The sequence below is a fragment of the Sphingomonas sp. M1A8_2b genome (genome assembly GCF_053345535.1).
The window spans coordinates 615,787-731,129 of sequence record NZ_JBKFAH010000001.1; the positions used below are offsets into that span (position 1 = coordinate 615,787).

The 115,343-nt window shown below is 65.6% G+C and carries 94 protein-coding genes, 3 tRNA genes and 1 pseudogene (1 of these 98 running past the window's edge); 57 read left to right on the forward strand and 41 right to left on the reverse strand.

Features of this window, described 5'->3' with window-relative positions:
• Positions 1 to 79 precede the first annotated feature (79 nt).
• Entirely contained in the window at positions 80 to 1,015 is a 936-nt protein-coding gene (locus tag ACLBWL_RS03035) for a DUF808 domain-containing protein (protein WP_447790113.1), read from the reverse strand.
• Positions 1,016 to 1,148: 133 nt separating this feature from the next.
• Here ACLBWL_RS03035 and ACLBWL_RS03040 point away from each other — a divergent pair, with 133 nt between their 5' ends.
• The 4 genes from ACLBWL_RS03040 to ACLBWL_RS03055 all read left to right on the forward strand — a co-directional run bounded on the left by ACLBWL_RS03040 (position 1,149) and on the right by ACLBWL_RS03055 (position 6,719).
• Positions 1,149 to 2,159, forward strand: coding sequence for an adenosine deaminase (locus ACLBWL_RS03040; RefSeq protein WP_447790114.1), 1,011 nt, complete (start codon positions 1,149 to 1,151; stop codon positions 2,157 to 2,159).
• Positions 2,156 to 3,124: a bile acid:sodium symporter family protein gene (locus tag ACLBWL_RS03045; protein WP_447790116.1), complete on the forward strand. Its 969-nt coding sequence runs from the start codon at positions 2,156 to 2,158 to the stop codon at positions 3,122 to 3,124. Before ACLBWL_RS03040 ends, ACLBWL_RS03045 begins: the two co-directional genes overlap by 4 nt.
• A gap of 81 nt (positions 3,125 to 3,205) precedes the next feature.
• Complete coding sequence (locus ACLBWL_RS03050) at positions 3,206 to 5,365, forward strand: histidine kinase dimerization/phosphoacceptor domain -containing protein (RefSeq protein ID WP_447790118.1); 2,160 nt, start codon at positions 3,206 to 3,208, stop codon at positions 5,363 to 5,365.
• A gap of 115 nt (positions 5,366 to 5,480) precedes the next feature.
• The gene (locus ACLBWL_RS03055; protein ID WP_447790119.1) at positions 5,481 to 6,719 is read left to right on the forward strand and encodes an MFS transporter; all 1,239 of its coding nucleotides are present in this window, start codon (positions 5,481 to 5,483) and stop codon (positions 6,717 to 6,719) included.
• 244 nt (positions 6,720 to 6,963) lie between these two features.
• On the opposite strand, the gene ACLBWL_RS03060 is transcribed toward ACLBWL_RS03055, so the two are convergent.
• Positions 6,964 to 8,295, reverse strand: coding sequence for an MFS transporter (locus ACLBWL_RS03060; RefSeq protein ID WP_447790121.1), 1,332 nt, complete (start codon positions 8,293 to 8,295; stop codon positions 6,964 to 6,966).
• A 200-nt stretch (positions 8,296 to 8,495) separates the two neighbouring features.
• Here ACLBWL_RS03060 and ACLBWL_RS03065 point away from each other — a divergent pair, with 200 nt between their 5' ends.
• From ACLBWL_RS03065 to ACLBWL_RS03115, 11 genes and pseudogenes are all read left to right on the forward strand, one after another.
• Positions 8,496 to 9,725 (forward strand): COX aromatic rich motif-containing protein, encoded by a 1,230-nt coding sequence (locus ACLBWL_RS03065; protein ID WP_447790123.1) that lies wholly within the window; start codon positions 8,496 to 8,498, stop codon positions 9,723 to 9,725.
• 9 nt (positions 9,726 to 9,734) lie between these two features.
• Positions 9,735 to 11,735: a cytochrome o ubiquinol oxidase subunit I gene (gene cyoB, locus ACLBWL_RS03070; RefSeq protein WP_447790125.1), complete on the forward strand. Its 2,001-nt coding sequence runs from the start codon at positions 9,735 to 9,737 to the stop codon at positions 11,733 to 11,735.
• Between the two features lie 4 nt (positions 11,736 to 11,739).
• A complete protein-coding gene (gene cyoC / locus ACLBWL_RS03075) occupies positions 11,740 to 12,378 on the forward strand; it encodes a cytochrome o ubiquinol oxidase subunit III (RefSeq protein WP_447790127.1) in 639 nt (212 codons plus the stop codon).
• Positions 12,375 to 12,761: a cytochrome o ubiquinol oxidase subunit IV gene (gene cyoD, locus ACLBWL_RS03080; RefSeq protein ID WP_447790129.1), complete on the forward strand. Its 387-nt coding sequence runs from the start codon at positions 12,375 to 12,377 to the stop codon at positions 12,759 to 12,761. Before cyoC ends, cyoD begins: the two co-directional genes overlap by 4 nt.
• Positions 12,761 to 13,483, forward strand: a complete 723-nt coding sequence (locus tag ACLBWL_RS03085; protein WP_447790131.1) for an SURF1 family protein — start codon at positions 12,761 to 12,763, stop codon at positions 13,481 to 13,483. Before cyoD ends, ACLBWL_RS03085 begins: the two co-directional genes overlap by 1 nt.
• Complete coding sequence (locus tag ACLBWL_RS03090; RefSeq protein ID WP_447790133.1) at positions 13,480 to 14,808, forward strand: ATP-binding protein; 1,329 nt, start codon at positions 13,480 to 13,482, stop codon at positions 14,806 to 14,808. Before ACLBWL_RS03085 ends, ACLBWL_RS03090 begins: the two co-directional genes overlap by 4 nt.
• A 244-nt stretch (positions 14,809 to 15,052) precedes the next feature.
• Complete coding sequence (locus tag ACLBWL_RS03095) at positions 15,053 to 15,586, forward strand: response regulator transcription factor (RefSeq protein WP_056490014.1); 534 nt, start codon at positions 15,053 to 15,055, stop codon at positions 15,584 to 15,586.
• A gap of 36 nt (positions 15,587 to 15,622) precedes the next feature.
• On the forward strand, positions 15,623 to 16,690 hold the full coding sequence (locus ACLBWL_RS03100; protein ID WP_447790135.1) for a spore photoproduct lyase family protein: 1,068 nt from the start codon (positions 15,623 to 15,625) through the stop codon (positions 16,688 to 16,690).
• Positions 16,691 to 16,986: 296 nt separating this feature from the next.
• Positions 16,987 to 17,781: a DODA-type extradiol aromatic ring-opening family dioxygenase gene (locus ACLBWL_RS03105; protein ID WP_447790137.1), complete on the forward strand. Its 795-nt coding sequence runs from the start codon at positions 16,987 to 16,989 to the stop codon at positions 17,779 to 17,781.
• Positions 17,782 to 17,966: 185 nt separating this feature from the next.
• A pseudogene (locus ACLBWL_RS03110) lies at positions 17,967 to 18,538 on the forward strand (NADPH-dependent FMN reductase).
• A 1-nt stretch (position 18,539) separates the two neighbouring features.
• The gene (locus ACLBWL_RS03115; RefSeq protein ID WP_447790139.1) at positions 18,540 to 19,394 is read left to right on the forward strand and encodes a pirin family protein; all 855 of its coding nucleotides are present in this window, start codon (positions 18,540 to 18,542) and stop codon (positions 19,392 to 19,394) included.
• Here the strand turns inward: ACLBWL_RS03115 and ACLBWL_RS03120 are convergent.
• Complete coding sequence (locus ACLBWL_RS03120) at positions 19,391 to 20,254, reverse strand: peptidylprolyl isomerase (protein ID WP_447790141.1); 864 nt, start codon at positions 20,252 to 20,254, stop codon at positions 19,391 to 19,393. The genes ACLBWL_RS03115 and ACLBWL_RS03120 overlap by 4 nt on opposite strands.
• Before the next feature lie 82 nt (positions 20,255 to 20,336).
• Here ACLBWL_RS03120 and ACLBWL_RS03125 point away from each other — a divergent pair.
• Positions 20,337 to 20,427: transfer RNA gene (locus ACLBWL_RS03125), tRNA-Ser, on the forward strand.
• Positions 20,428 to 21,125: 698 nt separating this feature from the next.
• Here the strand turns inward: ACLBWL_RS03125 and ACLBWL_RS03130 are convergent.
• The 5 genes from ACLBWL_RS03130 to ACLBWL_RS03150 all read right to left on the reverse strand — a co-directional run bounded on the left by ACLBWL_RS03130 (position 21,126) and on the right by ACLBWL_RS03150 (position 28,804).
• The gene (locus ACLBWL_RS03130; protein WP_447790143.1) at positions 21,126 to 21,977 is read right to left on the reverse strand and encodes a MipA/OmpV family protein; all 852 of its coding nucleotides are present in this window, start codon (positions 21,975 to 21,977) and stop codon (positions 21,126 to 21,128) included.
• 40 nt (positions 21,978 to 22,017) lie between these two features.
• Positions 22,018 to 23,457: an efflux transporter outer membrane subunit gene (locus ACLBWL_RS03135; protein WP_447790145.1), complete on the reverse strand. Its 1,440-nt coding sequence runs from the start codon at positions 23,455 to 23,457 to the stop codon at positions 22,018 to 22,020.
• Positions 23,450 to 26,500, reverse strand: coding sequence for an efflux RND transporter permease subunit (locus ACLBWL_RS03140; protein WP_447790147.1), 3,051 nt, complete (start codon positions 26,498 to 26,500; stop codon positions 23,450 to 23,452). The genes ACLBWL_RS03135 and ACLBWL_RS03140 overlap by 8 nt, the downstream gene beginning before the upstream one ends.
• Before the next feature lie 3 nt (positions 26,501 to 26,503).
• Entirely contained in the window at positions 26,504 to 27,631 is a 1,128-nt protein-coding gene (locus ACLBWL_RS03145) for an efflux RND transporter periplasmic adaptor subunit (protein WP_447790149.1), read from the reverse strand.
• A 123-nt stretch (positions 27,632 to 27,754) separates the two neighbouring features.
• A complete protein-coding gene (locus ACLBWL_RS03150; protein ID WP_447790151.1) occupies positions 27,755 to 28,804 on the reverse strand; it encodes a helix-turn-helix domain-containing protein in 1,050 nt (349 codons plus the stop codon).
• 293 nt (positions 28,805 to 29,097) lie between these two features.
• On the opposite strand from ACLBWL_RS03150, the gene ACLBWL_RS03155 reads away from it, so the two are divergent.
• From ACLBWL_RS03155 to ACLBWL_RS03175, 5 genes are all read left to right on the forward strand, one after another.
• A complete protein-coding gene (locus ACLBWL_RS03155) occupies positions 29,098 to 30,498 on the forward strand; it encodes an MFS transporter (protein WP_447790153.1) in 1,401 nt (466 codons plus the stop codon).
• Positions 30,499 to 30,576: 78 nt separating this feature from the next.
• Entirely contained in the window at positions 30,577 to 31,287 is a 711-nt protein-coding gene (locus tag ACLBWL_RS03160; RefSeq protein ID WP_447790155.1) for a hypothetical protein, read from the forward strand.
• A gap of 562 nt (positions 31,288 to 31,849) precedes the next feature.
• Entirely contained in the window at positions 31,850 to 33,532 is a 1,683-nt protein-coding gene (locus tag ACLBWL_RS03165; RefSeq protein ID WP_447790157.1) for a ShlB/FhaC/HecB family hemolysin secretion/activation protein, read from the forward strand.
• 64 nt (positions 33,533 to 33,596) lie between these two features.
• The gene (locus tag ACLBWL_RS03170) at positions 33,597 to 36,236 is read left to right on the forward strand and encodes a two-partner secretion domain-containing protein (RefSeq protein ID WP_447790159.1); all 2,640 of its coding nucleotides are present in this window, start codon (positions 33,597 to 33,599) and stop codon (positions 36,234 to 36,236) included.
• A 76-nt stretch (positions 36,237 to 36,312) separates the two neighbouring features.
• On the forward strand, positions 36,313 to 36,978 hold the full coding sequence (locus ACLBWL_RS03175) for a L,D-transpeptidase (RefSeq protein WP_447790161.1): 666 nt from the start codon (positions 36,313 to 36,315) through the stop codon (positions 36,976 to 36,978).
• A 16-nt stretch (positions 36,979 to 36,994) separates the two neighbouring features.
• On the opposite strand, the gene ACLBWL_RS03180 is transcribed toward ACLBWL_RS03175, so the two are convergent.
• On the reverse strand, positions 36,995 to 37,690 hold the full coding sequence (locus tag ACLBWL_RS03180) for a prolyl hydroxylase family protein (protein ID WP_447790163.1): 696 nt from the start codon (positions 37,688 to 37,690) through the stop codon (positions 36,995 to 36,997).
• A gap of 688 nt (positions 37,691 to 38,378) precedes the next feature.
• On the opposite strand from ACLBWL_RS03180, the gene ACLBWL_RS03185 reads away from it, so the two are divergent.
• Both ACLBWL_RS03185 and ACLBWL_RS03190 read left to right on the forward strand, forming a co-directional pair.
• Positions 38,379 to 38,822: a hypothetical protein gene (locus ACLBWL_RS03185; protein WP_447790165.1), complete on the forward strand. Its 444-nt coding sequence runs from the start codon at positions 38,379 to 38,381 to the stop codon at positions 38,820 to 38,822.
• A gap of 110 nt (positions 38,823 to 38,932) precedes the next feature.
• Positions 38,933 to 39,172, forward strand: coding sequence for a hypothetical protein (locus ACLBWL_RS03190; RefSeq protein ID WP_447790166.1), 240 nt, complete (start codon positions 38,933 to 38,935; stop codon positions 39,170 to 39,172).
• 62 nt (positions 39,173 to 39,234) lie between these two features.
• Here ACLBWL_RS03190 and ACLBWL_RS03195 read toward each other — a convergent pair whose 3' ends face one another.
• Positions 39,235 to 42,438 (reverse strand): efflux RND transporter permease subunit, encoded by a 3,204-nt coding sequence (locus ACLBWL_RS03195; protein ID WP_447790168.1) that lies wholly within the window; start codon positions 42,436 to 42,438, stop codon positions 39,235 to 39,237.
• Positions 42,439 to 42,449: 11 nt separating this feature from the next.
• Complete coding sequence (locus tag ACLBWL_RS03200) at positions 42,450 to 43,691, reverse strand: TolC family protein (RefSeq protein ID WP_447790170.1); 1,242 nt, start codon at positions 43,689 to 43,691, stop codon at positions 42,450 to 42,452.
• A gap of 157 nt (positions 43,692 to 43,848) precedes the next feature.
• Between ACLBWL_RS03200 and ACLBWL_RS03205 the strand changes: the two genes are divergently transcribed.
• Together ACLBWL_RS03205 and ACLBWL_RS03210 are read left to right on the forward strand one after the other, a co-directional pair.
• On the forward strand, positions 43,849 to 44,526 hold the full coding sequence (locus ACLBWL_RS03205; protein ID WP_447790172.1) for a response regulator transcription factor: 678 nt from the start codon (positions 43,849 to 43,851) through the stop codon (positions 44,524 to 44,526).
• Entirely contained in the window at positions 44,513 to 45,865 is a 1,353-nt protein-coding gene (locus ACLBWL_RS03210) for a sensor histidine kinase (RefSeq protein ID WP_447790174.1), read from the forward strand. The genes ACLBWL_RS03205 and ACLBWL_RS03210 overlap by 14 nt, the downstream gene beginning before the upstream one ends.
• A 2-nt stretch (positions 45,866 to 45,867) precedes the next feature.
• Here ACLBWL_RS03210 and ACLBWL_RS03215 read toward each other — a convergent pair whose 3' ends face one another.
• On the reverse strand, positions 45,868 to 46,509 hold the full coding sequence (locus ACLBWL_RS03215) for a phosphatase PAP2 family protein (RefSeq protein WP_447790176.1): 642 nt from the start codon (positions 46,507 to 46,509) through the stop codon (positions 45,868 to 45,870).
• Between the two features lie 413 nt (positions 46,510 to 46,922).
• Between ACLBWL_RS03215 and ACLBWL_RS03220 the strand changes: the two genes are divergently transcribed.
• The 4 genes from ACLBWL_RS03220 (at position 46,923) to ACLBWL_RS03235 (ending at position 51,839) form a co-directional block, all read left to right on the forward strand.
• Positions 46,923 to 47,444 carry a DUF3833 family protein gene (locus tag ACLBWL_RS03220; protein ID WP_447790178.1) on the forward strand — a complete coding sequence of 174 codons (522 nt, stop codon included), beginning with the start codon at positions 46,923 to 46,925 and terminating at the stop codon, positions 47,442 to 47,444.
• The gene (locus ACLBWL_RS03225) at positions 47,441 to 48,133 is read left to right on the forward strand and encodes a VIT1/CCC1 transporter family protein (protein ID WP_447790180.1); all 693 of its coding nucleotides are present in this window, start codon (positions 47,441 to 47,443) and stop codon (positions 48,131 to 48,133) included. The genes ACLBWL_RS03220 and ACLBWL_RS03225 overlap by 4 nt, the downstream gene beginning before the upstream one ends.
• A gap of 40 nt (positions 48,134 to 48,173) precedes the next feature.
• Positions 48,174 to 48,626 carry a hypothetical protein gene (locus ACLBWL_RS03230; protein ID WP_447790181.1) on the forward strand — a complete coding sequence of 151 codons (453 nt, stop codon included), beginning with the start codon at positions 48,174 to 48,176 and terminating at the stop codon, positions 48,624 to 48,626.
• A gap of 150 nt (positions 48,627 to 48,776) precedes the next feature.
• Positions 48,777 to 51,839, forward strand: a complete 3,063-nt coding sequence (locus tag ACLBWL_RS03235) for a diguanylate cyclase domain-containing protein (protein WP_447790183.1) — start codon at positions 48,777 to 48,779, stop codon at positions 51,837 to 51,839.
• 79 nt (positions 51,840 to 51,918) lie between these two features.
• Here ACLBWL_RS03235 and ACLBWL_RS03240 read toward each other — a convergent pair whose 3' ends face one another.
• Entirely contained in the window at positions 51,919 to 52,434 is a 516-nt protein-coding gene (locus ACLBWL_RS03240; RefSeq protein ID WP_447790185.1) for a MucR family transcriptional regulator, read from the reverse strand.
• Positions 52,435 to 52,635: 201 nt separating this feature from the next.
• Positions 52,636 to 52,770 (reverse strand): hypothetical protein, encoded by a 135-nt coding sequence (locus tag ACLBWL_RS03245; protein WP_447790187.1) that lies wholly within the window; start codon positions 52,768 to 52,770, stop codon positions 52,636 to 52,638.
• Between the two features lie 41 nt (positions 52,771 to 52,811).
• Here ACLBWL_RS03245 and ACLBWL_RS03250 point away from each other — a divergent pair, with 41 nt between their 5' ends.
• From ACLBWL_RS03250 to ACLBWL_RS03270, 5 genes are all read left to right on the forward strand, one after another.
• The gene (locus ACLBWL_RS03250; protein WP_447790188.1) at positions 52,812 to 55,652 is read left to right on the forward strand and encodes a M16 family metallopeptidase; all 2,841 of its coding nucleotides are present in this window, start codon (positions 52,812 to 52,814) and stop codon (positions 55,650 to 55,652) included.
• A 44-nt stretch (positions 55,653 to 55,696) separates the two neighbouring features.
• Positions 55,697 to 55,996, forward strand: a complete 300-nt coding sequence (locus tag ACLBWL_RS03255; RefSeq protein ID WP_447790190.1) for a hypothetical protein — start codon at positions 55,697 to 55,699, stop codon at positions 55,994 to 55,996.
• Positions 55,997 to 56,095: 99 nt separating this feature from the next.
• Positions 56,096 to 58,000 (forward strand): CocE/NonD family hydrolase, encoded by a 1,905-nt coding sequence (locus tag ACLBWL_RS03260; RefSeq protein ID WP_447790192.1) that lies wholly within the window; start codon positions 56,096 to 56,098, stop codon positions 57,998 to 58,000.
• Between the two features lie 150 nt (positions 58,001 to 58,150).
• A complete protein-coding gene (locus ACLBWL_RS03265) occupies positions 58,151 to 60,661 on the forward strand; it encodes a DegT/DnrJ/EryC1/StrS family aminotransferase (RefSeq protein WP_447790194.1) in 2,511 nt (836 codons plus the stop codon).
• Entirely contained in the window at positions 60,658 to 61,755 is a 1,098-nt protein-coding gene (locus ACLBWL_RS03270; protein ID WP_447790196.1) for a glycosyltransferase family 2 protein, read from the forward strand. The genes ACLBWL_RS03265 and ACLBWL_RS03270 overlap by 4 nt, the downstream gene beginning before the upstream one ends.
• Before the next feature lie 16 nt (positions 61,756 to 61,771).
• On the opposite strand, the gene ACLBWL_RS03275 is transcribed toward ACLBWL_RS03270, so the two are convergent.
• Positions 61,772 to 62,476 (reverse strand): murein L,D-transpeptidase catalytic domain family protein, encoded by a 705-nt coding sequence (locus ACLBWL_RS03275; RefSeq protein WP_447790198.1) that lies wholly within the window; start codon positions 62,474 to 62,476, stop codon positions 61,772 to 61,774.
• Positions 62,477 to 62,676: 200 nt separating this feature from the next.
• Here ACLBWL_RS03275 and ACLBWL_RS03280 point away from each other — a divergent pair, with 200 nt between their 5' ends.
• The gene (locus tag ACLBWL_RS03280; protein WP_447790199.1) at positions 62,677 to 63,282 is read left to right on the forward strand and encodes a L,D-transpeptidase family protein; all 606 of its coding nucleotides are present in this window, start codon (positions 62,677 to 62,679) and stop codon (positions 63,280 to 63,282) included.
• A 90-nt stretch (positions 63,283 to 63,372) separates the two neighbouring features.
• On the opposite strand, the gene ACLBWL_RS03285 is transcribed toward ACLBWL_RS03280, so the two are convergent.
• Positions 63,373 to 63,987 carry an HAD family hydrolase gene (locus tag ACLBWL_RS03285; protein ID WP_447791971.1) on the reverse strand — a complete coding sequence of 205 codons (615 nt, stop codon included), beginning with the start codon at positions 63,985 to 63,987 and terminating at the stop codon, positions 63,373 to 63,375.
• Positions 63,988 to 63,991: 4 nt separating this feature from the next.
• The gene (gene ykgO, locus ACLBWL_RS03290) at positions 63,992 to 64,117 is read right to left on the reverse strand and encodes a type B 50S ribosomal protein L36 (protein WP_003046794.1); all 126 of its coding nucleotides are present in this window, start codon (positions 64,115 to 64,117) and stop codon (positions 63,992 to 63,994) included.
• Positions 64,118 to 64,274: 157 nt separating this feature from the next.
• Here ykgO and ACLBWL_RS03295 point away from each other — a divergent pair, with 157 nt between their 5' ends.
• From ACLBWL_RS03295 to ACLBWL_RS03315, 5 genes are all read left to right on the forward strand, one after another.
• The gene (locus ACLBWL_RS03295; protein ID WP_132897404.1) at positions 64,275 to 64,889 is read left to right on the forward strand and encodes a DUF4136 domain-containing protein; all 615 of its coding nucleotides are present in this window, start codon (positions 64,275 to 64,277) and stop codon (positions 64,887 to 64,889) included.
• Positions 64,886 to 66,022 (forward strand): M14 family metallopeptidase, encoded by a 1,137-nt coding sequence (locus ACLBWL_RS03300; RefSeq protein ID WP_447790202.1) that lies wholly within the window; start codon positions 64,886 to 64,888, stop codon positions 66,020 to 66,022. The genes ACLBWL_RS03295 and ACLBWL_RS03300 overlap by 4 nt, the downstream gene beginning before the upstream one ends.
• Positions 66,023 to 66,202: 180 nt before the next feature.
• Positions 66,203 to 66,889 (forward strand): 2,3-diphosphoglycerate-dependent phosphoglycerate mutase, encoded by a 687-nt coding sequence (gpmA, locus tag ACLBWL_RS03305; protein ID WP_447790204.1) that lies wholly within the window; start codon positions 66,203 to 66,205, stop codon positions 66,887 to 66,889.
• Positions 66,890 to 67,109: 220 nt separating this feature from the next.
• Complete coding sequence (purE, locus tag ACLBWL_RS03310) at positions 67,110 to 67,586, forward strand: 5-(carboxyamino)imidazole ribonucleotide mutase (RefSeq protein WP_447790206.1); 477 nt, start codon at positions 67,110 to 67,112, stop codon at positions 67,584 to 67,586.
• Positions 67,587 to 67,597: 11 nt separating this feature from the next.
• Complete coding sequence (locus tag ACLBWL_RS03315) at positions 67,598 to 68,665, forward strand: 5-(carboxyamino)imidazole ribonucleotide synthase (RefSeq protein ID WP_447790208.1); 1,068 nt, start codon at positions 67,598 to 67,600, stop codon at positions 68,663 to 68,665.
• A 159-nt stretch (positions 68,666 to 68,824) separates the two neighbouring features.
• On the opposite strand, the gene ACLBWL_RS03320 is transcribed toward ACLBWL_RS03315, so the two are convergent.
• The 11 genes from ACLBWL_RS03320 to hisG form a co-directional block, all read right to left on the reverse strand.
• A tRNA-Phe gene (locus ACLBWL_RS03320) sits at positions 68,825 to 68,900 on the reverse strand.
• A gap of 53 nt (positions 68,901 to 68,953) precedes the next feature.
• Positions 68,954 to 69,127: a DNA gyrase inhibitor YacG gene (locus tag ACLBWL_RS03325; protein WP_447790210.1), complete on the reverse strand. Its 174-nt coding sequence runs from the start codon at positions 69,125 to 69,127 to the stop codon at positions 68,954 to 68,956.
• Positions 69,127 to 70,083, reverse strand: a complete 957-nt coding sequence (locus ACLBWL_RS03330) for a ribonuclease (protein ID WP_447790212.1) — start codon at positions 70,081 to 70,083, stop codon at positions 69,127 to 69,129. Before ACLBWL_RS03330 ends, ACLBWL_RS03325 begins: the two co-directional genes overlap by 1 nt.
• Entirely contained in the window at positions 70,076 to 70,642 is a 567-nt protein-coding gene (locus ACLBWL_RS03335) for a Maf family protein (protein WP_447790214.1), read from the reverse strand. The genes ACLBWL_RS03330 and ACLBWL_RS03335 overlap by 8 nt, the downstream gene beginning before the upstream one ends.
• Positions 70,643 to 70,723: 81 nt before the next feature.
• Positions 70,724 to 70,942: a translation initiation factor IF-1 gene (infA, locus tag ACLBWL_RS03340; RefSeq protein WP_031441079.1), complete on the reverse strand. Its 219-nt coding sequence runs from the start codon at positions 70,940 to 70,942 to the stop codon at positions 70,724 to 70,726.
• A 303-nt stretch (positions 70,943 to 71,245) separates the two neighbouring features.
• Positions 71,246 to 72,703 carry a DNA-methyltransferase gene (locus tag ACLBWL_RS03345; protein ID WP_447790216.1) on the reverse strand — a complete coding sequence of 486 codons (1,458 nt, stop codon included), beginning with the start codon at positions 72,701 to 72,703 and terminating at the stop codon, positions 71,246 to 71,248.
• A 138-nt stretch (positions 72,704 to 72,841) separates the two neighbouring features.
• Positions 72,842 to 74,998, reverse strand: coding sequence for a sodium-translocating pyrophosphatase (locus ACLBWL_RS03350; RefSeq protein ID WP_447790218.1), 2,157 nt, complete (start codon positions 74,996 to 74,998; stop codon positions 72,842 to 72,844).
• A gap of 91 nt (positions 74,999 to 75,089) precedes the next feature.
• On the reverse strand, positions 75,090 to 75,983 hold the full coding sequence (gene thiL, locus ACLBWL_RS03355) for a thiamine-phosphate kinase (protein ID WP_447790220.1): 894 nt from the start codon (positions 75,981 to 75,983) through the stop codon (positions 75,090 to 75,092).
• A 113-nt stretch (positions 75,984 to 76,096) separates the two neighbouring features.
• Positions 76,097 to 76,552: a transcription antitermination factor NusB gene (nusB, locus tag ACLBWL_RS03360; RefSeq protein ID WP_056488135.1), complete on the reverse strand. Its 456-nt coding sequence runs from the start codon at positions 76,550 to 76,552 to the stop codon at positions 76,097 to 76,099.
• A 212-nt stretch (positions 76,553 to 76,764) separates the two neighbouring features.
• Entirely contained in the window at positions 76,765 to 78,060 is a 1,296-nt protein-coding gene (hisD, locus tag ACLBWL_RS03365; protein WP_447790222.1) for a histidinol dehydrogenase, read from the reverse strand.
• Between the two features lie 124 nt (positions 78,061 to 78,184).
• Positions 78,185 to 78,865: an ATP phosphoribosyltransferase gene (gene hisG, locus ACLBWL_RS03370; protein WP_447790224.1), complete on the reverse strand. Its 681-nt coding sequence runs from the start codon at positions 78,863 to 78,865 to the stop codon at positions 78,185 to 78,187.
• Positions 78,866 to 78,911: 46 nt separating this feature from the next.
• On the opposite strand from hisG, the gene ACLBWL_RS03375 reads away from it, so the two are divergent.
• Complete coding sequence (locus ACLBWL_RS03375) at positions 78,912 to 80,012, forward strand: DUF2332 domain-containing protein (RefSeq protein ID WP_447790226.1); 1,101 nt, start codon at positions 78,912 to 78,914, stop codon at positions 80,010 to 80,012.
• Between the two features lie 61 nt (positions 80,013 to 80,073).
• On the opposite strand, the gene ACLBWL_RS03380 is transcribed toward ACLBWL_RS03375, so the two are convergent.
• From ACLBWL_RS03380 to ACLBWL_RS03405, 6 genes are all read right to left on the reverse strand, one after another.
• Complete coding sequence (locus ACLBWL_RS03380; protein WP_447790228.1) at positions 80,074 to 80,553, reverse strand: RcnB family protein; 480 nt, start codon at positions 80,551 to 80,553, stop codon at positions 80,074 to 80,076.
• 280 nt (positions 80,554 to 80,833) lie between these two features.
• Entirely contained in the window at positions 80,834 to 81,709 is an 876-nt protein-coding gene (locus ACLBWL_RS03385; protein WP_447790229.1) for an alpha/beta fold hydrolase, read from the reverse strand.
• Between the two features lie 226 nt (positions 81,710 to 81,935).
• Positions 81,936 to 82,835, reverse strand: coding sequence for a pirin family protein (locus tag ACLBWL_RS03390; RefSeq protein ID WP_332756016.1), 900 nt, complete (start codon positions 82,833 to 82,835; stop codon positions 81,936 to 81,938).
• Positions 82,836 to 82,840: 5 nt separating this feature from the next.
• The gene (locus ACLBWL_RS03395; protein WP_447790232.1) at positions 82,841 to 83,290 is read right to left on the reverse strand and encodes an NUDIX hydrolase; all 450 of its coding nucleotides are present in this window, start codon (positions 83,288 to 83,290) and stop codon (positions 82,841 to 82,843) included.
• 139 nt (positions 83,291 to 83,429) lie between these two features.
• Entirely contained in the window at positions 83,430 to 84,137 is a 708-nt protein-coding gene (locus tag ACLBWL_RS03400; protein ID WP_447790234.1) for a glutathione S-transferase, read from the reverse strand.
• Positions 84,137 to 84,424 carry a BolA family protein gene (locus tag ACLBWL_RS03405; RefSeq protein ID WP_447790236.1) on the reverse strand — a complete coding sequence of 96 codons (288 nt, stop codon included), beginning with the start codon at positions 84,422 to 84,424 and terminating at the stop codon, positions 84,137 to 84,139. Before ACLBWL_RS03405 ends, ACLBWL_RS03400 begins: the two co-directional genes overlap by 1 nt.
• A 123-nt stretch (positions 84,425 to 84,547) precedes the next feature.
• Between ACLBWL_RS03405 and ACLBWL_RS03410 the strand changes: the two genes are divergently transcribed.
• Complete coding sequence (locus ACLBWL_RS03410; RefSeq protein ID WP_447790238.1) at positions 84,548 to 85,072, forward strand: DnaJ domain-containing protein; 525 nt, start codon at positions 84,548 to 84,550, stop codon at positions 85,070 to 85,072.
• 37 nt (positions 85,073 to 85,109) lie between these two features.
• Here the strand turns inward: ACLBWL_RS03410 and ACLBWL_RS03415 are convergent, their stop codons facing one another.
• Entirely contained in the window at positions 85,110 to 85,538 is a 429-nt protein-coding gene (locus ACLBWL_RS03415) for a VOC family protein (RefSeq protein ID WP_447790240.1), read from the reverse strand.
• Positions 85,539 to 85,613: 75 nt separating this feature from the next.
• On the opposite strand from ACLBWL_RS03415, the gene ACLBWL_RS03420 reads away from it, so the two are divergent.
• The 8 genes from ACLBWL_RS03420 to ACLBWL_RS03455 all read left to right on the forward strand — a co-directional run bounded on the left by ACLBWL_RS03420 (position 85,614) and on the right by ACLBWL_RS03455 (position 94,640).
• On the forward strand, positions 85,614 to 86,303 hold the full coding sequence (locus ACLBWL_RS03420; protein WP_447790241.1) for a winged helix-turn-helix transcriptional regulator: 690 nt from the start codon (positions 85,614 to 85,616) through the stop codon (positions 86,301 to 86,303).
• A gap of 43 nt (positions 86,304 to 86,346) precedes the next feature.
• Positions 86,347 to 87,351, forward strand: a complete 1,005-nt coding sequence (gene cobS / locus ACLBWL_RS03425; RefSeq protein WP_055874633.1) for a cobaltochelatase subunit CobS — start codon at positions 86,347 to 86,349, stop codon at positions 87,349 to 87,351.
• A gap of 4 nt (positions 87,352 to 87,355) precedes the next feature.
• The gene (gene cobT, locus ACLBWL_RS03430; protein ID WP_447790244.1) at positions 87,356 to 89,179 is read left to right on the forward strand and encodes a cobaltochelatase subunit CobT; all 1,824 of its coding nucleotides are present in this window, start codon (positions 87,356 to 87,358) and stop codon (positions 89,177 to 89,179) included.
• A gap of 7 nt (positions 89,180 to 89,186) precedes the next feature.
• On the forward strand, positions 89,187 to 89,444 hold the full coding sequence (locus ACLBWL_RS03435) for a ribbon-helix-helix domain-containing protein (protein WP_447790246.1): 258 nt from the start codon (positions 89,187 to 89,189) through the stop codon (positions 89,442 to 89,444).
• A gap of 75 nt (positions 89,445 to 89,519) precedes the next feature.
• Complete coding sequence (locus ACLBWL_RS03440) at positions 89,520 to 91,982, forward strand: TonB-dependent receptor (RefSeq protein WP_447790248.1); 2,463 nt, start codon at positions 89,520 to 89,522, stop codon at positions 91,980 to 91,982.
• Between the two features lie 7 nt (positions 91,983 to 91,989).
• Positions 91,990 to 92,736 carry a tetratricopeptide repeat protein gene (locus ACLBWL_RS03445; protein WP_447790250.1) on the forward strand — a complete coding sequence of 249 codons (747 nt, stop codon included), beginning with the start codon at positions 91,990 to 91,992 and terminating at the stop codon, positions 92,734 to 92,736.
• Positions 92,730 to 93,413, forward strand: a complete 684-nt coding sequence (locus ACLBWL_RS03450) for a Fe2+-dependent dioxygenase (protein WP_447790252.1) — start codon at positions 92,730 to 92,732, stop codon at positions 93,411 to 93,413. Before ACLBWL_RS03445 ends, ACLBWL_RS03450 begins: the two co-directional genes overlap by 7 nt.
• 99 nt (positions 93,414 to 93,512) lie before the next feature.
• Positions 93,513 to 94,640, forward strand: coding sequence for a PepSY-associated TM helix domain-containing protein (locus ACLBWL_RS03455; protein WP_447790254.1), 1,128 nt, complete (start codon positions 93,513 to 93,515; stop codon positions 94,638 to 94,640).
• 158 nt (positions 94,641 to 94,798) lie between these two features.
• Here ACLBWL_RS03455 and ACLBWL_RS03460 read toward each other — a convergent pair whose 3' ends face one another.
• Both ACLBWL_RS03460 and ACLBWL_RS03465 read right to left on the reverse strand, forming a co-directional pair.
• On the reverse strand, positions 94,799 to 99,415 hold the full coding sequence (locus ACLBWL_RS03460) for an NAD-glutamate dehydrogenase (protein ID WP_447790255.1): 4,617 nt from the start codon (positions 99,413 to 99,415) through the stop codon (positions 94,799 to 94,801).
• Positions 99,416 to 99,505: 90 nt separating this feature from the next.
• The gene (locus ACLBWL_RS03465) at positions 99,506 to 100,693 is read right to left on the reverse strand and encodes a PAS domain-containing protein (RefSeq protein ID WP_447790257.1); all 1,188 of its coding nucleotides are present in this window, start codon (positions 100,691 to 100,693) and stop codon (positions 99,506 to 99,508) included.
• 212 nt (positions 100,694 to 100,905) lie between these two features.
• Between ACLBWL_RS03465 and ACLBWL_RS03470 the strand changes: the two genes are divergently transcribed.
• Positions 100,906 to 100,981: transfer RNA gene (locus tag ACLBWL_RS03470), tRNA-Thr, on the forward strand.
• A 171-nt stretch (positions 100,982 to 101,152) separates the two neighbouring features.
• On the opposite strand, the gene ACLBWL_RS03475 is transcribed toward ACLBWL_RS03470, so the two are convergent.
• Complete coding sequence (locus tag ACLBWL_RS03475) at positions 101,153 to 101,314, reverse strand: hypothetical protein (protein WP_447790259.1); 162 nt, start codon at positions 101,312 to 101,314, stop codon at positions 101,153 to 101,155.
• A 157-nt stretch (positions 101,315 to 101,471) separates the two neighbouring features.
• Here ACLBWL_RS03475 and ACLBWL_RS03480 point away from each other — a divergent pair, with 157 nt between their 5' ends.
• The 3 genes from ACLBWL_RS03480 to ACLBWL_RS03490 all read left to right on the forward strand — a co-directional run bounded on the left by ACLBWL_RS03480 (position 101,472) and on the right by ACLBWL_RS03490 (position 104,443).
• Entirely contained in the window at positions 101,472 to 101,897 is a 426-nt protein-coding gene (locus ACLBWL_RS03480) for a LexA family protein (protein ID WP_447790261.1), read from the forward strand.
• A complete protein-coding gene (locus tag ACLBWL_RS03485; RefSeq protein ID WP_447790263.1) occupies positions 101,894 to 103,162 on the forward strand; it encodes a Y-family DNA polymerase in 1,269 nt (422 codons plus the stop codon). The genes ACLBWL_RS03480 and ACLBWL_RS03485 overlap by 4 nt, the downstream gene beginning before the upstream one ends.
• 354 nt (positions 103,163 to 103,516) lie before the next feature.
• A complete protein-coding gene (locus tag ACLBWL_RS03490; RefSeq protein WP_447790265.1) occupies positions 103,517 to 104,443 on the forward strand; it encodes a hypothetical protein in 927 nt (308 codons plus the stop codon).
• Positions 104,444 to 104,581: 138 nt separating this feature from the next.
• On the opposite strand, the gene ACLBWL_RS03495 is transcribed toward ACLBWL_RS03490, so the two are convergent.
• Positions 104,582 to 105,712 carry a hypothetical protein gene (locus tag ACLBWL_RS03495; protein WP_447790267.1) on the reverse strand — a complete coding sequence of 377 codons (1,131 nt, stop codon included), beginning with the start codon at positions 105,710 to 105,712 and terminating at the stop codon, positions 104,582 to 104,584.
• Positions 105,713 to 106,173: 461 nt separating this feature from the next.
• Between ACLBWL_RS03495 and ACLBWL_RS03500 the strand changes: the two genes are divergently transcribed.
• Positions 106,174 to 109,101: a hypothetical protein gene (locus ACLBWL_RS03500; protein WP_447790268.1), complete on the forward strand. Its 2,928-nt coding sequence runs from the start codon at positions 106,174 to 106,176 to the stop codon at positions 109,099 to 109,101.
• A 475-nt stretch (positions 109,102 to 109,576) separates the two neighbouring features.
• Positions 109,577 to 110,473: a DMT family transporter gene (locus tag ACLBWL_RS03505; protein ID WP_447790269.1), complete on the forward strand. Its 897-nt coding sequence runs from the start codon at positions 109,577 to 109,579 to the stop codon at positions 110,471 to 110,473.
• Between the two features lie 62 nt (positions 110,474 to 110,535).
• Here ACLBWL_RS03505 and ACLBWL_RS03510 read toward each other — a convergent pair whose 3' ends face one another.
• Positions 110,536 to 111,198: an SOS response-associated peptidase family protein gene (locus ACLBWL_RS03510; RefSeq protein ID WP_447791973.1), complete on the reverse strand. Its 663-nt coding sequence runs from the start codon at positions 111,196 to 111,198 to the stop codon at positions 110,536 to 110,538.
• A gap of 43 nt (positions 111,199 to 111,241) precedes the next feature.
• Entirely contained in the window at positions 111,242 to 112,582 is a 1,341-nt protein-coding gene (locus tag ACLBWL_RS03515) for a tyrosine-type recombinase/integrase (RefSeq protein WP_447790271.1), read from the reverse strand.
• A gap of 2,648 nt (positions 112,583 to 115,230) precedes the next feature.
• Between ACLBWL_RS03515 and ACLBWL_RS03520 the strand changes: the two genes are divergently transcribed.
• A protein-coding gene (locus ACLBWL_RS03520) for a glutaminase (RefSeq protein WP_447791975.1) crosses the window boundary here: on the forward strand, positions 115,231 to 115,343 show its 5' portion. It continues 4 nt past the right edge of the window; only the first 113 of its 117 coding nucleotides appear in the window; its start codon is at positions 115,231 to 115,233; its stop codon lies off the right edge, out of view.

Sequence of the window (115,343 nt, forward strand, 5' to 3'; positions counted from 1 at the left end):
TGTTTCCCCGCGAAGGCGGGGACCCAGACTGGGCTCCCGCCTTCGCGGGAGAACAAGGAAGGGCGGACAACGCTCCCGGTCAGTGCGCCTTCGGCTTCTTCACCGCATGCAAGCCCAGCGCGATCGCACCACCCAGGATCAACCCGACGATCCCCGAGAAGAACGCGTTCATCGCCCAGTTCACCGCGCCCTTGGCGAACGGCACCGCATGCGAAGCCGCCTCCGCCGTATCGTGGATCCAGTGCGGCAGCGTCGTGAACCCGAACTCCTCGATCCCGTGAACGATGATCTGCCCCCCGACCCAGACCATCGCCGCCGTCCCGATCACCGACAGCGCCGACATCACGATCGGCATGCCCTTCACCAGGCCACGACCGATCGCCTGCACGACCGCGCTGCTGCGCTGCGCCAGATGCAGCCCGATATCGTCCATCTTCACGATCAGCGCGACCACGCCGTAGACGCCGATGGTGATGACGATCCCGACCAGCGCCAGCACGATCGCCTGCTCCCAGATCGGCTTGGTCGCCACGTCCGACAGCGCGATCACCATGATCTCGGCGGACAGGATGAAGTCGGTGCGGATCGCCCCCGATACCTTCTGCGCCTCCAGCGCCTTCGGGTCGGTCGGCGCGTCGACCTCTTTCTCGGCATGGCCGCCGCCGAACGCCTCGAGGATCTTCTCCGCGCCCTCGAAGCACAGATACGTCCCGCCGATCATCAGCAACGGCGTCAGCAACCACGGTGCGAACGCGCTCAACGCCAGCGCGGCGGGCAGGATGAAGACCAGCTTGTTGCGGAACGATCCCAGCGCGATCTTGCCGATCATGGGCAGTTCGCGCTTGGGCTCGAACCCGACCATGTAGCGCGGCGTCACGGCGGCATCGTCGACCACCACGCCGATCGCCTTGCTGCCCGCCTTGCTCGTCGCCGCCCCGATATCGTCGAGGCTGGCGGCGGCGAGCTTGGTGATTCCGGCAATGTCGTCGAGCAGTGCGACCAATCCTGTCGGCATCGATGGTGTCCTTCGCGTAAGTATCGCCGCTCGGTAACGTGACAGGGTTGTCATGCAACGGCTTTCGCACTTGCGGTAGTGCGCGGCGGGCGGAATGGTTGCAGCCGTAGCGACCCAAGCGACAGGACGAGCCATGAACGATGACTTCATCACGAACCTGCCCAAGGCGGAACTGCACCTTCACATCGAGGGCAGCCTGGAGCCGGAGCTCATGTTCGCGCTGGCCGAACGCAACAAGGTCGCGATCCCGTTCAAGAGCGTCGAGGACGTCCGTGCGGCCTACAGCTTCACCAATCTCCAGACCTTCCTCGATATCTATTATGCGGGTGCTGCGGTGCTCCAGACCGAGGAGGATTTCCGCGATCTGGCGGTCGCCTATTTCGACCGGGTTGCGGCCGACGGCGTCGTGCATGCCGAGATCTTCTTCGATCCGCAGACGCATACGCATCGCGGCATACCCTTCGATGTCGTCGCGCGCGGACTGTTCGCGGGGATCGACGAGGCGCAGGCCAAGCACGGCATGTCGGTCGGCCTCATCATGAGTTTCCTCCGCCATCTCGACGAGGAGGACGCGTTCAAGACGTTCGCGCAGGCGGAGCCGTGGCTCGACCAGTTCATCGGCGTCGGACTCGATTCGTCCGAGGTCGGCCATCCGCCGTCGAAGTTCGCGCGCGTGTTCGCGGCGTCGGCGGATGCCGGGCTGATGCTGTGCGCGCATGCCGGCGAAGAGGGCCCGCCCGCGTACATCCACGAGGCGCTCGATATTCTCCAGGTGGACCGCATCGACCACGGCAATCGCGCGCTGGAGGATCCGGCCTTGGTCGCTCGCCTCGCACGCGATGCCATGACACTGACCGTGTGCCCGTTGTCCAACGTCGCGTTGCGCAACGTCGACAAGCTCGAGAACCATCCGATCGACCGGATGCTCGATCTCGGCCTGCGCGCGACGATCCATTCGGACGATCCGGCCTATTTCGGCGGCTATATCGGCGAGAATTTCCGCCAGACGGCGCGCGCGAAGAACTTGTCGCGCGAGCAGGTCGTGACGCTCGCGCGCAACAGCTTCCTCGGCAGTTTCCTCGATGACGAGGCGCTCAGCGGCCACCTCGCGACCTTGGATGCGTACGTCAAAGCGCATCCATGATCGGACGTTTCCTGGCGGTCTTCGAGCCGTTCATCCTGATGCTGCTCGGCACTGTCGTGCTGGCGAGCCTGTTGCCGGCGCGCGGCGAGATGGCGCCGATCGTCGGCTATGCGGCGGATATCGGTATCGTCCTGCTGTTCTTCCTGCACGGCGCCAAGCTGTCGCGCGATGCGATCTGGGCGGGCCTGCGCAACTGGAAGCTGCATCTCGCGGTGCTGACGGTGACGTTCGTCGCGTTCCCGCTGTTCGGCCTCGGGCTCGGCGCGCTGCCGTTCGTCGACAGGCCGCTCGCGGCCGGGTTGCTGTTCCTGACCTTGCTTCCCTCGACCGTGCAGTCGTCGATCGCCTTCACCGCGATCGCTCGCGGCAATGTCGCGGCGGCGGTGTGCAGCGCCTCGTTCTCGAACCTGCTCGGTATCCTCGTCACGCCCGCGTTGGTCGCGCTGCTGATGAAGACGTCGGGCAGCGGCGGGATTTCGATCGACAGCGTCGAGTCGATCGTGCTGCAATTGCTCGTCCCGTTCGTCACCGGGCATCTGCTCCGGCCCTGGATAGGCGCATGGGTGACGCGGCGGAAAGCGATGCTGACGGTGGTCGATCGCGGCTCGATCCTGCTGGTCGTCTACAGCGCGTTCGGCGCGGCGGTGGTCGAAGGGCTGTGGACCAGATTGTCGATCGGCGACCTGATCCTGATCGGGCTACTCTGCGCCGCGCTGCTCGCGTTCGTGCTGGCGCTCACCTTCGCGGTCGCGCGCGTCATGAAGCTCCCGCGCGAGGATGCGATCGTGCTGCAATTCTGCGGCTCGAAGAAGAGCCTCGCGTCGGGCGTGCCGATGGCCGGCGTGCTGTTCCCGCCCGCGCAGGTCGGCGTCATCCTGCTCCCGGTCATGCTGTTCCATCAATTGCAGCTGATCGCCTGCGCCGTGATCGCGCGGCGCTATGCCGAGTCCGCACCGCCGTCTTGATCCGCCGCCTGGACGCCACGGTATTTGCTTTGTTCCGCAGAGCACGGCAAGGCGGGGTTTCTGCTGTGGAGGGCTCTGCCCATGACTGTGCCGACCGACACCGACACGGCTGCGCTGGATCAGGCGCAAACCCAGGATAGCGGGTTGAACCTGACCGCGTGCGACCGCGAGGCGATCCACATCCCCGGCGCGATCCAGCCGCATGGGCTGTTGCTGGTCGCCGACGCGAAGTCGCTGAAGGTCGTCGCCGGCGCTGGTGATCTCGAAGGCCGGCTCGCGACCGAGTGGCTCGGCGCGGATCTGTCGACGGTGATCGCGCAGTCCGTACAGGCCGACGACGTGCCATCCGGGGGACTGGTCGGCGAGTCGGTGATGGGCGCCGGCGAACGCTTCGAGGTGATGATCCACCGCAGTGGCGACTATGTGCTTGCCGAACTCGAACCGGTCGAGGCCGCGCCGATGACCGCCGCGCAGATGCTCGGCCGGCTCAACCCGATGGTCACGATGTTCGAGCGCGCGACCGACCTGAACGCGCTGTGTGCCCGCGCCGCGATCGCGTTCCGCCAGCTCACCGGATTCGACCGGGTGATGGTCTATCGCTTCCTCGACGACGACGCCGGTCGCGTGATGGCGGAGGACAAGGCGGCGGACCTCGGCACCTTCCTCAACCATCATTTCCCCGCATCGGACATCCCGAAACAGGCGCGCGCGCTGTACGTGCGCAACCGGACGCGGACGATTCCGACGATCGACTATGCACCCGCGGTGCTGCGCCCGGCCGGGTTCGAGGCGCTCGATCTCAGTGACGTCACAGTGCGCAGCGTCTCGCCCATCCACCTACGCTATCTCGCCAACATGGGCGTGGCGGCGTCGGCGTCGATCTCGATCGTCAAGGACGGGCTGCTGTGGGGCCTGATCGCCTGTCATCACCGCACGCCGCGCGGCCTGAGCCCCGACATCCGCGCCGCCTCGGCGACGTTGGCAAGCGGTCTCGCGCGTCAGATCCGTGCGAAGGAGGAGGCCGAGGTCTACCGCGAACGTCTGCGCCTGCGTGGCGCCGAGGATGCGGTGATCCCCAAGCTCGCCGCCGAACCCGCCCCGCGCAGCATCGTCGTGACGCTGCGCGACGACCTGCGGCGGATGCTCGACGGCGACGGGTTCGCATTCGTGCAGGGGACGATCGTCGATACCGACGGAGTGTGCCCCGCCAATGACGAAATCCGCGATCTCGCCGCCTGGGTTTGCGCGCGCAGCGGAATCGAGCCGCTCGCGACCCACGAACTGCCGGCGCTGCTGCCGCGGGCCGACGCGTATCGTGCGTATGCCAGCGGCGTGCTGGCGATGCCGTTGATCGACGATGGCGCGATGCTGTTCTGGTTCCGTGCCGAACAGGCCGAAGAGGTCGAATGGGCGGGCAATCCGCACAAGGCGATCTCGCTCGATCCGACTGCGGTACTGACCCCGCGCACCTCGTTCGATTCGTGGACGCAGGCGGTGTCGGGCCGCTCGCGACGCTGGACGCTGGAGGAGATCGAGGCCGCGCACCGCCTGCGCCGGGCGTTTCACGACGCACACATCAACCAGCGGCTGCGGTTGCTCAATGCCGACCTGCTGCGGACGCTGGCCGACAAGGAAGCGTTGATCGCGCAGAAGGACGTCCTGATGAAGGAGGTCAATCACCGCGTTCAGAACAGCCTCCAGCTGGTCGCCGCGTTCCTGGCGCTCCAGGCGCGGGCGTCGGACGATGCCAAGGTGAAGGAGCATCTTGCCGAGGCGCAGGCGCGGCTGTCAGCGGTCGCGCTGGTGCATCGCCGGCTCTACCGCGACGATCAGGTCGAGTCGGTCGACCTGTCGCGCTATCTCGGGGAACTGGCGGGCGACATGAAGACGTCGCTCGGCGCGGAATGGGCGGCGCAGATGCGGCTCGATCTCGCGCCGATCCTGGTGCCGACCGATCGCGCGGTGAACATCGGGCTGGTGCTCACCGAACTCGTCATCAACGCGAGCAAATATGCCTATGGCGGGCAGCCCGGGCCGATCCTGATCGCGCTTGAACAGCATCGCAACCGCCTCCGCCTGATCGTCGCGGACGAGGGGTCGGGCAAGGTCGGCACGCGCGAGGGCTTTGGCAGCCGGATGATGAACGCGATCGTCGCCGGACTGTCGGGCACGATCGAGCATGACGACAACATGCCGGGGCTGCGCGCGATCATGACCGTGCCGATCGAGGGCGACCTCTAACCGGCGCTGGCGGGTCAACCCAGCGATGGCCGGCGAACAAAGCCTTGGGCGCGGCTGAGATTTGATCGGGCACCCGCGGGTTGAAGCTTTATGCTGCACCTGCGAAGTAAACCGGATGATCGATCCCGCGCACTCCGTTTCCGCCCCTCCCGTAGCCGCCGCCCCTCCCGTAACCGCCGCGGGGCCCGTCAACGCGCGACTTGCCCTGCTCGCGCTCGCGGTAGGCGGGTTTGCGATCGGCACCACCGAGTTCGCCGCGATGAGTCTGTTGCCGCAGTTCACACGCGGGCTCGGGATCGATGAGCCGACGGCAGGGCACGTCATCAGCGCCTATGCGCTCGGGGTGGTCGTGGGTGCGCCGACGATCGCGGTGCTGGCCGCCAAGATCGAGCGGCGGACCTTGCTGATCACGCTGATGACGTTTCTCGGACTCGCCAACGGCCTGTCCGCGATGGCGCCGACCTATCATCTGATGCTGTTCGCCAGATTCCTGAGCGGCCTGCCGCACGGCGCGTATTTTGGCGTCGGCTCGCTGGTCGCGGCATCGATGGTGCCGCGCGAGAAGCGGTCGCGCGCGGTATCGCGGATGATGCTCGGGCTGACGATCGCGACGATCGCGGGCGTGCCGCTCGCCAACGGGATCGGCCAGTGGTTCGGCTGGCGCTGGGGCTTCGGGATCGTCGCGATCATCGCCGCGGCCACGGTCGCGATGCTGGTCAAGTTCGCGCCGGTCCTGAGACCTGCCAAGGACGCGAGCCCGCTCGGCGAACTGGCGGCGCTGCGCAACGGACAGGTGTGGCTGACGCTGGCGATCGGCGCGGTCGGCTTCGGCGGGATCTTCTGCGTCTACACCTACCTCGCCTCGACGCTGACCGAGGTGACGGGCGTCTCGTCCGCGTTCACGCCGGTCGCGTTCGCGTTGTTCGGCGTCGGCATGACGATCGGGACTTTGGTCTGTGCGAAGGCGGCGGACGTGGCGCTGATGCCCGCTGCGGGGATCACGCTGTTGTTCGGGGCAGGGGCGCTGGCGCTCTACGCTCCGGCGACGCCGCATGTCTGGGCGATGCTGCCGGTGGTCGTGCTGATCGGGTGCGGCGGCGGGCTGTCGACGATCCTCCAGACCCGGCTGATGGATGTCGCGGAAGAAGCGCAGACGCTGGCAGCGGCGCTCAACCATTCCGCGTTCAATACGGCCAATGCGCTTGGGCCTTGGCTTGGCGGGCTGGCGATCGCGGGTGGGTATGGGATGCCGTCGACCGGCTGGGTCGGGACCGCACTGGCGCTTGGCGGGTTTGCGATCTGGGCGGTGTCCTGGGGACTGGATCGCCGGCGGGTTTCAGTGATGACCCGCTAACTCCTGTTTTCCCGCGAAGGCGGGAACCCAGGGTTGCAGGCGGTGGCGCTGGTGACTCCTGGACCCCCGCTTTCGCCGGGGAACGGTTCATGTGGAGCGCCCGGGTTATCCTGACCACTACCACCCCGGCGGAGGCCGGGGCCCAATTGGGCGACGGTGCCAACTAGAGGCCGCGTCCGTTGCTGCAGCCTTGCCAATTGGACCCCGGCCTTCGCCGGGGTGGTGCTTTCGGGGCGTTCTGGCCTCAACGCTGGATGTTGCGCTTGGCCAGTTCCTTGTTGAGCCCCAGTGCGATCAGCGTGAAGGCCGCGCCCGAGAACAGGTATGCGCCGCTCGCGGCCAGCCCCAGCTTGCTCGTCAGCAGCAATGCCGCGAACGGCGCGAAGCCGGCACCGAACAGCCAGGCGAGGTCGGTCGTCAGCGCCGACCCGGTGTAGCGATGCTGCGGCGACAGGCTCGACGCGATCGCACCCGACGACTGGCCGAACGAAAGCCCGAACAGCAGGAAGCCGATCCCCATGAACAGCCGCTCGCCGGTCTCGCCGCCGCCCAGCAGCATCGGCGCGGCCAGTGCGAACACCGCGATCAGTACCGCGATCGTGCCCAGCATCGTCCGCCGACCGAACCGGTCCGCGAGCAACCCCGACACCAGCATCGCGCCGAGCCCGATCACCGCGCCGATCACCTCGATCATCAGGAACCGCGCAGGCGCCTCACGCGTGAACAACACAACCCACGACAGCGGAAACACCGTGACCATGTGGAACAGCGCAAAGCTGGCGAGCGGCACGAACGAACCGAGCCAGATCGCCTTCCACTGCGACTGTACCGTCTCGATCACCGGTGCCGGCTCGAGCTCGCGCTTGGCGTACATGTCCTCGAACTCGGGTGTCACGACCAGGCGAAGGCGGGCGAACAGCGCGACGACGTTGATCGCGAACGCCACGAAGAACGGATAGCGCCAGCCCCAGGCGAAGAAATCCTCGGTCGGCAGCGCGGCCACGAAGAACGCGAACAGGCCGCTCGCGACCAGCAAGCCGATCGGCGCGCCAAGCTGCGGCAGCATCGCGTACCAGCCGCGATGCTTCTCGGGCGAATTGAGCGACAGCAGCGAGGCAAGGCCGTCCCAGGCGCCGCCGAGCGCGACGCCCTGGCCGATACGCAGCAGTGCGAGTATGGCGACCGACCAGTTGCCGACCGATGCGTAGCTTGGGATGAACCCCATCGCGACGGTCGAGGTGCCGAGCAGGAACAGCGAGATCGTCAGCTTCACGCTGCGACCGTATGCGCGATCGACCGCGATGAAGATGACCGAGCCGATCGGGCGGGCGATGAACGCCAGCGCGAACACCGCGAACGAATACAGCGTGCCCTGCAACCGGTCGACATACGGAAACACCAGCGTCGGGAACACCAGCACGGAGGCGATCGCGTAGACGAAAAAGTCGAAGAATTCCGAGGTGCGGCCGATCACCACGCCGATCGCGATCACGCCGGGCGTGACGTGCTCGCCGTCGCTATGGATACTGCGAGCATCGGCTTCGAAGCTCGTCTCGGGGATCGTGTTTGCACTCATTCTTCAACTCGCTCTTCAGGGCGCGACCCCGATGATACGCTGTTCCGGCGGATTCGGGCAGATTTATTCCGCCCCAGATGCGGGCAAGGGTAATCTATGCTACCCCCAGCAGCGAAAAAGCCATGCCGATGTTGCAGTGCAGCGCCCATTGGACAAATTGTCCACTGTAGTGCGGCAAGCGCTAGGCGTAGGGGACCAGCATGATCGTTGAGAAAACCGTTTCCCTTGCGAAAAAATGGCTTGCGGTTCTGCCGCTTGCGCTGCTGGCCAGTGGCTGCAACATGGTCGTGATGTCGCCGTCTGGCGATATCGCAGTGCAGCAGCGCGACCTGATCCTGATCGCGACCGGGCTGATGCTGCTGATCATCGTCCCGGTGATCGTACTGACGCTGATGTTCGCGTTCCGCTATCGCCAGGCGAACACCGCCGCCAAGTACGAGCCCAACTGGGATCACTCGGTCGGCCTCGAGTTGTTGATCTGGGGGGTGCCCCTCCTGATCATCATCGCGCTCGGCGCGTTGACCTGGACCAGCACGCATCTGCTCGATCCGTACCGTCCGCTCGGCCGGATCAAGCCCGACTCGCCGACGCTGGCCAACAACGTGCCGGTCGGCAATCTGGTCGACAAGCAGCAGGTGGGCAACGGTGCCAACGGCGCCGGCAAGCCGCTCGAGGTGCAGGTCGTCGCGCTCGATTGGAAGTGGCTGTTCATCTATCCCGAATACGGCATCGCCACGGTCAACGAACTGGCCGCACCGGTCGATCGCCCGATCCGGTTCCAGATGACCTCGTCGTCGGTGATGAATGCGTTCTACATCCCTGCGCTCGCCGGCATGATCTACACGATGCCCGGCATGCAGACGACGCTGAACGCGGTGATCAACAAGCCCGGCAATTACGAGGGTTTTTCGTCGCACTATAGCGGCGCAGGCTTCTCGGGGATGCGCTTCCGCTTCCACGGCGTGAGCGACGCGGGCTTCGACGCCTGGGTCAACCAGGTCAAGCAACGCGGGGGCGGTCTGACCCGCGCGAGCTACCTCCAGCTGGAGAAGCCGAGCGAGAAGGTCCCGGTCCGCTACTTCAATACCGTTGAGCCCAAGCTCTTCACCGCAGTCGTCGAACAGTGCGTCCAGCCCGGCAAGGTCTGCATGTCGCAGATGATGCATGACGGCAAAAACGGCGGCGACTCGCACGCCGGGATGGTGATGCCCGGCGTCAACGGCGGCAAGGGGCCGCAAGAGGCATCCGAACGCGTCAAGGGCGCGTTACTGAAGGATGCCGACGAAAAGGGAAGCGGCGAACACTGGACCGCGCCCGCCGACATAAAACGGGACGGCGCCAACAGCGCGCCCGGCTCCGAAGCGAACCGCAACCACACGATGCTGACCCCCTCAATCATGCCGGGCACGCGCCCCGTCGCCAACGGCTAGAGACACATCATGAACGACACTCTGTTGAAGACAATCTTCGGCCGCCTGACCCTGGAGTCGCTGCCGCTGCACGAACCGATCGTCGTCGCGACCTTCTGCATGGTGGCGATCGGCGGGCTCGGGCTCGTCGCCGCGCTGACCTATTTCAAGGTCTGGGGCTATCTGTGGAACCAGTGGTTCACCAGCGTCGATCACAAGAAGATCGGCATCATGTACATCATCCTGGCGATCGTCATGCTGCTGCGCGGGTTCTCCGACGCGATCATGATGCGCGCGCAGCAGGCGATGGCGTTCAACGGGTCCGAAGGGTACCTGACCGCGCATCACTACGATCAGGTCTTCACCGCGCACGGCGTGATCATGATCTTCTTCGTGGCGATGCCGCTGGTCACGGGCCTGATGAACTATGTCGTCCCGCTCCAGATCGGTGCGCGCGACGTGTCGTTCCCGTTCCTCAACAATTTCAGCTTCTGGATGACCGCGGCGGGTGCCGTGATCGTCATGATGTCGCTGTTCATCGGTGAGTTCGCGCGGACCGGCTGGCTCGCGATGCCGCCCCTCTCAGGGTTGGCGTACTCGCCGGATGTCGGTGTCGATTACTATATCTGGGCGTTGCAGATCGCGGGCATCGGAACCTTGCTGTCCGGCGTCAATCTGATCGCGACCATCGTCAAGATGCGCGCGCCCGGCATGACCATGATGAAGATGCCGATCTTCACCTGGACGGCATTGTGCACCAACGTCCTCGTTGTTGCCGCCTTCCCGGTCCTGACCGCGGTGCTCGCGATGCTGTCGCTCGACCGCTATATCGGTACCGCGTTCTTTACGAACGACTCGGGCGGCAACCCGATGATGTACGTCAACCTGATCTGGATCTGGGGTCACCCCGAGGTTTACATCCTGATCCTGCCGGCGTTCGGCGTGTTTTCGGAAGTCACCTCGACCTTCTCGGGCAAGCGCCTCTTCGGCTACAGCTCGATGGTCTATGCGACGCTCGTCATCACGATCCTCGCCTATCTCGTCTGGCTGCATCACTTCTTCACGATGGGGTCGGGCGCGAGCGTGAACTCGTTCTTCGGCATCACCACGATGATCATCTCGATCCCGACCGGGGCCAAGATCTTCAACTGGCTGTTCACGATGTACAAGGGCCGGATCCGGTTCGAACTGCCGATGATGTGGACGATCGCCTTCATGGTGACCTTCACGATCGGCGGCATGACCGGCGTGCTTCTTGCCGTGCCGCCAGCCGACTTCGTGCTGCACAACTCGCTGTTCCTGGTCGCGCATTTCCATAACGTGATCATCGGCGGCACGCTGTTCGGCATGTTCGCAGGGATCAACTATTGGTTCCCGAAGGCGTTCGGCTTCAAGCTGGACGAGACCTGGGGCAAGATCTCGTTCTGGTGCTGGGTCCCCGGCTTCTACTTCGCCTTCATGCCGCTCTACGTGCTCGGCCTGATGGGTGTGACTCGCCGGATGCGCTATTTCGACGATCCGAACCTGCAGATCTGGTTCATCATCGCCGCCTTTGGTGCAGCCATGATCGCCGCCGGCATCGGTGCCTTCCTGATGCAGATCTTCGTCAGCATCCGGAACCGCGAGAAGCTCGCCGACCTGACCGGCGATCCGTGGAATGGTCGTACGCTCGAATGGTCGACCTCGTCGCCGCCGCCGGAGTACAACTTCGCGTTCACGCCGATCGTCCACGACCTGGACGCCTGGTACGACATGAAGGAGCGCAAGGCGGTCCGTCCGGTCAGTGGCTTCAAGTCGATCCACATGCCGAGCGGCACCGGCACGGGCGTCGTGCTCGCCGGCCTCAGCGTGGCGTTCGGGTTCGCGATGATCTGGTACATCTGGTGGCTCGCAGGGCTGGCGCTCGCCGGCATCTTCGGCACCACGATTTTCCACACCTTCAACTACAAGCGCGACTTCCACATCCCGGTCGAGGACGTGATCGCCAGCGAGGACGCGCGCACCCGCCAGCTCGCGACCCAGGGAGCCTGACGCGATGTCCGCAATACCCATGAAGGACGGCCTGAACGAGACGAAACCAGTCTCGTTCTACGACCTGGACGAGCACGAGCATCCCGATGGCGGCAGCACGATGCTGGGCTTCTGGATGTACCTGATGAGCGATTGCCTCATCTTCGCGGTGCTGTTCGCGGCCTATGCCGTGCTCGGCAACAGCTATGCCGGCGGCCCCAGCCCGAAGGAGATCTTCGAGCTGCCGCTGGTGGCGGTGAACACCGCGATGCTGCTGTTCTCGTCGATCACCTACGGCTTCGCGATGCTGTCGATGGAGGAAGGTCGCCAGCGCGTCATGCAGATGTGGCTGGTCTTCACCGGCCTGTTCGGCCTCGCGTTCCTGTCGATCGAAATGTACGAGTTCGCGCACCTCATCCATGAGGGGGCTGGCCCGACCCGCAGTGCGTTCCTGTCGTCGTTCTTCACGCTCGTCGGCACGCACGGTCTTCACGTCACGATGGGCCTGATCTGGCTCGTCACGCTGATGGTCCAGGTCCAGAAGCACGGGCTGATCGCCGCCAACAAGCGTCGCCTGATGTGCCTCAGCATGTTCTGGCATTTCCTCGACGTCATCTGGATCGGCGTCTTCACCTTCGTCTATCTGATGGGCACCCTACGATGAGCGACCCCCACGCGCACGACGCACACGCGGACCATGGCGATCACGGCCATGGCGATCACGCCTCGCACGGCACCCGCGGCAGCTATATCAAGGGGTTCTTCCTCTCGGTCATCCTGACTGCGATCCCGTTCTGGATCGTCATGACCGACGCATTCAAAGATCCGTCGACCGCAGCTCTCGTCGTAATGGTCTTCGCGGTCGCGCAGATCGTCGTCCACATGATCTACTTCCTGCACATGAGCGGCAAGTCGGAGGGCGGCTGGACGATGATGGCGTTGATCTTCACGATCATTCTCGTCGTCATCACGCTCAGCGGATCGATCTGGGTGATGTACCACATGAACACGAACATGATGCCGATGCAGGCCGCGGCGGACATGTGATGAGAACGCGACCGGGCCCTGCCGTCTATGTCGCAGGCCTGGTCGCGCTGCTGCTGTTCGCCGGGTTCATGGCGCTCGGCATCTGGCAGGTCGAGCGCCGCGCCTGGAAGCTCAACCTGATCGAACAGGTCGCGGCCCGTGCACATGCCGTGCCGGTCGCGCCACCGGGCCCCGCGTCCTGGGGCGCGATCACCGCCACCACCGACGCCTATCGCCGCATCCGCCTCGACGGCACCCTCGATAATTCCCGCGAAACGCTGGTCCGCGCCGCCACCTCGCTCGGCAGCGGGTATTGGGTCGTCACGCCGCTCCGGACCGCGCAAGGCTTCACCGTCCTGGTCAATCGCGGTTACGTCTCGCCCGAGCAACGCACGGCGCATACCAAGCCGACCGGCCCGGTCACGATCACCGGCTATCTCCGCATCACGGAGCCCAAGGGCGGCTTCCTTCGCAGCAACGACCCGGCGACCGACAAATGGTATTCTCGCGATGTCGCCGCGATCGCTTCGGCACGTGGCCTGACCAACGTCGCCTCCTATTTCGTCGACGCCGACAAGTCCGGCACTGCCGCGCCGGTCGGCGGGCTGACGATCATCGCCTTCCCGAACAACCACCTCGTCTACATGCTGACCTGGTTCGCACTCGCCGCGATGACGATCGGTGCGTTCGTCGTGTTCGTGCGGCAGGATGCCCGCAAGCGGCGGGGGGCGATAGACACATGACGTCGTCAATGGCGGGGCAGGGGGTTGCACGACAGAGCTGGCAGCGCTGGCTCGCGCTCGCCACAGCCCGCACCGATGCGACCGGCAACGCCAACATGCGCCAGCTCGTCACGCTGCGCTGGATCGCCGTCGCCGGCCAGTTCGTCACGATATTGTTCGCCCGGTTCGCGCTCGGCTTTGACCTGCCGATGGTGCCGATGCTCGCGGCGCTGGCGGCGGGTGTCGGCCTCAACCTCGTCAGCATGCCGCTTTACGGCTGGCGCAAGGGGGCCAATATCCAGCTCCTGCTCGCGCTGCTGTTCGACGTCGGCCTGCTCACCACGCAGCTGTATCTCGCGGGCGGCGCGACCAACCCGTTCATCTCGCTCTATCTGCTCCACGTCGTGCTCGGCGCGGTGCTGCTCGATCGCTGGTCGAGCTGGGCGATCGTCGTCGTCACCGCCGCCTGTTTCGGCGTGCTCACGCTCTATTACCGCCCGCTGATCCTGCCCCCCGATTACAGCGGCGAATATTTCCTGCTCTACACGATCGGTTCGCTGCTCTGCTTCATGCTGATCGCGACGCTGTTGATGCTGTTCATGACCCGCATCACCGGCAACCTGCGCGCCCGCGACACGCGCCTCGCCGACCTCCGCCAGCAGGCCGCGGAGGAGGATCACATCGTCCGCATGGGACTCCTGGCATCGGGCGCCGCGCACGAACTCGGCACGCCGCTCGCATCGATCGCCGTCATCCTCGCCGACTGGCGCCGCATGCCGACGCTCGCGCAGGACGCCGACCTCCAGGCCGAGATCGTCGAGATGCAGTCCGAGGTGCAGCGCTGCAAGGCGATCGTCACCGGCATCCTCCTGTCCGCCGGCGAAGCGCGCGGCGAGGCCCCCGAGATCATGCCGCTCCACCAGCTCCTCGACGGGATCGTCGACGAGTGGCGCGCGGTGCACCCGTCGGTCGATTTCGACTATACCACGCGAGTCGGCGACGATCCGCAGGTCGTGTCCGACCCCGCATTGAAACAGGTGATCGCCAACGTGCTCGACAACGCCGCCGAAGCCTCGCCGCACTGGGTCGCCTTCCGCGGCGAACGCACCGACGGCGACCTAGCGCTGATCGTCCGCGACCGCGGCCCCGGCTTCAGCAAGGAACGCCTCGCCAGTTTCGGCAAACCCTACCAGTCGAGCAAGCGCGAACCCGGCCACGGCCTAGGGCTGTTCCTCGCGGTCAACGTCATGCGCAAACTCGGTGGCGGCGTGTCGGTCGTGAACTGCGAAGGCGGCGGCGCCGAAGTCACGATCCGCATGCCTCTCTCAGCAATCGCCCTGTCGTGACGCACGTCCCGGCACTAGTCGGCGGGTATCCCTGTCTAACATCCAACTGTCATCCCCGCGGAGGCGGGGACCCAGATGCTCAAGCGGTCGCGATCATGTCGCGAGGTTTGCCAATATGGGTTCCCGCCTGCGCGGGAATGACGGTTGCAGGCTTGGCGGGAATAAGCGCTCAGCCAGTCCGGGGTGGCGGAGTGGTTTGGGACAATCCTCCTCCAAACACGGGCCTCCGATTGGTGTTAGCGGCATGACAGAACCGAAACTCCTGGCGATCGTCGAGGACGACGAAACGTTCGCTCGCACACTCCGCCGCTCGTTCGAACGCCGCGGCTACGAAGTGATGCAGGCCGCGAGCCATGAGGAACTGGTCGAGCAACTCGCCGAGCGCACGCCGCGCTATGCCGTGGTCGACCTGAAGCTGGGCGGTGCCTCCGGCCTTGTCTGCGTCCAGACGCTCCACGCACACGACCCCGAAATCCTGGTCGTCGTCCTCACCGGTTTCGCCAGCATCGCCACCGCGGTCGAGGCGATCAAGCTCGGCGCATCGCACTATCTCGTCAAACCCTCGAACACCGACGATATCGAGGCCGCGTTCGACCGCACCGAGGGCAGCGTCGACACCGAACTGTCCGAACGCCCGACCTCGATCAAGACGCTCGAATGGGAGCGCATCCACACGACGTTGGCCGAAACCGACTTCAACATTTCGGAGACCGCGCGCCGCCTCGGCATGCACCGCCGCACGCTCGCGCGAAAGCTCGAGAAACGCCCGGTAAAATAGCCGCAACGCTTCGCCGAAGGCGCGCGTTGTCGTTCGATGCCAGCGCCAAAACCCTCACGACTCTGGCAGCCGAAGCGACTGCTCGCGACCCCGTCCGCGCTGACCTGGGAGCACGGTGCCGAGATTGCCGCGCGTGCAACTGTGCTGGGCGTCCCGGTCACGACGCTACCGAGCGACCGCCTCAAGCTCGACTTCCCCGACGACTCCCGCCGCGCCTATGCGGAAGCCAAGGCGACGCTCGCACTGGTTGTCGCGCCACCCTCGAAGCGCAAGCTCCAGCCGATCGCCCCCAGCGCCGACTGGCGAATCGACCTCGCCGAAGGATGCCCCGCGCATTGCGGCTATTGCTACCTCGCCGGCTCGCTCAAGGGGCCGCCCATCACGCGCGTCTACGCCAACCTCCCCGAGATTCTCGCCGAACTCCCCGCACACCTCGGCCAGGGCACCGTCACGTCGCGCTCGACCGCCCGCGCGCATGAGGGCACGACGTTCGAGGCGTCCTGCTACACCGACCCGCTCGGCATCGAGCACGTCACCGGATCGCTGTCCGCACTGATCGCGCATTTCGGCGCGTGGGAGGCAGACGTGCAGCTACGCTTCACCACCAAGTTCGACGCGGTCGAGCCATTGTTGACGCTAGACCACCGTGGCCGCACCCGCATGCGCGCCTCGATCAACCCCGCCGCCTATGCGCGCTTCGAAGGCGGCACGAGCCCCGTCGCCGCGCGGCTGGTGGCGCTCCGGAAAATGGCGGACGCCGGCTACAAGATCGGCCTCACGGTCGCCCCGATCATCGCCGCCGAAGGCTGGCGCGAGGCGTATGGCGAACTGTTAGCGGAGGCGGCCAGGGTGCTCGCCGACATCCCCGACGTGACTATCGAATTGATCACCCACCGCTACACCCCCGGATCGAAAGCGGTGCTCGAAACCTGGTACCCCGGCTCGTCGCTCGACCTCAGCATGGCCAACCGCACCGAGAAACGCACCAAGTTCGGCTCGGTCAAATACGTCTACGACGCCGACACAATGCGCGACCTCCGCGGTTTCTTCCAAACCGCAATCGCCGCTCACCTCCCCCAATCCCGCATCCTCTACTGGACATGAAACCGGAACCAACACGCACACGCTCCCGCGGCCGACCTTGTTCTCCCGCGAAGGCGGGAACCCAGTCCGGGCTCGCGCCTTCGCGGGAGAACAAGGCAGTATGAGAAACGCCACCACTCCGGCGAAGGCCGGGGCCTGATCGGAGAGCGATGCTCATCAGCCTGCACCCCAATTGCAAGGCTTTCCCGAACGGCCCCAAACCTCCGCTGCAGCACCAACGCACACTCCGCGCCCGGCAACGCAGCGTTGCCATTCGCGGCCTTCCGATCGTCCGCGCCGCCGCCTACCTCCAGACCATGACAAACATCCGCCAGCCAACCCTCTTCATCCCGCACGGTGGCGGACCCTGTTTCTTCATGGACGACCCGGCGGGCACCTGGACCGGTATGGCCGCATACCTGCGGTCGATCGCCGCCTCGCTCCCTGAAAAGCCCAAGGCGATCCTCGTCGCATCCGGCCACTGGGAAACGCGCGGCTTCGCCTTCACCGGCGCCGCCAAGCCGCCGCTGATCTACGATTACGGCGGCTTCCCCGCGCATACCTACGAGTTGCGCTACGACGCGCCCGGCGCGCCTTCCCTTGCCGCCCGCGCCACTGATCTACTTCGCGAAGCGGGCCTGACCGCCATCGTCGACCCAAAGCGGGGCCTCGATCACGGCGTGTTCATCCCGATGAAGATCGCCTTCCCCGACGCCGATATCCCGGTCGTCGAAATGTCGGTCGACCGCGATCTCGACCCCGAGCTCCACGCCGCCGCCGGCCGCGCGCTCGCCCCGTTGCGCGACGAAGGTGTCCTGATCGTCGGCTCGGGCATGAGCTTCCACAACATGCGCGGCTACGGCGACCCTCGCTTCACCGCGCCGTCGGAAGCGTTCGACCAATGGCTGACTGCGGTCGTCGAGGCCCAACCGACCGCCCGCACCGCAGCGCTGGCCGATTGGGCCGAAGCCCCCGCCGGCCGCCTCTCGCACCCCCGCGAGGAACACCTCCTACCGCTGATGGTCGTCGCCGGCGCCTCCGACCAACCCGGCACGCAGGTCTACAACGAACGCGTCCTGCAAACCGCAATCTCCGGCTACCGCTTCAACTGATGAGGGCAGGCGGCCACCGGCGCGCGCGAATCCTCCCCCGCGAGGGGGAGGTGTCGCCGAAGGTGGCGAAGGGGGAGGACACGGAACAGCAGTTCTCCCTTTCCTCCCCCTCCGTCTGGCATGCGCCAGCCACCTCCCCTTGGCGGGGGAGGATCGATTCATCGTTCAACGCTAAAGGAATTCCCATGGCTCTTCCCGTCCTGCTGGCCATCTCAGGCAGTCTGCGCCGCGGCTCGTACAACAGCGCAATCCTTGCCACGCTTGGCGAGGCAGTCGCCGACCAGGCAACGCTGAACATCTTTCCGCTGAACGACGTGCCCCTCTACGATCAGGACGCCGACACCGACACGCCCCCCGCCGCCGTCGCCGCCCTGCGCGCTGCGATCGGCGCGGCCGACGGGATCGTCATCGCCTCCCCCGAATACAATCACGGCATGTCCGCGTCTTGAAGAACGCGCTCGACTGGGCCTCGCGCCCGCATGGCAAGGCGACGCTCACGGGCAAGCCGGTCTTCACGCTAACCTCGTCGCCCGGCGCAGTCGGCGGCGCGCGCGCGCACGCCCAACTCAACGAGACGCTAGCCTCGATCGGCGCGCGGACCGTCCTGCGTCCGCAAGCCGTCGTCGGCGCCGTGCACGAGAAGATCGCCGATGGTCGCCTCACCGATCAGCGCACGCTCGACTTCCTGAAAGGCGGCGTAGACGACCTGCTCGCAGACATCGCCCGCCCGACCGCTGCCGACCGCGAGGCGTCCTGACATGCGGCAGGTCCTCCACCAATACCCCGCCCAGCGCGACGACATCGCCGATCTGGTCACCCGCCGCCCGCTACCGGGGCCGGGCCTGCCCCAGGTCGATCCGTTCCTGTTCCTCAACCATCACGGCCCGCAGACCTATCGCCCCGGCAACACCGGCCTCCCGTTCGGCCCGCACCCACATCGCGGCTTCGAGACGGTCAGCTTCATCCTGAAGGGCGAGATGGCGCATCTCGACAGCGGCGGCCACGAAAGCATCATCCGAGCCGGCGGCATCCAGTGGATGACCGCCGGCTCGGGCCTGATCCACGCGGAAATCTCGCCCGCCTCTTTCAAGCGCGACGGCGGTCCGTTGGAGATTCTGCAACTCTGGGTCAACCTCCCCGGCCGCCTGAAGATGGCCAAGCCCGCCTATACCGGCCTCCAGCGCGAGGACATTCCCGCGATCCCGGTCGACGGCGGTACAGTGAACCTGATCTCGGGCAGCTTCGGCGATGATCGCGGCCCGATCGAATCGCTGACCGGTGTTGCGATGATGACCGTCGAACTCGAAGCCGGCGCCAAGCTCGACCTGCCAGCGCCAAGCGGCCGCGCGATCTTCTTCTACGTCGTCGCCGGCTCGCCCTCGGCCAACGGCACACCGATCAAGCCGCATCACCTCGCCACGTTCGGCAGCGATGGCGACACGATCACCGTCGAAACCGAAACTCCCGCGACGATTCTCTACGGCCACGCCGACCCGATCGGCGAGCCCGTCGTCTCGCACGGCCCGTTCGTCATGAACACGCGTGAAGAGATCGTACAGGCGATCGAAGACTATAACGCAGGCCTGTTCGGCAAGCCGCCCATCATGCGTTAGGGCGCTTTACGCACCGGCGGCAGCGCGGCACAGATGTCCGCGCCGCCTGCCGGCACCGTGAAGAAAGGCCCCGCCCGGTTCTCGCGCGATGCGATCCAGGCGACGAACCGCGGATTGTCCGCCGCACGATACTGGAAATGCGGTCGCTCGGCCGGCGGCAGGTCGCTCGCCAGCCGTGCCGACACGATCGGGCTGCGTTCGCCCTCGGTTTGATAGAATCCTAGATCACCGGTCCCGCGCGGCAGCGACGACAGCCACTCGATCCCGTCGATCACCCGCCCGACCACCGCGATGTTGCGGTCGAGCGCACGCGGCGAATGGCCGATCACGGTATAGAGTTCGGCCCCGCTACCGGTACTCGGGGCCAGATCGCGGGCAACGCCGACCATGCCGTAGCAATGCGGCAGCCACTCGGTTGCGCCATTGCCGGCGAGCGGCCATCCGTCGCGGCTGTATCCCGCCCATTCGGCATAGGGATCGCGCTGCGACAGGCGGACGACGGTGGTCGGCCCGGCATGCGAATACTCCGCCGGCGGGTTGGCGACGACGCCCGCAGCGAGCGGCTTCTTCTCGGTCGCATCACCCCATTGCGCGACGTAATTGTCCTGCACCCGGTAGACGCTGGTCCCCTTATCCCACCACTGTGCCACCGCCAGCTTCCGGATATTGGCGACATGCACCGGCGCATAGCGTGGCGCGAGCCGGACCGTGACCCGGTGGCCATTGGCGAGCGTGAACACGAGCATCTCGTCGTCCGGCACCGCCACCCAGTCGGCGGTAGCCGGATCGGAAGGTAGCGCCGCGGCGACGGGAACGGCTTGCGCCAACGTGGCGGCGATCAGGAGATTTATCATCGCCATAGACTGCCCGACCCGTTCATCGCACGCAATCGCTTGCGCCCCAACGAAACCCACACTAGCAGGCCCCTTTCCAGAGCAATGCGGAGCGGTGGCCGAGTGGTCGAAGGCGCTCGCCTGGAAAGTGAGTATACGTCAAAAGCGTATCGTGGGTTCGAATCCCACCCGCTCCGCCACCTTCCCGTGTCGACCCGTCTCATACAGGCCTGCAGGGAGCGAGTTGCCGTGGCTTTGCCTCGTGCGGCAGCCGCGCTCCATCCCATGCTGTCCCAGCCAAGCTCACGCTCGATTGGGGCATTCGGGGGGAGGGGGCGAACGAAGTCTTGAGGAGAGGGATGAAAGAAACGCCAGCCAGCGTTGGCGCCGCGGTAGGAGGCGCGTGTGCTACTCCGGACCACCAGCTGGGTCACGCTGGAAGCCTTTAGCGAGATTGCGCCTGTCTGGCGCGCCCGGCGGACCACATGCAGTTGAAGGTCACGTTCAAGCGGGGCAAGCGGTTCGACTTTCTGGTACCACTTTCTCGGCAGGCGATCGATGTGCTTGGGGCGGCTCGTACCCTTGCACCGTGCGGCCGCTCTTGTCCCGAACCAGCATGCCGACGAGTCGATCAGCGATAATGCGACCGCGTGTTTCTACAATTGCCTGGCGGTCTGAGTGAGGCAATCGTCGTAACGGATCGGCCCTGATGGTCGATCATCTCTCGCAATCTTTCTGCGATCGGCAAAAGGTCATTTTTTCCAGAAACCCAATTGGAGCGCGTAAATCAGACGAGTTGGTACGCCGATTGCTGTATGACGAACGGCTGAAGTTAAGCGAAGAAAAGACAGCCGGAAATGACCGCAGGCGGGTCAGCTGGCTCAATTGGGGCGACGGGCTAGAATGTATAGGCCAGCCCGATCGTCCCGAGCCATTGGTCGCGCGACCCGGCGATTGCGACGAGCGGACTGCGCGCGATTTTGCTTTCCATGCGGCCATAGGTACCGCCACCGACGATCTTGATGCCGCGAAGGAGGTCGCCAGTGAGCGAATAGCTGCCGAGCGCGCCAAGCGTCCAGCTCTTGAGGCCAGCGCCGGCCGTGTAGACGGGCAGGCCGCTCGCCGTGCTCTGTGTTGCGGAGACGCTGTAATAGGTCTGGGCATAGCCGCGTTCGACGATGTCCGCGGAGGCGAACAGGCCGATCGCGGCTTTGCGGGACAGCGGCGTGAAATAGGTGATGCTGGGGTTCCAGATGGCACTGTCGTGGACGTTGCTGGTGTCGTGGCGATAGCCGAGCGTGACCGACAGCTTGTCGTACGGGCTGGTCAGCACGCCGGTCTTGCCAATGCCAACATAGCCGCCGAGTTCGACCGCGATGGCTCGCTTGCCGAGCGCGCGGACGCGGAGGTCGTAGATGTTGCTCGATGCACTGCGGTTGAAGTTGAGCTGGACGACAGGGCCGGCTTGAAAATCCCAAATCGGGCCGGGCCTGTCCTTTATCAGGTCGATGCTCAGCTGGTTGCCGGCAAGGACGAACCCATAGCCGTGGATCGCGCCAATCGCGGCCGGGGCGGGGGTGATCCGGTAGTCGTTGGAGCCTTCGTAATCGGGCAGCGCCGCGATGCCGAGACCGACCGATACGGTATCACGGTACGGGTCGGCTGGTTGGTCCTGCGCGTTGGCTGGTCGTGTGACGACGATGGCCAGAATGCTGGCGAGCGTGAACGCTACGGCGCGAGTACAGAGCATGGAAAGATCCTTGGTCTAACGATGAGGGAGAAGTGACCGGCTATCCACCGAGCGCGCGGTGGAGTTGGATGTGGGCGAGCGAGACCGCGACGCGCCTGCGAACGTCCGCCAGTTCCGCCGAAAGTGCCGCTTGACGGGCGTCGAGCAGTTGCGGCGCGCCAACTTCGCCGCGGGCGTAGCGCGCCTCGATCATCACGACCGTTTGGCGCCGGGAGGCAAGATCGCGGTCTGACAGGCCGGCTAGCTCGGCGGCGGCGCGGATTGCGGACAGCGCGTCGTCGACTTCGCGCCAAGCGTTGATGACGGTATCGCGATAGGCAATCGCCGCGGTTCGGTCCTCCGACCGGCGCAGATCGAGCTGCCGCTGCAACCGGCCGCCTGAGAAGATCGGCAGCGACAGGCTCGGCCCGATGCTCGTACTGCGCGCGTTCCAGCCGAAGTCGGAAAGACTCAGGACGTCGATGTCGAACAGGCCGGTCAGGCTGATCTTCGGATAGAAATCCGCTTCGGCGACGCCGATCTGCGCGGTTGCCGCATGAAGCCGGGCTTCGGCCTCGACGATATCGGGGCGGGTCCGGGCAACGTCCGAGGGATTGCGCACCGCCGTCGCCGGGAGGGGGCTGAGCGGTGGTAGCGTCGTACGATCGAACGGGGCAGTATCGGGCGTGCCATCGACGAGGACCGAGAGCGCGCGTTGTGTTGTCGCTGCCCGATGGTCGAGGTCGACGATATCGCCGCGCAGCGTTCGCAGCTTCTCCTCGGCCGCAGCGAGATCGATTGGCGTGCTTAGGCCACGCGCCAGCATCGCGTGCGCGATCGCCACATTACGTTCGGCGAGTTCCACGCCGTCCCGAGTGATGCGGCTCTCGTCCCACAGGCCGCGTAGCTGAAAATAGGTGCGCGCCACCTCGGCCTGGACGGACAGCCGGATGCCGTTTGCAGAGGCTTCGGTCGCTTCGATCGAGGCTTCGGCTGCTTCGGCCTGACGTCGATGACCGCCCCACAGATCGAGTTCCCAGCTCGCGCCGACGCCCGCGCTGTAGAGATCGAAATCGACACCCTTGGGCGGGGTCGTCGTCGGGGTGACGCCGAGCAACGTCTGCGTGACCGAAGCGATCCCCGCCGTGCCAAGCCGCTCGTGACTATAGCCGGCTTGGCCGTCGACCTGCGGTGACCCGGCGGCGCGCGCCTGGCCGCGCTCGATCCGCGCCGCGGTGATGCGCTCGATCGCCGCGGCGATATCGAGGTTCGCTGACCCTGCGCGGGTTTCCAGCGCATCGAGCACCGGATCGTCGAAGCTGCGCCACCAGCGTCCGTCCGTGCTGGCGGGTAAGGCTGCCGATGCCGACGTCGATGCCAATCCCTGCCAGACCGGCGGCAGGATCGCCGCGGGGGGCGTGAAGTTCGGACCCACCGTGCAACCCGCCAGCGTGGCGGCGAGCAGCAGCGAAACCGCGCGCGATACGGTCGGATCATGCATGGTGGTGGTCCTGCAGCGGAAGGCTGGATGGGCGATCGAAGACGAGCGCGTAGAGCGCGGGCAGGGCGACCAGCGTTAGGATCGTCGCGCCGATCAGGCCGCCGATCATGACGATCGCCATCGGCCCCCAGAAGATATTGAAGCAGAGCGGAATGAAGGCGAGGACCGCCGCCAACGCAGTCAGTACAACCGGGCGCGATCGGCCAATCGTCGCGGCGACGATCGCCGGATGCAGGTCCATGCCCTCGGCCTGGTTATGTTGCACCTGATCGACCAGAATGATCGAGGTGCGCATGATCATTCCAGCGAGCGCGATCAGCCCAAGCAGAGCGACGAAGCCGAATGGCGCACCAGTCAGCACCAGCGCCACCACCGCGCCGATCACGCCCAGGGGGGCGGTTGCAAGCACTAACAGCGTCCGGCCGATGCTCTGCAGCTGGATCATCAGCAGCAGAAGCATCAGTCCGAAGGTGATTGGCAGCAGCGCATAGATCGCGTCGTTCGCCTTGGCGGACAGTTCGCCGTCGCCGCCACCCTCGATCCGGTATCCGGCGGGCAGCGATTTCGTGATCGCGGCAACCCGCGCGGCGGCGGCATCGACGATTTCGGAGGCCTGCACGTCGCCGGTCATGTCCGCCTGCACGGTCATGCACAGCGCACCGTCGCGCGTCCACACGATCGGCTGCTCGGTGGTCGCGCCGATCTGCGCGACCTGACCGAGCGGCACCGGACCGCCGGGCGTGCTGACCGCCATATCGCCGAGCCGCCCCGGATCGCCGCGATCCGCCGCCGTGCCGCGCACGACGATGCCGATCCGCTTGGTCCCTTGCAACACATCGCCCGCCGGCTGACCCGACAACATCGTCGCGACCTCGCCCGCCAGCTGCGCACGATCGAGCCCGAGCCGCGCGACCCGATCGCTATCGAGATCGAGCCGCACCGCGACCGACGGCATCCCCCAATCGGCCTGCACCCCGGTCGTCCCCGGCGTCGCGCGGAGCACCGCCTCGATCCGCGCGGCAATCGTACGAAGTACCTCCGGATCGGGGCCGATCACGCGATATTGCACGGGGAAGCCTGCGCTCGGCCCGAGCGACAGGCGGCGGACGTGGAGCTTGGCCTCGGGCGAGGCATGGTTCGCCAGCAACCGCGCGATCACGCGTTCGCGCGCATGCAGATCGGTCGCGACCAGCACCATCGTCGCGGTCGCGGGATCGGGCAAAGACGGGCCGTAGGGCAGATAGAAGCGCGGCGAGCCCTGCCCAATATAGCTGTCGACCTGCGCGACATCGCGGTCGTGCACGATCCCCGTCTCGATCCGTTTCACCGCCACCGATGTGGCGGACAGCGAGGTGCCGGGGCGCAGGCTTACGTCGACGATGATCTCGGGACGGTCGGAGATCGGGAAGAATTGCTGGCGGACCAGCATCGCCCCTGCGAGGCTCGCCACCAGCAGCGCCGTCGTCACCGCGACCACCGTCTTGCGCCGCGCCATGCACGCATCGACCAGCTTGCGCAGCCGCCGATACACCGGCGTGTCGTACATCGCGTCCGCAACGTGGTGCCCCCCCGCCTCGGGCAGCAGCCGCACGCCGAGATACGGCGTGAACACCACCGCGACGACCCAGCTGACCAGCAATGCCGACCCCGTCACCCAGAAGATCCCACCGGCATATTCGCTGGTGGTCGATTGCGCGAACCCGACCGGCAGGAAGCCGACGATCGTCAGCAGCGTCCCCGTCAGCATCGGGAAGGCGGTGTGCGTCCACGCATAAGCGGCGGCATCGGCCCGGCTCGCGCCTTTTTCGAGCTGAACGACCATAGCCTCGACGCTGATGATCGCATCGTCCACGAGCAGCCCGAGCGACAGGATCAGCGCACCGAGCGAGATCCGTTCCAGCCCGATCCCGCTCGCCCCCATGAACAAGGCGACGATCGCGAGCGTCAGCGGTACCGACAGCGCGACCACCACGCCGGTCCGCCACCCCAGCGTCACGAACGCGACGAGCAGCACCACCGTCAGCGCACAGAAGAACTTGATCAGGAACGCATCCACCGCTTCGCGGATGTTCTGGCTCTGGTCCTCGACCTGAGTCATCTTGACCCCGGCGGGCAGCGTGCGGCCGAACGCGGCGGCGACTTGCGACAGTTGCTTGCCGAAGCCGAGACCGTCGGCACCCGGTGCCATCGCGATCGCCAGCACCACCGCGGGCTTGGCCGCATGGCGAACCAAGCCATCGGGCGGATCGGCATAGCCGTTGCTGACCGTGCCGATATCGCCGATCCTGATCGTTCCGTCCGTGCTGGCCACGGCGGTGTTCTCGACCGCATCGATGCCGTCGGCCGCACCGCCGATGCGGACCGGGACGCGCATCGGCCGATCGACGACGCCCGCCGGCGCCACGCTGCTGCGTTTCGCCAAAGCCTGCACCACAGCGTTCGGCGACAGTCCCATCCCGGCGAGCCGGCGGGAGTCGACATCGACGAACAGCCTACGCGGAATCTCGCCGGTGATCTGTACCTTGCCCGCGCCAGGTACGCGGAGCATCGCGTCGCGCGCCTGCTCGGCGAGCGTCACCAGCCGCGCATTGTCCGCGCCGGTCAGCGTGAAGACATAGCCATAGACGTCGGCATAATCGTCATCGGCGGCGACCGAAGCCCCCGCCGGCAAACCTGGCTCGAGATCCTTCAGCTGTTTGCGCACCTGTTGCCAGATCGCCGGCACGCGGTCCTTCGGCGCGCCATCCTTGAGCGACACGCGGATCGCGCAGCGACTGTCGACGCAGTAGGTCTGGAGAAAATCGAGATCTTCGGTCGCGCGCAGGCGACGTTCGATCGGGTCGGCGATTTGCGCGCGCATCTGCGTCGGCGTCGCCCCGGGCCAGGACGCGGCGACGATCACCTCCTTCAGCGTAAAGGTCGGATCCTCGTCGCGGCCGAGTGCGAAGAACTGTGCGGTGCCGGCGGCGAACAGCAGCGCGATCAGGAAGCCGACGAGGGCGGGGTGCCGGATCGCCCAGCGCGACAGATTGAAGCGGTCCATCGCTCAATTGCCGCCGGCGACGAGGCCGGCCATGACGACGTGCTGCCCTTCGGACAGCGTGTCGCCCCCGCTTGCGACGATCCGCTGGCCGTCTGCCAGGCCGGAGACGATCGCATCGTCGCCGCGCAATTCGACCAGATGCACGGGCTGGCGGTGGACGCGGTTGGCGCCCTTGCCGCTGGCGCTCGACAGTGACCAGACATGCGGTTGGCTCCCCTGCGCGCCGAGCGCGGTGAGCGGCACGCGGATCGTCGCCTTGGGGTCGGGCAGTCGCAACGTGAGCGTCGCGGAACTGTTGAATGGGATACTCGAAACATCGCCGAGCACGCTGAACCGCGCGGTCCGCAACCGCAGTGCACCGTCCGCCGCCGGCCCGATCAGCCGCAGGCGGGCTTCGGCGATCGTGTCGGGGGTCGACCAGAAGGTGGCATCGGCCATCGTGCCGCTGCTCAACCGTGTGCGTTCGGGCACGCGAACTTCGATTTCGGGACCGCCCGCGGCCAGCCGGATGACGGTGCTGCCGGCATCGACGATCGTGCCGGACTCGACCGCGCGTTCGGTTACCACCCCGTCTTCGGGCGCGAGCAGTTCCGCGTCGGCAAGAGCGACACGGCGGTGTTCGAATGCCGCACGCGCCGCGTCGCGCTTGGCTGCCGCCGCCTTCGCGGTCAGCGCGCGGTCCTGGACCTCGGCGGTCGACAGCGCGCCGATCCCGTCAAGTCCGGACGCGCGCCGAGCGGCATCGTCTGCCCGGATCGCTTCGGCAGTCGCGGCCGCGAGTTCGGCGCGGGCCTGGCGGGTATCGGCGATCGCTTCGGCGCGCGACAGGCGGGCAAGAAGCTGCCCGGCGCGGACGTGATCGCCGACCTGTACGGTCAATGCGAGCACGCGGCCGCCGGTCTTGAACCCAAGCGCGATATCGCGGCGCGGGCGCAGGACGCCCTCGAACTCGGAGGTCTGACCGCCGGCGCGATGGATCGTGACGACATCGACGAGCGTAGCGTCGGATCTCGGCAACGCGACCGGATCGGAGGAACAGCCGGCGCAGGCGAGGAGGGTCAGACCGATGGCGACCAGCCTTGTCGGGAGCCTACTCGGAAGCTTGGTCGGGGCAGTGGAAATCTTCGGCATCGTCGCGTCCCGTTGGTTGACGCGGTCGCCCTGCCGATCCGGGATGATCCCGGCTTGCTGGTCCTCGAAATCGACCAGTCAGTTTCGAAAACGACTGGTGTTTACGCGTAGGAGCCGACGTCCCTAGCTGCTGAGATTACGCCGTCGAAATGCGCTCGGGGTTTCGCCGAGGCGTTCCTTGAACACGCGGTTGAACATCACGAGGCTGCCGAACCCGGCATCCATCGCGATCGTCAGGATCGGCACGTCTGCCTGCGCGGGGTCGGCCAGCGCGCTGCGGACTTCGGCGATCCGGTGTTCGTTGAGGTAGTCGCTGATGTTGCGATAGCCGAGCCCGCCGTTGATGTGCCGCCGTACGCGGTATTCGGGGGTTTCTACGCGTGCGGCGATCATGCCGATCGTGAGGTCCGGATCGCGGTAGGCGCGGTCTTCGGTCATCATCCTGGACAGGCTCCGGACGAGGGCGGCATCAAGCTGTCCGGGCGCCACGGCCGTCGCGGGGGCCTCACCGACCACGGAGCCGGCATCCGCGCTCAGGAAAACCTCGGGGTGCCGCAATCCGAACAGCAGCGCGGTGATCACGAACGCGCCCATGAACAACCCGGCGGCGGATGCCATCCCGGACTCGGCGAGTTCTCCCGTCGCGCGGCCGACGATCTCGCTGCCCAGCAGCCACAGGATGATGAGCCCGACCGACACCACGAATATCGTCCGCGCCTGCCGCCGCGCTTCGACCAGATCGCCTTGCCGATTGCACCACGCCAGCCACTGCGCATGAATCGCGAACGCAACGCCTGCGAGGTAGACCACGATATCCAGACCCTCGATCGGGGCCGCCAGTCCGCGTCCCTGCAGGCTACCGTAAAAGGTGCAGCACAAATACGCCGCCGTCAGGGCCGTATCGACCGACCTGGGCCTGAACCCATCGTCGAACCACGCGCGCGCGAAGAGCCAGAACAAGGGGATGGCGGCGTTGGCGCACAGGTCCAGCACTGGATCGAACACGGTCGGCGCATGCGGCAGTCCGGCCAGCGTGCCGACTACCGTGCAGAGCGTCAGCGCCAAACCGAATCGGCTCGGTAAGGATGCTGGCGACCGCGCGAACACGACCGCAGCCAGCATCAGCAACCCGATAGCACCGCCGCGAAACAAGAGGTCGAACGCCAGGATCACTGGCTACGATATCGGGTCGTGCTTGGCATGAACGACGAACACCACGGTACTGCTAGTATGTCTAGGACTACCGTTTCCGATTATCGGACGCGGACGGACAACCCATATTCGTGCTAGGTGTTCGCTGCACCTGTCGAGCGCACCGCCCAGGACGAGGACGTTCGGTCGCTCCCGTCGGCGCGCAATGTCTCGGCAAAATACCGGAAAGCAATGCGGGTCGTCATCATACCGACATAACTTGATACCATCGGGAGCCGGAAGAGCGTTTCGCCCTTGAGCAAGCGGAGAGCGATGTGCTGAGACCTTCACAAAAGCCGACGATGACGACCAGCGGCAGCCTGTCTGCGCGGCTCGACCGGCTGCCCGCGACGAGGACGGTATGGATGATCGTCGCGCTGCTCAGCTTGGCGTTCTTCTTCGAACTCTACGACATGCTGCTGTCGGGCTATATCGCGCCCGGTCTTGTCCGCACCGGCATTTTCGGCACGACCACCGCCGGGTTGTTCGGCACGCAAGGGGTCGCCTCGTTCATCGCGGCGTTGTTCGCCGGTCTGACGGTCGGCACGATGGTCGCGGGCGCTTGCAACGATCGGTTCGGGCGACGGGCGGTCTTCACCTGGGCCTTGCTGGGCTACACCGCCGCATCGGTGGCGATGGCGTTCCAGTCGGACGCGATGGCGATCAACGCGTTGCGCTTCTGCGCCGGGATCGGGCTCGGCGTCGAGATGATCACGATCGACACCTATATCTGCGAACTCGTCCCCAGGCATGTCCGCGGTCGGGCGATCGCGCTCAGCCAGACGGTCGGCTTCGTCGCGGTGCCGATCGTCGCGCTGCTGTCGTGGATCCTGGTCCCGCTTGCGCCGCTCGGCCTCGACGGCTGGCGCTGGGTGGTGCTGATCGGCGCGACCAGTGCGATCGCGGTCTGGTATATCCGCCGGGGCCTGCCCGAGAGCCCGCGCTGGCTGGTGCAGAAAGGGCGCTTCGCCGAAGCCGAGGCGATCATTATCGATCTCGAACGACGGATCGCGCAGGAAAGCGGCGCCCCCCTCCCTTCGCCGGCTGCCGACGCCCCGACGGTTCAGGCCGGCCAGTTCGGCGAGATGTTTCGCGCGCCCTATCGCCGCCGCACGATCATGATGATCGTCTTCAACGTCTTCCAGACGATCGGCTATTTCGGGTTCACCAACTGGGTTCCGACATTGCTGATCGAGCATGGCATCCCGGTCACCAAGAGCATGGCCTATACTGCGATCATCGCGCTCGCCGCGCCGGTCGGGCCGATGCTGGGTCTTGCGATCGGCGATCGTTTCGAACGCAAATGGATCATCGTCGCCGGCGCCGCGACGGTCGTGCTCGCCGGCGGACTTTTCGCGGTCGCTACCAATGCGGCGGTGCTGATCCTGCTCGGAATCGTGCTGACCGTCGCGGGCAACACCATCTCGTTTGCGTATCACGCCTATCAGGCCGAAATCTTCCCGACCCGGATCCGCGCCAAGGCGATCGGCTTCGTCTATGCGTTCAGCCGGATCTCGGCGATGCTCAACGCCTTTCTGATCGCGTTCGTGTTGCGCCAGGGCGGAGTCCCGGGCGTGTTCGCGTTCATCGGCGCCGCGTATCTGATCGTGATCGTCGCGATCGGCATGTTCGGCCCTCGTACGGCCAACCGCGCCTTGGAAGACATTGCGGCCTGAAGATTTCCCAACTCGCTTTTTCGTCGACTCGAGCCAGGCGCTCGACCGGCGTGCCGTGATCGTTTCTGGAGGATTTGAATGATCTATCCTGCCTTGGCCCTGCTGGCTGGTCTGTCTGGCGGGAGCCCGCCGGCCGGTGCCGCAACGCTGTCCTCGCATACTTGGCCGGGCGACACGCTTGGCAGGGCGGAGAGCCTCGCCGCCCTCCAGTCGCTCGAACTCATGCTGCTCACGCGGGACAGCGCGACGCTGGCACTCGACGACTGGTGTGCCGCGCATCACATCGCCGCACCGGGCAGCAAGATCGTCGCCGATCGCGACCGGACGATCACGAAGACGCCGAACGCCGATCAACGCCGCCGTCTCGGCGTCACCGACGACGAGCCGATCCGCTACAGGCGGGTCCGGCTGCGCTGCGGTGCGCGCGTCCTGTCGGAGGCCGATAACTGGTACGTTCCGTCGCGACTGACGCCGCAGATGAATGCCGCACTCGACGCCAGCGACATCCCCTTCGGCCGCGTGGTGCAGCCCCTCCACTTCCGCCGCCAGACGCTGTCAGCAAGGCTGCTATGGTCGCCGTTGCCGCCCGGCTGGGACACCGGCGCGCCACTTCCACCCGAAACTGCGACGTTGGATATTCCGCCGTACGTCATCGAGAATCGCGCGCTGCTCGTTACTGCGGCGGGAACGCCGTTCAGCGAAGTGGTCGAGACCTATACGCGCGCCGTGCTCGATTTCGCGCCGCATATACCGGCCAAGGGGGAAGCAGGGCGCGGAGTTACCCATTAGTGTTCCACACCGGACGGATTTTTCCGACGCCCAGGATTCACAAACGTAGCTTTGCCGGCCGGGGTAGCCTCACGATCATTGACCTGGGGGGGGGACGGCCAGACTCTTCACCAGTCTTCGCTGCACTGTCTTGGTCGATCAAATAAAGGACCAACCTTTGCCTTGTGGATGAGCCCGGGATCATCGTGGGCGAAGAGCGATATCGTGATTTTTTTCATCCCGTTACACCGCGTTACGGCGACACAATTCGGCAGGCCGAACCAGGGCTGATTTTTAAATAAATGTTAATTGATCCAGATATATAACTTGCAAACACTTAAAGTGACTTACATAAGTTAAGAACCTGTCGGCTCGATTGGAATGGTCGCCCGGAAGCGTTGAAGGACGCTGCGTACAATTCGTCGTAATTCGATCGTGTTACGTGTCCGCCAAAAATTGTGGACCGAGTTTGACTAAGGCTTCGTCCTCGCTTCGGACGCTTCAGACCTGAACGCCAAAACGACTCCCGCTGCTGCGGATGGGAGACCCGTATTTGCCATCCGCGGTGATTTTCGAGGTGCTTATGTTCAAGTCGACCCTCCGCGTGGCCGCGTTCGCTGCGGCGAATACCGCTGCGCTCATGATATCCGGTCAGGCGGCGCAGGCGCAGGTTCCGGTTGGCGCGGGCGGGCTGCTTCAACAGATTCCGCCGGTGCCCCTGAATGAAAAGTCACCCGCGGACCTCCAGCTGGACCGCAAGTCACCGACTGAGATACCCGCGGCAGGCGGCCCCAAGGCGCTGGTGCGATCGCTCCGCGTGACCGGCGCGACGCTGTTCTCCGAACGCGATCTGGTTGCGGCGTCGACGTTCAGGCCCAACACCGAACTGGATCTGGCGGGACTGAAGACGCTCGCCGCGAACATCACCGGCTATTACAATAGTCGCGGGTATTTTCTCGCGCAGGCCTATCTCCCCGAACAGGATCTGCAGAGCGGCACCGTCACGATCACGGTTCTCGAGGGTCGCTTCGGCGCGGTCGGCGTGAAGAACGAATCGCGGTTGTCGGATCGGGTCGCGAACGGCATCCTCAGCGGTCTCGATGTCGGCGATCCGGTGGCGGTGGCGCCGCTCGAACGCCGTCTGCTGATCCTGTCGGATGTTCCCGGCGTGCGCGTCAGGTCGACGCTCAGCCCCGGCACCGCGGTCGGCACATCGGACCTGTTGGTCGACATCACCCCCGGCGAGAGCATCACCGGCAGCGTCGAGGCCGACAATGCCGGTAGCCGCTATACCGGTGCGTATCGCGTCGGCGGAACGGTCAACTGGAACAACCCGACCGGTTCGGGCGACGTGCTCAGCCTGCGCGCGCTCACGTCGTTCTCGGGCCTCGCATACGGCCGGGCGTCGTATCAGGCGCCGATCGGCAAGGTGACGCTGGGGGTGGCGTATGCGCATCTCGACTATTCGCTCGGCAAGGAATTCGACAGCCTCGACGCGAGCGGCAACGCCGACGTCGCCAGCGTCTATGCCAGCTACCCGTTGATCCGGTCGCGCGCGAACAACCTGTATTTCACCGTCGGCGGCGACATGAAGTGGTTCGAGGACAAGATTGGCGTCGTCGATACCGTCAGCTATCGCCGCGCGCAGGTCCTCAACATCGGTCTGAGCGGCGACGAGCACGACACAGTGCTCGGTGGTGGCTGGAGCGCGTATTCGCTCAGCTATTCGGTCGGCAATCTGGATATCCGCGGCGCGTTCGAGCGTTCGGTCGATGCGCAGACCGCGCGCACCGACGGCCGTTACGGCAAAGTCCAGTTCAGCATTGCGCGGTTGCAGACGATCGCCGGGCCGCTGTCGCTGTTCGCCTCGGCACGCGGCCAGATCGCGTTCGACAATCTCGACATCTCCGAGAAGATGGAGCTGGGCGGCGCCTATGCGGTGCGCGCCTATCCCGAAGGCGAGGCGTATGGTGATCAGGGCTATGTCGCAACCGCCGAAGCGAGAGTTGCGTTGCCGCAGATCCTGCCGGGTTCGCTGCAATTGTTCGGGTTCGTCGACGTCGGCGAGGTCGATTACGTCAAGCATCCATATTTCGACGGGTCCAACCACGCGACCCGCAGCGCGTACGGCGGCGGATTGAGCTGGGCCGGGCCATACGGGATCGCCGCCAAGGCGACCTATGCGCGGAAACTCGGTAGCGCCGATGCGACGTCTGCGCCCGACAAGTCGGGGCGCGCCTGGTTCCAGCTCTCGAAGACGTTCTGATCGCGCAGCCAAACGCTGGCCCCCCGAATTTTGCGGCCAGCCGCCGCTACCAAGGATACCGCTCATGACCCCCATCCCCTCGACGATCAGGAACATCAGCCCTCCCGCACCGGCGGCGATCTCGCGCACGCGGCGGGGCGGGCTGTTCGGGACGACCGGCCTGGCGCGGTTCGCGTGGCTGATCGGCTTCAGCCTCGCGGGCACGATCGCCGCGCGGCCGGTCGAGGCGCAGACGCTGCCGACCGGCGGCGAAGTGGTGGGGGGCCAGGCAAGCATCGCGACCGGCAACAAGTCGCTGACCGTGACGCAGACCAGCGACCGCGCGGCGATCAACTGGCAGTCCTTCTCGATCGGCAAGGGCAAGAGCGTCGTCTTCGACCAGCCCAACAGCAGCTCGGTCGCGCTCAACCGCGTGCTTGGTGCGGACCCGTCGGTGATCCTCGGCAACCTGTCGGCGAACGGCAAGGTGTTCCTGGTCAACGCCAATGGCATCCTGTTCGGCAAGTCGGCGAACGTGAACGTCGGTGGGCTGGTCGCATCGACGCTCAACATTTCCGATGCCGATTTTCTCGCGGGCAAGACCAGTTTCTCCGGCACGAGCAGCGCGAGCGTCCAGAACGACGGCACGATCACCGCCAAGAACGGCTATGTCGCGCTGCTCGGCGCGAACGTCGGCAACACCGGCACGATCAAGGCCAATTTCGGCACCGTCGTGCTGGCGGGCGGGGAGGCGATCACGCTCGACGTCGCCGGTGACGGGTTGCTCAACGTCGTGGTCGACAAGGGGGCGGTGGGCGCTCTGGTCCGCAACGGCGGCTTGGTTCGCGCCGACGGCGGCAAGGTCGTGATGACCGCGCAAGGCGCGGGCGACCTGCTCCACACCGCGGTCAACAACAGCGGAATCGTCGAGGCGCGCACGCTGCAGAACCGCGAGGGCACGATTCTGCTGCTCGGCGACATGAAGACGGGCACCGTCACGGTCAGCGGCGGCCTCGACGCGAGCGCACCGGTCGGTGGCAATGGCGGTTTCATCGAGACCTCCGCCGCCACCGTCAACGTCGCGGACAGCGCCAAGGTCTCGACCGTCGCGCCCGCCGGCACCATCGGCACATGGCTGATCGATCCGCAGGATTACGTCATCGGCGCGGGCGGCAATATTTCCGGCGCGACCCTGTCGGCGCAGCTGGTGACCACCGACATCACGATCAGCACGATCCCGGCGGCGGGCGATACGACGGTCGGCAACGGCGACATCATCGTCAACGACGCGGTCGCCTGGAGCGCATCGGGCACGCCGACGACGCTGCGGCTGAATGCGTTTCGCGATGTGCTGTTCGCTGCGCCGGTCACCGCAACCAACGGCAATATCGTCGCGTGCTGCGGACGCGATGTGAACGTCAACGCGGCGCTGACGACGACCAACGGCAGCATCCTGCTCAACGCGGGTCGCAACGTGAACGTCAATGCGGCGATCAGCACGACCGACGGTAATATCGCATTGTGCGCCGGGCTGGACGTGATGATCGCCGCCGCGGTGACGCTGACCAGGGGGACGACCATCCCCGCGCAGAGCCTCGCCCTGCCGGTCGGGCTGACCTTGATCTCGGGTGGAAACGGCACCGGGCCGGGCGTGAACGGCGGGACGATCGTCTTTGCCGCGCTCGCGCCGCCGACCACGGTGACCGCAGCGCCGGTGACGATCGACTACAACCCGGTATCCTATACGACGCCGACCGACTTCTCGACCAACTTCGTCCTGACGCAGGGGGCGGCGATCACGCAGCGGATGCTGCTGTTCCCGACCGCGCAGAAGACGGCGGACGGCACTAATACCGCAGTGCTCAGCGGGTTCAACACGACCGGTATCTCGGGCACGCCGACCGGCGTGGCGCTCGTCGCCGGCCCGAATGCGACCGCGACGTTCGACAGCACCGCAGCGGGCACCGGGATCGGCGTCAGCTACAGCGGGTATACGCTGACCGGCACGAACGCGACGCAGTACGCGCTGGCGAGCTCGTGCTGCACCACTGGAAACCGCACGACGGGCACGATTACGGCAGCGGCACCTGCGCCCGCCCCCGCACCAGCACCTGCACCGTCGCCGGCACCTGCTCCATCGCCGGCCCCGTCACCCGCGCCAGCGCCGGCACCGGCCCCGTCGCCCGCGCCAGCACCGGCACCGGCACCGGCTCCTGCGCCCTCACCAGCACCGGCACCGGCCCCAGCACCGGCCCCCGCGCCCTCACCAGCACCAGCACCAGCACCAGCACCAGCACCAGCACCAGCACCAGCGCCGTCGCCGGCACCTGCTCCATCGCCAGCCCCGTCACCCGCGCCAGCGCCGGCCCCAGCGCCGGCCCCAGCACCGTCGCCAGCGCCTTCACCTGCTCCCTCGCCGACGCCGACACCGACACCGACACCGACACCGACACCAACTCCGCCGGCTGTGCCCACTCTGCCCTTGCTGCCGACCGCGATCCGGCCGCCGCTCTATGTCCCGCCGGTTCCCGTCAGGTATCCGACCACGCCGGAGGTCGAGATAGTACGCGGTGGTGTGACCCCGCCGGTGCCGGTGTCGCCGCCGATCGTGACGGTGACGGAAATGCCGCCGACGCCCGCGCCGGTCGTCGACCGCCCGTTCGTCCAGCCGACGCCCGTCGCGCCCGCCGTGCCCGTCTATCCGCGCAAGCAGGCGCGGCATTAAGATGCTCGCCCAAGGCCCGTCCGGGACCGGTTTCAACGCGTCTCGATCGTCTCGATACGCCGCAATCCTGGTCGCGGTGGCCTTGGCAAGCGCGCCGTCGATCGCGTTCGCGGGCGACCAGCCAGCCGCTCGATTCGACGGTGAGGTCGCCTCCGCCGATGTCCGCGACACGGCAAACTGGGTGGTGACCTCGCACGACAACCACGCGCTCCCGTTCGTGGTCATCGACAAGGTCAACGCTAAGGTCTTTGTGTTCGACAAGGCGGGCGCGTTGCGCGGTGCTGCACCCGCACTGCTCGGGATGGCGCGGGGCGACGACAGCGTTCCCGGGATCGGCCAGCGCAAACTCGCGACGATCACGCCCGCCGAACGGACCACGCCCGCGGGCCGGTTCGAAGCGTCGCTGGGGCAGGATTTCGACCAGGATATCCTGTGGATCGACTATAACGCCGCGCTGTCGATGCACCGCGTCATCGTCGGTCGCAAGGTCGACAATCGCGCGGGTCGTCTCGCATCGGCGACTGCGAGCGACAACCGGATCTCGTATGGCTGCGTCAACGTCCCCGCTAAATTCTACGACGATATCGTCAAACCGATGTTCGTCGGCACCGTCGGGATCGTCTACATCCTGCCCGAGACGAAACCGCTGCGCACCGTCTTCGCTGTCCCCATTGGGGCGGCCCCCATCGCGGCGGCCCCCACCGCATCCGCCTCGGCTGCGTCCATCGCAACGCCGGGCTGAACCGCGCGGATCGGCCTCATTGGCACCACGGCCGTTCGCGATACCATTTTGTCAGCACATATTTGACGCCGCGCTCGACCGGCATGCCCTGGTGCAGCGACCCGGGGTTCGGCGCGCCATACTCGTCCATGTTGTTCCAGATCACGAGATTGCCCGCTTTCGGCGCGATCGCCACGCCCGCGGTCGGATAGTTGGTCCGGCCGCCCGCCTCGGGTTCGTTGAGGAAGGTCATTGCCGACCAGGTCCGCTGGCCGCCCATCGTCACCTGATCCTGCCAATAGCGCTGGCCGGTATCGAAATAATCGTGATGCGGCTTGAACTCCTGGCCGACTGCATAGCGTTGCCCTTGCAGCGCTTCGCCGTAGCGCGGCTCTAGCCCGGTCAAGGCGTCCAGCTTGGTTTCGACCGCCGTCACCGCGTCGGGGCCGGGATAGAGATAGCAGGTCTCGCTCGTCCGGTACGACGGCACCGGCGAGTCCGCAACGACCGGCGACGGGACGCGATTGGCATCGATCAGCGCGATCAGTGCGGCGCATTCGTCGAGCGTCAGGAAGTTGCGGACGATATACAGTTCGACGCCGTTCGCCGGCATCCTGACCGCCTGCGGATAACAGAGGATCCGTTCGCGGACGTCGGCGGCCGAGTCCGATCGTGCCAATGCTTCGAACTGACCGTCGCGACGATCGTCAGGACTTTTCGGGGAAGAATTCAACGCAAAATCCTCGCTTCGGCCAATCGATGAGCCATGGTTAACACCGGATTCCGCCGTCGGATTACGCGGAAAAACGATCAAACATGATTAACGTATAATTTAGGTTATTAAACTTAGATCAATATCTTACAACGTGCATCCTTATCCAATTACTTACGTTTATCTTATACGACCAACACAGGTTAGGTTCGCTGAGCGACTGGGTCGCGGAAGCCCTCTGATGGATGCGCGCAAGCCGCACCAGACCGAAGAGTTAGGGAACATCCCATGCTCCGCTGCCGGCAGGAGCCAAGGTGACGTGATTTAACGGACATCGGCGGAGACCTACCATGCAACCGAGATTCTATCCGGACGCGGGATCATCACTATACGGGCACGCACTGCCAAGGGCGAAACGCGTCGCATCTTTTGGACGCTCGCTAACCCGCGACGGCCATATATTACCCCGTGCTGGACAGCCCGCCGATCATACCGCATCGGCCACGGATCGTTCACACGCAGCCAGACAGTTGGTGCCTTGCCTGCAAGGCATCTGCAATGCCGTGCCGCTGTCCTTCGTTCTATGGACTGCCATCCTCTTCGTCTGCTTCGGCTAGCGCTCTCGGCCGGGCCGCCGCGCCTCGCACCAAGCTCGCGATCACATCTCCCGCTCTTGCTCGTCCCTGCCTCTCGCGGGGCCAGGATCATCATGTCAAAAAAACTTCTAGCGGTCGCTGCGGCGTCGCTCCTCGCCCTCGTAGCGCAACCTGCCGCCGCGCAGACGCTGATCCTGCCCGGTGCGCTGCTGTTGGCGGGATACCGCGCGACGTGCGGCCCCGTGGATACGATGATCCAGCCGATCGACGACATCGCGTCGGCCTATAAGGGCCGCATCTATCTGCACCCGCGTCTGCTCAACATGCCCCGCGCGCAGCAACTCTTCTGGTACACCCACGAATGCGCGCACCAGATCTTCGGACCGGGTGAAGCTGCGGCGGATTGCTGGGCGGTGCAACAGGGCAAGATCCAGGGGTGGTTGTCTCCCGGCGAGTTCGACCGCCTTTCGAAATCGATGCGCGATTTCCCCGGCGACGCGACGCATGCCGATGGCCGTGGCCGCATCACTTATATGCAGACCTGTTACGCTCGCTGATCTGCGGCAAGTATCCTGACGTTCGTGTTGAGACACGCGCCCGCAAACCAGTCTGCGTCCGAAGTACATAGACCGTCGTATCTGCCGGAGCAGCAGCAGGATGTGCTCCAATGACCGCCAAACCGGGTACGATTACGCTACCGGCGCAGAGTGACGGGGTCCGATACATTCTCGTCGTCACCAAACAGGCGGTCGAACAGGCCAAGGGCGAGGCGGTCGACAGCGAACAATTCTGCGAATGGGTGGGCGCGCACCATGATCTTCTGCAGTCGATCGGCGACCGCGTCCGCCCCCGACCGACCAGCGTCGGTGCACGGGTCTACATCAAGAGCCACCACTTCAACCTCTGACCAGCCGTGATCGCACCGGATGGCCGAGCGGCTGCCGTCTCGACCTTCGCCGCTAGGCCGGGTCACGCGGTGCTGCTGGCCCTTTCGCTGTTTTCGCGCTCCCGCTGGGGCGATGCGGTGGCGTCACTGTCCCGGACCAGCCAACGATAGAGGCTCGGGAGCAGCAGCAGCGTCAGCAGCGTCGAGGTGACAATTCCGCCGATCACGACAGTCGCCAGCGGCCGCTGTACCTCCGCGCCCGCGCCGCTCGCAATCGCCATCGGGACGAAGCCGATCGATGCGACCAGCGCGGTCGACAGCACCGGGCGGAGGCGATCGCGTGCGCCCTCGCGGACTGCATCGTCGACGGTGCGCGGGTCGCCGTCGCGGCCGTCGCGGAGCGAATTGATGTGGTCGACCAGCACCAGCCCGTTGAGCATCGCGATCCCCGACAGCGCGATGAAGCCGATCGCTGCGGTGATCGAGAACGGCATCCCGCGCAGCCACAGCGCCAGCACGCCGCCGGTCACCGCAAACGGGATGCCGGTATAGACGATCGCCGCCTCCTTCACGCTGCCGAGCGCGGCGTAGACCAGCAGGAAGATCAACACGAGCGCGGCGGGAACGACGATCGACAGGCGCTTCTGCGCGGCTTCCAGTTGGTGGAACTGGCCGCCGAACTCAATCCGGTAGCCCGGCGGGAGCTTGACCTGGCCGTCCACCGCGGCACGCGCTTTCGTGACGTAGCCGGCGAGGTCGCTGGTGTTGAGCGTGACCATCAGCGCCGCGCGCCGCTTGCCGCCGTCGTGGAGGATCGGCTCGACCTTCGGCGTCACGCGCAGTCGGGCGACGCGCGACAGCGGCACCATGCCATACTCGCCGACGCGCAACGGCAGTGCGAGGATCGCGGCGGGATCGGCGCGCAGGTTTTCGGGCATGCGGACGACGATCATGTGGCGCGCCTCGCCCTCGGGGATGAAGCCGACTTCGGCGCCGGCGATCGCGTCGGTGATTGCCGTGTTCACTTCGGCGGTGCCGAGGCCGAGGCGGAGCATCGCGGCGTGATCGAGTTCGACGACGACGCTCTTGGGGCGACCGGCGGTTTCGAATTCGACATGCTCGGTGCCGGGTTGCGTGTCGAGGATCGCCTTGGCCTGTTTCGCGGCGCGTTCGAGGACGTCGTAATCCTCGCCGAAGATCTTCACCGACACGTCGGCGCGCACGCCTTCGAGCATCTCGTTGAAGCGCATCTCGATCGGCTGTGCGAACTCGAAGCTCTGGCCCTTGTAGACCTGCCGGCCGATCTTCTCGATCCCCGCGACGAGTTCGTCCTTGGTCTTCGGCTTGCCGTCGCCGGTCGGCCAATCCTTTTCGGGCGCGTAGAAGATGTAGAGGTCGTTCTCGTTGGGCGGCATCGGATCGGTCGCGACCTCGCTCGTGCCGATCCGCGAGAAGATGTGGCTGACCTGGGGGAATTGACGGCGGATCTGGCGCTCGGTTTCCTGTTCGATCGCGAGGCTGCGGTCGAGCGACATGCCGACCGGGCGATAGACCATCGCGGTGATCGATCCCTCGTCGAGCTGCGGCGTGAACTGCGAACCCAAAGTCTTGAACACCCCGAACGTGACCGCGAGCATGACCAGCGCGCCGATCACCAGCAGCTTGGGATGGGCGAGCGCGCGCTCCAGCGTCGGTGCATAGCCGCGCTCGGCGAGTCCGATCAGGCCCTTGTGGCGGGTGTCGTCGTGCTCGCTCGCTGGTGCGCGGAGCAGCCAGGCGGACAGCGCGGGGACGACCGTGAACGTCCAGACGAGGCCCGCGAAGATCGCCAGCATGACCGCCTGCGCCATCGGCTGGAACAGCTTGCCCTCGACTCCGCCGAGGCTGAGGACGGGGACATAGACGAGCGCGATGATCGCGATGCCGAACATCGTCGGTCGCGCCACCATTCGCGCTGCGTCCGCCACCGTTTCGCGGCGTTCGTCGGGCGTGAGGTCTCCACCCTTGGCGCGGCGGCGCTCGGCGAGCAGCCTCAGGCTGTTCTCGACCACCACAATCGCTCCGTCGACGATCAGACCGAAGTCGAGCGCGCCGAGGCTCATCAAGTTTCCCGACACGCCGATCGCGTGCATCCCCGAGACGGTGACGAGGAAGGCGAGCGGGATGACGATCGTCACGATCAGCGCCGCACGCCAATTGCCCATCACCAGCAGCAGCACGAGCGCGACGAGCAGTGCGCCTTCGCCGAGATTATGCTCGACCGTCGAGATCGTCCGGTCGACCAGGTCGGCGCGGCTATATTGCTGGTGGACGACCATGCCCCTGGGCAGCGCCGACTGGATATCGGGCAGCGCGTCCTGCACCCGCAGCGCAACCTCGCGGCTGTTCTGCCCGACCAGCATCATCACGGTGCCGAGCACGGTCTCGCGCCCGTTCTGCGTCGCAGCGCCTTGTCGCGGCGCCGATCCGATCACGACGTCGGCGAGATCGCGGACCTGGAGCGGCAGGATTCCTCCTGCGAACTTCACCGGGATCGCGCCGATATCGGTCGCGCTCGTCACACGCCCGTTGGTGAGGACGGTAAAGCGCTCGGCGCCCCGCGCGATAATGCCGCCGCCCGCATTCTCGACGTTCTTGCCGACCGCCTGCGCGAGTTCGGCCGCGGTCACGCCGTGCATCGTAAGGCGGCGCGGATCGGGTTCGACAACGAACTGCTGTTCGAGACCGCCATTGGTGTTGACGTCGGCGACGCCGGTGACCGCGCGCAGCATCGGCCGGACCGTGTATTCTTGCGCCTCGTACAACTCCATTAGCTGGCGTTGCGCGTCCATCCCCGCCGGCGGTCGCTTCCATTCGAGCGTGTAGTAATAGATCTCGCCGAGGCCGGTGGTGATCGGCGCGAGCTGTGGCGAGGCGCCCGGCGGCAGCTGGTCGCGGACCGCGTTCAGCCGCTCGGTGACGAGCTGGCGCGCGCGCATCTGGTCGGTGCCGTCCTTGTAGAGCAACGTCACCTGGCTGAGCCCGGTCTTGGTCAGCGAGCGCGTTTCCTCGAGCCCCGGCTGGCCCGCCATCGCGCGCTCGATCGGCAGCGTCGCGAGGCGCTCGATCTCCTCGGGCGCGAGCGCGGGGACCATCGTGTTGACCTGCACTTGCACCCCGGTGATGTCGGGGATCGCGTCGATTTGGAGATTGGCGAACGACCACAGGCCGACCGCCGCGATCAGCGCGGTCACCACCGCGATCGCCAGCCGGCGTCGCGTGACGAAATCGAGGAGGCCCCCCATCATAGAACGGGCGATCATCGGGCGAGCGCGGTGCCGCCGTTGAGCGCGCGCAACTGGAGCAGCGCCTCGATCGCCTCGCGCCGCGTATCGAGCACGGCGTTGGTCCCCTCGATATAGGATTGCTGCATCTGCATGTAGATCGCGAGCGGGATCGCGCCGAGCTGGAAGTTGCGATTGGCCTCGTCGGCGGCATCGGCAAAGCTGCGCGGCGTGGTGCCATCCCATTTGCCGAGCGCGGATCGCTTCGCCTCATATTGCGCGGCCTGGTCGAACACGTCGCGCGCGATGCGGCGCTCGGCATTGACCAGCGTCGCGTTCGCCTGCGCCTGCCGACCCTGCTCGACCGCGACCTCGCCCGCCTGCCGGTTCCACAGCGGGATCGTCGTCGACAGGCGCACGCCGTAATTGGTTTCGCGGATGTCGGAGCGCGCGCGGTCGTAATAGGGGCCGATGCCGATGGTCGGGATGCGCGCCTTCCGCGCGAGATCGACGCGCAGGCCCTGCTGCTCGAATTGTGCCCGCAGCGCCTTCAGCTCGAAATTGTTCGCGGTGGCGTTCGCCGCCAAGGTCGTGCCCGAGGGGAGATCGGGGAGCGCCATGTCGGGGCGGACGATCCGCAGCCGCGCGGCGAACGGCGCGCCGCGCAACTGGTTGAGTTCGTACAGCGCCGAGTTCGCCTCGGCATCGGCCATCGCCGCGGTCCGCTCCGCGCTGATCGCCCCCGCCTGCAGCGAGGCGGCTTCGAGGCGCGGGGCGGGGCCGGCCGGATCGCGCGAGACGATTACGCGCGCCAGTGCTCGCATCCGCGTCGCGACTTCGCGCGCGACGCCCGCCTTCTCGTCGGCAGCAAACAGCCCGTAGCCGAGCGACCGCGCGCGTGCCGCCAGCGTCGCGTCGAACTGCTGGAGACCCATCTTCGCGAGCTCCACCTGCCGCTCGGCGATCGCGCGGCGCAGCGCGATGCGGCCGCCAAACTCGATCGGCTGGACCACCGAGACGGCATAGGTCAGTCCGTCGCCGAGCGGCATCCCCGTGGTGCGGTCGTCGGCACGGCGCTGGCCGAACTCGACGACGGTCTCGGGGTCGGCCCAGCGTCCCGCCGCCGACCGCTCGACGCCCGCAGTCTCGATCTGGCGCTGGTAGAATTGCCGTTCGGGATTGTTGGCGACGACGTCCTGCGCCAGCCGATCGAGCGAAATCGCGGCGCCGGCCGGGGTCTGCGCATACGCGGCGGTCGGCATGACGGCGCCAGCCATGAGGGCCAAGGCAACAATCCGCATTACGTGCTTCTCCAAGGACATACCCTTGGAAAATCGGTAGCGGAGGGCTTGGCGGCGCGTCGATTAAATCCGCGTTCAGAGTCTGAACTGCAATTCAATTGACGGCGCGTCCCCCGGACTGCGAACTGGTCCCATGACGCATATCCTGCTCATCGAGGACGATGCCGGCACCGCGCACGAGATCACGCTCGAGCTGGCGGCGAACGGCTATGCGGTGACTCATCACGCGCTGCTCGCGGACGGTTTCGCCGCGGCGCAGGACGACGGCGTCGACCTGCTGATCGTCGATCGCCAGCTTCCCGATGGCGAGGGGCTCGACCTGATCGCGCGGCTGCGCGCCGAGAGGCGGCGGACGCCCGCGCTTGTGCTCAGTGCGCTCGGCAGTCTCGACGACCGGGTGCGGGGGTTGCGTGCGGGGGGCGACGACTATCTCCCCAAACCGTTCGCGCTGGTCGAGCTGATCGCGCGCGTCGAGGCGTTGCTGCGGCGGCCCAACGAGACGCGCGACACGCGGCTGATCGTCGGCCCGCTCGATCTCGACCTGCTGGCGGGGACTGCGACCAGGTCGGGGCGGGCGCTCGACCTGTTGCCGCGCGAGTTGAAGCTGCTCGATTATCTGGTGCGCCGCCCCGACCGGATCGTCACGCGATCGATGCTGTTGCGCGACGTGTGGGGCTATACTTTCGAGCCCAACAGCAACGTCGTCGACGTCCATATGGGCCGCCTGCGCCGCAAGGTCGACGGCGAGGGCGAGCCGCAACTGATCCGCAACGTCCGCGGGCAGGGCTATGTATTCGATGTCCCGCTCTAACCCGCGATCGCGCGCGACATGGCGGTGGGGCGGGGCGATCGCGGCATTGCTGATCGTCCAGTCGCTGGTCGTCGCCGGACTGTTCTGGGTGCTGGCGAACGGCAGTCATCAGCGGATGGCGGAGCGCGGTTTCGCGCGGGATTGCCGCGATCTGGCTGCAACGGCGGCGCCGATGCGGCCGTCGGCGGTGCGGGCGATGCTGACGCGCGATATCCACCGCGATCGCTTCCTCGCGCTGTTCGCCGCCGACGGCACGCTGATCGAGGGTAATATCGCGCGCCTGCCCGTGCCGGCGATCACGCGAGGATCGGTGATCGCCGACGTCGAGACGACCGAACTGCCGGGCAAGACCCGCGACACCGCGCGGCTGGTCGTGTGCGCGATGCCCGACGGGACGCGGCTGGTGACCGGCGTCGATCTCGACGATGCGGAGGAGGCGTTGCGGGTGGTCGAGCGGTCGCTCGCGATCGCGCTGATCCCCGCGATCCTGCTGGCGATCGGGTTCGGGCTCGCCGCCGGGCGACGCGCGGCGCGGCAGGTCGACGCGGTGCGCAAGCTGACCGCGCGGATCGTCGCGGGCGATCTGGCGGAGCGCCTGCCGGTCGGGCCCGATCCCGACAGCTTCGGGCTGCTCTGTGCGCATATCAACGCGATGCTCGACCGGCTCCAGCTGCTCGTCACCGAGGTTCGCGGCGTCGGTGACGATATCGCGCACCAGTTGCGCACGCCGCTGACCCGTCTACGTGCACGCGTCGAGCGTGGGCTGCGCGAGGCGCATACCCGTGCGCAGTTCGAGGCAGTCGCCGATGCCGCGCTGGCAGAAGTCGACACGCTGCTCGGGATCGTCGCGGCGCTGCTGCGGATCCGCGAGTTGGAGGATCATGCGCGTCGCAGTCGCTTCGCCGCGGTCGATCTCGCGCGGCTCGCGGAGGATGCGTGCGAACTCCACCGGCCGACCGCGGAGGATCGCGGGATCGACCTGACTTGCGAGATCGCCACGACCGCCTCGGTCGAGGGCGATGCGAGCCTGCTCATGGAAGCGGTCTCGAACCTGATCGACAACGCGATGAAGTTCGGTCCCCCGCACGGTCGCGTCCGGCTGTCGTTATGGCAGGAGGGCGAGCGCGTCGTCGTCACCGTGGCCGACGACGGGCCGGGCGTGCCGATCGCCGAGCGGTCGCTCGTCACGCAGCGCTTCTATCGCGGGCGGCAGGATTGCGACGGTGCCGGGCTCGGGCTCAGCCTGGTCAAGGCGATCGCCGACCTGCACGGCTTCGCGCTGCGGTTCGCCGAGGTCGGCAGCGCGGTCTCGCTGGTGGCTCCGGCCCGCGCGGACTGAGGTCAGAACCGCATCGCCACGTCGATGCCGCCTCCGCCCGATCCGGCCCAGGGCGTCAGTCTAACGCGGTCGTCGTGGCGCGAGGTCAGCAGGAACCCGCTGGCACCGCCGATCACCGCGCCGGCCAACACGTCGTGGACGTAATGCTTGTCGGCCCGGACGCGCGCGACGCCGACGAACGACGCGACCAGCAAAGCGGGCAGTCCCGCCTCCCAGCCATAGCGCTTTTCGAGCGAGGCGGCCGCGGCGAACGACACCGACGTGTGCCCCGACGGAAAGCTCTTGTCGTCGCTCCGATCCGGGCGGCGCTCGTGGATCAGTTCCTTCAGCGCAAACGTGGTGCCGCCCGCGACGAGCATGCTGCCACCCGCTTCGAGATCGCCGCGCCAGTCGCCCTGGATCGCCGGCACGCCGAGCGCAGCACCGACGAGAAGGTCGCGACCGACATCGCTGGCATTGGCCCAGCCTTTCGGGTCGGCCATTGCGGGCGACGCCCATGCTACCGGCGCGAGAACAGCCAGCGCGGCAATCGCGACGGTCCGTCCGCGGCGAACCGGCTTCGCGGGGTCGGCCGATCGCGCGGTAGCGTCGGGGACGGCGGCGTAACGGTCGCAAATCAGCGCGATCGGCGCAGCATCTTTCATTGTCATCCTCCCAGATGCAGGTAAGACGCCGCCCGGACGCTCCCCCCTCAGTCCGCAAAACTGAAAAGGAAGTGTATCCACTGCAGATTTCGTGACGGATCAAGGCAGGCGACGACACAATTCGTTTTGGTTGTCGTGCATCAATTTCAGAAAACGCTCGTCGACCTGATACGCAGTATCAATAAGAAGCATGTGTCACGTTCTCGGACCGGCTCGCTAGTCGACCAACATGATGGATGAACTTGATTTTAGATCTTTGCCGGTAGCGCGGCCAACGCCGATGCCTTAGGTAAAAATCCAGGTGCAGTGCAGACCCTCGACGTCGCCAAGGCGGCCGCGAGCCCGGCTTCCGGACTGGTATCGCGCTAGCCTGGTCCGACCGCCGCCAGTGCCTGTTGAAAGTTTCGTCCAAGATGCCGCATCCGATCCCGAGGCCAGTCTTACCGGTCGCACTCTCGCTGGTACTCGCAGCGTGCGCGGGCGGGCCCCCCGCATCCCCGGTCGGCACCGCGCCGCACTTCGTAGCCGAGCGCTTCTTTGCAGGCCGCCTCGACGGGGTCGGCACGCTCAAGATCGTGCTGCACGCGCCGACCACGACGCACGTGACCAGCATCGGTCGTGTCGGCGCCGACGGGGTACTGCTGCTCGATCAGCATATCGAACAGCAGGGCAAGCCCGCGCGCGATCGGCAGTGGCGGATCCGGCCGCTCGGCAACGGCCGGTATACGGGCACGCTGACCGATGCCTCGGGTCCGGTGACGGGGGAGGTCGAGGGCAATCGGCTGCATCTCGGCTTCCCGATGAAGGGCGGCATGCGCGTCGATCAGTGGCTGACGCTGTCGGCGGATGCACAAGTGGCGCAGAACCATCTGATCGTCCGCAAGCTGGGCATCACCGTCGCGACGCTCGAGGAAACCATCAGGAAAATATCATGAGCCTGCACCACGAACGCCATCTGGTCTCGCGGACCGGCTGGTTGCGCGCGGCGGTGCTCGGCGCGAACGACGGCATCGTCTCGACCGCGAGCCTAATTGCGGGCGTCGCGGCGTCGGGCGCGACCACCGGCGCGGTGCTGGTCGCGGGGTCGGCGGCGATGGTCGCAGGCGCGATGTCGATGGCCGCGGGCGAGTATGTCTCGGTCAGTTCGCAGGCGGACAGCGAAGCCGCCGACCTCGCGCGCGAACATGCCGAACTCGCCGGCGACTGGGCGCACGAGCATGACGAACTCGCGCAGATCTACGTCGCGCGCGGGCTCGAGCCGACGCTCGCGCACCAGGTCGCCGAGCAGCTGATGGCGCACGACGCGATTGGCGCACATGCCCGCGACGAACTCGGCATTTCCGAAATCGTCATGGCGCGCCCGGTCCAGGCGGCGTTCGCGTCGGCGGTGAGTTTCGTCACCGGCGCGGTCGTGCCGCTCGCGGTCGCTGCACTCGCACCGGCGCCGCAGCGGCTGGTCGTGGTGATCGGCGCGACGCTGGTCTGTCTCGCGATCCTCGGCGTGGTCGGCGCTAGGGCAGGGGGCGCCCAGCCGTTGCGCCCGGCGGTCCGAGTCCTGCTCTGGGGTGCGGCGGCGATGGCGGCGACCGCCGGGATCGGGCATCTTGTCGGCACCGCGGTATGAGCGCCATACCCTGCACCGAGGCCCGCCACCGGAGACCGTGATGAAAGCCCAGACGATGCGCCGCGTGCGCCGGTATCATTTCTACCTGGGGATGTTCTTCGCGCCTGGGATCCTGCTGTTCGCGCTGAGCGGTGCGTTGCAGACCTTCCGGTTGCAGGAGGCCAAGGGCTATGGCGGGACGCCGCCCGGCTGGATCGTCTGGATGGCGAGCGTTCACAAGGACCAGTCGCTGCCGCGCGAGAAGCAGGAGGCGCCACGGGCAGCCAAGTCATCGGCCATGCCCGCCAAGCCGTCGCGCGGTGGCGAAGATCGTCCGTTCGCGCGGATTTCGCCGCTGCCGCTGAAGATCTTCGTCGCGGTCATGGCAGTCGGCCTGTTGCTCTCCGCGCTGCTCGGTATCGTCGTCGCGCTTACCAGCCGCACGATGCGGCGTACCGCGGTGTATCTGCTCGCGGCCGGCACGATCCTCCCGCTGCTGCTGTTGCTCGTCTGAACGTCGGTATCCGGATTTCCGCGTTGGGCCCTGACGCATGAAACGTACAAGATGATCGACCGGCGCCTTCGAAGGCTCGCATTTAAGCAAGTATAAACAACACTCTGTCATCGAAGCGCGGTGACATCGGGTCGGCTATCTTTTGCGTTTTTGATCGCGGGCGGCGTGTGCTCGCTCGCGGCGCATGCCTATCTGCCGACGAACATATCGCGGGCTGCGAAGACGGCCATAGCGCCGGGTGTCGGCCGTACCGACCCGTGGGCCGCGACCGCGGATCTGCTGTTCAAGGTCGCGGCGCGAGACGATGGGATCCCCGACGCCGGCCTGCCGCGATCGGTCGCGCAGGACGGCGAGGGGTTCGTCTGGATCGCGACCGATGCCGGGCTGGCGCGGTGGGACGGGACCGGGTTCAAGACGTACTCGACCGATCCGTCACTGGGGGCCGGCGCGTTGCCCGAGCCGATGGTCAATCTGGTTTTCACGGACGCCGTGGGCCGGTTGTGGCTGGGGATGAGCGCGGAGGGCCTGCTGCGCTACGACCCGGCGACCGACGGCTTTCACCGCCCGCCGGGTCGGACCGCGCTCGACCACGCGCATGTCCAGTCGATCGACGACGACGGCGCGGGGGGACTCTGGGTCGGCAGCGATATCGGACTGGTGCATCTGCGGGGCGGCGATCACGTGGTCGACAGGGCCCGGAGCGGGGCGGCAAGCGGACTACCGGCAGGGAATGTCCAGGCGGTTCGTCGCGATCGAGCCGGCGTGCTGTGGGTCGCGAGCGGAACCAGGCTTTTCCGCCGGAACAAGGACGCCGCGCAGTTTGAGCCGGTGGCATTGACGGCCCCCGATATGGCATCCGATTTGGACGGGGTGATCACCGCGCTGCACGACGACGATCGCGGCGGGATGTGGGTCGCGACCAGTAAATCGGGGTTCTACGTCGTCGATCGCACGCGGGCCGTGCACCACCTGCCGATCGAGGTCGGCGGCAAAATCCCGACGCTGAGTACGATCATCGAGGCGGGCGGCGGAAAGCTGTGGGCCGCCTCGCGCGCCGGCATCTGGATCATCGATCCGGCCGTCCGCCGCGTCCGCCGCATCGCGCACGATCCGCTGCTTTCCAGCAGCCTGCCCGAAGACGGGCTCAACGCGCTCGCGCGCGATCGCGCCGGGTTGATCTGGGCGGTCGGCGATGCGTCGATCGCCTATGTCGATCCGGCACCACGGCGCGTGTTGGGAATCGTCGGTGCGCTCCGCTCCGCTCCCACCCAGTCGCCCGACGCGGCATGGTCGGTCGGTGCGGCCCCGGACGGCTCGATCTGGTACGGAAGCTCGGACATGCCGGCCGCGCGATTGATCCCCGGCAAGGACGGTGCGCGGGCACATATCGAGCGACTGCCGGGTGCCCGGCGCGATGTTCGGGCGTTCGCCTTTCCCCCGATGGGCGGAACGGCCTTTGCCGCAAGCGGCGACGGGTTGTTCGCCGTGTCGATGACCGGACAAACGGCGCGCCGGCTGTCGGCGAAGTCCTTCCACCGACTGCTGCTGGACGGCACGACCTTGTATGCGGGAGGAAACGGCGTCGCGGTGCTCGACGTGCGGCGCCCGGGGGCGCCGGTGCCGGCTCGCTGGTCCGCGTCGCTGACCGATCCCCGCGTGCGATCGATGGCGTTCACGACCGACCGTTCATTGTGGGTCGGGACTGCGAGCGGACTGAACCGGATCGACGCAGCGACCGGTGCCGTCACGCGGATCCGCCCGCAGCCGGGAACCGCGATCGGGCTCAAGGCGAATTACGTCAGCACCTTGCTCGGCGACCGACAGGGGCGTTTGTGGGCCGGGACGGTCGGCGGCGGCATCACCATCTTCGCGCGGCGCGCGGGTTTCCAGCAGGGTGGCGGGCACTGGCGCGCGGTCCGCCATATCGGTCGCGCCGAAGGCCTGCCCCACGACACCGTCGACAAGCTGCTGCTCGGATCGGACGGCGCGATCTGGGTCAGTACCGATGGGGGAATCGCCCGGATCGACCCCGTGCACCTGACGGTCACGGCGTTGCGGGCGTCGGATGGGGTCGCGTTCATCGCCAACTGGACGGGCGCAGGCGACATACTACCCGATGGCCGGCTGCTGTTCGCCGGCTTTGGCGGCCTGACGCTGATCGATCCGCGCGCACCGGTGAGAAACCCGGGATCGGCGGCCTTGCGGTTCACTGCCGTCACCAGCGGTGGCAAGCCTTTCGTCCCGTCGTCCAGCGCAGACTTGCTCACCATCCCCGCGGACCAGCGCAATCTCACCGCGGAATTCGCCAGGCTCGACTTCGCCGGGAGTCGCGATCAGGCCTATGCCTACCGCCTGTTTCCGTTGGAAAGCGAATGGACGCGCGTCGATGCCGCACATCGCATCGCGCGCTACACCAATCTTCCCCCCGGCCGGTCGACGCTGGTGGTGCGCGCGCTCGCATCGACCGCGGGTCCAGGGCTGCGTGCGGTTGGCGCACCGCTCTCGCTCGAACTCGATGTCGAACGCCGCTGGTATGAAACGACCCTGTTTCGCGCGACGGCGATCCTTGGCACCGTGTTGGCGATCGTGCTGCTATATCATTTGCGGACGCGGACCACGCGCAGACGGCAGAAGATCCTCGAACGCCTGGTCAGGGATCGCACCGCGGAACTGCTCGTCAGCCAGTCCGAACTCGAGAAGCTCGCCTATTCCGATACGCTGACGGGGCTCGGGAACCGGCGGCTGTACGGCGAGGTGCTGGCGCGGCATCTGCACGACGCACGGCAGCGGCCGTTCGCGCTGCTGCTGATCGATCTCGATCGGTTCAAGCACGTCAACGACGACCTTGGACACGATGTCGGCGATGCGCTGCTGGTCGAGGTGGCCGATCGCCTGACCGCGTTGATCCGCGAGCGCGACAGCATCTTCCGTCTCGGCGGCGACGAATTCGCGATCGTTTTGACCGGGATCGCCTGCGAGCAATCGATCGGCGACGTCTGTCGCCGTATCTACACGTCTTTCACGCGGCCGGTGGCAATCCACGAGCATAAACTGCAAGTCGCGCTGAGCATAGGCGTGGTGATCGGTCGCGATGAGATGCAGTCGACCGAAGAGATCTACAAGCTGGCCGATGTCGCGTTGTACGATGCCAAGCGGGCCGGACGTGGCACGTGGCGGATGTCGCCCGTGCATCCGCGGGCGTCTGCCGGATGACGGTGAGCACCAACGCGGCTTCAATGTTGATCGATGCCGTTCGTGGAAAGGGGGAAGGCGAACCTTCCCCCGAACTCGTTCAGCCTTCGTTGCTGAGCGTCTTCTTGGCGGCGTCGAGCGCGGCCTTGCCGGTCTTGCGCGCCGTCTTCACCGCGGAGTCCGCAGCCTTTTCGACGGTCGAACCCGCCTTGCGGCCGAGGCCGATCGACTTCGCCATCGCGCGGCGTGCTTCCGAATAGGTTGCTGCGACCATTGGATAGTCGGGCTTCAGGTTGAAGCGCTCGCGATACTGCTCGGGCGTCAGACCATGCGTCGAAAGGTGACGGCGCAGCGTCTTGTACTTCTTGCCGTCGAGCATCGAGATGATGTGATCGGGCGACGCGAGCGACTTGCGCGCGGACACGGCGGGCTCTGCGGTCACAGCGGGCGCGGCCTCGGGCTCGGCATCACCGGCATCGACGAGCTTGGCGACGGCGGCATGCATAGCGAGCAGAAACGCCGGCACGTCGTCCGCTGCGGTCCGGGTGTTGGGATTGGCGAGCCATGCTGCGGTCAGTTCGGCGGCGAGTTCGACGGTGTTGAGTGTATCGGTCACGAGATATCCTTGAAGTCGTAATGGCCCCTGTGCGGCGCGCCTACAATGTTCGTCTATAAATTGGCAATCCTTACAATGTTTGAATGTTGGATAAAGTTTCGATCAGCCCGATCGATCGCTAATCGTCCTCAGTTCGGACGGTCGACCGATGAATGGCTCGGATCATCGAAAAATGACCTCCGCTGCAAGATGAAAAATCTATCATGCAGTGTTCAAGTCGAACGCCGTCATGCCGAAGGCCATAAATTCTGTTATGCAGAATGCGGCGATGCCGTTGCGGAAAATTTCGCCGTATCGCCGGTTCGTCATATTCTGTTGCTCAAAACCGCGGCGCACTTATGGTGTCGTGGCAATTAAGGCGAGGGTCACTGACGCATATGGTTTCGAAAAAGACGGTTCTTGCCGGTGTCGCCGCAACAGCGTTTCTGTCGGCCGCGCCGGGTTGGGCGCAAGGTCCCGCAGCCCGTGCCCTTCCCGCTGCAAAGCCGGCGCCGGTCGCGGAGCTCGTCAAGGCAGTCGATATTCCGTACCAGCAGTTCACGTTGAAGAACGGCCTGCGCGTCGTCGTCAATACCGATCGCAAGGCGCCCGTCGTGGCGGTGTCGGTCTGGTATAATGTCGGGTCGAAGTTCGAGCCCAAGGGCAAGACCGGCTTCGCGCATCTGTTCGAGCATCTGATGTTCAACGGCTCCGAGAACGCACCGGGCGATTTCTTCGAACCGCTGAAGCAGGTCGGCGCGACCGACTTCAACGGCACCACCTATTTCGATCGCACCAATTATTTCGAGACGGTGCCGACCGCGGCGCTCGACCGCGCGCTGTTCCTCGAATCCGACCGGATGGGCTATCTGACCGGCGCGATCACGCAGGGCGTGCTCGACGAGCAGCGCGGCGTCGTCCAGAACGAAAAGCGCCAGGGCGACAACCAGCCCTATGGCCTGACCCAGTACAAGATCACCGAGGGGCTGTTCCCGTCGACGCATCCGTATGGCCACACGACGATCGGCTCGATGGCGGATCTTGACGCGGCGTCGCTGCAGACCGTGAAGGACTGGTTCAAGGATCATTACGGCCCGAATAACGCGGTGCTGGTGCTCGCCGGCGATGTCGATACGGCGACCGCAAAGCGTCTCGCCGAGAAGTATTTCGGCGGCATCCCCAAGGGCCCCGAGAGCATCGTTCCGCCCGCGCCGATCCCGACCCTGCCTGCGCCGGTCAGCGAGACGATCAAGGACCGGGTCGCCGCGGTGATGATCAGCCGCAACTGGGTGGTGCCCGGGTTGAACGACAAGGACGGCACCGCGCTCGACGTCGCGGCGGGCGTGCTCGGCGGGCTTGCCAGCAGCCGGTTCGATACCGCGCTGGTCAAGAAGGAGAAGCTGGTCACGCGGATCTCGGCGAGCAACAGCAGCTTCAGCCAGCTCGGCATGTTCGAGATCGAGGCGATCGTCCGCGAGGGCGTCGACCCGGCACTCGTGAACAAGCGGATCGACGAGATCCTCGCGGATTTCCTGAAGAACGGTCCGACCGCCGATGAAGTAAACCGGGTCGCAACGACGACGGCGGCGCGGACGATGGAAGGGCTGGAATCGGTCGGCGGGTTCGGCGGCAAGGCGGTGACGCTCGCCGAGGGCGCGCTGTATTCGAACGATCCGGGCTTCTACAAGAAACAGCTGCTGCAGCTGGCGGCCGAAACTCCGGCCAGCGTGCGCGCCGCGGCGGCGAAGTGGCTGTCGCGTCCCGCCTATTCGCTGACCGTCGTGCCCGGCGCGCGCGATGCCTATGCCAATGCGGTGGTCCCGCCCAAGGCCAATGTGGTGCCCGCGCCCGAAACGCCGCCGAAGGGGACGCGCGGACCGTTGCCGGCGGTCGGTACGGTGGCGGGGCTCAGCTTCCCGAAGGTCGAGCGCACGCGTCTGACCAACGGCATCGAACTGGTCTACGCGCAGCGCGACGCGGTGCCGGTGACGCAGGCGGTGTTGAGCTTCGATGCCGGCGTCGCGGCCGACGTGCCGTCCAAGCTTGGTACGCAGAAGCTGACGCTGTCGATGATGGACGAGGGAACGTCGACGCGTAATTCGGTCGCACTCGCCGAGGCCAAGGAGCGGCTCGGCGCCGAGATCGGCTCTGGCGCGTCGAACGACCGGACCTTCCTGTCGTTGCAGGTACCGAGTGCTAACCTCGCGCCAGCGGTCGATCTGTTCGCCGACATCGCGCAGAATCCGGCGTTTGCCGATGCCGAGGTCGCGCGCGTCAAGAACCAGCAGCTTGCGCAGATCGCGCAGGAGCTGACCAGCCCGCAGGGGTTGGCGACGCGCGTCCTGCCAAAGCTGCTTGGGCCGACCTCGCCCTATGCGAAAGCGCAGGGTAGTGGCGATCCGAAGGCGGTCGCGAGCCTGACCCGCGCGGACCTGATCGCGTTCCAGCAGGCATGGCTGCGGCCCGACAAGGCGAAGATCTTCGTCGTCAGCGATCGGCCGCTTGCTGAAGTGAAGGCGGCGCTCGATGCTCGGTTCGGGACGTGGCGGCCGACCGGAACGGCGGGAACCAAGGTCTTTCCGGCCAGCGTCACGCCGTCCGCGCCGAAGATCGTCCTGATCGATCGGCCCGACAGCCCGCAATCGGTGATCATTGCCGGCGTGCCGACCGGGCTGAAGGGCACGCAGGACCTGTTGCCGATCGTGACCGCGAACGATGCGCTCGGCGGCAGCTTCCTTGGCCGCGTCAACATGGATCTGCGCGAGACCAAACATTGGTCGTACGGCGTGTCGGGGCGGTTCCAGCAGTCCGAATATGCCGCGCCGTACATCCTGTCGGCACCGGTGCAGGCGGACCAGACCGGGCCGTCGATCGCCGCGCTGCGCAGCGATATCGGTGCGTTCCTTGGCAAGGAGCCGATGACGCAGGTCGAGTTCGACCGCGCGATCAACGGCGCGATCCGTTCGCTGTCGGGCAATTTCGAGACGTCCGACGCGGTGCTGAGCGCGATGCAGCAGAACGACCTGTTGAAGCGGCCCGACGATTACTACGCGACGATCACGCAGCGCTATCAAGGGCTTAACCTGCCTCAACTCAATACCGCGATCCAGCAGGCGCTCGATCCCAGGAAGACGATCTGGGTCGTGGTAGGCGATGCGAAGACGGTGCGTCCGCAGCTTGACAGCACCGGCCTGCCGGTCGAGGTCATCTCCGCGGCGTCGGTTGCCGGCGCCAATTAATTGCAGAGCCCAGGCGTCCTGGGCGGTGATTCAGGAGAGATACAATGGCGAACGTCGATGGCAGCTGGGATTGCGTGGTCAAGTCGCCGCTGGGCGACCAGAAGATGACGCTGACCGTGAACAGCGCCGGCAGCAGCTTCACCGGTGCGGTATCGGGTGCGATGGGTGGCATGGACGTCACGGGCGATGTCGATGGCGACACGATCACCTGGAAGCAGAGCATGACCGTGCCGATGCCGATGACGCTCGACTGCAAGGCGACCGTCGAGGACGACGTCCTCAAGGGCAGCGTCGCAGCCGGCGCGTTCGGCAGCTTTCCGCTCACCGGTACGCGGACGGCCTGATCGCCTAAAGTATTACGAGAGGAGGCTCGTCTTTCCGTAACGGGGAGGCGGGCCTTTTTCTTTTTCGGTCCGGGAGGGAAGGAAGAAGAAATGATATCGATGCCCCGTCTGCTTACCGCGTGCGCGCTGGCTGCGCTCGCCGTCGCTACGATCGCCCCCGCGACCGCACAGAATTACGACGAACGCCCCGCCAAGATGGCGCCGCGCGACGTCGGCTACGACTATGTGCGCAAAGTCGTCGAGATCCCGATGCGCGACGGGGTGAAGCTGCACACCGTCATCATCGTGCCGAAGGGCGCGAAGGACGCCGGCATCCTGATGACGCGCACGCCCTATGATGCCGACGGCCAGACCAAGGTCGACAGCGGCACCTATGCGGGCATTCTCGAGCACGGCGACGGTGCCGGCGACGTGATCGCGGCGGCGGGCTATATCCGCGTGATCCAGGACGTCCGCGGGATGCACGGGTCGGAGGGCATCTACATGATGAACCCGGCGCGTGCCGGTACGCCGCAGAACCCGACCAAGACCGACGATTCGACCGACACCTACGACACGATCGACTGGCTGGTGAAGCATATCCCCGAGTCCAACGGCCGCGTCGGGATCAGCGGGATCAGCTATGACGGCTTCCTGCCGCTGATGGCGCTGATCAATCCCCATCCCGCGCTGAAAGTCTCGGTGCCGATGAACCCGATGGTCGATGGCTGGCGCGGCGACGACTGGTTCCACAACGGCGCGTTCCGCGAGGGCATGATGCCGTACGTGCTCGGCCAGGAAGCGACCAAGGATGCCGGCACGCCGTGGATCACCGATACCGCCGACGATTACGACTACTATTTGAAGGGCGGTTCCGCGGGTGCGATCGGCAAGGCGCAGGGGCTCGACCAGCTCGGCTTCTGGCGCAAGATCACGCAGCATCCCGCCTATGACTCGTTCTGGTCCACGCAGGCGATGGACACCGTGCTCGCCGGCCAGCCGCTCAAGGTGCCGACGCTGATCGTCGGCGGCCTGTGGGATCAGGAGGACATCTACGGCGCGCCCGCGGTCTATCGGGCACTCGAGCCCAAGGACACCGCCAATGACATGGTCTATCTGTCGATGGGCCCCTGGTATCACGGCCAGGAGGTGCGCGACGGCAGCGCGCTGGGCGCGATCAAATGGGATGCCGACACCGCCAAATGGTGGCGCTGGCATGTTCTCGCGCCGTTCCTCGCGCATTATCTGAAGAGCGACCAGCCGGCGATGGACGTCGCACCGGTGACGATGTTCCAGACCGGGCGCAACGAATGGCAGAAGCTGCAGAGCTGGCCGACCGCGGCGGCCCCGGGCACGCCGCTCTACCTGAAGCCCGGCGGCGCGCTCGGCTTCCAGGCGGCAGCGGGCGCGGCGACCACGGCGGACTATATCTCGGATCCGGCAACGCCGGTCAGCTACCGTGTCCGCCCGACCGTCCCGACCTACGCGACCGGATCGACCTGGAAACAGTGGCTGGTCGACGACCAGCGCGCGGTGTCCGGCCGTCCTGACGTGCTGACCTTCACCACCGATGCGTTGACCACGCCGACGACGATCGCCGGCGTTCCCGAGGTCAACCTGACCGCCTCGACCACGGGCACCGACAGCGATTGGGTGGTCAAGCTGATCGACGTGTATCCGGACGTCTATCCGGCCGACAAGGCGATGGCGGGTTATCAGCTGTCGGTGGCGATGGATATCTTCCGTGGACGCTACCGCGAGGATCTCGCCGTCGCCAAGCCGATCGCCGCCAACGTACCGCTCAAATACAAGTTCGCGCTACCGACCACCAATCACGTGTTCCTGCCGGGGCACAAGATCATGGTGCAGGTGCAGTCGAGCTGGTTCCCGCTCTACGATCGCAACCCGCAGACCTTCGTGCCGAACATCTTCTTCGCCCAGCCGAAGGATTACGTGAAGGCGACGCAGAAGATCACCGTCTCGGGCGCGGACGAGAGTTACATCAGCTTGCCATTGGTGCGCTGATCCGATCGATCTGAATCCTTACATCGTTACGCTTTCGTGCGACGCGATGTAAGGAAATGGCAGCGCTAAATAGATTGAGATTAAGTAACGTAAACTGGTTCTTAGGAGGCTGCGGGTCATGGATCGGCGGTACAACAAACCGGAACGCCGATGAAACGCCTCCCCCTGATCGCGCCGAACCCGCCGCGGCTGAGCGAACATCTCGATGCGTTGCGCCGCGTCGAGGCGTCGGGGGTGTTCAGCAACAACGGTCCGGAGGTCCGCGCATTCGAGACGGGCGTGACCGAACGGCTGTTCGGCGGACACGGTGCGTGTCTGGCGGTCGGCAACGCGACATTGGGCCTGATGCTCGCGATCCGCCACGCGTCGGGAATGCGGACGGGCGGGCTCGACCCGAAACAGGGCACGCTGGCGCTGATGCCCGCGCTGACCTTCGCCGCGACCGCGCAGGCGGCGGCATGGGCGGGGCTGACGCCGCTGGTGTGCGATATCGATCCTGACGACTGGGGCGCCTGCGCGCTGGAGGAAGAGCGCCTGCTCCAGCGCTACGGCGAACGGATCGGCGTCGTCGTGCCCTATGCGACCTTCGGCAACGCGATCGACCTCGACCGGTACGTGCATTTCCAGCGGCGCTACGGCGTCGGCGTGGTGATCGATGCGGCCTCGTCGCTCGGGACGCTCGACGAGGCCGGGCTCGGCTTCGGCGCACGCGCGCCGTTCGCGGTGGTGCATTCGATGCACGCGACCAAGACGTTCGCGGTGGGCGAGGGCGGGCTGATCCATTGTGGCGATGTCGACCTGATCGCGACGCTGCGGTCGATGGGGAATTTCGGGTTCGAGGGCAGCCGCAGCGCGACCCTGCCGGGGATCAATGCCAAGCTGCCCGAGATCACCGCGATCATCGCGCAGGCCAAGCTCGCCGAGATCGATTCGATCGCCGATCATCGCGCCGTGTTGGACGACATCTACCGTACGACGCTGCCCGACTTCCAGTTCCAGGCGGTGTCGGGCCGCCGCCGCGCGATGCAGTTCATGCCGGTGCTGCTGCCCGAACATCTCGCGCACCACCGCGACGCGATCGTCGAAGCGATCGAGGCGGACGGGGTCGGCTGTGGCCGCTATTTCAGCCCGCATCTCGGCGAACAGCCCTGGTTCCAGGCGACCGCGATGATCGAGCCTACCCCGGTCGCCGACAGGATCGCCGGACGGATGCTGTCGCTGCCGATCACCGACGCGATGTCGGTCGAGGACGCACGGCATGCCGCCGAAGCCTTGGCGAACGCCTGCGCGGCGATCGTCCGGCCGCGCGATCGGCGGGCGTCGGTGCGCGGCGCCGGTGGCGCCGTCGCGTCGGTCATCGTGATCGGCGGGGGGCCTGCGGGGACGGCGATGCTGACCGCGGCGACCAAGCGCGGCCTGCTCCCCGATCTCGCTGCATCGGGGCTGATGGTGATCGAGCGCGGCAACGCGATCGGTGGCGGGCGGCTCGGGCGCTATGCGATCACCTCCGATTCGACCGCGCAGACCTTCCTGACCGCGGTCCGCGACAATGTGCACCCGGAGCTCGCACGGCTGGTCGATCATCCCGCCGGTCGGGCGGTCGCGGCACACGAGGGCGCGCTCGGCGTACCGCTGACCGAGGTCGGACCGCTGTTGCGCGCGACCGGCGACCGTCTGACCGATATCGTCCGCGGGCATGGCGGCACGGTTCTGACCGGGCACGAGGCACTGGGCGCGAAACGCGTCGGCGATGGCCTGTGGAGCGTCGAGCTTTGCCGACTGTCCGACGGCCACGTGTTCGAGCAGCTGGCGCGCAACGTCGTCGTCGCGACCGGCGGTCATCAGCCGCTCGAACGGCTTGCCGCGCAGAGCGTCGCCGGCGCGCCGTTGATCGACCTCGCGGCCGGGCGGTTGCTGCAGTCGGACGACGTCCTGACGATCGGTGGCTTCGAGAAGGTCGCCGATTTGCTGACCGGCCGGCGCGCGCCGAAGATCGCGGTGATCGGCGGATCGACCAGTGCGCTGACGACGATCGCGCTGCTGCTGAAAAGCCAGCCCGCGCTGCCGTTCGGCGCAGGCGCGATCACGCTGCTGCACCGCCGGCCGCTGCGCCCCTTCTATCATTCGGTCGAGGCGGCGCATGCCGAGGGCTTCACCGATTTCGGCCCGGACGATATCTGCCCGGTGTCGGGGTTCGTCTACCGGCTGGCGGGATTCCGGCTCGAAGCGCGCGATCTCGTCCTGCGGATGCTCGAGATCGATGGCCGCAAGCCCGATCCACGCGTCGCGCTGCACCGCATCACCGGCGACGACGACGCGGCGGCGCGCGCGCATATCGCAGAGGCGGACCTGGTGATCGCGGCGCTCGGCTATCGCCCGATCGGGTTGCCGGTCGTCGGACAGGACGGGGCGCCGATCGCGTTGGCGGCGAATGACGGCAAGCCGATGGTCGATCGTCATTGCCGGATCGTCGATGCGGACGGCGCGCCGGTCGCCGGGCTCTACGGCCTCGGACTGGCCGCAGGCTTCGTGCCGTGGGGCCCGCTCGGCGGCGAATCGAGCTTCTCGGGGCAGGCGAACGGGCTGTGGCTCTGGCAGAACGATGTCGGTCTGATGATCGTCGAGCAGGTCCTGCCGTCGAAGGCGCTGGCGGCGGCGTGACCGCGTCCGACACCAGCGCCGGTCCGCTCGTGAGTGTGGTCGTGGCCGCGTATAACGGGGCCAAGCTGATCGAGGAAACGCTGGCCAGCGTGCGCGCGCAGACCTTCGCCGATTTCGAGGTGATCGTCGTCGACGATTGTTCGACCGACGATACGCGCGATGTGGTCGCCGCGTGGTCCGACCCGCGCGTTCGGTTGGTGACGTGCACGAAGAACGGTGGCCCGGTGAAAGCGCGCAACCGCGGCTTTTCCGAGGCGCGCGGGCGCTACATCGCCGCACTCGATCAGGACGATATCTGCCGGCCGGACCGCTTTGCGCGACAGGTCGCCTATCTCGAGGCGCATCCCAACACGGTGCTGCTCGGCACGTCCGCCGATATCCTGTGCGAGGGCAAGGTCTTACCGTCGCGCTATTCGCCGACGACCACCCCCGCGCTCGTCGGGTGGCTCACCTGCATCGAGAACCCGCTGGTCTGGTCGTCGACGATGATGCGGACAGCGGTGGCGCGGCAGCTCGACCCGATCACCCGGCCGGAGTTGTTGTTCGCGGAAGATTTCGACCTGTATCAGCGGATTGCGCATTTCGGTGCGATCGCCCGGCTCGATGTGCCGCTGCTGCTGTACCGGGTCCATCCCGGCGGTGCCTCGAAGCGATTCTTCGATACGATGGAGGGCGCGGCGGTCCGCGTGCTGACCGAACGTTATGGTCGGTTGTTCGACGATCGGGCCGAAGCGGTCGCGCGGCTTATGGTCTCGCACAACATGGCCAAGCGACCGGTGGCGGATCGGGCCGCGCTCGCGGCGCTGGGGAGCGCGCTGAGCGTGATCCAGGCCGACTTCCTGGCGACTCACGACTGCGATTCGCACGACATCGGCCTGATCCGCTGGGAAACCGCGCGGCGCTGGGGGGATATCGGTCGCGCGGGGCTGCGCGCCGGGACGATCCGGCTGGCGGATGTTCTTGCGGTCAGGCCCGATCATCTCGGGCTGGGCTATGCGAGCCTGGAGGCGTTGCTGTGGTCGGGACTGATCGGCGGAGCACGGCGTGCGCGCCGCCGCATGGACCAGAGCCGGATGGTCCAGATCGCCGTCTAGATACCGGCCAAGGTGATCAGACCTTGGCGGCGTAGATCATCCGGCCCGGCCCGAGCCGTGCGAACACCTGGTCGAGATCGCGCTCGCCGACCGCGAAGCAACCCTGGCTGCGACCGAGCATGCCGTGGCTCTCGATCATGTCCTTGTTCGCGTACCAGGCCGAGTGCACCACGATCGCGCGATCGAGCGCGTTGTCGTTGGTGGGATCGAGGCCGATCAAACGCTGCGATCGGCCATGCTTGCCGACGTAATAGTCGTCCGTGACGAACGCGCCCTCCGACGAGGCGTTGGAGCCGAAGCGGTTCGAGAAGCGCTCGAGATAGCCGGTATGCGCCGGATCCGAGCCGCTGCCGTGCGCGACCAGCAACGACGTGCTGCGCCCGCTGGCGAGGTCGACGAAGTGGAACCGCGGCTTGCCCGACGGCGCCGCGAAATCGGCGATCGCGATGCGGTCGTGATGCTGGATGCGGCTGCCGTGACGACTGAGCGACGCCATCGCCTGGCGTAGCAGGTCCGGGCGCACGACCTTTGGCGACGTCAGCGCGACCGTGGTGCGCGGCAGCGGCGGCTGCGTCATCGGCTTGAGATCCCGCGCGGTCAGCGCACGGCCCAGATGGGGTGTTGCGGATACGGCGCCCGGCACCACCAGTGCCCCCGCCAAGACCAAACCATTCTTCAGAAGCGCGCGTCGTTCGCGCACAAGACCTTGCTCGTCGTGCATCGATTTTCCCGAAATTGCCCCGTTTCTTGGATGACCATATAGCCGATTTTCGGTGAATATTCTGCAACCATTTCCACTGGTTGTGGGTCTGTTCCCTCTGACTACCCCGGCTGGGGGTCGGTTCGTCGACTCCCTCGTCTCGCGGCACGATTCGAAGAATCGCGCGTTGAGCGGGATATCGGGATTCGAGAACGGGTGTGATGATGATCGGGATGATGCGGCCAGTGACGGCAATCGGGCTGGCCGTCGCGCTGTTCGCGGGCGCAAGTCCTGCGCTGGCGGCGTCGGCCGGCGCACTCGCCGCGATGCCGATCGAGCAGGCCGCGACCGAGCTCTCGCCCAACCAGTTCGTCTGGAAGGACAATGGTTCGAGCGAACCCGTCAGCATCGTCATCAGCCTGCTGGAGCAACGCGCGTTCGTCTATCGCGGGTCGTCGATGATCGCGGCGACGACGATCTCCAGCGGCAAGGACGGCAAGGATACCCCGCTCGGCACCTATCCGATCCTGCAGAAGAACGCGGTCCACAAATCGAGCCTGTACGACGATGCGTCGATGCCGTTCATGCAGCGGCTGACATGGGACGGCATCGCGATCCATGCGGGCCGCAACCCGGGCTTCCCCGCGTCGCACGGCTGCATCCGCGTGCCGCTCGGTTTTGCGAAACAGCTGTTCGGGGTAACGACGCTGGGGACGACCGTGACGGTCACGGACGATTTCGAAGGCGGCGCGATGCCGGAGGCGCCGGTTGTGGATCAGGAGACCGCGGTAGCAAACCTGCGTCAGTCGGTTTCGTTGGAGCAGTGACCTAGCGATAGGCACGGGCGGCGCTCCCTTCCTTGTTCTCCCGCGAAGGCGGGAGCCCAGACTGGGTCCCCGCCTTTGCGGGGAAACAAACTAGGCAGCGATCGGGAGTCCTAGCTCGACCAGCCGCGCGCGAAAATCGGCGGCATTCGTGAACAGCATCGATTCGATTCCCAGCGCCTGCGCGCCCGCCACGTTCGCCGCATTGTCGTCGACGAACACTGCGTCCGCCGCCGCCAACCCGAATCGGTCGAGCGACAGCCGATAGATCGCCGCATCCGGCTTCACCATCTTCTCCTCGCCCGACACGACGATATCCCGGAACCGGTCGAACAGATCGGCTTCACGCGCGCGGAAGGGTGGCCAGAACTCGTGGCTGAAGTTCGTGATTGCGAACAGCGGCACGCCCGCCGAATCGAGCTCCTCGACGATCTCGCGCATGCCCACGATACCCGCGCCGATGCTGTCGTTGAATCGCGGCCCCCACAGGGCGATCAGGTCGGCATGCTGCGGATACAGCGCGGCCAGCTCCGCCGAGGTGTCGGCGAAGTCGCGGCCAGCATCGTGCTGGAAATGCCAGTCTATCGTCACGACGTCGCGCAGGAACGCGTCGAGCGCCCGATCGTCGTCGATCAGGCGCTCGTACAGGATCCGCGGATCCCAGTCGTAAAGAACGCGACCGACGTCGAAAATGACGGCGGTCTTCAGGGGTTTAGCCCTGGCGTGCCTTGAAGCGGCGGTTGGTCTTGTTGATGACGTAGGTACGGCCACGACGACGGATCACGCGGTTATCGCGGTGACGATCCTTGAGCGACTTCAGGGAATTGCGGATCTTCATGATCGATTCGCTTCTTTTCAATTCTAGGTGTGCGGAAAGACGGGATCGCCTAATGGCGGGGTGTGTCCAAGTCAAGCAACGGACACGCTCCTGCCATCCGGGAACCCACTCGGCTGGTCGGAGCGTTACTATAGCGCAACATTCTAAGGAAGTCCCGATGGCGGTTCGTTCGATCCTGGTCCTGGCGCTGGCAGGCGCATCCCTCACCGCGTGCGCGACCGGCCCGTCGCTGCCGCCGACCGAGGTGTTGCGCTATCATCTCGGCGAACCGATCGACCGCGGGACGATCGCGGTCCAGCCGCTCACCGGCGGCGGCCCCGCGAGCCTCGAGTTCAAGACCTACGCGGCGGCCGTACAGGGCGAACTGTTGAAGGCCGGCTATAGTGTGCCGGCACCGGGCGCGAAGCCGTTGCTGGTCGCGACCGTCGGCTTCACCCGTACCACGCAGGCAGGACCGCCCAAGCCGGCGCCGTTCAGCATCGGTCTCGGCGGCGGGGGTTTTAGCGGCGGTCGTGGCGGCGGCGGTGTCGGGCTCGGCGGCGGCGTCGGCTTCCCGATCGGCGGGGGTGGGCGTACCGCCATCCTCGTTTCGGAACTGTCGGTGACGATCAAGCGCAGCGCCGACCAGTCGCCGGTCTGGGAAGGCCGCGCGCAGACCTTCGCCGATGCTCGCAAGGCCGATGCGACGACCGATATTCAGGCCGGGAAGCTCGCCCGCGCACTGTTCATGGGGTTCCCCGGCGAGTCCGGTCGCACTATTCAGGTGAAATGAGCGTACAGACCATGAGCCCCGTCACCATCAACGCAGCCTTCGATGGCGGCAACATTCGTGTTGTCGCCATCGAGGGAGACCGAATCGACCTGGAGATCGTCACCGATTTCCAGTCCGATTTCTTCCAGTGGTTCTACTTCCGGGTGGCGGGGGCGGCTGGCCGCACGCTGACCTACCGCATCTTGAATGCGGGCAAGTCGGCCTATCCTTTTGGCTGGCCGGGCTACAAGACGCGCGCCAGTACCGATCGCAAGGCGTGGCGGATGATCGAGACGCGCTATGCCGATGGTGTGCTCGAATTCGACTTCACCGCCGACACCGATCTCGCCTGGTTCGCCTATTTCGCGCCGTACACGATGGAAATGCACGAGGCGCTGGTGGCGCGCACCGCGCTGTTGCCGGGCGTCGCGCACCGTGAACTCGGCCAGTCGCTCGACGGGCAGGCGATCGATTGCTTCACGATCGGCTCGGGTCCGAAGCAGGTCTGGATCTACGGTCGCCAGCATCCCGGCGAATCGATGACCGAATGGTGGATGGAAGGCGCGCTGGAACGGCTGACCGATTCGGCCGATCCGATCACGGCGGACCTGCTGGCGAAGGCGACCTTCAACGTCGTCCCCAATATGAACCCGGACGGGACGCGCCGCGGCCATCTGCGGACCAATGCCGTCGGGGTGAACCTCAACCGCGAATGGCACACGCCGACGCCGGAGAAGAGCCCCGAAGTCCTGTGCGTGCGCAACGCGATGGACCTGACCGGCGTCGACGTCGCGATGGACATCCACGGCGACGAGGCGATCCCTGCGAACTTCATCGCTGGCTTCGAAGGCATCCCGTCCTGGACCGACGCGCACGGCGGCAAGTTCTACGAATACGGCCGTCGCCTCGCCGCGCACACGCCCGACTTCCAGACCGAGAAGGGCTATCCCAAGTCCGCACCGGGCTCGGCGAACCTGTCGATGTCGACCAACCAGCTTGCCGAGCGTTTCGGCGCTGTCTCGATGACGCTGGAGATGCCGTTCAAGGATCACGACGCCAACGCCGATCCCGAATTCGGCTGGTCGCCCGAGCGCTCGAAACAGCTTGCGCATGCGATGCTGGAGACGCTCGCCGGCATGATCGACGAAATCTGACTATTGAAACCCTCCCCCCCCCCCCCGGGGGGAGGTGGCAGGCGCAGCCTGACGGAGGGGGTGGCGAGCGAAACCTGTGCTCCGTGTCCTCCCCCTCCGTCACCTTCGGCGACACCTCCCCCTGGCGGGGGAGGATTGCGGGAGGGGCGGTCCGTCCTAGCGCTAAACCAAGGAGCCCGAATGCCGACCCTAGTCCTGATCCGCCACGGCCAGTCCACCTGGAACCTCGAGAACCGCTTCACCGGCTGGTGGGACGTCGACATGACCGCCAAGGGCGAGGCCGAGGCCAAGGCTGCGGGCGAACTGATGGCCGCCAAGGGCCTCGATTTCGACCAGACCTTCGTCAGCCTCCAAACGCGGGCGATCAAGACGCTCAACATCGCACTCGAAGCGATGGGGCGGCTGTGGCTCCCGGTCGAGAAGGACTGGCGCCTGAACGAGCGGCATTATGGCGGCCTCACCGGGCTCAACAAGGCCGAGACCGCCGCCAAGCACGGCGATGCGCAGGTCCACACCTGGCGCCGCAGCTTCGACATCCCGCCCCCCGTGCTAGAGGATGGCAGCGAGTTCGACCTGTCGAAGGACCGGCGCTACGCTGGCATCGCGATCCCCAGGACGGAGAGCCTCAAGGACACCATCGCTCGCGTCCTTCCCTACTGGGACGAGCGCATCGCGCCGGCGCTGAAGGACGGCCAGCGCATCCTGATATCCGCCCACGGCAACTCGCTGCGGGCGCTGGTGAAGCATCTGTCGAATATCCCGGACGACGAGATCACCGGGCTGGAGATCCCGACCGGCCAGCCGATCGTGTATGAGCTGGATGCAGACCTGAATGCGACGGATCGGTATTACCTGAGCGAGCGCTGACACCGTCCCGGAAGTGACACCACCCCGGCGGAGGCCGGGGCCCAAGTGGAAAGGTGGCAGTAACGGAGCGCCGCCACCGGTTAGCGACGTTTCCCAATTGGGCCCCGGCCTCCGCCGGAGTGGTGCAGTTTTGCGTGGCAGGTACCACTCCGATCACCAAAACATTGCCCTAACCCCCGCCCATCGCTAGGCACGGCGCTCCTTTGATCCGGGGACGGAAATGGCTCTAGTCGGCATCATCATGGGCAGCACCTCCGATTGGGAGACGATGCGCCACGCCGCCGAGACGCTCGACGCGCTCGACGTCGCGTATGAAACCAAGGTCGTTTCCGCGCACCGCACCCCGCAACGCCTCTATGACTACGCGACGACCGCCGCCGATCGCGGCCTGAAAGTCGTGATCGCCGGCGCAGGCGGCGCGGCGCACCTCCCCGGCATGGCCGCCTCGATGACGCATCTCCCCGTGCTCGGCGTGCCCGTCGAATCGAAGGCGTTGAAGGGCATGGATAGCCTGCTCTCGATCGTCCAGATGCCCGGCGGCATCCCGGTCGGCACGCTGGCGATCGGCAAGCCCGGCGCGATCAACGCCGGGCTGCTGGCCGCCGCAATCCTCGCGACGTCCGACGATGCTCTTGCCGAGCGCTTGAAAGCCTGGCGCGCCACACAGACCGACGCCGTCGCCACCGACCCCGCCTGAAAGACGATAGCATGACGCCGCTTCCCCCCGGATCGACCATCGGCATCCTCGGCGGCGGCCAGCTCGGCCGCATGCTCGCCACCGCCGCGGCGCAGCTCGGCTATCACACGCACATCCTCGCGCCCGACCAGGAGAGCGTCGCCGCGCAGTCCGCCTCGACGATGACGCGCGCCGATTATCACAACCGCATCGTGCTCGCCGACTTCGCCGATGCCTGCGACGTCGTGACCTACGAGTTCGAGAACATCGACGTCGACCCGGTCGAATGGCTCGCCGACCGCGTCCCCGTTCACCCGAGCCCGCGCGCCCTCCGCGTGGCGCAGGAGCGGATCGGCGAAAAACGGTTCGTGGAGAGCGTCGGCGGCCGCCCGGCACCCTGGGCCGCAGTCGACAGCCTCGAAAGCCTGCAGGCGGGCCTGAAGGCGATCGGCACCCCCGCCATCCTCAAGACCGCCCGTTTTGGCTATGACGGCAAGGGCCAGGTCAAGATCGACTCTCCGAACGGCGTGCAAGCCGCCTGGGACACGATCGGCGGTCCCGCAGTGCTCGAAGCGTTCGTCCCGTTCGAGCACGAGTTCTCGATCCTGATCGCCCGCAGCCTCGACGGCAGCATCGCGCGCTACGATCCACCACTAAACGTCCACCGCGAAGCGATACTCCGCCACTCGACCGTCCCCGCACCCGCTGCCGTGCTGGCCCAGGCTGACGAAGCCGCAGCGCTCGCGGAGCGGATCGCCGCCGAACTCGACTATGTCGGCGTGCTGGCGTGCGAGTTCTTCGTCGGCGCCGACGGCCCGGTTTTCAACGAGATGGCGCCCCGCGTGCACAATTCCGGGCATTGGACGATCGAAGGCGCCGAATGCTCGCAGTTCGAAAACCACATCCGCGCGATCTGCGGCCTGCCACTCGGCGCGACGACGCTGAGCGGACGGGAAGCGACGATGGAGAACCTGATCGGCGACGACGCGGAGCGTTGGGCGGAGGTGCTGGCCGAACCCGGCGCGCACCTGCACCTGTACGGCAAGGGTACCGCGCGGCCGGGGCGTAAGATGGGCCACGTCACGCGGATCCGTCGCTAACGCCGGTTCCGTTCTACCCCCCACTCCGTTCGCCCTGAGCGAAGTCGAAGGGTGTGCCCCAGGCGGAGGTGCTTCGACTTCGCTCAGCACGAACGGGTTTTAGGCTGAGGGCTCGCGTCTTTGCGCGCGAACCCTCATCTTAGAAAATAAGAAGAAAAATGGTGCCCGGAGACGGGGTCGAACCGCCGACACTGCGATTTTCAGTCGCATGCTCTACCAACTGAGCTATCCGGGCACGTCCGGTCTGGGACCGGAGAAGCGTCCGACCTTGCGATCGGAAGGGCGCGTTTAGTCGGGGTCTTCGGCGCTGTCCAGCCCCGTTTGCGAGATTGGCCGCCCGGGAATGCGATAGCCTTCGCCAAGCCACTGCAACAGGTCGCGGTCGCGGTGGCGGCTCGAGCAGAACGGCTTGTATTCGGGTGCCGCGGGCTGGTCGCAAATCGGGCATTTGACGGTTGTCATCAGGCGCTCTCCAGTTCGTGGACGACGCCTGTGCGGCGCGCGAGTTCCGCCAGCCAGGCAGGACGCGCCATGAGGCGTGCGTGGACGGCCGCGGGCAAGGTATGGCGGCGCGAGGCGGTCGGTGGCGTGCGTTCGAGCGTGCGGAGCGTCGCGCGGGTCGCTGCACCGACCGGATCGCTGCGGAGGATCTCGGGGATCGACGCGCGGGAGCGGGGGCGAACGATCTGCAGGAAGCCGAAGCCGTTCATCGCGGTGCGCTCGAACGGCTGCGGCAAGGATTCGTCGATCGCGGCGGCGACGGCGTTGCGCTGAGCCTTGCCCTGCAACGTCGGGAAATCGATGCCGATCGAGCCGCCGATCCCGTGTCGGCGAAGCGCGCGGGCGACGGCATGCGCGGCGGCAATCGCGAGCATGTCGAGCGGCGGCGCGCCGTCGACGTCGAACAGCGTCATCGCGGGCGTCGGCGAGAGGCGGAGCGCGCCGAGCGGGAAGACGATCTCGCCGCTGGTCGCTTCGTCGAGCAGTTCGGACCAGCCCGCCGCCTCCAGCGCGTCGGTTTCGTGCGAACGCAGGCTGCGGACGGGCAGGCCGGTCGCCAGGAGGCGCTCGTACAGCGTCGGAGCAGGGCAGGGTGGCAGGTCGCTGGGAACGGCCTTGGTGAGCTTTGCACGGCCGGCTTCGGGGAGGGCCTCCCGGACGATCTCGACGGTCAGGCTTGCGCCCTGCGTGATGCCCTGGGGGAGATGGTTGATCAGCGCCTCGCCGCCATCGAGCACGACGCGACCACGACGGCCGGGTAAGAGCTCTACCAGCCGCGCGCGGGCGATCATGCCGACCTTGAGGGCGTCACTGTCGCGTTCGATGGCGGCTTCGATAATCCGATCGTCGTCCACCAGCGCGGCGCGCGCTTCGCCGATGCCGGCTTCGTAGAGCCATTCAGGCCCCGTATCAGGCAAGCGCGACGCCTGCGGTCTTTAGCAGCGCCCGCGTTTCGAACAGCGGCAGGCCGACGACGCCCGAATGACTGCCCGACAGGAAGCGGACGAACGCCTCCGCGCGGCCCTGGATCGCATAGCCGCCAGCCTTGCCGAGGCCTTCGCCGCACGCAAGATAGTCGTCGATCTCGGCGGGGGAGAGTGGCTTGAACGCGACGATCGTGTCGGCGATGCGGGTGCGGACCTTGCCGGTCGCGTCGATTACGCAGACCGCGGACAGGCAGTGATGACGCCGGCCCGACAGCTTGCCGAGCAGGTCGCGCTGGATTTCCAGCGTGTCGGCGGGCGGCAGGATGCGGCTGCCGAGCGCGATCGTCGTGTCGCCGGCGAGGACGATCTCGCCCTCGGCGCGCGCAACGGCGTTGGCCTTTTCGACCGCGAGGCGAAGCGCGTAGGCGCGCGGCGGTTCGGCCTTGCGCGGCGCTTCGTCGATATCGGGGGATTCCACGCGCGACGGCACGACGCCGAGCCGCGCGAGCAGATCGCGGCGGCGGGGCGAGGAAGAGGCTAGGACCAGCACAGGTGCCTCGTCTTGAAAAGCGGCGGGCGCCGGAGCGCCCACGTCTTGATGTAAAGCAGTGGGTGCTGCGCACCCACGGGCTTATTTGAAGCGGTAGGTGATGCGACCCTTGGTCAGATCGTACGGCGTGAGTTCGCACAGCACCTCGTCGCCGACCAGCACGCGGATGCGGTTCTTGCGCATCTTGCCGGCGGTGTGACCGAGAATCTCGTGGTCGTTTTCGAGCTGAACCCGGAACATCGCGTTGGGGAGGAGTTCCACCACGCGGCCGCGCATCTCGAGCAGTTCTTCCTTGGCCAAATATAATCTCTGAATTGGGGGAATTTCGGGACGAGCGCCCTTACCGCAGGTTCGCGAAAAAGGAAAGCACGGCCGAAGCGCGGTCACCGGCCCTGTGCCCGTGCCCGCTTGTGTCGGTAGGATATCGTCGTCCGGCATGATGGAAACAAGGGCGTGGTGTGCAAGTGTTCCGCCATCCGGACCACCCCCCGTCATCCTGACGAAAGTCAGGATCCAGGATAATTGAGGACAGCCCCTTGTCGCTCTGGATCCTGACTTTCGTCAGGATGACGGGGCGATGGCGATCACGACATTCCGGCGCACTCACAGCAAGTTCGGCTGGTGCGCCGTCGCCTCGCGCGCGGCACGGCGGAAGGCAGCGCGGTCGACGTTGGGGATGCGCGGCCGCTTGCCCTGGAACAGGTCGGCGAGCGTCAGGATCTGAAGCTTCGGAAACGTCTCGTCGACACCGGCGCGATAGATCCCGACCGCGGCGGCGCGGCGCTCCATCTCGCGCGTGGGCTTGGCGTTCATGATCAGGATGCCGATCGGTGCCTTTTCGCGCGCGATCGTCGCGGCGAGCGTCTCGACCATCGCAGTGTCCGGATTGAGCCCGCCCTTCACCGACACGATCGCGCGGTGCGTCACCATCTTGCCCGACGCCGGATCATGGTCGTTGAAATAGATCAGGCCATCGATGCCGCCGTCCGCGCCCTTTTTCCGGCCGCCGAATGGCAGCGCGTCGACCATCGAGACCGCCCACCACTGAAACTGGTATTTGTCGCGCAACGCGAGATCATAGGCGGAGGCGAGATCTTTCGGCGTGCCCTCAACGGTGAAGGTGACGGCGGGAAATGCGTCTTTCATCCGCTTCTCGATCAGCGAGATGGCGAGATGCGTAACGTCGATCCCGATCCATTGCCGCTTCAGCTTTTCGGCTGCGTGCACCGCGGTGCCGCACCCACAGAACGGGTCGAGCACGACATCGCCTTCGTTCGACGACGCGGCGATGATCCGTTCGAGCAGCGCCACGGGTTTCTGCGTCGGATAGCCGAGCCGTTCGTGCGACTGCGAGTTCAGCAGCGGGATCTGCCAGACGTCGTTCTCGCGCACGCCGCGATCGTCGATCGACGTGACGTAGGTTTCCTCGCCCTTGATCCGGGTATGGTGGTTCTGTTTACGTCGCAGCGACTTCTCGGTGTACGCGGTATAGCCGGTGTTGAAGATATAGTCGTTCGATCGCGTGTAGAAGAACAGCGTGTCGTGAAGTTGCTGGAAGCGCCGCGCGCCGCCCGTCCAGCGTCGATAATGCCAGATGATCTCGTTGCGGAAACCGTGCGCGCCGAACACGGCATCAAGCAGCAGTTTCAGATAGTGGCTCGCGGTCGGATCGCAGTGGAGATACAGGCTGCCGGTGGGTTTCAGGACGCGGTGCAGTTCGATCAGGCGGACCGCCATCATCGCCAGATACGCCATCATGTCGTTGTCGCCGAGGAACCCGCGCATCGCGTTGAGCAGGTCGAACGCCTTGGTGTTGCCGCACCGCTGCACCTGATCGAAGGCATCCTCGGCGCGCTCGTTCCAGTGCCACGTGTCCTCGAATGCCTCGATCTGCGCATTCGACGACTTGCCGTCGGGCTCCTTGAACAGGATGCCGTAATTGGCGTTCGAATTGAACGGTGGATCCAGATAGATCAGGTCGACGCTGTCGTCGGCGATTTCCTTGCGGAGGACGGCGAGGTTGTCGCCGTAGAAGAGATGATTCTCGGGGCGATTTCGCATTGTCGGACGATGCGGGAATAATCGCGTGCTCGTCCAAGCAAGATGCATCCACAGTCGGCGGAGATAATCCGTTACGGAGAGTTCTCGCGAACCGCCGTCATTCTGACGAAGATCAGAATGACGGCGGTCTTCGAACGCTTACCCCACTCCGCCGCCGGCCAGCGCCGCGAGCAGCAGAAGTGCCACGATGTTGGTGATCTTGATCATCGGGTTCACCGCGGGGCCGGCGGTGTCCTTGTAGGGATCGCCGACGGTGTCGCCGGTGATCGCGGCCTTGTGCGCCTCGGATCCCTTGCCGCCGTGATGGCCGTCCTCGATGTATTTCTTGGCGTTGTCCCACGCGCCGCCGCCGCTGGTCATCGAGATCGCGACGAACAGCCCGGAGACGATCACGCCGAGCAGCATCGCGCCGAGTGCGGCGAAGCCGGCGGCCTGGCCCGCGACCGCGGTGATGATGAAATACACGGCGAGCGGCGACAGCACCGGGAGCAGCGAGGGCACGATCATCTCGCGGATCGCGGCCTTGGTCACGAGGTCGACGGTCCGCGCGTAATCGGGGCGGCTGGTGCCGAGCATGATGCCGGGGTTGTTGCGGAACTGCTCGCGGACTTCCTCAACGACCGCGCCGGCCGCGCGACCGACCGCAGTCATGCCGAATGCGCCGAACAGGTACGGGAGCAGCGCGCCGAGCAACAGGCCGACGATAACGTACGGGTTGGACAGGCTGAAATCGACCGTGACATCGGGGAAGTACGTCGCGAGATCGGTCGTGTAGGCTCCGAACAGCACCAGTGCGGCAAGCCCGGCCGAGCCGATCGCATAGCCCTTGGTCACTGCCTTGGTAGTATTGCCGACCGCGTCTAGCGCGTCGGTGCGCTGGCGAACATCATCGGGCAGCCCCGCCATCTCGGCAATGCCGCCTGCGTTGTCGGTGACGGGGCCATACGCGTCGAGCGCGACGACCATGCCGGCCTGCGCGAGCATCGCGGTCGCGGCAAACGCGATGCCGATGATCCCCGCCAACTGGTACGCGACGATCACCGCGACGACGATCACGAGCGTCGGCAGCGCGGTGGATTCGAGGCTGATCGCCAGCCCCTGGATGACGTTGGTGCCGTGGCCGGTCTCGGACGCCTTGGCGATCGACTGGACCGGGCGGTGGTTGGTGCCGGTGTAATATTCGGTGATCCACACGATCAGCCCGGTGACGACGAGGCCGATCATCATCGACCAGAACAGGTCCATGCCGGTGAAGCTCTGGGTCAAGGAAGGTGCCGCCTGCGTGGTCAGGTCGTCGGTGGCGGGATCGAGGAACCCGGCGCCACCGATCACGCGGTGGAGGTCGCCGAGCACGTACTGCGTGGCGAGGTAGATCGCCGGGATCGACAGGATCGTCGAGGTGAAGAAGCCCTTGTAGAGCGCGCCCATGATCGAGCCCTTGCCGAGCCGCACCATGTAGGTGCCGATGATCGAGGTGACGATGCACACCCCGCCGACGAGCAGCGGGAGGGTCATCAGCCGCATCAGCTCGGCACCGCTCGCCTGGATCAGCAGCGCGATCGAGATCATCGTCACGCCCAAGGTGACGACGTAGGTCTCGAACAGATCGGCCGCCATGCCCGCGCAGTCGCCGACATTGTCGCCGACATTGTCCGCGATCACGGCGGGGTTGCGGGGATCGTCTTCGGGGATACCTGCCTCGACCTTGCCGACGAGGTCCGCACCGACGTCCGCCGCCTTGGTGAAGATGCCGCCGCCCAATCGCGCGAAGATCGAGATCAGCGATGCACCGAACGCAAGTGCGGTCAGTGCCTCGACGATGATCCGGTCATTGGGGGCATGGCCTGCGGGGCCGGTCAAATACCAGAAGAATGCGCTGATCGCGAGCAGGCCGAGACCCGCCACGAGCATGCCGGTAACCGCGCCAGACCGGAACGCCATCGTCAAGCCGGCCTGCAGCGACGTCCGCGCGGCCTCCGCAGTCCGCACGTTGGCGCGGACCGAAATGTTCATCCCGACATAGCCCGCGACGCCCGACAGCACCGCGCCGATGACGAAGCCGATCGTCGAGATCATCCCGAGCGTGAACAACAGGATCGCCGCGACGATGACGCCGACGATCGCGATCGTGGTATATTGCCGCCCGAGATAGGCCTTTGCGCCTTCCTGGATGGCGGCGGCGATGTCCTGCATCTTCTCGTTGCCGGGGGACGCGGCGAGCACCTGTCGACTGGTGACGAAACCATATAGGACGGCGATGACGCCGCAGATCATGGCCAAATAGACGGTCGTCATACGGCGCTATCCCTCTTGTCAGGTCCTCTCCGGTCTCGAATTTGCCGAGTCCCGATGCAGGGAACCTATCAGTGCAGGGGCATTGCGCAAGTTATCCGCGCGGGGCGTGCTCATAGCCTAGACTTGGCGGGAGCGGTACGGGCTTGCCCGAGTCGTGGAGGGTGAGCCCGGAGCCGGCTGAGAACGTACCGACGAGAGTCGCGTTGGTGACGAAATCTTGCGGTGCAGCGAAGAGGAGCTGATAGTCGTCGCCGGCCGTCGCCGCGGCCAGCCGGTCGCCGGAAAAGGCGCGGTAGGCGTCGGAGAGCGGAATGCGGGCAAGGTCGATCGTGACCGCGACGCCGCTGGCGCGCGCCATGCGGGCGGCGTCGATAAGCAGGCCATCGGACACGTCCATCATCGCATGGACGCGGGGGGCGAGGATGCGGCCATCGGCCAGGCGGGGGTGCGGGCGGCGGTAGGCGGCGAGCAACTCCGGCGGACCGTCCTTGCCTAGCGCGATCGCGAGTCCCGCGCCTGCGTCGCCGATCGTGCCGGTGACATAGAGCGCATCGCTTCCTCGCGCGCCGTTGCGGGCAGGGGCGGCGGCATCGCTCCCGAAGGCGGTGACGGTGAGGATGCGCGGTGCGTTCGGGGGTAGCGTAACCGTGTCGCCGCCGATGATTTTTGTGTCGAAGGCCGTCAGGACATCGGCGAGCCCTTCGAGGAATGCGCGATCCCACGCGTCGTCGCCTAGCGGATAGTTGAGCAGAATACCCTCGGGCTTCGCGCCCTTGGCGGCGAGATCGGAGAGGTTGGTCGCGACCAGCTTCCACGCGACGTCCTGTGCGGAGTCGGTCGGGAGGAAGTGCACGCCTTCGACCAGCGTGTCGGTAGTAACGACGAGCGGGCCCGCGTCGAGCAGCGCGGTGTCGTCGTTTAGCCCCCGAGCCGCCGGATGCAGCGGAATCTCGCGCAAGGCAGCAATGAACTCGGCTTCGGTCATTCTCTGCTCCCTCTCCCCTCTGGGGAGAGGGCTGGGGTGAGGGGCTGTTCCAGGCGCCGCACTGCTTGGCAGCCCCTCACCCCGACCCTCTCCCCGGCGGGGAGAGGGAGTTTTCAGGCGCGCACTTCTTTCGCGATCCCGTCGAGCAGCCCGTTCACGAACCCCGATTCCCGCTTGTCGTAGAACGCATGCGCGACGTCGACATATTCGCTGATCACCGCGGCCACCGGCACGTCCTTGCGCGCGAGCAGCTCGTACGTGCCGACACGGATAATCGCCTTCATCGGCTTGTCGAGCCGCGCGAGCGTCCAGCCCTTGGCGAGTTTGCCCTCGATCAGCACGTCGATCTCGCCCGCCCGCGCGTTCGCACCGGTGACCAGATCGTCGAAGAAATCGACGTCCGCCTCGGCATATTCGACGTCTTCGATCGTCGCGCCGAGCCGGTGCTGGTGGAATTCGTTGAGCAGGACGGGCATCGCGGTGCCCTCCATCTCGTGCTGGTAGGTCGCCTGGACGGCGGCGAGGCGAGCGGCGGCACGCGCCTTGGTGCGGGGGGCGGTTCGAGTCATAAGCGGTTGCCTGTAGGCGCGGGGGGCGTGTGTGTCAGCCCTTTGCGTTTCCGTTCGGGTTGGCGAAGAAGATTGGTTCACGCGGAGACGCGGAGACGCGGAGATGTTGCGTGCGGCGCAGCCGCTTAGATCTCTTCATCCGCCGATGATTGAAGGGCCGCTACGCGGCAAGGTCGACACCTCCGCGTCTCCGCGCCTCCGCGTGAACCAATCTAACTGTTGAGCCGTAGCCGCAACGCCACCGATTTTGCGTGTGCAGGTAGACCCTCGGCGTTTGCCAAAGCGACCGTGGCAGGGCCGAGTTCGCGCAAGGCTGCCTCGTCCAACGCCAGGAAGCTGGTGCGCTTCATGAAGTCGAGCACCGAAAGTCCGCTGGCAAACCGCGCCCGACGGCCGGTTGGGAGGACGTGGTTTGGGCCGGCGACGTAATCACCGATCGCCTCCGGCGTGTAGCGACCGAGGAACACCGATCCGGCGTGACGGATGCGGTCGAAGAATCCTTGCGGGTCGGGGATCGCCAGCTGGAGATGCTCGGCGGCGAGGCGGTCGACCAGCGGGATCGCGTCCGCCAGCGTGTCGACGACGATGATCGCGCCGTTGGTGTCCCACGCGACGCGCGCGACGGCTTCGGTGGCGAGTTCGCGCAACTGGCGGTCGACGGCAGCAACGACCTTGTCGGCGAAGACGTCGTCGTCGGTGAACAGGATCGACTGCGTGCTGGGGTCGTGCTCGGCCTGGCTGAGCAGGTCGGCGGCGGTCCATTCGGGGTCGTTGAGCGCATCCGCGACCACGACGATTTCCGACGGACCCGCGACCATGTCGATGCCGACGACGCCGTAGACCTGGCGCTTGGCTTCGGCGACCCAGGCGTTGCCGGGGCCGGTGATCACGTCGACCGGCTCGATCCGGCCCGCGCCGTAAGCGAGCGCCGCGACCGCTTGTGCGCCACCGACGCGCCACACCTCGTCGACGCCGGCGAGATGCGCAGCGGCGAGGACGAGTGGGTTGATCTGGCCGTCGGGGGTCGGCGTAACCATCGTCAGCCGCCCTACGCCCGCAACCTTCGCCGGGATCGCGTTCATCAGCAGCGACGAGGGATAGGCGGCACGTCCGCCGGGGACGTAGATGCCGGCGGCGTCGACGGGCAGCCAACGCGCGCCGAGCCGGACGCCTGCGGAGTCGACCGAGTCGCTGTCGAGCGGGCGCTGTTTCTCGTGATAGGCGCGGATGCGGGTGGCAGCGAGTTCGAGCGCAGTGCGGAGGTCGGGATCGAGCGCCTCGAACGCGGCCTTGCAGTCGGCGGCGTCGATCTGCCAGCCGGTGGCTTCGAGATCGTGGCGATCGTGCTTCTGCGTGAGATCGCGGAGCGCGGTTTCGCCGTCGCGGCGGACCGCAGCGATGATCGCAGCGACGTCCTGCGTGACGCCTGCGTCGGACTCGCGACGGTCCTCGACCAGCGCGGTGAAACGGGCGGCGAAGTCGGCGTCTGTGGTGTGGAGGCGGATCACATTCCCCTCCCGCTTGCGGGAGGGGTTAGGGGAGGGAATGACATAGCCTCGCACGGTACGATCGGGGAAGGGGTACCCTCCCCCGACCCCTCCCGAAGGCGGGAGGGGAGCAGAAGGTTGGCGCTCATGCCGCGATTTCCTGCACTTCAACGGCGCGGCGGAATGCCTCGACCAGCGGCACCACCCGGCTGCGGGTTTTCATCGCGGCGCGGTTGACGACCAATCGGCTCGTTACCTCCATGATCGTCTCGACCTCTACCAAGCCGTTTTCCAGCAACGTCCGCCCCGACGACACGAGATCGACGATCCGCGGCGCCAAGCCCAGCGTCGGCGCCAGTTCCATCGCGCCGTTGAGCTTCACGCACTCCGCCTGCACGCCACGGCTGGCGAAATGCGCGGCCGTCACATGCGGATATTTGGTCGCGACACGGACATGGCTCCACCCGCGCGGATCGTCCTGAGCCGCCATTTCGGCAGGCTCGGCGACCGACAGGCGGCAATGGCCGATGCCGAGGTCGACCGGCGCATACAGCTCGGAATAGCCGAATTCGGCGATCACGTCCGAGCCGACGATCCCCAACTGAGCAGCCCCATGCGCGACGAAGGTGGCGACATCGAACGCGCGCACCCGGATCAGCGAGATCGCGGGATCATTGGTCGCAAAGCGCAGCGCACGCGAGTTCTCGTCGGAGAACGACGCCTCAGGATGCACCCCGGCGCGCGCGAGCAACGGCAGGGCCTCGGCGAGGATGCGTCCCTTGGGGACGGCGATGATGATCTGGGAGGGGGGCTGAGAATCTGGCACGCGCCGGGCTTTACGGGGGGGGCTTGGTGGGTGCAACAACCTGCGCATGGCAAATGTAAAGGCAAGTTGCTCGGCGTTCGAAATCCAGGCGGGGTATTGCGCGGCGATGGATGCCCCAGTCACGGCGCGGGTTTGTACCGCGCTGGCAGACTCGCTCGATCGGGACAGCGAGACGGGACGGCGAGTGCTCGACTGGCCGGGCGAGCCGGTTGCCGATGCGCTGGCGCTGCGGCTGGTCGGCGGATTGCACGCGCTGCACCGGTCGGGCGTCGATCCCGCGCTCTCTACCGTGTTTTCCGGCGCGGAGACCGACCCGGTGCGCGTCACGGCCATTTTGAAAGCCACGCTCGTCGCGCACGATGCGGCGTTGCTGCCGTGGCTCGACGGGCCGCCGCAGACCAACGAGGCGGCGCGGTCGGCGGGCATGATGACCGGCATATTGCACCTCGCCGAGCGGTACGGGCCGCGGTTCGAGGTGCTGGAGATCGGATCGAGCGCGGGGCTGAACCTGCTGATCGATCGCTATCGGTTCGATCTTGGCGGCGTGACGGTCGGGCCATCGGCATCGCCGGTGACGATCCGCCCCGAATGGCGAGGGCCTCCGCCGCCGAGCGTTCGGTTCGAAATCGAGTCGACGCGCGGCGTCGATATCCAGCCGGTGGATGTCGCCGATCCGGTCGCGGCGGCGCGGCTCGAGGCGTATGTCTGGGTCGATGCGGTCGAGCGGCAGACGCGGCTCGCCACGGCGATCGCGATGGTGCGCGAGGGTGGCGTCGATCTGGTCGAAGGCGATGCGGCGGACTGGGTCGAAACGCAACTGACCTTGCCGCAGCCCGAGGGCGTCACGCGCGTGCTGATGCATTCGGTGGTGTGGCAGTACCTGCCGGCCGCGTCGCGCGAGCGGATTCGCGTCGCTATGGAGATGGCGGGGACGCGGGCTACCGTCGAGCGACCGCTAGGCTGGGTCATGATGGAGCCTAACCGCGATCTGCACCGGCATGAGGTCCGCGTGCGGGGATGGCCGGGGGAGCGGCCTATGGAACTGGTCGCGCTGACACACGCGCACGGCGCCTGGGTCGAAGGCCTCGCCCCGCCCTACAAGACGCGCGAGTACGTCATGCGGCGCGGGGCGTATGACGCGGAATAGGAAACGGCCCGGGATTGCTCCCAGGCCGAACCAACTTGTTCAGTAGAAGCTCAGTAGAAGCTCAGTAGAAGAAGCCGTTGTTGACCTGCACGACGCGACCCGAGCGGATGTCGACCAGGACGACGTCGCGGCCGTAGCGGACCCAGCGCTGATAGCCGTAGCCCGGACGGGGCAGGCGGTACGTCTGGTAGTCGTTGATCCAGTAGTTGCGGCCGTAATAGGCGGGGGCGAACCGGTAGCCGACGGTCACTGGGCGATAATTATAGCCGCGCGGGCCGACATAGGCGGGGCGGCGATAGACGTTGCCGTGCGTGCGGCGATAATCGCGCCAGTCCTCGCGCGCTTCACGACGATCTTCGCGCAGTTCCTGGCGGGCTTCGCGGATGTCACCGCGGTCGCCGTAGCGGCGTGCGCGCTGCAGGTCGCGCTGGCTCTCGCGGATTTCTCGCTGGTCGCGGCGGACTTCGCCGTAGCTCTGCGCGGTGGCGAAGGTTGGGACGAGGGTGGCGGCGGCGACGGCCGCGAGGATCATCTTACGCATGACTGCTCTCCTGTGTTCGGTGCCGAATCAACGGCATGGACAAGGTTTTGCTCCCGCGCCGCTGAACGATCGCGGAATGTGGTGGTCAGGATTCAGACAGGTGGCGCGCTTCGGAGCGAGCACCGATCAGCCAGCAAGTTTTCCGATCCTCCCCCGCCAGGGGGGGGTGGCGCTGAAGGCGACGGAGGGGGAGGACACGGAACGGAGGTTTCCCTTACCGCCCCCTCCGTCTGGCAAGCGCCAGCCACCTCCCCCTGACGGGGGAGGATCGAGAGGGTTCTCAGATTCCCCAGCGGCGCATTGCGGCGATCACCGCGTCGGGTTTCTGCCACGGTACGAAATGGCCTGCGTCGATCTGCTCGATCGTGAGGTCGGGGACATAGGCGGCGAGGTCGAGCTGGCTTGGCAGTAGCGCGCCGTCCTGCATACCCCAGATCACCAGCACCGGCATCGCGGTCGGCGGGAACGGCGCGTCGAAAAAGGCGGGGCGAGGCGGCGTTTCGTCCATGGCGGGGACGACGATCGCGCTCGCGCGGTACCAGTTGAGCATCGCGGTGATCGCGCCGGGCTGGCCCCATTCGTCGAGATAGGCGGCCTTGTCCTCGGCCATCGCGGCGAGATCGGCGTGCTTCGAGAAACTGGTGTCGAAGAAGGTTTCGAGACCGATCGACTCGATGTGCTTTTCGAGATCGGGGTTTCGGAAGGCGCGGATATACTGGCTGGCGGCGCGCTGTTCGAGGTCGTCGAACATGGTACGCTGGAAGACGAGCGGGTGGGGGGCGTTGATGATGACGAGCTTGGCGATGCGCTCGGGGTGGCGCAGTGCCGCCATCCACGCGACCGCGCCGCCCCAGTCGTGGCCGACCAGCGTGAAGCGGTCGATCTTCAGGTGGTCGGCAAGCGCGATCAGGTCTGCGACGATCTTGTCGGGGGTGTAGCTGTCTACGCCTGCGGGCTTGGAGGAGCGCGCGAAGCCGCGTTGGTCGGGGGCGACGACGTAATGGTCGCGGGCGAGGTCGGGGGCGATGGCGCGCCAGGTGCGGTGCGATTCTGGGAAGCCGTGGAGCAGGATGACGGGCGGGTTCGCCGGGTCGCCGGTGATCGCGACGTCGAGTTCGATGCCCGTGGATAGTGCGATGCGTTGCAGTGTCATCATTCCCCTCCCGCTGGCGGGAGGGGTCAGGGGAGGGCCTGCCGGTTCGCGCCGCCCCTGGATCATGCCCTCCCCCGACCCCTCCCGCAAGCGTGAGGGGAGCAGAAGGCGTATCTCCCCTCCCGTAAACGGGAGGGGTTGGGGGAGGGCTCGCGGCCTATTTCGCACGGATCGCTCGCTGATGGCGCGTGCCCACCCCTACCCCCTCCCGCTTGCGGGAGGGGAGGAGTCAGGGATAGCTGACCGTCTTTGGGATCGCGGGGATTTCGATCCATTCCTTTTCGTCACCGGGCACTTTCGGGAAATTGCCCGCGTTCCAGTCGCGCTTGGCCTGCTCGATACGATCCCGGTTCGAGCTGACGAAGTTCCACCAGACATGGCGCGGCGTCGTGAACGCATCGCCGCCACACAGCATCGCGCGACCACCGTGCGCGGACCGCAGCGTTGCGGCGATACCGGGGCGCAGGACGTACAGCACCTGCGGCTCCAGCTTCACGCCTTCCAGCGTCGCCTCGCCCATCGCAAGATAGATCGCGCGCTCCTCGGCGGCCGCGTCGATCGGGACGCTCGCGCCGGGATCGAGCGCGATGTCGGCGTAGATCGTCCCCGAATAGGTCGTGGTCGGCGCGGTCTGGCCCCACAGGCTCCCCATGATGATCCGCGAGCGCGCGCCGTGCGCCTCGATCGTCGGCAGTTGCGCCTTGGTGACGTGCTCGAAGGCCGGATCGATCTCCTCGACAGCTTCGGGCATCGCCAGCCAGGTCTGGATCCCCGACAGGTTCGGCCCCTCGGCACGCTCGTCGCCGGGCGAGCGCTCGGAATGGACGATGCCGTGGCCCGCGGTCATCAGGTTCACCGCGCCGGGCTCGATCCGCGCCTGCGTGCCGAGCGAGTCGCGGTGGTCGATCGCGCCGTCGAACAAGTAGGTGACCGTCGACAGGTTGATATGCGGATGCGGCCGCACGTCGATGCCTTGCCCCACGTCGAGATGCGCCGGGCCCATCTGGTCGAAGAACAGGAACGGGCCGACCATCGTCCGTTCCTTGTTGGGCAGCGTGCGGTGGACCTTGAACCCGCCGAGATCGTGCGTCGACGGCAGGATGGTCTGGAGGACGAAATCATCGAGCATGCGCGTTATCCCTTGGCAGGTTCCGTGGCGTCGAGGAGCTCGACCAGGTCCGCTGGATAGATCGTTTCGTGAAAGCCCGCGATGTCGTTTCGGGAAAACCAGCGGTGACCGACGAGCAGTTGCTTCTCCTGTTCGGTGAGATTGCCCGCCTTCACTTCGCAGGTATCGACGTCGATCCGGAAATAGCGTTCGTCGGCGGTGACCTCGACGCCTTCGAAGGTGCGGAAGTCGATGGTGCGTTGCGCGACCTCGGGTCCGCAGTCGAGGTCGAGGCCGACTTCCTCCCATAGCTCGCGGCGAGCGGCAGCGGCGTAGCTCTCGCCGGGATCGACCGCTCCGCCGGGCGTGCACCAGAGTGGCGGGCGATCGGCGGGGGTGAAGCGGAACATCAGCACGCGGTCTTCGCCGTCGACGAGTAGGATGCGCGCGGCCGGGCGTGGGACACGGTCGCTCATCGATCCTCCCCCGCAAGGGGGAGGTGGCAGGCGTAGCCTGACGGAGGGGGAGGACGAGAAACGATGGTTGGCCGCTTACCGCCCCCTCCGTCTCGCTGCGCGATCCACCTCCCCCGGGCGGGGGAGGATCGATACGCCGTCATTCGGCGTCGAGTTCGGGATAGGCGCGGAAGATGCCGTCGGTGTTGAACGCCAAGCGCCGGTCGCTTTTCAGATACGCGTTGATGCCGGGTAGTTCGGCGACCTGATCGTGGAGGCGGATCAGGTTCGGATGGTCGGGTTCGAGCGTCTTCATCCGCTTCGGGAACATGTACCGCAGCCCCTCGATCAACTGGAACAGCGACGTATCGGCGTAGCTCCACTTGTGATCGATCAGCCAGTCACCCGGATTGGCCTGCGCCGCATCCTCGAAATGGCCGAGATATTTCGGCAGGCGCTCCTCGCGGAATTGTTTCGCCGCGCGCGCGGCTTCGGGTTTCTGGTCGTCGTAATAGTCCATCATTGCGACCGGATGGTGGACATTGTGGACCTCCGCGATGAGGTCGGCGATCGTCAGCTGGAGCTGATTGAGCCACAGCCGATCCGCCATGGTCGACGGCGCGAGGCCGTGGCGCTCGCCGAGATACATCAGGATGTTGGCGACCTGCGCGATCACCAGACCGTCAAGCTCCAGATAGGGCGGCGCGAACGGCGTGCGGCCGGTGCGGTCGTTGAGATCGGCCATCAGGCCCTCCTCGCCCAAGCCGCGCGCGCAATCCTCGTACGCGATCTTGGCGCCTTCCAGTGCGAGCCGGACGAACTCGCCGCGGCCTTGGATGGAGGGCCAGTACCAGAGCTTGTACGCCATCAGCTTTCCCCGGGTGCGCGGGCCTTGATGGCGAGCGCGTGGATCTTCGTGCTCAACAGGTCTGCGAGCGTCTGGTTCACGAGGCGTTGGCGGGCGACGCGATTAAGGCCTTCGAACTGCGGGGTTTCCACTTCGACGCGGAAATGCGTCTCGCCGGTGCCGTCGTCGCCCATGTGGCCGGCATGGAGCCCGCTCTCGTTGATGACGATCAGGTGCGTCGGGGCGAGTGTCGCGGTGAGGCGGGCGGTGATCTGGTCCTGTACGGAGCCGGTGGCGAGGTCTGTCATGCTCCCTATATAGCCCGTTTTGAAAAGCGCGGGGAGCCGGTGGCGGACGAGGATCGAAAAGAGCGGAAGGAACGCCCCAGCCCACGGTTTCACGGCCGCGTGGAAGGGACCGGGCGCGTCTGCATGTGGCGCGACTGCGAGGAGCCCGGCGAATTTCGCGCGCCACCTTTGGAAGGCCCCAGCGAAGGTGGCCCGCCGCAGTTCCGCTGGTTCTGCCTCGAGCATGTCCGCGCGTTCAACTCCGGCTATAATTTCTTCGACGGGATGACCGCGGACGAGATTCACCAAGCCCAGCGACCGATGGCGGGCTGGGAGCGCGAGACGCGCGCGTTCGCGCATGGCGGCGGCGACACCCCGCCGAAATGGGCGGACTTCGCCGATCCGATCGATGCGATCGGCGCGCGGTTTGGCGAACGTATGGCGGCAGCCCGAAAAGACGGTCGCGTGCTGTCCGACGGCGAACGGCGCTCGTTGCGCGTGCTCGGATTGGGGACCGATACCGACCGCACGCAACTGCGCAAACGTTACAGCGAACTCGTGCGGCGCTTCCATCCCGACCGCAACGGCGGCGACCGCGCGCACGAGGCCGACCTGCAAAAGGTGATCGCGGCCTACCAGCACCTGAAGGGCGCAGCGGCGTTCGCATGATGCGTCGGCGTTCGGGTCGCGCCGCTGCCCCGCCGGATCAGGTCGGTAGAGGGCAGCCCATCGTCGCCGCCGCTGCGGCCATGTCCATGAAGAACGGTCCCCAGCCATGCCCGTCGAGGTCCTCGAAGGCGCGGCTGTACATGAAGCCCATGTCTTCCGGGTCATGCAATTCGCGTCCGCCTGCCGCCAGGGCCGCTTCCGTGATCGCATCGACCTCGGCTTGGCTGTCGAACGACAGGGCCAGCAGGACGCCGCTGGTCGTCTTCGCGTCGATGATCTGCTTGGACGTGAAGGTCGAATAAAACGCGCGATCGAGCAGCATCACGGAAATCGTGTCGGACCATGCCATCGCCGATCCCTGATCGTTGGAAAACATCGCGTTCCGCTCGAACCCGATCGCTGCATAGAATGCGGTCGCGGCCGCGACGTCGGCAACCGGCAGGTTCAAGAATATGGCCTTGCTCATGGCGGCTCTCCTGGTTCGACTCGGTTTCACACCGGTATTTGTAATGCATGCGCGCAACGGTTATTTAAAACAACTATGAAGTTAGAAAATGTAACCGAAGTCTCATCGAAGCGATGGTACGACGATGCGTGCGGTACGGCGATGGCGCTCGAACTGGTCGGCGAGCGCTGGTCGCTGCTGGTCGTGCGCGAACTGATGTTCGGTCCGCGGCGGTTCGGTGAACTGAAGGCCGACCTCGGCGGGATCAGCGCGAACGTCCTGACGCAGCGGCTGGAGGGGCTCGCGCGCGCCGGTATCCTGACCCGGCGCATGCTGCCGTCGCCGGCCAGCGTGCAGGTCTACGAACTGACGCCCTGGGGGTATGAGAGCGAGACCGCGATTCGCGAACTCGGTCGATGGGCGGCGCGGTCGCCTGCGCATGATCCCAGCCTGCCACTCAGCGCGGCCTCGCTGATGCTGTCGTTCCGGACGATGTTCTCGCGCCAGCGTGCCGATGGCTGGACCGCGGTCGTCGGTTTTCGGCTGGGCGGCGAGGGGTTCGTCGGCCGGGTCGATGGCGACTGGATCCATGTCGTGCGCGCCGACCCGTCGGCCGCGGACGTCACGTTCGACGGCGATCCGATGACGATCGCATCGCTCGTCTATGGTGCAAGGCCCTTTCGCGATGCGGAAGCCGCGGGCACATTGCAGATCACCGGGAACCGTGCGCTCGCCGAGCGGTTCGTCACACTCTTTCCGCTACCGGACAAGGTCGCGGTTGAGTAACGCCCCTCGCTTGTCCTAGAGCGGTCGGGAACACGAGGCCAACATGACCGATATCCCGAATACCCAGCCCGATAGCCGCGAGACCACGATCCTCGACGCACCCGACCGCATGGTGAAGGTGCGCGAGATGTTCGGGATCGATTCCGACATGGAAGTGCCGGCGTTTTCCGAAGCCGACGAGCGCGTGCCCGATCTCGATCCGGCGTACGTCTTCGATGCCGACACCACGCTCGCCGTGCTGGCGGGCTTCGCGCATAACCGTCGCGTGATGGTCCAGGGCTATCACGGCACCGGCAAGTCGACGCATATCGAACAGGTCGCGGCGCGCCTCAAATGGCCGTGCATCCGGATCAACCTCGACGCGCACATCAGCCGCATCGACCTGATCGGGCGCGATGCGATCGTGTTGAAGGACGGCCAGCAGATCACCGAGTTCCGCGAAGGCCTGCTGCCTTGGGCGTTGCAGACGCCGACCGCGCTCGTATTCGACGAGTACGACGCCGGTCGCCCCGACGTGATGTTCGTGATCCAGCGCGTGCTGGAGACCGAGGGCAAGCTGACGTTGCTCGACCAGAACCGCGTGATCCGCCCGAACCCGTGGTTCCGCCTGTTCGCGACCGCGAACACGGTCGGCCTCGGCGACACGAGCGGGCTGTATCATGGCACGCAGCAGATCAACCAGGGCCAGATGGACCGCTGGAACATCGTCGTCACGCTCAACTACCTCCCCGCCAAGGTCGAGGCGCAGATCGTGCTCGCCAAGTCGGGTGAATACGACAAGCCGGACGGCAAGAAGGTCGTCGAGAACATGGTCCGCGTGGCGGACATGACCCGCAAGGGGTTCGTCAACGGCGACATCTCGACCGTGATGAGCCCGCGTACGGTGATCACCTGGGCGCAGAACGCGCTGATCTTCGGCGACGTCGGCTTTGCGTTCCGCCTGTCGTTCCTCAACAAGTGCGACGAGGCAGAGCGGCCGCTGGTCGCCGAATATTACCAGCGCGTGTTCGGCAAGGACCTCCCCGAGAGCGTGGTGGGTAAGGCCTGAGCCTTTGGCCAACGAAACCCCTCTCGATCGCTTCAAGGCGGTCCTTGCCGGCACCGCGCGTGCGATCTCGGAGGAGCCCGAGGTGGAGCTCGCCTTCACCGCGGATGCGCCGACTCAGTCGGGCAAGCATATCAAGGTGCCGATGCCCGCGCGCGCTCTCCCGCTCGAGCAGGTTTCTGAAGCACGCGGGTTTGCCGACGGGTTCGCGCTGCGATTGAAGCATCACGACATCGCGTTGCACAACCGTGCGGCGCCCGTCGAAGCGGTGGCTCGGGCAGTGTTCGATTCGGTAGAGAACGCCCGCGTCGAGGCGCTCGGCGGGCGCGGCTATCTGGGAATTTCCGACAATCTCAACAGCGCGCTCGATGTACGCCTGCGGGCGGATCCGATCACGCGTGCGCGCAATCGTGACGAAGTGCCATTGTCGACCGCGCTGGGCCTGATGGTCCGCGAACGGCTGACCGGGCAGGAATCGCCCGCCATCGCTGCACCCGGCCTCGCGCTGGTCCGCGAGTGGATCGAGAGCAAGACCGATCTCGACGCGCTGGCCTATGCTCTCGACGACCAGAAGGCATTCCAGGGCCTTGCGCGAAAAATGTTGCAGGAACTGGAGCTGGTCGAAGGCGATCAGGTCCCCGAGGAAAGCGACGAGGGCGGCTCAGAGGACGAGGGCACCGACGAGCAGCAGCAGGACGAGGGCGACGAAGGCGACGAGCAGGGCGAGGATGGCCAGGGCGAAGTCGAGGCGCGCGGCGAACAGTCCGAGCAGCAGAACGAGGAAAGCGACGGCCAGGAGCAGAGCGACGAGTCGATGGACGACATTGACGGCGAGCCCGGTGACGACGGCGAGGAAGGCATGCAGCCGGTCCGCCCGAACCGTCCCTTCGCGGACATGGGCGGCGCATTCGACTACAAGCCGTGGACGACCCAGTTCGACGAGGTGATCGCCGCCACCGAGCTGTGCGACGCCGACGAGTTGGCGCGGTTGCGCGGCTATCTCGACCAGCAGCTCGTGCACCTGCAGTCGACCGTGTCGAAGCTCGCCAACCGGCTCCAGCGCCGACTGATGGCACAGCAGTCGCGGTCGTGGGATTTCGACCAGGAGGAGGGCATCCTCGACGCGGCGCGGCTCGCGCGCGTGATCGTCAACCCGACTCTGTCGCTCAGCTACAAGGCCGAACGGGAGACCGACTTCCGCGACACCGTCGTGACGCTGCTGATCGACAATTCCGGCTCGATGCGCGGGCGGCCGATCTCGATCGCGGCGATCAGCGCGGACATCCTCGCGCGCACGCTGGAGCGGTGCGGCGTGAAGACCGAGATCCTCGGTTTCACGACGCGTGCCTGGAAGGGGGGGCAGAGCCGTGAGACTTGGCTAGCCGCGGGACGTCCGCCGCAGCCGGGGCGGCTCAACGACATCCGGCACATCGTCTACAAGCGTGCCGACGAGCCGTGGCGGCGCGCGCGCAACTCGCTTGGGCTGATGATGCGCGAGGGGTTGCTGAAGGAGAATATCGACGGCGAGGCGCTGATGTGGGCGCATGCGCGGCTGGTCGCGCGGCCCGAGGAGCGCCGTATCCTGATGGTGATCAGTGACGGTGCGCCGGTCGACGATTCGACGCTCAGCGTGAACTCCGGCTCGTATCTGGAACGCCATCTGCGCCAGGTGATCGGCTGGATCGAGAGCAAGTCGCCGGTCGAGCTGGTCGCGATCGGCATCGGCCACGACGTCACCCGCTATTACGCGCGCGCTGTGACGATCATGGACGTCGAACAGCTTGGCGGCACGATCATCGAACAGCTCGCGTCGCTGTTCGATACCGAGTGACGCGCCGGTGACCGCGGGCGGCGTCATCGCGGCGCCGGCGAGCGGGTTTCACGGGCCCGTCAAACGCTCGATCACGATCGCCGGCCACCAGACCTCGATCAGTCTCGAACCCGTCTTCTGGCACGCGCTCGAAGCAGCCGCAGTGTGTCTCGCATTGCCGCTGTCCGCGCTTGTCGCGGAGATCGACGCGATTCGCATCGTTGTGGAGGATCCACCCAATCTTGCTAGCGCATTGAGAACATGGCTCTTCGATAATCCAGGTTGAGAACTACTCGCATTAGCGTTGACAGTGCGAACGACTCTCAATAGCGAGCCCCTCAAGAACAAAGGGGTTTTGTCCATGTCTCCACCTTCGCCGCGTGCATCTTTGGAGCGTTCGTCCTCCGTGCCCGCGTTTCTCGCTTTGTCGTGCGTCGGCGCATTCGCCACCGCGCCGGCCTATGCCGCAGAGGCCGACAAGGCCCCGGCCCCGGTAACAGACGAGCAGCAACGCCAAGAAATCCTCGTCAACGGCCAGCGCATCCACGACGCCGGCCCGAAGCAGGTCGCGCCGCTGGTCAACACACCACGCTCGGTGATCGTCCTGCCCAAGGAAGTCATCGAGCAGACCGGCTCGAACAGCCTCGCCGATGCGCTGCGCACGGTGCCCGGCATCACTTTCGGCGCGGCCGAAGGCGGCAACCCGATCGGCGACCGCCCGTTCATCCGCGGCTTCGACAGCCAGGGCAGCATCTTCGTCGACGGCGTCCGCGATCTCGCCTCGCAGACGCGCGAGGTGTTCGCGGTCGACTCGGTCCAGATCGTCCGCGGCTCGGATTCGACACTCGGCGGTCGCGGTTCGGCGGGCGGCACGATCAACATCCTGTCGCGGCTGCCACAGCTCGAGAATTTCGGCTCGGTGAGCGCCAGCTACGGCGAGGCCGACTACAAGCGCGTCACCGGCGACGTGAACCTCAAGGTGTCGGACACCGCCGCGTTCCGGATCGAGGGGATGTGGCATGATCAGGACGTCGCCGGCCGCGATGCGATCTGGCAGAAGCGCTGGGGCATCGCACCGTCGTTCGCGGTCGGGCTCGGCACGCCGACCCGGCTGACCGCGAGCTTCTATCACATGGAAAGCTCGGAACTGCCCGACAGCGGCATCCCGTATCTCTACACGATCGCCAACCATCCCGGCACCGGCAACGTCACGACCCAGCCCGCGCTTGGCACCGTGACGACGGCGGGCGGCCAGACCGGCTACGTCTCGCGCAAGAACTTCTACGGGCTGGCGGCGCGCGACTTCCGCGATGCCAACACCAACCAGGCGACGATCCGCGTCGAGCATGATTTCGGCGGCATCACGCTACGCAACACGGCGCGCTACACGCACAGCGACCAGAGCTACATCTTCACGCTCCCCGACGACAGCCAGGGCAATGTCTATGGCACCACCGCGACCAACACCGGCGCGAACGTGACGACCGGCGGCTATGTCTGGACCCGCGGCAACACGCGCTATGGCTATAGCGAAAGCATCGTCGACCAGACCGACCTGTACGGCAAGTTTAACACCGGCGGGATCGAGCACAGCTTCTCGCTCGGCACCGAAATCTCGTGGGAGAAGACGCGGCGCGGGACGTTCGTCTCGGCGAACGGGTCGACGATCTCGCCGCGCTGCAACACCGCGACGATCGCGCGCTCCTATTGCGTCAGTCTGTTCAACCCGAACCCGTACGCGCCATGGGTCAATTACACGAGCGACACGTCGACCACGCCGACGCCGATCGTGAAGGGCGCGCCCTCGACCGAAACGCAGAACGACGCGAATACCAAGGCGGTCTACGCATTCGATTCGATCACGCTGATGCCGTCGCTGATCCTGAACCTCGGCGCGCGCTACGACCGGTTCGAATCCACCATCACGCTGCCGGGCGCGACCCAGACCAGGGTCAACCGCGTCGACAACCTGTTCAACTGGCAGGCCGGCCTCGTGTTCAAGCCGACGTCGGAAACCAGCCTGTATGCGAGCTATGCGACCGCCGCGACGCCGCCGAACAGCCTGCTCGGCGAGGGCCGCGAGGACAATGCGATCACCGCCGCCACGCTCGACCTGCTGAAGCCGCAAAAGACCAAGTCGTACGAGGTCGGCGCCAAGGCCAGCCTGTTCGGCGAGAAGCTCCAGCTCGGCGCGGCGGTCTTCCAGACCGACATCGCCAATGCCCGCGTGCTCGACGACACCAACACCGCTTCGTTCATCGGTGAGACGCGGATCCGTGGTGTCGAGGTCAACGTCAGTGGGACGATCCTGCCAGGCTGGACTGTGTTCGGTGGCTTCACGCATCTCGATCCGAAGATCATCGACGGCGGCTTCACGACGCTGACCGCCGCCGCAATCCCTGGCCTCCAGCCGGCGCGGACGATCGGCGTCGTGTCGGTCAACACCGGCAAGCAGGTCCCGCAGACCGCCAGGAACAGCTTCACCGCGACCACCAACGTCACCGTGACCAAGCGGCTCCAGATCGGTGGCACGGCCTTGTACATGGACGAGCAGATCGGTGGTTATGCCGACAACCGCACCGCGACGCAGACCGCTGCCGGGGTGGTCACCGTCAACGCCGCGACCAAGGTGCTGACGCGCAGCATCCCCGATTACTGGCGCTTCGATGCGCGTGCGAGCTACAAGCTGACCGACAATATCGATCTCAGCGTCAACGCGCAGAATTTGACGAACAAGACCTATTTCTCGCAGACCTATACCAGCCACTTTGCGTCGATCGCTGCCGGCCGAACGGTGTTCGGCACGGTGAACCTGCGTTTCTGAGGACGGCATGACGGCGATCGATACCCTCACGCCCGATGCCATCGCCGCGCGCCTCTCCGGACGTCCGGAGGAGCGCGCGGCGTTCGTGCGCGAGGCCGCGGACGCGGGCGTCGCCGAGGCGCAGGCGGTGTACGGCCAGATGCTGCTCGACGGGCTTGGCGTCGTCGCCGACCGGCAGGCGGCGCTTGAGTGGTTCATCAAGGCGGCGGCGCAGCACCACGTGATGGCGCTCAACATGGTCGGGCGCTGCTACGATCTCGGCTGGGGCACGGCGGTCGACAAGACACGCGCGGCCGAATGCTACCGGATCGCGGCGGAGCGCGGGCTGGACTGGGCGATGTATAATTACGCGACGCTGCTAGCGCTTGGCGAGGGCGTCGCCGAGGACAAGCCGGCGGCGCTGGCGCTGCTGGAGAAGGTCGCGGCGATGGACTCCGGGTTGGCGAGCGCGAAGGCGATCAACTTCGTCGGGAGTTTCGCGGAGGATGGCTGGGCCTGCGAGCGCGATCTGGCGCGCGCCGCGGCATGCTATGCGGTCGCGGCGGAGGGCGGTGACTTTCGCGGGTGTTTCAATCATGCGCGGATGCTCGGCGCGGCGGGGGAGATCGAGATCGCCTTGGCGTGGCTTAAACAGGCGGGGGCACGTGGCAACGTGGCGTTCCTGGCCAAGGCCGAAGCATGGCTGGCGGCGAGCGATATCCCGGCGTTCCGGACCGCCGGCGTGGCGGCATTGCGCGAGGGGGCGACATGCTGATCGCCATCCCCGACGTGCTCAATCCGGCCGAGGTCACGCGCGTCCGAGCGCTGATCGATGCGGCCGAGTGGATCGACGGCAACGCGACCTCCGGCCAGCAATCCGCGCTCGCCAAGCGCAACGAGCAACTGCCCGAGGACTCGGCCGCCGCGCGCGAGGCGGGCGGCGTGATCCTCGACGCGCTCGGGCAGTCCGCGCTGTTCGTCGCCGCCGCGTTGCCGCTGAAAGTCTTCCCGCCGCTGTTCAACCGGTATGCCGGTGGCCAGGATTTCGGGCTGCACGTCGACAACGCCATCCGGATCAAGCGCGGCTCCGACTTCCGCATCCGCAGCGACCTGTCGGCGACGCTCTTTCTCGCCGATCCCGAAACCTATGACGGCGGCGAACTCGTGATTGAGGACCAGTTCGGCCCGCAATCGGTCAAGCTCCCCGCCGGCCATATGGTGGTGTATCCCGCCTCCAGCCTGCACCGCGTCGCGCCGGTGACGCGGGGCGTGCGGGTGGCGTCGTTCTTCTGGTTGCAGTCGATGGTCCGTGACGATGGCGCACGACGGATCCTGTTCGATCTCGACCAGGGTGTGCAGGCGGTCGCAGCCGCGCAGGGGCAGGGCGATCCGGCGACGGTGCGGCTGACGGGGGTGTATCATAATCTGCTGCGCCGCTGGGCGGATGTTTGAGCGCGCACGGGCCGTCATCCTGACTTTCGGCAGGACGACGGGAAGGGGATGGGTGGACGTGCGTACGCCAGCCATGCCACGCTTTACGAACGGGGGAATATGATGACTAAGATGGCGATGCGACGGGCGTGGTTTCAGGTCCACAAATGGATCGGGCTGATCCTCGCGATCCTGATCATCCCGCTGTCGCTCAGCGGCGCGGCGCTGGTCTGGGATCATGCGCTCGACAAGATCGTCAACCCGACGCGCTACGCGGTGTCGGGGACGACGTTGCTCAGCCCCGACGCCTATGTCGCGGCGGCGGCGCTCGCGTTGAAGCACGGCGAGCGGATCGCAATGCTGACGATGCCCGAGGACGGCGGCCCGGTCGTGGTATCGGCGGCCGCTGCCGGGAAAGTGCCCCAGCGGCCCGGCCCGCCGCGGCGGACGATGGTCTATCTCGATCCGCCGACCGCGCGCGTGCTGGAAATCTCGCCGTCGAACGGCGGGCTGGTGCGGTTCCTCCATGTCCTCCACGGGAGCCTGCAACTGCCCGGCGTCGGCCGGTCGATCGTCGGCTGGATCGGCGTGTTCATGATGGTGTCGAGCTTCACCGGGATTTGGCTGTGGTGGCCGACGGTCGGCAAATGGGCGCGCGGGCTGCGCTACAGGCGTCACCGGAACACCGATACGAACCTGCATTATCTGTTCGGCTTTTGGGTCGCGCTGCCGTTGTTCGTTCTATCGCTGACCGGCGCGTGGATCGCGTTCCCGCAGTTCTTTGGCAAGATCTCGGGCGAGGCATCGCGGCCGCGTGGCGGCGGCGGTCCGGACCGTGCGGCGATGGCGCGCGCGAAACCGCTGGTGAAGCCGGCCCAGCCGCTCGACGTCGCGATCGGCAAGGCGCGGCAGTTTGCCGGCGCCGGCGAGCTTCGCAGCGTCGCATGGCCGACCGATCTCAGCGCCGACTGGACCGTGACGTTTGCGGAAAAGGGCGCGCCGGTCGGGATCAAGATCGCCGACGATACCGGCGGCGCGACCGCGGCGCCGGCGCGTCAGCAGGGCGGCGTCGCGCGCTGGATGCGCCGGATCCACGACGGCACCGACATGGGTGCGTTGTGGCAGATGATCATCTTCCTCGGCGGGATCCTGCCCGCCGTGCTGGCGGTGACCGGCGTGATCATGTGGTGGCGCGCTCGCGGCTGGAAGGCCGAGCTGGCTGCGAAGCGCAAGGCGCGGGCGGCGTGAGCGTGTCCCTCTCCCCGCCGGGGAGAGGGAAGGAGGAGCATAGCGACGGGGTGGGTGAGGGGCCGTTGAGATCAACGTCCCGAGCCTCATGCCCCTCACCCTCCCACACGCAAGCGCGTGTGGGCCCCTCCCTCTCCCCAGCGGGGAGAGGGGCTTGGTTAACGCCCCAGCAATACCCGCGCCTGCCCCGCGATCTGTGCCAGCATCGCCGCATTCGGCACCGCTGCATGCCGCGCCCGGTCGATCACCGCCTTGAACTGCGCCACGCGCGCCGCATTCGTCAGCAGCCATTTCTCCACCGCACCCTGCGGATCCTGCGCGCCGCACCGCGCGATGAACTCCAGCCGCAACTGCTGGAAATCGCGTGCGAGGCCGGCGATCAGGAGGCGCTCCCAAGGATCGGTCGGGCTGATCCGCGCGGCGTTTGCCTGCGCCCAGTCGAGCCCCAGCGCTTGCCCGAGATGCGTGAACGCCCGCGTGAGGACCGCCTCGTCGAGCGTCATCCGCGCGCCAAGATCGGCCAGACCGACGGCGCCGTCCATCTCGAACAGTCGCACCACCTTACGCACCAGATCGCCCGGCGCACCGACCGCTTCCAACTGGGTCGCGATCCGGCCGCTCTGCGCGCTCGCCTCTTCGAGCAACAACGCCTTGGTCTGGCGATCGAGTTGCGTGATGCCCGTCGCGAGCCGCGCGAGCACATCGCCCGGCGCGGTCCCCGGCGCGGACACACGCAACAGGTCGGCGATCTGCGAGCGCGTCGCGACGGCCACTTCGTCGAACAGCGCGATCCGCGCCGCCTCGGGCATCACCGCGGTCTCGATCTCCGCCCACAGCGCCGGCAGGTCGAACAGCCGTTCGGCGACGACGAACATCGCCGCGATATCGTCCATCGCCGCGCCTTCCTCCTCCGCCAGTTCGAACGGGTAGAGAATGCCGAGGCGGTTGACGATCCGATTGGCAAGCTTGGTCGCGACGATCTCCGGCCGCAGCCGGTGCTCGTCGATCGCCGTCGCGAACCGCTCGCGCATCGCGGCCGGGAAGGCGGCGTGCAGATCGGGCTTCAGCGCATCGTCGCGCGCGATGTCGCCATGCTCGATCGCATCCTGCAGCGACAGCTTGGCGGTCGCGAGCAGCACCGCGAGTTCGGGCCGCGTCAGCCCCAGGCCGTCCTGCCCTCGGCGCAGCAGGATGTCGTTGGACGCCAGCCCCTCGACGGCACGATCGAGCCGACCCGCACCCTCGAAGATCTCGATCACGCGGACATAGCTCGGCACCGCGACTGCGCCATCGGCTTCAGCGATCGACAGCGCCAGCGTCTGGAGCCGGTTATCCTCCAGCACCAGGTGCGCGACGTCGTTGGTCATGCTCGCGAGCAGCGTGTTGCGGTCCTCATAGTCGAGCCGCCCCTCGATCATCTCGCGGTTGAGCGCGATCTTGATGTTCACCTCGTTGTCCGAACAGTCGACGCCCGCCGAATTGTCGATGAAGTCGGTGTTGATCCGCCCGCCGCGCGCCGAGAACGCGATGCGCGCCGCCTGCGTGACGCCCAGGTTCGCGCCTTCGCCGATCGCGATCACGCGCAGATCCTCGGCATTGACGCGCAGGCGGTCGTTGGCCGGATCGCCGACCGCGACGTTCGCCTCGGATGCCGCCTTAACATAGGTGCCGATGCCGCCGAACCAGAGCAGGTCCGCTGGCGCCTTGAGGATCGCCGAAATCAGCGCGCCCGGTTCCATCTCGCTCGCCGTCACGCCAAGCGCGGCCTGGACCTGTTTCGACAGCTTGATGACCTTGTCGGTGCGCGCGAACACGCCGCCACCCTTCGAGATCAGGCTCGCGTCGTAGTCCGCCCAGCTCGATCGCGGCAGCGCGAACATCCGGTTGCGCTCCTCCCAGCTGGTCGCCGGATCGGGATCGGGATCGAGGAAGATATGGCGATGATCGAATGCCGCGATCACCTTCAGCGTCTTCGACAACAACATACCGTTGCCGAACACGTCGCCCGACATGTCGCCGCAGCCGACCACGGTGATGCTCTCGCTCTGCACGTCGAGCCTGCGTTCGGCGAAGTGCCGCTGGACGCTGAGCCATGCGCCCTTGGCGGTGATCCCCATCGCCTTGTGATCGTAGCCGACCGACCCACCGGAGGCGAACGCGTCGCCCAGCCAATAGCCGCGTTCGAGCGCCAGCGCGTTCGCCACGTCGCTGAACGTCGCGGTGCCCTTGTCGGCGGCGACCACGAAATACGGGTCCTCGCCGTCGAGGATCGTCACGCCGTCCGGATGCACGACCTTGCCCTCCACGATGTTGTCGGTGATCGACAGCAAAGTGCGGATGAAGATCCGGTAGCTCTCGGTGCCCTCGGCCAGCCACGCGTCGCGGTTCGACGGGGCAGGGAGCTGCTTCGGATAGAAGCCGCCCTTCGCACCGGTCGGCACGATCACCGCGTTCTTGACGCGCTGCGCCTTCATCAGCCCGAGGATCTCAGTGCGGAAATCGTCGCGACGGTCGGACCAGCGCAGGCCGCCACGCGCGACCGGGCCGGCGCGCAGGTGGATGCCTTCGACGCGGGGCGAATAGACCCAGACCTCACGCCAAGGCACGGGTGCGGGAAGGCCGGGGATCAGATGACTGTCGAGCTTGAACGCCATCGCCTCGGCCGCGGCGGGCGCAAACGCGTTGGTACGCAAGGTCGCCGCGATCAGGTTGCGATACGCGCGCAGGATACGATCGTCGTCGATCGCCGATACCGCATCAAGGCCCGTCTCGATTGCCGTATCCGCCGCGATCGCATCGCCCGGATGCTCCGGATGATGGACCGCGGTGAACCGCGCGATCAGCGCCGCGGCGACCTTGGGCGCACGCCGCAGCGCGTCCACCACCGTGGTCAGCCCATACGGCATGCCTGCCTGGCGCAGATAGCGGAACCACGCGCGGAACAGCACGATCGCCTGCGGCCCCATGCCCAGCTCGACGATCAGCCGATTGAACGCGTCGTTCTCCGCCGCGCCCTCCAGCACCGCCGCGATCGCGCCTTCGAGCACCGCCGCATCGGTATCCAGCGCCGCGTCATTGGCCTCGAGCACGAAGTCGTGCACGAACGCGTCGCTGTCGCCTTGTAACCGCGTCGGCAATTCGCCGATCACCCGGAAGCCGAAATTCTCCAGCACCGGCACCGCGTCGGACAACGCGAGCGCGCCACCAAGCTTGTAGATCTTGAGCTGGCGGTCTTCGCCGGGCGCGCTCGGGATCAGGCGGACACCGCGCGAGCCTGCATCGTCGAGCGCAGCAAGCCGCTGGATATCCTCGGCAGCCTCGGCGGGCGTGCTGATGTTGCGGTAATTCTGCGGAAACGCCGCGGCCCAGCGCAGGGCGAGGCGCGCGGCCCGGGGTGGCGGCAACGTCTCGACCAGCGCGGCCTCGACGTCCGACACCCAGCCGCGCACCATCCGCTGCAACCGCAGCGCGAGCGGGGCGACGTCGGGCATCCGGCCATCGCCGCGCAGGTCGAGCGTGTAGCGGATCATCGCGACCTCGCCGTCCTCCAGCGCGATCGACCAGTTCAGGATGCTCGCATTCGCCGCCTCGGCCAGCATGTCGCCGATCGCGACACGGCGGCTGGTGGTGACGTCGTCGCGCGGCAACCACACGAACCCAAACAAATGACGACCCAGCGCGGACTCGACCAGCACGAGCGCCGGCCGTGGGCGATCGGCGAGGCTCATCGCGGTCAGCGCCAGATCCTCCAGCGCATCGGGTGCGAACGCGATCACAAGGTCGTGCGGCAGCGCGGTGAACGCATGCGTCAGCGCCTTGCCGGCATGCCCGCGCGGATCGAACCCGAACTTGGTCTTCAGCGCGGCCAAGCGGGTGCGAAGCACCGGTACGTCGCGCGGCATCGCCGCCAGCGCCGCGCTGGTCCACAATCCGCTATGGATCGACAGGCCGGCAACATTCGTCCCCTCCATAACCGGCAGGACGACCAGGTCGAGCGGCACGGCGCGGTGCACGGTCGAGATCAGGTTCGACTTCAGCAGCAACGGCGCGTCATTGCCCGCCTCGAACCATTCGATCGCCAGCGCACGCGATGCGGCCGCGAGAATCGGTACATGGTGCTCGTTGCGCGCGATCCCGAGAGCCGCACCGCTGCTGCCGTCGCGATGCCAGACCTGATGCCCGAGCAGCGTCAGATGCCCGTCGAGGAACCACTGCAACAGCGCCGCGCCCTCACCCTCGGGCAGCTTGGCGATATCGTCGTCGAGCGCGGCCTGCATCGCGCGCCAGTCGGTCACCGCAGCGCGCACGTCGGCTAGCACCGCGGTCAGGTCCTCGATCAGTCCGCGACGGTCGCGCGCATCGGCGCGCTCCATCTCGAGATAGATCATCGATTCGGGGCGACCGCCCCCCTCGGCATTGGCGCCGATCGCGTGCAACGCACCATCGGGTGCGCGCACCGTTCGCACCACCGGGTGGATGATCCGGTCGACCGCGATATCCTGCGCGCCAATCGCCGCGGCGATCGAATCGACCAGGAACGGCATGTCATCGTTGACGATCGCGAGCCGCATCCGCCGCCGCGTGTCGTCCGCGCTGATCGGCTCGATCGCGATCGCCGGCGCGCCGTCGTCGCGGTGCGCGGCGGTGGCGGCGACGAACGCCGCGGCTTGCGCCACCTCGCTCGCACCGAAGTCCTTGAGTTCGCCCGGAAGGGCCCGTTCCGTCAGCCGTGCCGCAAGAGCATCGGTGATTTTTTTCAACGATTGGTTCGCCATAGGTCCGGGCCTATGCGCCTGCCGCCCGGCTATCTCAAGGCTTGTGGCAGGTGCGAAGGGATATGCTGCGCCGCACCCAAGTTTCGGACGCTAGGCGCGCCCGCTTGCAGCGCGCTCGGCCGCAGCGACGACCGACACATCGTTACCAAACCCGCTCAGAAAGCTGGCAAAACCCCCGACCGGCACCTGGTGACGCTTCGCATGCGACAGTACCGACGCCAGTTCCGCCCGTCGCGTCGCATCGAAATCGCCACCGAACACCAAGGTGACGATATCCTCCATCGGCGTCGTAGAACCCGAAACATGCCCCGAAACATGCCCCGAACCAAGCGCGGCCGACAGCATCGCGGCATACGCGTCGCCGTTGGTGTCCGCCGACACCGCCAGATCATGCGCCCGCCCGAGCGCACGATGCAGCGCCGCCCGGCTGCGGGCCTCCGCAGCGCGCATCTGCGCTGCACTTTCGCGCGCCATCGCCAGCTGCTCGCCCAACGCCCCGTTCGGCCCAGCGATCGCCGTCAGCGGCACGACCGTCTCGAGCACGGCGGGCTCGACAGCGCCCAGATCGTCGACCTGGTCCATCCCGAACCCGCCGCTAGGCCCATCCGCCCAGACCGGCGCGATATCGGCCGAACCTTGCGGACCGTTGCGCACCGCCGCGTCCAGCTCGGCCGCCAGCTGCGATTGCAGATCGGCGTCGGCAAGCTCCTTCCAGTTGATGACGCCGTAGATGAAATCGATCGTCTCGCCACCCGACGCGAACGGCATCAGTATCCCGCGGTACAGCGTCGTGCAGCCGCGGCTGCTGACGAACTCCGCCTCGAAGCCGATCGGCGCGCGATTGGCGATGATCTGCAGATAATGATCGGTCAGCCGCGACAGCAGCGAGCGGCTCGGCACGTCGGCGATCGTCGCGATCGGTCCGTCCAGCCCGCATTCCTCGCGCAGCGCCCGGCCGAGATACGCGATCTTCGGGTCACCCATGCCATGGCTGAAATCGAGCAGCACGCTGTGCGGCCCGAAATCGGTGATCGTCGCAGGCTCGAGGTCGGCGATCGACGGATAGGGCCGCCCCTTCAGCAGCGACACCCAGTGGTTATAGGCGCGCACGTGCATCCGCCGCTCGTCGCCGCCGAGATCGAACATCACGTCGTTCACCCCGGCGTCGGTCGCGTCCTGCGCCGGGCCGGACGCGCTCCTGGTTGCGCCACGACCATTCCCCCTGCCGCCATTCCCAACGCCACCATTCCCCCTGCCGCCGCCGATCGTCGAAGCCACTGCGCCATTTCCTTCGCGTGCGGCCAGGTTATCCCGGCCTTCGATGCGTTCGCTGTCCAGGCCGTGTACCGTATCCATGCCGAAAGGCCCCCGTGTTCCGATCCCGCTTCTGCACCCCGCTTGGTAAACGCACGGTAAAGACGCAAACCGCTTGTCAGTCCGGAAAACCCTTGGTATGCGCCGCCCCCTCGACCGGACGCATCCGTTGTCGGGCCGCTTTAGCTCAGCTGGTAGAGCATCGCATTCGTAATGCGGGGGTCACAGGTTCGAGTCCTGTAAGCGGCACCACCTTAAATCATTGAAATACATAGCTTTTTCAGGCGCTCTCTTGCCTGAATCTTGGGTAATTCTAAGTCTTGGTATCGCGGTGGTATCGCAAGCCCACTTTCCGGTACCGCGGCCGGCAGCCGCTTCGGTCACGGCATCAGGTGGTTCACGCGACCACAGCCGTGTGACTCCCTAGGATCCTACCTGCGCGTCCTCGTCGAACACGAGCGCCAGATAGAGATTTGCCAATGTGTAGTGGCTCGCGCAGGCATTAGGATCGTCCGTCCCGGCGGCCATCTCGAGTTCCATCTCCGCGCGACGCTCATAGTAACGCCGATCCTCGTCCGTAACCACGCTTGCTCTCCTGCGCAGCTCGCGCCGCCTCTATCAATTGCTACTGCGATCGCTCGCTTCGGGCCGCGCCCTAACCCCGTGATCGGCCCGCCACAAGAATCATTGTTCACTTTCTGTTCTTCAGGTCTAAAGGGCGGGCCGGAAAAGGAATCGTCCCATGAGCAGCTTGAGGCTCCACGAAATACCGTTCGCATTGGTGCCGCGCGAGGTCCCGTTCTTCCTGTGTCACACGCCGGCCGGGTTTCCGTCACCGGCGCAGGACGACATGGAGGAGCCGATCGATCTCGGCGCCTGGCTCGTGGAGCATCCCGCTGCCAGCTACATTATGCGGGTCGAAGGACGATCGATGGCGGGCGCCGGGATCAACGACGGCGATCTGATCGTCGTGAACCGTGCCAAGCGACCCAAAGCCGGCGCGATCGTCGTCGCGCTGGTGCACGGCGAGCGGACGCTGAAACGGCTTCGGCAGATGGATGGGCGGCACTGGCTCGTGCCCGAAGCCGAGGGCTTCCCGCACATCCTCGTCGACGAATATGTCGAGATCTGGGGTGTCGTGGTCGGCGTGGCGCGCAAGGTGCCATGAGCGCGCCCATCGCGCTGATCGACTGTAACAACTATTACGTGAGCTGCGAGCGTGCGTTCGACGCCAGCCTCGTCGGCGTGCCGGTCATCGTGCTGTCGAACAATGACGGGTGCGCGATCGCCCGCTCGGCTGAGGCTAAGGCGCTCGGCATCAAGATGGGGGATCCGATCCACCACCTGCGCGATGTGGTCCGCCGGCACGGTGTCCGCGTCCTCTCCTCGAACTACACGCTGTATGGAGACATGCAGCGCCGCGTCATCGCCGCCTGCGAATCCTTCGCGCGCGATTTCGAGATCTATTCGATCGACGAGACCTTTCTGGATCTCGCAGGCTTCGAGGGCAGGGACCTCGTCGTCCACGCGCATGCGATGCGGGAGCAGGTTCGTCTCTGGACCACGATACCGACCTGCGTTGGTATCGCCGAAACAAAGACACTGGCAAAGCTGGCGAATGCCGCGGCCAAGAGGGACGTCCGGTTCGAGGGTGTCGCCGACCTACGCGATGAAGCCGTTCGCCGACAGGTCATGGACGGTTTCGCTGTCGCAGACGTCTGGGGCGTCGGCGGCGCCACCGCGAGAAAGCTGACCGGGCTCGGCGTCCACACGGCCGGCGCGCTGCGCGACATGCCGATGAAACAGGCGCGCGCCGTCGGCACGGTTGTGCTCGAGCGGCTGGTCGCCGAACTGCGCGGCGTGCCGTCGGACGCTGTCGAGTCCGTCGCGCCCCGGCGGAAGGGCATGGCGGTCACCCGCTCGTTCGGCACGCCAGTGTGCGACTTTGATCGGATGATGGGCGCATTGTCGCAATATGCGCTGCGCGCCGGCGAGAAGCTGCGGATGCACGGGCTCGTCGCGGGGCGGCTGACCGCCTTCTTTCACACCAATCGGAACAAGCCGGACCGACCGCAATATGGCGGGTCGCGCACCGTCACGCTCCATCCCATGTCGAGCGATAGCTTTGAATTGATAGCGGCTGCACGGCGCGCGGCGGAAAAGGCATGGCGCGACGGCTATGCCTATACCAAGGCCGGTATCCTGCTCGATGACCTCCTTCCCGAAGACGAGCGACCGCGGACTCTGTTCGAAGCGGATACGGTGAAACGCGGCCGCCTGATGGGCGCCCTCGACGCGATCAACGGCAAGTTCGGCACATGGACGGCGGTGACTGGTACGCAGGGCTTCAAGCGCGAGTGGAAGCTGCGGTCGGAGATGCGATCGCCTGCATGGACGACAAAGATTGCCGACGTCCCGATGGTCCGCGCATGAGGTCAAGGTACGAACTTAGCATTGCGACAAACCGTTACGGGCTGCCGTTCACTAACGCCCAATCCTCGCTGTTTAACGTTTTCGATTCCGGTCACGAAAGCGGTCGTTGGTTCATGTGTCCTCACCGTCTGGAATTGGGACATTTCTGCCGTTCACCGGCAACGTGGCGAACGGCGGGTCTCATCAACTATCGACGTTCAGCGATCGCACCTCTGATCTCATGGGCCGACTGAGACGGGGTCGGAAGCCGACCGTCAGCTCATGGCGACGAGAACAAGAACAGCTGACACGGAGACCTCTCTACCTGAGACGCGGCGGTCGCGCTTTGCTACAAGTGTACTCGAGGGGACCGCGATGCCGGAACGACGCAGCTTCAGGACTTTGCTCAACCAAGAACGAGACAACCTCGCCCTGGTGATCGGCAACGGCATCAACATCCACGGCGCAGGCAATCGCAACTCCTGGGAACGGTTGCTCGTTCAGATCGCCCGCCGTTGCGCCGTCGAAGTGCCCAGTGTCCCTAAGGGCACCGCGCTGACCGAGTTCTACGATGTGCTTGAAATGAAACGCAGTAGCCCGACCGCCGACGACGATGATCAGAACGTAACCCTCAACCTCCAAGCCGAATTTTGCCGTTTGATGGAACGCTGGGAGCCGCTCCGGCACCATCATACCATCATGAATTGGGCGGTGCGCCATGGCGTGCCGGTCCTGACTACCAATTTTGAAGAAGTACTAAGCGAAGCCGCCGGGTGCGACTTCATCAAGCCGCCCGAGCTGCCCTTCACCGATTTCTATCCATGGAGCTGTCGCTTCGCCAACCAGCTACTGGATGATCCCTGCGATGGCTTCGGCATCTGGCACATCAACGGCATGCGCCGCTACCGGCGGAGCATCCGCCTCGGCCTCAGCCACTATATGGGGTCGGTCCAACGCGCCCGCACTTGGCTCCACCGCGGCGAGGTCAACCTTTTCAACGCCAAGAACCGGCCCGACTGGGACGGGGCCCGCACCTGGGTCCATCTCATGTTCAACAAGCCGCTGCTGATCTTCGGCCTTGGCCTCACCGAGGCCGAAGTCTTTTTGCGCTGGTTGCTTATCGAGCGCGCCCGCTATTTCCGTAAATTCCCCGAGCGCGCCCATCCCGCTTGGTATGTCTATACCCCCGAGGTCGACGACACGTCCGAGGCCGGCAAGCTCTTTTTCCTTGAAGGGGTCGGGATCAACTGCGTGAAAGCCGACTATGCCGAAATCTATGAAAGCCCTTCTTGGGCGGCCTGATCTCTTCTTCAGGCTTGGCGCCCGAGTCGGCAACAGAAGGGGAAAACCTTCCTTGGAGAGCGGACTCCTGGTCTCGCCATATGGGCGGAGCCCGTTCCCTGCAAAGCGGCGCCGCCCGGCGCCGCTCCACCTCGCGCCTCAGTCGCCGCTCACGTCGAGCGCGTCGGCGAGAGGGTTGAGCGCGGTATGATAAACCCAAGCACGCGAAAGCTGATTCGACAGCGGATCGCGGAAGACGACCAAGCGCCAGCGTCCCTGGGCCTTCTCGATAACAACGGCATCACCGGCCTGCATGTGCAGTACCACCTCGCCCGCCCGCTCTGGCTTGCGGCGGAGGGGGGCGTCACGCACGATCTCGGCGCGCGGCAAGGCGTCGAGGAATTCCTCGCTCGCCTTCGCATCCGCTTCGCTCAGCTGGTCGGCTTCCTGGCGCAGCACCTCATATTTTTGGGTGAGCTCGGTGATAGCGCTCTGCTGCTCAGCCGAGGGGTTCGGGATCAACGCGACGATCGCCAGCACGAAGCCCAGAAAGCCGAATAGCCACGCAGTCCACTGCATGAGCCCCATCGTATTGAGCTCGGCGATCGTCTTGGGGCCAAGCGTCGCCACATAGGCGGTTACCTTTTCGAACAGCTCGCTGAAGAGCGCCGCGCCCTCATCCTCGGTCGGTGCCGCCGCGATCGCTGCGGTGATTCGCTGCGTTTCCAAGACCATCTCGGCAGCAAGCGCGGTGGCGGAAGCGACCACCCCTTCGCCGGCGTGCAGCGTCATGACATCGACGAGGCGCATCCGCTCGGCGATGGCGCCGAACCCCGTCATCTTCGGGAACATGTCCTCGATCATCCGGCGATAGCTGTTGCCGGCGCGCGCGGCGGCCAACGCGGTCGCCACGGTCGATCGGTTTGCGTCGAACGCTCGCATCGTATCGACTACTGACGACGACAGAAGCCGCTGCTGCTCTACAAGGCCCGTGCTGCGCTGGGCGATGCTGCGCGCCGTCTCGGTCACCGACAGAGCCCACGCCGTGCTGGTCAGTTCCTTGTAGCGTTCGCGCCCCTTCCGGTCTCGTTCGAGCGTGTCGAGTATACCGCGATTAGGCTTGTCGAAGTCCACCCCGCGAAACAGCCTGTCGGGAACAGTCGCTGCCCGCATCGCCTCAGCAACCGCGCCACCGGCGAAGACATCCTTGTACATATTGGCACGTTCACGCTCCTCGCGAAGGAAGCGATCTACAGCGGTTTCAGGCAATCCAAACGGGTTGTTTCTCATGGCCATGATCCTGTCAGATCAGTGCTGGCCGCGCGACCAACATTTACAGCACCACCGACAACCAAGATGGGAAATGTCGGCGTATACCAAACTCACAGGCGGGACCGGGCCCTCTGCTCGCGGCGCTCTCCGACTCGAATGACGGGTTTCGGCACACGCTGCCTTTGACTGCCTAGACCGCGAAAGGCCATGTCTGGTCGACACTGGAAGGCAGGAACTGGGACTTTCCTGCCGTTCGCGCGGGCTAGTGCGAACGACAACTGTTGGCGAAAGCGGACGCAATCGCCTCGCTAAGCGGAGACCGCACGCAGGCGAGAGTCTAAGCCGGTAGCGGACTGGACGCTTCTAAATTCCTAGGCATACGAACCGGACGTTCTTTTAGATGGCCGTGGACGGCATCCGGCATGCGACAGACTGCTCGACTATCGCTAAAGAATGTCAAAGTTGATGTGCGGGGGGAGATGATGGACGTTGACGCTTTCGAGGCGCCGCTCGCGGCGCTGGTAGAGGACATCGGCGGCAGGCTCGGTGCAGTTGAGACGGAGGCCGACGCACGCTTTCAGATAATCGACCGGATGCTTATCGAAGCGCTCGGTTGGACGCACGATGACTTCCGGATGGAGCGGCATAATACGTCGGGCTATACGGACTATCTCGTGCAGTATCGCGGCACGCCGGCGCTGGTTATCGAGGCGAAGCGCATCGGAAAGCTGCCAATCGATACGGCTGATCCGAAGCTCGGACGATACAAGATTGCCGGTCCCGCGCTAAAGTCCGCCGCGGACGGCTTCTCACAGGCAGCGAACTACTGCCTCGAGCACGGGGTCGAATTCGCCGCCCTTACCAGCGGCACGGTCTGGATTGCGTTCATGGCATTGCGCCGCAGCGGCAGATCCTTCCGGGAATACAAAGCCATCGTGTTTCCGAATCTGACTTCGATTCAGAGTGAGTTCGCAACGTTTTACGATCTCTTTTCCAAAGAGGGCATCTCACAGAAGATCTACCGAACGCACTTCGCGAAGCTCGACGGCGTGTCGGCCAAGCGTTTCGAACCGATGCTCAGCGTGAACAGGCCGAACGCTCTTCGGCTCCTGCCGAAGAGCGAGTTGGCGCGGGAGCTCGAGCCTGTACTGTCAAGCTTCTTCGGCGACCTATCTGGCGTCAACGACCCGGAGCTTCGTCGTCAGTGCTTCGTCGAAACCCGTGAAAGCCGCACGGCCGACGTGACATTGCAGAAAATGATCGGGACGATCTCCTCGGGCATCACCGTGCTGCCGACCGACACCGGGAGACAGATTGTGGACCGGATCAACGCCGTCATCGAGACCGGCCGCAGCGAGAACGTGCTGATCGCCGGAGGCGAGGGCGCCGGCAAGACGACGTTCATCACGAGATTCTTTGAGGATGTGCTCGAAAAGTCTCTCAAGGAAACATGTCTGGTCGTCCGAATCAATCTCGGCCTGGTGCTGGACGATCCGGCGCTTGCTCCGGTCAACGTAACGACTTCGGTCAAGGCGGAGATAGAGCAGCAGCTCTATGCCAGCGGTTATCCGAAATACGATGACTTGCTGGGCCTCTATTTTGACGAATACCAGCGCCAAAGCGAGGGCGAGTTTCGGCCCCTCTACGAACGCGACAAGGACGCTTTCAAGGAGAAGTTCGGCGAATTTCTCCACGCGGCTGCGCGCGCCGACACGTTTTCCTACGTCGCGCGCTCGCTGGCGAACGTAGTAAACAGCCGCAAGTTGCTGCCCATCCTCGTGTTCGACAACGCTGACAGTCGCAGCGTGGCCTTCCAAGAGGCGGTCTTTGAGTGGTCGCAGACGCTGAAACGACAGGTCCCGCTCTGCCTTGTGATACTGCCGGTATCAGACCGCACGATATGGCGCATGTCGCGCGAGGGGCCGTTGCGCGCGACCGACGGGAAGATCTTCTATCTTCCCACGCCACCGACTAAGGAGGTCTTAGAGAAGCGCATTCGCTATCTCATCGACAACTCGATGCCCCAAAAGGGGCGCGCGAAGTATTTTCTTGCAAAGGGCATCGGACTGAAGCTCGCCGACATCAACGCTTTCGCAGCGTGCGTCGAGGAGCTCTTTATCAATGAGGATTTCATCTCCAGGCGGATCGGCTGGCTGACCAACCACAACCTGCTCCGCACGCTGGAGTTGACCAGAGACACGATTACCTCGCCTTATCTCAGTATCGACGAGCTCGTGGCATCGTATCTGCAGCAGGGCGGGAGATCGGTGCCGATTAAACATCGCAAGTTCGTTCAGGCGCTGATCGGAGGCGACTACAACCAGTTCGATGGGACCAAACACGGCTACGTCCGCAACGCGTTCGAGACCTCCGCGGACTTTCCCTCGAGTCCGCTCCTCACGCTGAGTCTCCTACGGCTCCTAATCGATAAGTCTGGGGAGGAGGCCTCAAACAGTTCTCTGGGCTACGTCGCTTACGAGCACATCCAAGGGTATCTCAGCGCCATGAGCGCAGGCGAAGACGCGGTGCGCGACACAGTGTCGAGGGCGCTCGCAAACGGGCTGATCGACCCGTTCGAGAAGGGCGACTCTCAAATCGCCGACCAGCAGCGCTTCGCCGTCACTAGCCCCGGCAGGATGCACTACGAAATGGCGCTGCGCGACGCGGTCTACGTAGGGCAAATGGCGTTCGCAACACCGATCCGCTCCGAGACGACGGTCGACCAGATGCAGGTCATCAAGAACGGCGGCACGATGCGCGGCGAGCAGTGGGGCGACGTCTGCAGGATCTTCATCGACTACTGTCTCACTGAAGACCTTGCATTCCTGATTCAGCCGGGTGATCCGATGTTCGCGAGCCAGCAGCAGCTCCGGGCGGATCTTCGCGCTAGATGGATCGAACAGGCCGTGTCCGGACGACCTGCCGCAGGCGGTATGATGGAGGTGTATGACGGCACCCGCGATCAGGTCCGGACCACGGTGAAATGGATAGACGGCGCTAAGGGATATGGGTTTCTGGCCGATCCCGGTGGCGGCGAGGACATTTACGTTGCGACCCGCCTTTTCCGTGATCGCATGCTCGACGTTCCGACTCCGGGATCAGTCGTCATCTGCGACGTCGGCCCCGGCAAGGAGGGCAAGGCTCAAGCGATCTCGATAAGCTCGGTCGAGCCAGCGCCTGATGACGGGGGTGCTTACGTCGGGGCACGGATCAAGTTCTATAACTGGGAGAGCGGTTTCGGCTTCGCGACGCTCCCGAATGGTGATGACGCCTACCTGTCGAGAAGGCTCGTGGAGGCCAGCGACGTAAAGGAGCTATTCGAAGGGGTGCCGGTCGAGGTGATCGTGCAGGTGAATTCTAGTCGAGGCGTTCTGGCAACAGCGCTTCGACCGGTACGAAACGATTAGCCGTGTCCGGTCGATCACCTAGCCAACTGGCGCGACGCAAATCTCGGCTTGCCGGACCCTCCGCGAAGAAGCGAAGTAATAAGCGCCTTAGCGGGCCTCTATGGCAGCTTCCAATCGTCAGCGTGGACCAACTCAACGTCTGGATGTGGGGGCGCGATGCCGATCGTCCGGTTCGAGGCAAACTAATGACCGGGTTCACCAAGAACTGCCATTCAGAGGTCGCCGCCGGAACGACCGTGTATGGTCGCTAGCCGCCGCTCCGGCGACTATCCTGAACGGTAGCTATCGCTTCCAGCTACCCGAAAGTGGTCGGGCAGAAATCTTCTCGAACTACGTGATCAAGATCGGCCGTATCGTCGAAAGAGGTAGTCATGGCAGTGACGTTATGTCCGCGGTGGTTGTGGAAATCGCGACCGTAGCTCGGCATTAGAACGGCCCTATCGCCTTCAAGCGAAGATTCTGTCAGCGAGGCTAGATGAACCGCCTTGCCTTCCTTGCTCTCGCGATTGCGGGCCTTTTCTGGGGCCTCGGCTTCCCGCTTGGTAAGTTTGTGCTTCGCGAAGTTGAGCCTGCGCATATGGTGCTGCTGCGTTTTGCCGTTGCCACCATCGCTGCCTTGCCTTTCGCGCTGGCAAGTGCCGAGGCGCGCGCATTGTTCAGATCGCCGTCGGTGTTGTTGGCGGGGGCGTTCTACGGTCTTGCCTTCATCGTCCAGTTCGAGGGTTTGGCGGGTGTCACCGTGACGCTCGCCGCTCTGTTGGTCGGGGCGATGCCGGCGTTGATTGCGGTAACTGCGCATCTGATGGGCGAACGCGTAAGCCGCGCGTCTTGGATAGGGGTGGCAGCGGCCACTATTGGGGCTGCGCTGATCGCGGGGAAGCCGGGCGGCGCGGGGACTTCGATTGGCATCGCCCTGTCATTGTTGTCGCTGCTTATCTTTCTCGCCTGGCTGCTGGTTCTAAAGCGCGTGCCGGCCACGCGATCGGCGATGGCCGTTCCCGCGGTGACGCTGGTCGTTGCAACCGCCACGATATTGCCGATCGCGTTGTTCCTCCACGGGGCCCCGCCGCTCCAATTGAGCACGTCGGCATGGGCGGGGATCATGGGGCAGGGGCTGCTATCGACCTTCATGGCGACCGCGGCGTGGCAATACGGCGCGACGCGCGTCGACAGCGCTAGTGCGGGCGTGTTCATCAACATCGAGCCCTTGGTCGGCGCCACGCTCGGTATTGGCGTGTTCGGCGATCCGGCAGGGTGGCCGCTCCTGCTCGGCGGCGTGTTGATCGTCCTCGGCAGCATCGTCGTCGTTAGGGGTGAGCGTGTGGATGCCATTCATGTTGCCGATGCGACGCATGGTCTGTCGCTAGACTAGGTCCTTGGAGCCTGTTCGGTGGGCAGTGCTAATTCAGTATGTGGCCTACCGTGGATTGTTGGTTAGATAAGCGTCGCTGCGGCGGCGCGTCCCGCGGCGGCGGTTCGCGTGGGAAACACCGGACCTCGGACGGTCATTCGATCAGCGGGGTATGGCTGCTGGAGCGCTACCACGTCGGTATAGTCGCCGGTTAGCCAGCGGTTGTGATCGTCGTTGTGGAGGATTGTGATCATGGCCATGGGATGGATCGGCGCGACCAATGCGTTCGGATCGCAGGTGACCATAGCGAAATAGCGCTCGTCGCCGATCTGACGCCAGAACCCGGCGATCGCGAAGATGTCCTGATCGATGACATCGAACCACATCTCGCCCTTGATCGGCTTTTTACCATCGCCGCGGTCGATCGGCTTTGGCGTCCATTCGCAGAACTCGGTCAGCGGGATCAGGCATCGATTTTCGGGTCTTGCAGCCAGCGCCTTCCACTGCGGCAACCCAAGGTTGCGGACATTGGTCATTGGCCAAGGCGCCTGTCCGGCGGTGACGTCCCAGTGCATCACGTCGAGGCCGCGCCGGCCGCCTTGTTCGCGGACCACGTAGGCGCGGCTTTTAGGATAAAGCTCCTTCGGATTGAAGCGGTTGTCCATCGGCTTGGCGGTCAGCCAACCGGCGCCGAACCGCTCCGTTAGTGTCTCGGGCTCCCCGTCGAATCTTGCTCGGTTGCACATGCCGGGACGTTGCAACATGGCATGACAGGGAACAAGCCTGGGATCAGGCGGCTAGGTCGAATACGATAGGTTTGCGCTGGTTGACCAAATGGACCTTGGTCAGCCTTCCTACGTCGCTCCAGAACGCCTCGACGCCGTCGATGAATTGAGTCAGATATTCCGGTCGCAGATGGCGATAATGTCGATTGTTGGTCCCAGTGCCGCGGTGACCGGCGGCGGTTTCGATCTGCGCTTCTGGCACGCCGCGTCGATGCATCTCTGTGCTGGTAGTATGGCGAAGAGTGTTCGGTGATCCCAAGCCGACGAGCTGTGGCCTCGGTGCGGTTTCGCCGAGCTTGCGCCGCGGTGGCAGCCATATCGGAGAGTCTTCGTCATCGATGGCTTGATGGCAGATGCCAGCCGCAATCAGCGTCTTGTTGAAGGCGGTCTTGATGCTGTCTGTGGGAAGGTATTCGAACCACGGCTCGCCCGTGCTTCGGTCGAGATGTCGTTTCTGCCACTGAATCGCTCGGCCTTGGTAGAGCTCCAGCCACGGCGCGAGCGTAGGGCAGACTGGAACGATCGAGCGCCGTTTTTTGGTTTGTTGACGCCCGGGTGCGTTGAAGTAGATCAGCCCATCCCGAACCTGCTGGTCCTTGTCGAGTTCGAGAACGGCCTCGACCCGAGCGTTGGTGCTCAGCATGATCATGGCGAACATATGGATGTGCTGGCGATCTTCCAGCGACCACGCGGCTTCCAGCAACCGAGCGACCTGTTCCACGCTGTAGACGAGGTCGCGGGGTTCGGCCTTGTGCTTGACGTCCGGGACGAAGGGGGCCGAGGCGATCATGTTGCGCTTCCAGGCCCAATTCAAAGGCTGGCGGAGCGCGGCGGTATCTCGTGCGATGGTGTGGCCGCTGACGCCCTGTCGCGCACGCCATGCGTGGAAGCGCTCGACGAGAGCGGAGTTGATGTCGGCGACGGTTGGTGGCCCGTGAAGGCGACCAGTCGCGCGTTCATCCGCGAAAAACGCCAACCAGTGCGCCACTCCATTGGCATACCGCACTGGGTCAGAAAGGTTTGGCTGCGCATGATTGATAAGCCAGTCGGCCATCAGCTTTTCGACGTAGACTTGAGCGATCGGCGCCTCAACGGGCTTCTGCGTCGCGAGATAGTGTTCGGCTAGGGCGTCTTGAGCTGCTTTCGGCGGGTGACTTGCGTCACCGCCGCCAATGCCGATCGACTTGCGGCAAGTCCGACGCTCCCGTCCATCTGCTGAGCTGGCATACCAGCAGATGGCCCAATCGTCTCGATCGGCGCGATACCAGAGCCAATAGGCGCCGAGTTCATGGCGATTGGCAGACGTGGTCTTGGTCCTGCGGCTGCGTGGTTGTCCTGCTGGCATAAGGCGTTAAGCTCTTCAGCTTCCATGATTGATATGATTGAGTACAGTCTCGGGTCCATGAGGACGCGGACATGGCAGGGGTCCAAATGAAGACGAGAGCGGTTTCGCGCTGCCTTTCTGATCCTGCCGGCTAGTTCGCTACATGAGGTCATGTGTGTGTTATAAAACACACGGTGTTACCTGTCGAGTGGGAACTGCTAGGTGCATGTTGATGGAGAGCGTAGTGAAAAAGCCGGACGTCGACGCAGCTTACCGAGATAGCGCCGCTGCGAGATTGCTGGCCGCCGGTCTCGCCAATGCCGCGAACGAGCAGGGGTTAAGTCAGCGATCGCTTGCGAGGCAGCTGGGTTACAAACAGTCTGTAGTACTGAGCCATATGGCTCTCGGAAGGGTTCCCATACCACTCGAGCGCGCCGCGCAGTTTGCTGACCTCCTGGGGATCGACAAACGCGAGTTTCTACTGGCCGTGTTGGAGCAGCGACTACCTGACATTGACTGGTCTGAGATAACCGCTTCCGATACCGCTCGGAGCGACGCGGGTGAATTGGTGACAAGCCTTGAGGCTATAGCTGGGGGGACTCTCGACAGCTTAAATTCTGAGCAGAAATTCGTGATGAGGGAGGTGGCGAGGGACAGGTATGCCAGTGAGCGATGGCTGTCGGTGCACGAGGTGCCCGCCGTAGCGCAGATCAGGTCCCTGCGACCTACCATAGGAACCACTGGGCTGTCGGCTGAGGATCATGACGCGATCAGGACGATTTTAGCGGGCCCTTCCGACGAAACCGGAGGCCCTTCAATTTTTTAATAATGCGTGTTGAAAAACACACATTCCGTCGGTAGTGGGCTGCCGCATGGAAAACACATCCTCACATCCGATCACTGTAGAGTTGCCGGCTCTGCCTTTTGCGAACCTCTTAATAGAGATGGCCCTCGAGCCCTGCACACGGCGTGTCCAAATTACCATCGCTGACAGGAGCAGAGGCGATCGCCCGCGGTTGAACACGCCCAGCTTCGCTATTCAGTCCGTTGCGATCGCGTTTAACAGGGCCTTTTCCGCATCTGCGGTCTCATCACCTGAGGCTGCAAGGGAATCGACTGCGGCATCCCTCCATTGCGAACATGTTGAGAATTGCTCTCGTTGCTCTGAGTACCTTCGCGAGCAAGTGGCGAAAGCTTTCTCGCAATCGTCCATAGATGAACAATTACGTAACATGAAATGAATATTGCAGAAAAAATAGCGGCAAAGCGATTTGCTATAAATATGTTACGAGTAAGCTCTAAGAGCTCGGACGCAATTATCAATCCACTACCTATCGACGGTAGGTTTGTATTTTCAAGCTTTGAAGAAGAAGTGCATCATTGGGGTGGCGTGAATCCTTGGGGTCCCAAGACTCGGCTACCGCCCATCAGGCATGTGATGCTTGCAGCGGACGTTAGGACTGACAAGCGTGGTAATGTCCTTAGTATGCCGCCTCTGATAGGTCGTCCGTGTTTCGGCAGGATCGAAACGTTCTTGCGGCACGCAAAGCCTGCTGAGCAAACGAAAATCGTTCGAAACAATCGTGAGGTCGCTTCCCGAACTAAGTGCATGAGCTGTGCCGTACGCGGTCCATGCAAAGCTCTGGTTACCGAACGGATCCATTCGTCCTTACAGATTAAAAATGCGCTGGTTGCGTGGCATAGTCACACGATGATTCAGCATGGAAAGCGGCTCTATACAGGGCCTGTTGGCCGGCTTTGGACTGTTGTTCTAAAATCAATCGTAAAACAGGGCCGGTTTAACAGTTCGAACGATGCGATAGTCCGGGACTTCGTAGCTGATACTCATGATCGGCTTAAAGAGAAGTGGCGTCTAGATAAACGCCGTCAGCGGAATAGTGACCTTGGCGACGGGTTGCCCGATAAATTTACCCTCGAATGTGTAAATGAAGAGCGTGATGACAGGTATAGGTCGTTGTTAACGTTTTGCCAGGGGGCGTCCGCGCCGGGGGATATGAGGCGCTGGAATGCAGCGACGTGTTCCCTAGTGGCTAATACTTGGCTCGCCGTAACGTCATTAAAAGCTGAACGGCGGAGGAGCGGATCCACCGCTGTAGCTCGGTGGCTTATCGCTAACGAGCGGTCTGACGGCCGGGGAGAGCGCGCTCTCATAACAAGGGTTGGTCAAGATATGAAAAAGATTCAACGGGTAGAGCATTTATCAGTTTGGGGGCCATTTGACCCGCTTGGGCATAGGTATGACGCTGAGCTGAACCGTGTAATTGGAGAACTACAGCAAGCCAAAAGCACCCCCTTCAAAAAGCCGTGACCGAACCCCATTCAAGATTTTGTCGCCAACCCTCTTCAAACGGGTCCACCGCAAATTGAGAGCTTTAAACCTAGCTAATTAACCTACTAACCCTCTAACGGTATAGGTAAGTCTTACGACTTACCTACAAAAGCACATACCGCGGGTATGGCTAAATCGATAAAATCTTTCGTATTGGAACGAATGAGCGAAGTTTATTTGAAACGAATGTAGCGAGCGGCAAGTCCATCACTTCGAACCTGAAGGCTGCGGCGTTTGCGAACGATCTCGCGGTTCCCGTTGGTCGCCCAGAATAAGCGGAGGCGACTGCACCCAGCGGATCGCGCTCGGCATTGCCTCGATCGCAGCGTGGTCGCCCCATCTGGATCAGTACGGCAATTCGATGCTCGGCGTGGATGCGCTCGAGATGCTCAACGCGCGCACCGGCTGGTCCGTCTTTGGTCCACCGGTCGA

What these genes read in the sequence shown, in the direction of transcription:
- ACLBWL_RS03200 (WP_447790170.1), bottom strand. Translation starts at nt 43,691, where the DNA reads ATGGCTGGCGCCGTCATGCCGACCGCCGCGTATGCGCAGACCCCGGCC.
- ACLBWL_RS03300 (WP_447790202.1), top strand. Translation starts at nt 64,886, where the DNA reads ATGAGCGTACAGACCATGAGCCCCGTCACCATCAACGCAGCCTTCGAT.
- ACLBWL_RS03095 (WP_056490014.1), top strand. Translation starts at nt 15,053, where the DNA reads ATGACAGAACCGAAACTCCTGGCGATCGTCGAGGACGACGAAACGTTC.
- ACLBWL_RS03085 (WP_447790131.1), top strand. Translation starts at nt 12,761, where the DNA reads ATGAGAACGCGACCGGGCCCTGCCGTCTATGTCGCAGGCCTGGTCGCG.
- ACLBWL_RS03045 (WP_447790116.1), top strand. Translation starts at nt 2,156, where the DNA reads ATGATCGGACGTTTCCTGGCGGTCTTCGAGCCGTTCATCCTGATGCTG.
- ACLBWL_RS03395 (WP_447790232.1), bottom strand. Translation starts at nt 83,290, where the DNA reads ATGAGCGACCGTGTCCCACGCCCGGCCGCGCGCATCCTACTCGTCGAC.
- ACLBWL_RS03055 (WP_447790119.1), top strand. Translation starts at nt 5,481, where the DNA reads ATGATCGATCCCGCGCACTCCGTTTCCGCCCCTCCCGTAGCCGCCGCC.
- ACLBWL_RS03225 (WP_447790180.1), top strand. Translation starts at nt 47,441, where the DNA reads ATGAGCCTGCACCACGAACGCCATCTGGTCTCGCGGACCGGCTGGTTG.
- ACLBWL_RS03255 (WP_447790190.1), top strand. Translation starts at nt 55,697, where the DNA reads ATGGCGAACGTCGATGGCAGCTGGGATTGCGTGGTCAAGTCGCCGCTG.
- ykgO (WP_003046794.1), bottom strand. Translation starts at nt 64,117, where the DNA reads ATGAAGATCCGCAATTCCCTGAAGTCGCTCAAGGATCGTCACCGCGAT.
- ACLBWL_RS03505 (WP_447790269.1), top strand. Translation starts at nt 109,577, where the DNA reads ATGAACCGCCTTGCCTTCCTTGCTCTCGCGATTGCGGGCCTTTTCTGG.
- ACLBWL_RS03515 (WP_447790271.1), bottom strand. Translation starts at nt 112,582, where the DNA reads ATGCCAGCAGGACAACCACGCAGCCGCAGGACCAAGACCACGTCTGCC.
- ACLBWL_RS03455 (WP_447790254.1), top strand. Translation starts at nt 93,513, where the DNA reads ATGATGACTAAGATGGCGATGCGACGGGCGTGGTTTCAGGTCCACAAA.
- ACLBWL_RS03065 (WP_447790123.1), top strand. Translation starts at nt 8,496, where the DNA reads ATGATCGTTGAGAAAACCGTTTCCCTTGCGAAAAAATGGCTTGCGGTT.
- ACLBWL_RS03280 (WP_447790199.1), top strand. Translation starts at nt 62,677, where the DNA reads ATGATGATCGGGATGATGCGGCCAGTGACGGCAATCGGGCTGGCCGTC.
- ACLBWL_RS03050 (WP_447790118.1), top strand. Translation starts at nt 3,206, where the DNA reads ATGACTGTGCCGACCGACACCGACACGGCTGCGCTGGATCAGGCGCAA.
- ACLBWL_RS03445 (WP_447790250.1), top strand. Translation starts at nt 91,990, where the DNA reads ATGACGGCGATCGATACCCTCACGCCCGATGCCATCGCCGCGCGCCTC.
- ACLBWL_RS03035 (WP_447790113.1), bottom strand. Translation starts at nt 1,015, where the DNA reads ATGCCGACAGGATTGGTCGCACTGCTCGACGACATTGCCGGAATCACC.
- ACLBWL_RS03380 (WP_447790228.1), bottom strand. Translation starts at nt 80,553, where the DNA reads ATGCGTAAGATGATCCTCGCGGCCGTCGCCGCCGCCACCCTCGTCCCA.
- ACLBWL_RS03165 (WP_447790157.1), top strand. Translation starts at nt 31,850, where the DNA reads ATGTTCAAGTCGACCCTCCGCGTGGCCGCGTTCGCTGCGGCGAATACC.
- ACLBWL_RS03105 (WP_447790137.1), top strand. Translation starts at nt 16,987, where the DNA reads ATGACAAACATCCGCCAGCCAACCCTCTTCATCCCGCACGGTGGCGGA.
- gpmA (WP_447790204.1), top strand. Translation starts at nt 66,203, where the DNA reads ATGCCGACCCTAGTCCTGATCCGCCACGGCCAGTCCACCTGGAACCTC.
- ACLBWL_RS03500 (WP_447790268.1), top strand. Translation starts at nt 106,174, where the DNA reads ATGATGGACGTTGACGCTTTCGAGGCGCCGCTCGCGGCGCTGGTAGAG.
- ACLBWL_RS03450 (WP_447790252.1), top strand. Translation starts at nt 92,730, where the DNA reads ATGCTGATCGCCATCCCCGACGTGCTCAATCCGGCCGAGGTCACGCGC.
- cyoC (WP_447790127.1), top strand. Translation starts at nt 11,740, where the DNA reads ATGTCCGCAATACCCATGAAGGACGGCCTGAACGAGACGAAACCAGTC.
- cyoD (WP_447790129.1), top strand. Translation starts at nt 12,375, where the DNA reads ATGAGCGACCCCCACGCGCACGACGCACACGCGGACCATGGCGATCAC.
- ACLBWL_RS03440 (WP_447790248.1), top strand. Translation starts at nt 89,520, where the DNA reads ATGTCTCCACCTTCGCCGCGTGCATCTTTGGAGCGTTCGTCCTCCGTG.
- ACLBWL_RS03460 (WP_447790255.1), bottom strand. Translation starts at nt 99,415, where the DNA reads ATGGCGAACCAATCGTTGAAAAAAATCACCGATGCTCTTGCGGCACGG.
- ACLBWL_RS03420 (WP_447790241.1), top strand. Translation starts at nt 85,614, where the DNA reads ATGAAGTTAGAAAATGTAACCGAAGTCTCATCGAAGCGATGGTACGAC.
- ACLBWL_RS03090 (WP_447790133.1), top strand. Translation starts at nt 13,480, where the DNA reads ATGACGTCGTCAATGGCGGGGCAGGGGGTTGCACGACAGAGCTGGCAG.
- ACLBWL_RS03250 (WP_447790188.1), top strand. Translation starts at nt 52,812, where the DNA reads ATGGTTTCGAAAAAGACGGTTCTTGCCGGTGTCGCCGCAACAGCGTTT.
- ACLBWL_RS03490 (WP_447790265.1), top strand. Translation starts at nt 103,517, where the DNA reads ATGCCGGAACGACGCAGCTTCAGGACTTTGCTCAACCAAGAACGAGAC.
- ACLBWL_RS03400 (WP_447790234.1), bottom strand. Translation starts at nt 84,137, where the DNA reads ATGGCGTACAAGCTCTGGTACTGGCCCTCCATCCAAGGCCGCGGCGAG.
- cyoB (WP_447790125.1), top strand. Translation starts at nt 9,735, where the DNA reads ATGAACGACACTCTGTTGAAGACAATCTTCGGCCGCCTGACCCTGGAG.
- ACLBWL_RS03495 (WP_447790267.1), bottom strand. Translation starts at nt 105,712, where the DNA reads ATGAGAAACAACCCGTTTGGATTGCCTGAAACCGCTGTAGATCGCTTC.
- ACLBWL_RS03135 (WP_447790145.1), bottom strand. Translation starts at nt 23,457, where the DNA reads ATGCATGATCCGACCGTATCGCGCGCGGTTTCGCTGCTGCTCGCCGCC.
- ACLBWL_RS03345 (WP_447790216.1), bottom strand. Translation starts at nt 72,703, where the DNA reads ATGCGAAATCGCCCCGAGAATCATCTCTTCTACGGCGACAACCTCGCC.
- ACLBWL_RS03405 (WP_447790236.1), bottom strand. Translation starts at nt 84,424, where the DNA reads ATGACAGACCTCGCCACCGGCTCCGTACAGGACCAGATCACCGCCCGC.
- ACLBWL_RS03060 (WP_447790121.1), bottom strand. Translation starts at nt 8,295, where the DNA reads ATGAGTGCAAACACGATCCCCGAGACGAGCTTCGAAGCCGATGCTCGC.
- ACLBWL_RS03115 (WP_447790139.1), top strand. Translation starts at nt 18,540, where the DNA reads ATGCGGCAGGTCCTCCACCAATACCCCGCCCAGCGCGACGACATCGCC.
- ACLBWL_RS03510 (WP_447791973.1), bottom strand. Translation starts at nt 111,198, where the DNA reads ATGTGCAACCGAGCAAGATTCGACGGGGAGCCCGAGACACTAACGGAG.
- ACLBWL_RS03145 (WP_447790149.1), bottom strand. Translation starts at nt 27,631, where the DNA reads ATGCCGAAGATTTCCACTGCCCCGACCAAGCTTCCGAGTAGGCTCCCG.
- ACLBWL_RS03315 (WP_447790208.1), top strand. Translation starts at nt 67,598, where the DNA reads ATGACGCCGCTTCCCCCCGGATCGACCATCGGCATCCTCGGCGGCGGC.
- ACLBWL_RS03130 (WP_447790143.1), bottom strand. Translation starts at nt 21,977, where the DNA reads ATGCTCTGTACTCGCGCCGTAGCGTTCACGCTCGCCAGCATTCTGGCC.
- ACLBWL_RS03265 (WP_447790194.1), top strand. Translation starts at nt 58,151, where the DNA reads ATGAAACGCCTCCCCCTGATCGCGCCGAACCCGCCGCGGCTGAGCGAA.
- ACLBWL_RS03040 (WP_447790114.1), top strand. Translation starts at nt 1,149, where the DNA reads ATGAACGATGACTTCATCACGAACCTGCCCAAGGCGGAACTGCACCTT.
- purE (WP_447790206.1), top strand. Translation starts at nt 67,110, where the DNA reads ATGGCTCTAGTCGGCATCATCATGGGCAGCACCTCCGATTGGGAGACG.
- ACLBWL_RS03485 (WP_447790263.1), top strand. Translation starts at nt 101,894, where the DNA reads ATGAGCGCGCCCATCGCGCTGATCGACTGTAACAACTATTACGTGAGC.
- ACLBWL_RS03325 (WP_447790210.1), bottom strand. Translation starts at nt 69,127, where the DNA reads ATGACAACCGTCAAATGCCCGATTTGCGACCAGCCCGCGGCACCCGAA.
- ACLBWL_RS03220 (WP_447790178.1), top strand. Translation starts at nt 46,923, where the DNA reads ATGCCGCATCCGATCCCGAGGCCAGTCTTACCGGTCGCACTCTCGCTG.
- ACLBWL_RS03205 (WP_447790172.1), top strand. Translation starts at nt 43,849, where the DNA reads ATGACGCATATCCTGCTCATCGAGGACGATGCCGGCACCGCGCACGAG.
- ACLBWL_RS03390 (WP_332756016.1), bottom strand. Translation starts at nt 82,835, where the DNA reads ATGCTCGATGATTTCGTCCTCCAGACCATCCTGCCGTCGACGCACGAT.
- ACLBWL_RS03160 (WP_447790155.1), top strand. Translation starts at nt 30,577, where the DNA reads ATGATCTATCCTGCCTTGGCCCTGCTGGCTGGTCTGTCTGGCGGGAGC.
- ACLBWL_RS03295 (WP_132897404.1), top strand. Translation starts at nt 64,275, where the DNA reads ATGGCGGTTCGTTCGATCCTGGTCCTGGCGCTGGCAGGCGCATCCCTC.
- ACLBWL_RS03350 (WP_447790218.1), bottom strand. Translation starts at nt 74,998, where the DNA reads ATGACGACCGTCTATTTGGCCATGATCTGCGGCGTCATCGCCGTCCTA.
- ACLBWL_RS03410 (WP_447790238.1), top strand. Translation starts at nt 84,548, where the DNA reads ATGTGGCGCGACTGCGAGGAGCCCGGCGAATTTCGCGCGCCACCTTTG.
- ACLBWL_RS03215 (WP_447790176.1), bottom strand. Translation starts at nt 46,509, where the DNA reads ATGAAAGATGCTGCGCCGATCGCGCTGATTTGCGACCGTTACGCCGCC.
- ACLBWL_RS03480 (WP_447790261.1), top strand. Translation starts at nt 101,472, where the DNA reads ATGAGCAGCTTGAGGCTCCACGAAATACCGTTCGCATTGGTGCCGCGC.
- ACLBWL_RS03375 (WP_447790226.1), top strand. Translation starts at nt 78,912, where the DNA reads ATGGCAAATGTAAAGGCAAGTTGCTCGGCGTTCGAAATCCAGGCGGGG.
- ACLBWL_RS03230 (WP_447790181.1), top strand. Translation starts at nt 48,174, where the DNA reads ATGAAAGCCCAGACGATGCGCCGCGTGCGCCGGTATCATTTCTACCTG.
- thiL (WP_447790220.1), bottom strand. Translation starts at nt 75,983, where the DNA reads ATGACCGAAGCCGAGTTCATTGCTGCCTTGCGCGAGATTCCGCTGCAT.
- cobS (WP_055874633.1), top strand. Translation starts at nt 86,347, where the DNA reads ATGACCGATATCCCGAATACCCAGCCCGATAGCCGCGAGACCACGATC.
- ACLBWL_RS03260 (WP_447790192.1), top strand. Translation starts at nt 56,096, where the DNA reads ATGCCCCGTCTGCTTACCGCGTGCGCGCTGGCTGCGCTCGCCGTCGCT.
- ACLBWL_RS03195 (WP_447790168.1), bottom strand. Translation starts at nt 42,438, where the DNA reads ATGATGGGGGGCCTCCTCGATTTCGTCACGCGACGCCGGCTGGCGATC.
- ACLBWL_RS03185 (WP_447790165.1), top strand. Translation starts at nt 38,379, where the DNA reads ATGTCAAAAAAACTTCTAGCGGTCGCTGCGGCGTCGCTCCTCGCCCTC.
- ACLBWL_RS03100 (WP_447790135.1), top strand. Translation starts at nt 15,623, where the DNA reads ATGCCAGCGCCAAAACCCTCACGACTCTGGCAGCCGAAGCGACTGCTC.
- ACLBWL_RS03140 (WP_447790147.1), bottom strand. Translation starts at nt 26,500, where the DNA reads ATGGACCGCTTCAATCTGTCGCGCTGGGCGATCCGGCACCCCGCCCTC.
- ACLBWL_RS03170 (WP_447790159.1), top strand. Translation starts at nt 33,597, where the DNA reads ATGACCCCCATCCCCTCGACGATCAGGAACATCAGCCCTCCCGCACCG.
- ACLBWL_RS03385 (WP_447790229.1), bottom strand. Translation starts at nt 81,709, where the DNA reads ATGATGACACTGCAACGCATCGCACTATCCACGGGCATCGAACTCGAC.
- ACLBWL_RS03415 (WP_447790240.1), bottom strand. Translation starts at nt 85,538, where the DNA reads ATGAGCAAGGCCATATTCTTGAACCTGCCGGTTGCCGACGTCGCGGCC.
- ACLBWL_RS03275 (WP_447790198.1), bottom strand. Translation starts at nt 62,476, where the DNA reads ATGCACGACGAGCAAGGTCTTGTGCGCGAACGACGCGCGCTTCTGAAG.
- ACLBWL_RS03190 (WP_447790166.1), top strand. Translation starts at nt 38,933, where the DNA reads ATGACCGCCAAACCGGGTACGATTACGCTACCGGCGCAGAGTGACGGG.
- ACLBWL_RS03210 (WP_447790174.1), top strand. Translation starts at nt 44,513, where the DNA reads ATGTCCCGCTCTAACCCGCGATCGCGCGCGACATGGCGGTGGGGCGGG.
- ACLBWL_RS03120 (WP_447790141.1), bottom strand. Translation starts at nt 20,254, where the DNA reads ATGGCGATGATAAATCTCCTGATCGCCGCCACGTTGGCGCAAGCCGTT.
- nusB (WP_056488135.1), bottom strand. Translation starts at nt 76,552, where the DNA reads ATGACTCGAACCGCCCCCCGCACCAAGGCGCGTGCCGCCGCTCGCCTC.